This is a genomic window from Achromobacter sp. E1, from assembly GCF_037039475.1.
Classification (GTDB): Bacteria; Pseudomonadota; Gammaproteobacteria; order Burkholderiales; family Burkholderiaceae_B; genus Achromobacter; species Achromobacter mucicolens.
Window position 1 is genome coordinate 4,472,881 of the sequence record NZ_CP146253.1, and the last position, 112,201, is coordinate 4,585,081.

Here is a 112,201-nt window from a genome sequence, read left to right on the forward strand (position 1 = left end):
GGCGTGCGCCCGGGCGGATCGTGGGGCCAGCTCAAGGCGTCTGCAAAAACGGCAAGGCCTCCCGAGGGAGGCCTTGCATGGGTCGGAAGGATGCCTTATCCGGCCGCTACGGCTGCCGGCACATCAACGGATCGGCCACGGATACATCGCGCCGCCCTGGTTCCACAGCGCGTTCGTGCCGCGCTGCAGGCCCAGCTTGCTGTCCTTGCCCACGTTGCGCTCGAAGATTTCGCTGTAGTTGCCCACCGCCTTGATGGCGTTGTAGGCCCACTTTTCATCCAGGCCCATGTTCTTGCCCGCGCCCGGCGTCACGCCCAGGATGCGCAGGACGTTGGGATTCTTGCTCTTGAGCATTTCATCCACGTTCTTTTGCGTGATGCCGTATTCCTCGGCTTCCAGCAGCGCGAACAGCGTCCAGCGCACGATGCCCAGCCAGTTCTCGTCGCCCTGGCGGACCATGGGACCCAGCGGCTCCTTGGAGAAGCGCTCGGGCAGGATTTCGTAGTCGTTGGGGTTGGCGACCTGCGTGGCGCGCACGGCGGCCAGTTGCGAGGCGTCGTCCGTGAAGGCGTCGCAGCGGCCGGATTCAAAGGCGCGCACGACTTCGGTCACCTTGTCGATCACGACCGGCTTGAACTCGATGTTGTTGGCGCGGAACCAGTCGGCCAGGTTCAATTCGGTGGTGGTGCCGGGCTGCACGCAGACGGTGGCGCCGTTCAGTTCCTTGGCGCTCTTGACGCCCAATTTCTTGCTTACCAGGATGCCCTGGCCGTCGTAGAAGCTGGCGGCAACGGCGGACAGGCCGAGCGACGTGTCGCGCGTCTGCGTCAGCGTCACCGTGCGCAGCAGCACGTCGACTTCGCCCGACTGCAGCGCCGTGAAGCGCTGCTGGGTGGACAGCGCGGTGCCCTTGAACTTGGAGGCATCGCCAAACACCGCCGCCGCCACGGCACGGCAGATGTCCACGTCCATGCCTTCCCATTCGCCCTTGCTGTTCGTCGCGGAGAATCCGGAGACGCCGTCCGTCAGGCCGCACTGCACGAATCCCTTCTTTTTCACCGCGTCCAGCGTGGGACCGGCCATCGCCGCCTGGGACGCGCAGGCCAGGGCAATCGCGCCGGCCGCAACCATCAATTTCCGCTTCATGTCGTGCTTCTCCTGAGATAGATGGCCGCTCGGGGCTCGTAACCGGGAGCGGCTGAAACCGGGTCCCGCCTTACTGGACCGGCCGCCAGATTAAGGCATGTCCACAGCGTGAACAACGCACGAATCCCTAGTGAAAACCCGTAAGTCGCGTCGTCCTCGAACGGCGCCGCCGTGTCCGGTGATCGAACTTTATTGCCGCGGCGCCCCGCCGCCCTGCACATCCCCGCGTGCCATACTTTTTTTGCGTCTTTGTCCGATAGTCAGCAAAGCCGCAGCCCTTTAAAAAAAGCCGGTCGCGTCACACAAAAACCCGGACGCGCACCGCTGATCGGCCAATTCATGGAGGAGACAAGTCCATGGCACAAGCATGCAAGTCGCAGCCCCCTCGCCCGGCGGCCACTGACCGCCGCCAGGCCCTCAGGAACCTGCTGTTCGCCGCGCTGGCGGCAACCGGTGTGGCCGCCGGCCCCGCCCACGCGGCCGACAACTGGCCCAGCAAGCCCATCAAGATCATCGTGCCGTACACGCCGGGCGGATCGACCGACATCGTGACGCGCATCGTGATGGAAAAGCTGGGGCCGAGGCTGAACCAGACCATCGTCGTCGAGAACCGCCCCGGCGCCAACAGCAGCCTGGGATCGGCGATTGCCGCCAAGGCCGAGCCCGACGGCTACACGTTCCTGTCGATGCTGCCGGCCTACATCATCAACTTTCATCTCTACAAGCTGGGCTACACGCCCGCGGACCTGACGCCGGTCGTGCAGATGGCGGACCTGCCGCTGTTTCTGTTCGTGGCGAACGAGCTGCCGGTCAAGAACGTGGCCGAACTGGTCGCCTATGCCCGCAAGAATCCGGACAAGCTCACCTATGCGTCCAGCGGCAATGGATCCAGCGCGCATCTGACCGGCGCCGACTTCGCGCTGCAGAACAAGATCACGATGACCCACGTAGCCTACAAGGGCAGCGCGCCGATCCTCACGGACCTGCTGGGTAACCGCGTGTCCATGGTGTTCGATCCCGTGCTGGTTCCGATGCAGTACGTCAAGCAGAACCGCCTGAAGGCGCTGGCGTTCACGGGCAAGGAACGCTGGCCCACGGAACCGGACATTCCCACGATGGAAGAAGCCGGCATGCCGGGTTTTGTCACCGGCTCGTGGGCCGGACTGATGGCGCCCGCCAACACGCCCAAGCCGATCATCGAACGCATGGCGCGTGAGATCAGCGAAATCGTCAAGGAACCCGACGTGCGGCAGAAGTTCGTGGATGCGGGCTTCTTGCCGGTGGGCGGCACGCCGGCGCAGTTTGCCGAATTGATGAAGAAGGACTCGGCGCGCTACGCCGAGATCATCAAGCAGGCCAACATCACCGTGAACTGAGCGGGCCGGGCGCCGCCGCGCCCGCCCCATCGGAGCCCTCCATGATCGACAAGTTCATCGACACCCCCGCGGCCGCCGTGGCGGACATCCACGATGGCGCCACCGTGCTGATCAGCGGGTTCGGCGGCGCCGGCATGCCCACCGAACTGATCCATGCGCTCATCGACCAGGGCGCGCGCGACCTGACCGTGGTCAGCAACAATGCGGGCAACCACGAAACGGGCCTGGCCGCGCTGGTCAAGGCCCAACGCGTGCGCAAGGTCATCTGCTCGTTTCCGAAGGCGTCTCACTCCTGGGTCTTCGACGCGCTCTACCGCGAAGGCCGCATCGAACTGGAATGCGTGCCGCAAGGCACCATCGCCGAACGCCTGCGCGCGGCCGGCGCCGGGCTGGGCGGCTTTTTCACGCCCACCGCCTACGGCACCGAGCTTGCGCGCGGCAAGGAGACCCGCATCATCAACGGCCGCGGCCACGTGTTCGAAGAACCCTTGCATGGCGACTTCGCGCTGGTCAAGGCCGACCGTGGCGACCGCTGGGGCAACCTCACTTACAACATGAGCGCGCGCAACTTCGGTCCCATCATGTGCATGGCCGCACGGACGACCATCGTGCAGGTGCGCGCCAAGGCCGAACTGGGTGAGCTGCCGCCCGAGGCGGTCGTGACGCCGGGCATCTTCGTCAAGCGCGTCACCGAAGTGCCCAACGCCGCCTTTTCCAGCTGACGCAACCCTTCATGCAGGAGTCCGCATGTTTCGTCCCCTGACCCGCGAAGCCATGGCGCGCCGCCTGGCCCTGGACATCCCCGACGGCAGCTACGTGAACCTGGGCATCGGCATGCCGGTGCTGGTGGCCGCGCATTTGCCCGAAGGCCGCGAGATCGTGCTGCACAGCGAGAACGGCATTCTTGGCATGGGCCCGCCCCCGGCCGAGGCCGACATCAACCTGGACCTCATCAACGCGGGCAAGCAGCCCGTGACGCTCTTGACGGGCGGGTCGTTCTTCCATCATGCGGACTCGTTCGCGATGATGCGCGGCGGCCACCTCGACATCTGCGTCATGGGCGGCATGCAGGTCGCGGCCAACGGCGACCTGGCCAACTGGTCGCTCAACAAGCCGGGCGAGGCGCCGGCCGTGGGCGGCGCGATGGACCTGGCCGTCGGCGCGCGCAGCGTGTTCATCATGATGGAGCACAACAGCAAGAACGGCGATCCCAAGATCGTCGAGCGCTGCACCTATCCGCTTACCGGCGCCGGCGTGGTGGACCGCATCTACACCGACCTCGCGGTCATCGACGTGACGCCGGACGGGCTTGTCGTCCGGGATATGATCGACGGCATGACCCTGACCGAATTGCAGGCGCGCACCGGCGCGCCGCTGCGTGCCGGCTGATGCTGCCGAACCTGCCTCCTCCGGGCTACGCGGCGCCGCCCGCGGCCGAAGACCATCCCGACCAGCTGCGCGGCGATCCGGACTACATGCTGACGCTGGCGCGCGGCCTGCACGTCATTCGCGCGTTCGGCACCCGCCGCCATCCCCAGACCGCCGCCGAGCTGAGCCGGCGCGCCAACCTGCCGCGCGCGGTGGTGCAGCGCTGCCTGCACACGCTGATCCTGCTGGGCATGGCCGAACAGCATGGCCGGCTGTACGTGCTGACGCCGCGCATCCTGGGGCTGGGCTACGCGTATTTTTCGTCCACCCCGTTCGTCTCGCTGGCGCAGCCCGTGCTGGAGGAGCTGAGCGCCACCGTAAACGAGACCTGCGCGCTCGCCATCATGGAAGGCCACGAGATGCTGTACCTGGCGCGTTCGGAGGTGAACCGCCTGCTGGCCACGTCAATGGGCCTGGGAAGCCGCTTGCCCGCGTATTGCACGTCCATCGGGCGCGTGCTGCTGGCGGAGTTGCCCGAGCCCGCGCTGGCACGGTATTTTGCGGCAACCGACCTGCAGCCCTACACCGAGTTCACGTTGACCACCGAGGCAAGACTGCGCGCGGAACTGGCGCGCATCCGCGAGCAGGGATACGCGGTGGTCGACCAGGAACTGGAATTGAATGTGCGCGCGATCTCGGTGGTCGTGCGCTCGGCCAGCGGCAAGGCGTGCGGCGCCGTGAACGTCAGCGTGAAGGCCGCGCGCGTGCCGCTCGAGCGCTTGCAGGACGAATTCCTGCCACCCTTGCGGCAGGCCGTTGAACGGATCGGGGAATTCCTGGCCGCCTGAGCGGCCAGGCTACAGGCCGGTGGTGTCCAGCGTGAAGGCGGCGGCGGCACGGCCAATGCGGTCGTTGACCGCGTGCCAGTCGTCGGTGGCGGGCGGCGCCTGCACGATGATGCGCGCATAGCCCTGCCCGTCCAGATCGCGCAGCAGGCCGTACAGCGCCTGCGCGTAACGGGCCGGGTCCGCCGGCACCGCTTGCCACTGCACGCGCGCATCGACTGCGGCGGGCTGCGGGCCGTACGCCACCAGCACGACGCGCCCTTCTGGCAGGTTGCGTCCCAGCACCACTTCCTGCATGCGTGCGTCGCTTGCCAGCTCCAGCGGCGTGCGCGGCGCGTAATGCGCCTTCAGCGTGCCCGAGGCGCGCGGCGCCGCGGCGTCGGGCGCAAAGACCTGCACGCCCAGCACGGCTTCGAGCTGCGCGGCGCTGATGTGGCCGGGCCGCAGCAGCACGGGCCCCGCGCCCGCGTCCAGGCGCGACAGATCCAGGATCGTGGACTCGATGCCCACCTCCGACGCGCCGCCTTCCAGCACGGGCATGCCGGCCGCGACTTCGTCCGGGAACTCGCTGCGCACATGCTCGGCGCGGGTGGGGGACACTTGCCCGAACTTGTTGGCGGACGGGGCAGCCACGCCGCCCTGCCCGTTCGGCTTGCCGGCGGCAAAAGCCGTCAGCAGCGCCTGCGCCACCGGGTGCGAGGGACAGCGAATGCCGATGCTGTCCTGGCCGCCGCTCACCGTGTCCACGATATGCGGCGCGCGCTTGAGGATCAGGGTCAGCGGACCCGGCCAGAACGCGTTGATCAGCAGCCGCGCCTCGGGCGGCACGTGCGCCGCCCAATACGACACATCGCCATCAGGCGCGATATGCACGATGACAGGATGGTTTGACGGCCGGCCCTTGGCCGCGTAGATCTTGGCAACCGCCTGCGGATTTTCGGCGTCCGCGCCCAGCCCGTAGACGGTCTCGGTCGGAAAGGCGGCCAGTTCGCCGTCCAGCATGCGCTGGGCGGCGTGGGCGATTTGCGCGGCGCTGGCGGTGGCGGGCGTGGAGGAGGACATCGGTTCGCCGCTTTATTCGGGCGCCTGCATGCCCAGCGCGGCCGCCACGCGGGCGGCATCGTCACGGGCCTGCTGCAGCGTGGCCGCCACGATGGTGACGTGCCCCATCTTGCGGCCGCGACGCGCCTCGTGCTTGCCGTACAGATGCAGCTTGGCGGACGGCACCGCCAGCGCAGCCGCCCAGTCGGGCTCGCGTTGCGCGGTGTCGGTGTCGTTGGCGTACCAGATGTCGCCCAGGATGTTCAGCATGACGGCCGGGGCCAGGAGGTCGGTGCCGCCCAGCGGCAGGCCGGCCATGGCGCGCGCCTGCTGCTCGAACTGGCTGGTGACGCAGGCATCGATCGTGTAGTGGCCGCTGTTGTGCGGGCGCGGCGCGATCTCGTTGACGATGAGGCTGCCGTCCTTGAGCACGAAGAATTCCACGCACAGCACGCCGTGGTAGCCCAGGCCCTGCGCGATGGCCTGCGCGGCCTCGGTCGCGCGCGCCTGGCGTTCGGCGTGGGCGGCGTCCTGCTGCACGGGCGCGGCGGTGGACACCGCCAGAATGCCGTCGCGGTGCACGTTGCGCGCCACGGGAAACACCACGCTGGCGCCGTCAAAGCCGCGCGCCAGCACCACCGAGATTTCGTAATCCAGCGGCATCAGCGCTTCCAGCACGCAGGCCACGCCCCCGAACTCGGCGAAGGCCGCGATGGCTTCTTCGCGGGTGTCGATGCGGGCCTGGCCCTTGCCGTCGTAACCCAGGCGGGCGACCTTGAGAATGCCGGGGAACAGGGCTTCGGACGCGGCATGCAGGTCCGCCTCGCTGCGGATGGCGGCGTGCGGCGCAACCGGGATGCCTTGCGCGGCGATGAAGGTCTTTTCCGCGATGCGGTCCTGCACGATCGCCACGGCGTCGCCCGCCGGGCTGACGCGGCAACGGGTCGCCAGCGCGCGCAGGCTGTCGGCGGGCACGTTTTCGAATTCGGTGGTGACGGCCTGGCAGGTCTGCGCCAGGCGGGCCAGGCCGGCCTCGTCGTCATAGGCGGCCTGGATGTGCAGGTCGGCGACCATGCCGGCCGGGCACTCGGCGGCCGGATCCAGCACCGCCACCTTGTAGCCGAGGCTTTGCGCGGCGTGACAGAACATGCGGCCCAACTGCCCGCCGCCCAGCATGCCCAGCCAGCCGCCGGGCGCAATCATGAAAGAAGTCGATTGAGTCATACGCGTCAGGCCTCGGGCGGAACCTTCATGTCGCGCGCGGCCTGCGTCTGGCGGGCGCGGAATGCCACCAGCTTTGCGTGCAGGCCGGCGTCGGTGCCCGCCAGCGTGGCGATCACATGCAGCGCGGCGTTGGCGGCGCCGGCTTCGCCGATGGCGAAGGTGGCGACCGGCACGCCCTTGGGCATCTGCACGATGGACAGCAGCGAGTCTTCGCCGCGCAGGTACTTGGACGGGACCGGCACGCCGAACACCGGCACCTCGGTCAGGGCGGCCATCATGCCCGGCAGGTGCGCCGCGCCGCCAGCGCCGGCGATGATGCCGCGCAGACCGCGCTGGTGCGCGGCGGCGCCGTATTCGGCCATGTCCTGCGGCATGCGGTGCGCGGAGATCACGCGCGCCTCATAAGCGACGCCAAAATCCTCCAGCATCGTCACCGCGTGCTTCATGACCTCCCAATCGCTGGAAGATCCCATAATCACGCCCACCACGGGGGAGGCTTGCGCCGCTGCGGAAGTCTGGTCTGTCATAACCGGTGTCTAGTAGTTGAGACCACGGCGCACGCGCCGCGAAATGTCAGGAAACCGCGGGACCGGCCCGCGAAAACCCGCTATTTTACCCGGCGCGGCGGACCCTACGGCGTGGCCGCAGTTTGCAGCCAAAGGTAGCTGACCGGATCGTCGGGGCACGGCCCGAAGCCGCACTGCAGCGTGGTGCTGCCGGCGTTGGCCAGCGCGACAATGAAAAACAGGGCCATGACCACCATGCCCAGCGCCGACACGGGCTTCTTGAGCATGCTGTCGCCCCATTTGCGGTCCACGCACAGCATCACGACGCAGAACACGATGATCGCCGTGAAGGCGACGAACGCCCACGTATAGAAATGCACGCCAAGAAAGGGCGTGCCGTAGCCCAAATCGCCCGGCGCAATATGCAGCAGCACCTGACGCCCCGACGCAAGCATCCCGGCCAGCGCGCCCGCGATGCTCATGGCGTAGTGCATCGGCGACGGGCCGAGCCGCATGTTCAAGAGGAATCCCACGCCGGCAAGCATCAGCGCGACACGCTGCAGCAGGCATAGCGGACACGGCAGTTCGTCGTAGGCGAATTGCCAGACAAAGGCCATGCAGAGAATGGCGGTGACCCCGAGCAGGGCCAGACCGTTAAGGATGCGCGAGCCGCGCGCCGGGTTGCTTGAAAAGATCATTGCCGGCGCTTCACAGGGACAACGCCAGCGGACTGGTCATGTGGTAATTGCACCAGGCGGCAAAGATGACCAGGGTCAGCAGCCAGAACGTCACGCAGGGGCGGCGCCGGCCCACGAGACCAAACCATACTGCCAGCGCCCCCGTCACAAAGGGCAGCATCATCACCATGCGGCGCTCCTTTTCTCGGAATTCCCGAACCAAGCAGCGCACGAGTATAGCGTAACAATCCGAAATAATTTCGTGCTGCAAATGCGGGTTTGCCCGCATCGGAAGCGTCGGTGGCAACTTGGGCGGTGTCTGACACCCTTGGGGCGCCGGCTCAAGATGAAGATCCTCTCACCAGGGTGTCAGACACCTCGTGGAGGCTGCGGCGGCGGTGCGGCCGGTGTCTGACACCCTTGGGCCTCCAGCTCAAGATGAAGATCCTCTCACCAGGGTGTCAGACACCTCGTGGAGGCTGCGGCGGCGGTGCGGCCGGTGTCTGACACCCTTGGGCCGCCAGCTCAAGATGAAGATCCTCTCACCAGGGTGTCAGACACCGGTTGGTGATGCCGGTTAAGCACACACGACAAAAAAAACCCGCTCGGTGAACTGACCCCCGAAAGTTGGACTTTGATCCATCCTTCGGGGGTTTTTTGCATGGCAAAGTACGACGAGCAGTTCAAGCTGGACGCTGTACGGCGGTATCTGTCTGAACAGCATAGTTATGCGGAAGTGGCGCGGGAGGTCGGCGTGGACTATGCGTTGCTGCGGCGATGGGTGGCTGTCTACCAACTGCATGGACGGGCTGGTTTAGTCAGGCCGCGCAAGCGGTATTCGGCGCAATTCAAATTTGAGGTGTTGAAGCGCATCGAGCAGGACGGCTTATCGGACAGGCAGGCTGTGGCGGTTTACAACTTGGGCGATTCCGGGACCATCGGCAAATGGCGTCGTGGGTATGATGAGGGCGGAATGGGCGCATTGGAGCCCAGACGTCGAGATAGCCCCGCCATGCCACACAAGTATCCACCCGAGCCAACACCCAAGGACATGACAGAGAAGCAGTTGCGCGAAGAGAACGCGTACCTGCGAGCGGAGCTCGATTACCTAAAAAAACTCGATGCCTTGATCCAAGCGGAACGGACCGAAGCGCTGGTGAAAAAGCGCAAATGGTCCAAGGGTTGAGGCATCGTCATCCGCTGGCGCTATTGCTGAGAGCAGCCAAGCTGTCGCGCAGCACGTTCTATTACCACCTGAAGGCGCTTGGCGCCGTGGACCCGTACGCCGAGCTCAAGCAGCACATCAACGCGGTTTATGCGCAGCACAAGGGCCGCTATGGTTACCGCCGGATCACGGCGGTGCTGCGCCAGGCAGGTGAGCTGGTGAATCACAAGACGGTGCAGAAGCTGATGCAGGCGCTGGGCTTGAAGTCGCTCGTGCGCGCCAAGAAGTACCGGTCCTACCGAGGTCAGTCGCATCATGTGGCGGCCAACGTGTTGGCGCGTCGCTTCGAGGCCGAGCGTCCGAACGAGAAGTGGGTCACCGACGTGACCGAGTTCAACGTGCGTGGCGAGAAGCTGTACCTGTCGCCGGTGATGGACCTGTACAACGGCGAGATCGTGGCCTACGAGACCGCTCGGCGGCCAGTGTTCAAGCTCGTGGGCAGCATGCTGAAGAAGGCGCTGGCGCGGCTGCGGCCGACGGAGCGCCCCGTGCTGCACTCCGACCAGGGCTGGCAATACCAGCAGCCCATCTACCGGCGCATGCTGGCCGCCCGGTCCGTCACGCAGAGCATGTCACGCAAGGGCAACTGCCTGGACAATGCCGCCATGGAAAGCTTCTTCGGCACGCTCAAAGCAGAGTTCTTCCACCTCAACCGCTTCGAGAGCATCGAGCAGTTGCTGGCCGGCATCCGGCAGTACATCCATTACTACAATCACAACCGCATCAAGCTCAAGCTAAAAGGCCTGAGCCCGGTGCAATACCGAGCTCAGGCCTACGGGCTTTAGTTGACCGTCCAACTTCTGGGGGTCAGTTCACGGCTGGAGCGGGTTTTCAATGCGGGCCCGATCAGGCGATCAGGCGGTCCAGGGCTTCGCGGTATTTCGCTGCCGTCTTTTCCAGCACGTCCTGCGGCAGGCGCGGCGCGGGCGGGGTCTTGTCCCACGTTTGCGTTTCAAGCCAGTCGCGCACGAACTGCTTGTCGAAGGACGGCGGGCTGATGCCCACGCGGTAGCCGTCGGCAGGCCAGAAACGCGACGAATCGGGCGTCAGCACTTCGTCCATCAAGTGCAGCGTGCCATCGTCGTCCAGGCCGAATTCGAACTTGGTGTCGGCGATGATGATGCCCTTGGTCGCGGCAAAGGCGGCGGCTTCGGCGTACAGCTTGAGCGTGACGTCGCGGATGCGCTCGGCCATTTCCTGGCCGACTTCCTTGACCACGTGCGCGAAGTCCACGTTCTCGTCGTGCATGCCGAATTCGGCCTTGGCCGCGGGCGTGAAGATGGGCTCGGGCAGCTTGCTCGCTTGTTGCAAGCCCGCCGGCAGCTTGATGCCGCACACGGCGCCGGTCGCCTGGTAGTCCTTCCAGCCGGAACCGATCAGGTAACCGCGGGCCACCGCTTCGACCAGGATCGGCTTCAGACGCTTGACCACCACGGCACGGCCACGCACCTGGTCGACCTCATCGGGCGCCACCACGTCCTCGGGCTTCACGCCGGTGGAGTGGTTGGGCAGGATGTGCGCCAGCTTCTGCAACCAGAATTCGGTCAGTTCGGTCAGCACCTGTCCCTTGCCGGGAATGGGGTCGTCAAGGATCACATCGAAGGCGGAAATGCGATCCGACGCGACGATCAGCAACTTGTCGTCGCCGACGGCGTACATATCGCGCACCTTGCCGCGTCCCAGCAGCGGCAGGGACTTGATGCTGGATTCATGCAAAGCAGAAGTCACGGGAATGGCCTATGGCAAAAATGAACATTCCCGCCGCGGGCGGGCGCCAGGGCGGGAAGTGGAACGAAATCGGATACCAGGCAGAAGCGGCGCCGCGCGGCGGCTCCTGCAAAGCGCATAGATTACTGCAAATAAGTTCACCTTGCCGCAGGCCAGACCCCGGGTTAGGCTTTGATCCCCATCCATAATTCGCGCCGGCCGCCCCCGGGCGTCACGGCGCAACCCGTCCGGAGACAGAGTCGTATGCAGGATGCTTCCCCCAAGCGCATGCCCCACGCCGACGCGCAGGTGCACATGACAGGCGGCTGCCAGTGCGGCGCCATCCGCTACGCCCTCACGGACGAGCCCATCACCGCGGCGACCTGCCATTGCCGGGACTGCCAGTATTCCAGCGGCGGCGCCCCAGCCCATGCCCTGATCTTTCCCGCAGGCGCCGTCACGCTGCTGCGCGGCCAGCCTAAGGAACACCGCTACCAGGGCGACTCCGGCCACACCGTCATGCGCAGCTTCTGCCCGTCCTGTGGGACGCCGCTGTTCGGCGGCTCGGAAGGCATGGGGTACGAGGTGGTCCGCGCGGGGTCGCTGGACGATCCCGAGGCGTTTCATTCCAAGGTGAGCCTATGGACGGACTCGGCGCCCTCGTGGCACCACGTGGACCGGACGGTGCCGAGCTTCGGGCGCAATTCGCCGGCGTAGGCCGCGCGCATCACGTCCACAAAACAAAAGGGCTGGCCCTCGCGGACCAGCCCTTTTTTGCCTGAGCCGCCTTCACAGGGAAGGCGGCTCAGGCGGGGACCTTACTGCACCACTTGCGACAGCTTGCCCGACGCGTATTGCGCGGCAATTTCGGTCAGCGGCAGCGGCTTGATCTTGCTGGCGTTGCCGGCGGTGCCGAATTCCGTGTAGCGAGCGACACAGATTGCCTTGGCGGCGGCGCGGGCGGGCTTGAGGTATTCGCGCGGGTCGAACTTTTCGGGGTTCTCGGCGAAGAAGCGGCGGATCGCGCCGGTCATGGCCAGACGGATATCGGTGTCGATATTGATCTTGCGCACGCCGTACTTGATGGCTTCCTGGATTTCCTCGACGGGCACGCCGTAGGTTTCCTTCATGTTGCCGCCGAATTCACGGATTTCGGCCAGCAGTTCCTGCGGCACGCTGGAGCTGCCGTGCATCACCAGGTGGGTGTTGGGCAGGCGGGCGTGGATTTCCTTGATGCGGGAGATCGACAGGATGTCGCCGGTGGGCTTGCGCGTGAACTTGTAGGCGCCGTGGCTGGTGCCGATGGCAATCGCCAGGGCGTCCAGTTGCGTGCGGCGCACGAAGTCGGCGGCTTGTTCCGGGTCGGTCAGCAGCTGATCCATGGTCAGCTTGCCATCGGCGCCGTGGCCGTCTTCCTTGTCGCCTTCCATGGTTTCGAGCGAGCCCAGGCAGCCCAGTTCGCCTTCGACGGTCACGCCCAGCTTGTGCGCGATGTCGACAACCTTCTTGGTGACTTCGACGTTGTAGTCGTAGTCGGCGATGGTCTTGCCGTCTTCCTTCAGCGAGCCGTCCATCATGACGCTGGAGAAGCCCAGGTCGATCGCGCCCTGGCAGATCTTGGGCGACTGGCCGTGATCCTGGTGCATGACCACGGGAATGTGCGGGTAGGACTCAACGGCGGCCTGGATCAGGTACTTGAGGAAGCCTTCGCCCGCGTATTTGCGCGCGCCGGCCGAGGCCTGCATGATCACCGGGCTGTCGGTCTCCGCCGCGGCTTCCATGATGGCCTGGACCTGTTCCAGGTTGTTGACGTTGAAAGCCGGAATGCCGTAGCCGTGCTCGGCGGCGTGGTCGAGCAACTGGCGCATGGAGACTAGGGCCATGAGTGGTCCTCCTTAGGTACTGTCTATTGAGAGATGATTGAAGCCTTGCTGAATGGCGTGATTTTACGGGGGAATCGAAGAAAGGTCTTGCAACGGCCGGTATCCTATCCATTCAGGTGATACCGCAAGGGGCGGGACGGCTGATATCCCGCCTTGCGATCTCGTCCATGCGGACCAGAAGTCCGGCACGCCAGGCCTTTGCCGCCCGGCTTGTGACCTAGGGCTGTGGCCTACGGCCTGCCCGCGCGCGGCACGTCAACCTGCGTCGTCAGGATGCGGGCCTGGGGTTTGGCCCGGCGATTGGCTTCGACAAAATCCGGCGCCGCCGCCATGAAGAGCGTCCTGCCGTCGGCGCCGCCCAGCGCGGCCGCGAAGATGCCGAACTCGCCCGTGTCGATCTGCTCCAGGATCCTGCCGCCCCGTTCGACGCGCACGATGCGCTTGCCGATGGCATCGCCCACCCAGAGCGCGCCTTCTTCATCCAGCGCGCCGCCGTCCGGGGCGATCTTTGAGGCGGCGATCAGCGTGGCCAGGTCGTCGCTGTCCGGCAGCTCGCCGAAGTTGGCCCAGTCGCGGCGCGGGCCCAGCACGCCATTGGGCTCGATGTCGAATTCGGAAATGCGGTTCGCGAAGGTCTCGTTGACGATCAGCGTCTTGCCGTCGGGCGTAATGAACGACCCGTTTGGAAAGCACAGCCCGTCCGCCACCACCTGCGCCACGCCGTCCGGGTCCACGCGCACCAGCGTGGTCCTGCGGACCGGTTCGCCCGCCATGATGTCGAACCCGAAGTTGCCCACGTACGCCCTGCCCTGCGCGTCCACCACCATGTCGTTGATGGGGCCGCCGGTCAGCGCCGAGAGGTCCGCGTGAACAGATAGCGTGCCGTCCGCCTCGCGGCGCAGCAGCTTGCGGTCCTTCATGGAGGCGATCAGCAGGCGGCCGTCGGGCAGCCACCCTAGGCCGGAGGGCTGGTGGGGCACCAGGCAGACACGGTCCACGGCGCCCTGCAGCGTCACCGTGATGACCTGCCCGGTATAGAAGTCCGAGGCCCACAGGCGGTTTTCGTGCCAGCGCAGCCCCTCCAGATAGGTGTAGCCGGAAGCCAGCACGGACAATTCGCGATTCGGCATTGCTTTGTCTCCCATGTCGCCCCGCTCGGGGCCGGTTCCCAGGTGGCGCCCGGCCTGTCTTGATGAGACCGGAAGGGGCATTCTGGCACGGCTGATCCGTCCCTAAACTGACAACTGGCTGTCAGGTTGGCGGCGTTAACATCGCGCCCCAAGGGTTAACCCGAGCAGTACCTGGACCCCTGGCATGTCCGTCACTGGACCGCCCGCCCCCGCCTTCATGCCGGCGGACCTGGCCCCTCGTGCCAAGCGGCGGCTCCCGTTTTCCCGTATTCAACATGAACACTAAGAAGCTGACGCGTTATATCGGCATCGCCATGGTGCTGGGCATCGTGGTGGGCTACTTCTGCAACAAGTTCGCGCAGAACCAGCAGGAGGCGGCGCACATCGCCTCGTACTTCAGCCTTGTCACCGACATCTTCCTGCGCATGATCAAGATGATCATCGCGCCGCTCGTGTTCGCCACCCTGGTGACCGGCCTGGCCAGCATGAGCGACGCCAGCGCGGTGGGCCGCATCGGCATGCGCGCCATGATCTGGTTCATCGCCGCCTCGGCGATCTCGCTGCTGCTGGGCCTGGCGCTGGTCAACATCTTCCAGCCCGGCGCGCACATGAACCTGGCGATTCCCGACGCGGGGCTGACATCGGGCCTGAAGACGGGCGACTTCACGCTCAAGGCGTTCATTGCGCACGTCTTTCCCAAGAGCATCGCCGAAGCGATGGCCAACAACGAGATCCTGCAGATCCTGGTGTTCTCGCTGTTCTTCGGCGCCGCGCTGTCGTTCATCCGCGGCAAGGGCCACAACACGATCTACAACATGATCGACGAGCTGGCCAAGATCATGTTCCGCGTCACAGACTACGTGATGCGTTTTGCGCCGCTGGGCGTGTTCGCCGCGATGGCGGCCGCCATCACGACAGAGGGCCTGGGCGTGCTGATCAGCTACGGCAAGCTGATCGGTGAGTTCTATCTGGGCCTGGCCCTTTTGTGGGCGATTCTGTTCGGCGTCGGTTACCTGTTCCTGGGCAAGTCCACGCGCCGTCTGGGCGGCCTCATCAAGGAACCGACCCTGCTGGCGTTCTCGACCGCGAGCAGCGAATCGGCCTACCCCAAGACGATCGAGGCGCTGGCGCGGTTCGGCGTGTCCAAGCGCATTTCCGGATTCGTGCTGCCGCTGGGTTACTCGTTCAACCTTGACGGCTCGATGATGTACCAGTCGTTCGCGGTGCTGTTCATCGCCCAGGCCTACAACATCGAGATGAGTTTCACGCAGCAGCTCACCCTGCTGCTGGTGCTGATGGTGACGAGCAAGGGCATGGCCGGCGTGGCGCGCGCCTCGCTGGTGGTGGTGGCCGCGACGCTGCCGATGTTCCACCTGCCCGAAGCCGGCCTGCTGCTCATCATGGGCATCGACCAGTTCTTCGACATGGGCCGCACCGCCACCAACGTGGTCGGCAACAGCCTGGCCACGGCCGTGATCGCCAAGCTGGAAGGTAACGAGGAGGATCTGCCCGCGGATACGGACGCCGAGATTGCCGGCGAGACGGTTTCCGGAACCGTGGACGCGACCCCGCAACCGGCGCGGACCGCCAGCCAGAACGCATGAAAAAACGGGCCGTAACGGCCCGTTTTCAATGGTGCGCGCCCGCTTGACCGGCGCGAGTGCCGGGCGCAACATAAAAGCCCTTTTCGTCACGCACCGGCGAGGCGCGCATGGGCGCCGCGCCCGGCCCCGCACACCATGAATCTTCTGTTTTCGCCCCGCGCGGCGGCGGCGCTTGCCGCCGGCCTGTTCGCCTGCATTCCCCCTGCGCATGCCTGGACCCGCATTTCCTGCGACCTGACGGGCACGGTCTCCACCTTTCCCACCACCTACCGGCAGTTCCGGACCGACGGCACGGCGCTGACGCAGGTGCTGTTCAAACTGAAAGTCAAAGCCGCCGACATTCCCGACGGCGAAAGGGCTGACACGGACTGCGGCGAGTTCGTGGACAAGGAGGTGGAGGTGGCGCTGGAGAACGTGCCGGCGCGCACCATCTTGCGGGGCAAGCCGTTGAAGGTGCGCTACAAGTACGACGAATCGCTGGGGCAAAGCCTGGCGACGCGGTACGAACTGCCGCGCTGACCTTGCCCCGGCTGGCCGGGTGGCGTCAGTCGTTTAGTCAGTCGTTTACCGAGCAGGACACGGGCGCGCCGTCCTCGAATTCGACGTCGTAGGTGTGCACCGGGTCCCAGGGCAGCGTGAACCAGAGCTCGTAGCCGTCGCCGTCTTCGTCGAACAGCCACAGCGCGCGCAGCACGGCTTTTTCCGCCATGGCTTCGGCCGTTTCTTCGGCCAGGAGCTGGTCGTCTTCGATGCCCAGCTTTTTGCAGTGCTCGTACGAATAGTTGTCGAGCAGGAAGTCGGCCGCGGCCAGAATCTGGTCGTCCAGGTTGTCCAGGATGCCCTTGACCACCTTGGACGCACCCGCATCGGGCTCTTCGCCGTCGGTCTGGATCATGACGTGGATGGGGGGCCGGCCCTCGCCGGCGGGGACGTTTTCCGCCGCCCACAGATCGGGTTCTTCGAGGTCCTGGGTGAAATTGAATCGTGCCATCTGGGGCTCCGTGAATTGGAAGGGCAAGCCGGAAAAGGCAGCGGCTTGCCCGGGGCCGTGTGGCCTTTCAGCCATTTAACCAGATGCCGGCTACTTCGTCTGTGGCGGGAAGCGACGTTTTTGCGCCTAGGACATGTGCATGTCTTGCCAGACAGGCTTGCGCCGCCCGTGCAGGTCAGGCCTGCGCAGGCGCGGGTGCTGCCGCGTTTGCGCAGAGGTCCAGCAGGATGTCGGAAAACTGCGACTCGGCCGTCAACGCCTGTTCGCGCTTCCTCCGGATCAGGTTGATCGGCGGCAGCTCCCAGCCAAAATCCCACGGCACCATGCCCAGCCTGCCCCGCTGGCAAAGTTCGCGCGCGATGTCTTCGGGCACCACCGAAATCGACGATTCGTTCTGCGACAGGATGCCCTCGATCACATCCGTCGAATAGGCCTCCAGCACGGGCGACGGCGGCTGCAGCCCGGCACGGATGAAGTGTTCGACGATCAATTGCCGCGTGGGTGTATTGGCCGCCGGCAGGACCCAGTCCAGCGCCGCCACCGCAGCCCAGTCGGGCTTGCGCCGCGCCAGCCGCTGGGCCAGCCGGCCGTGCGCGACCAGGCGGGGCCGTTGGCGGTACAGCACGCGATGAATCAGGTCTTCGTGCATCACCGTGGACGTGGCCCGGCTGATGATGCAGTCCAGCTCGTGCTGGCGCAGCATCGGCACCAGATGATCGGTCGTGGCGCGGTGCAGGCTCAGCGTCACGCCGTGGCGCTGGTGCAATTGGCTGATGGCGGCGGTAAGCAAGGCGCTGGACACGTACGGGACCACGCCCACGTGCAGGTGCGCGGAGCGCCCGGCCTGCAAGGCCTCGACTTCGCGCTCCCACAGGTCCAGATCGCTGAGCATGTGACGCGCCCGCACCAGCGCCAGATTGCCCAGCTGGGTGGGCTGCAGGCCGCTGCCCGTGCGCAGGAACAGGGGCGCGCCGAAAATATCCTCCAGCTCGGCCAGGGACTTGGTCACCGCGGGCTGGCTGATGCCCGTCTGCGCGGCGACCCGCGTCAGCGATTTATGGCGGTCGATATTGACCAGCAGCATCAGATGCCGGTGCTTCAGGCGGTTGGCAAGTCGGACGGCATCGCGGCTCATGGCGTTTTCCAGATAACCATTTGGTTATGCAATTATGCCCATAAAGATAAAACCAGTTATTTCTGGGTCCTATACTGCACGCATCATTTCCTGCCCTCCCGGTATCCCGCGATGAATCCGTCCTTCACCACCCGACCTGAAATACGCGGCACGTACGGCGTGGTCTCGTCCACGCACTGGCTGGCCTCGCAAGTGGCCATGAGCGTGCTGGAGCGCGGGGGCAACGCGTACGACGCGGCCGTGGCGGGCGGATTCGTCCTGCAGATCGTCGAGCCGCACCTGAACGGACCCGGCGGCGAAGTGCCCATCCTGATCTGGAGCGAACGCGAAAAGCGCATGCGCGCGCTGTGCGGCCAAGGCCCGGCGCCCGCGCTGGCGACTCCCGCCTATTTCCGCGAGCTGGGCGTGGACCTCGTGCCCGGAATCGGCCTGCTGCCCGCCACGGTGCCGGGCGCGTTCGGCGCCTGGCTGACGCTGCTGCGCGATTACGGCACGTGGGAGCTGGCGGATGTCCTGCGGCCAGCCATCGACTATGCGCGCGACGGCTTTCCGCTGGTCCCGCGGATTTCGCAGGCGATCCTGGCCGTGCAGGCGCTGTTTCGCGACGAATGGAAAAGCTCGGGCGAGGTCTGGCTGCCCGGCGGCCGCGTGCCCTCCCCCGACGCGCTGTTCCGCACGCCGGCCATCGCGGCCACCTACACCCGCATCCTGGACGAAGCCCATGCCGCCAACACCGACCGGCGCGGCCGCATCGATGCGGCGCTGGACGTGTGGTACCGGGGATTCGTCGCCGATGCGATCGACAGTTTCTACACCAACGAGGCCGCGCTGGACACCACCGGCCAGCGCAACCGCGGGCTGCTGCGCAAGGCCGACCTGGCCGATTGGCGCGCAACCTACGACGAACCGCTGACCACGCAATATGGCCGCTACACGGTCGCCAAATGCGGCGTCTGGTCGCAAGGGCCGGTGCATCTGCAACAGCTGGCGCTGCTGCGCCACCTTGACGTGGACAAGCTGGACCCGCTGTCGCCGCAGTTCGTGCACCGTGTGGCCGAAGCCGCCAAGCTGGCGTTCGCCGACCGCACCGCCTGGTATGGCGATCCCGATCACGCGCAGGTGCCGCTGGCGGCGCTGCTGAGCGACGACTACGCGCGGGCGCGCGCCGCCACCATCGGCGACCGCGCCTGCCTCACCCTGCAACCCGGCAGTCCGGGGGGCCTGCCGCCGCGCCTGCCCGACCTGGACGCCGCCATCCGCACACTGGCCGCCTCGGACACGCGCTACGGCGTGGGCGAACCGACCTTCGCGGCGTTGCCGCCCGTCGACGAATGGGCCTCGCGCGAATTGTTCGTGGGCGACACCTGCCAGATCGACGTCATCGACCGCGACGGCAACATGGTGGCCGCCACGCCGTCGGGCGGCTGGCTGTCGTCAAGTCCCGTGGTGCCCGCGCTGGGCTTTTCGCTCACGACGCGCCTGCAGATGACCTGGCTGGACGATGGCGTGCCGGGCCAGCTGCAGCCGGGCAAGCGCCCCTGCACCACGCTGTCGCCCGGCCTTGCGCTGCGCGACGGTCAGCCTTACATGGCGTTCGGCACGCCGGGCGGCGACCAGCAGGACCAATGGACCGTCGCGTTCTTCCTGCGGCACGCCATGGGCATGAACCTGCAGGCGGCGATCGACGCGCCGTCCTGGCATATCGATCACTTTCCAGGTTCGTTCTGGCCGCGCGCGCTGACGCTGAACCGGCTGACGGTGGAGTCGCGCATGCCCGCGGCCACGCTGGATGCGCTGCGCGCGGCCGGTCACGACGTCAAGGTAGGACCGGACTGGTCCGAAGGCCGCATCAGCGCATGCACACGCGAACCCGCCGCGGGCGGACGCCTGCTGCTGCGCGCCGCCGCCAATCCCCGTGGCATGCAGGGATACGCCGTCGGCCGCTAAATCACTTTTTCTTTCGACCGGATCTCAGAAGCCGGACACTACGCAAGGGGTAAACACCATGACACTGCAACTCAAACGACTGCTGCGCACGTTCGCGCTGGGACTGGCGATGGCCGCGCCCGCGCTTTCGCAGGCCGCGTGGCCCGAAAAGCCCATCACGCTGGTCGTGCCGTGGGCGGCCGGCGGCTCCACGGACATCCTGGCGCGCGTGTTGTCCGAAGGACTGACGCAATCGCTGGGCCAGCCCGTGATCGTGGAAAACCGTTCGGGCGCGTCCGGCAACATCGGCACGGCGTTCGTGGCGCGCGCCAAGCCGGACGGCTATACGCTGCTGGTGGGCTCGATGAGCACCCACACGATGAACCAGGCGCTCTATTCCAACATGCCGTTCGACGGCGTGAAGGACTTCACGCCGATCGCCGAGCTGGCCCTCGTGACCAACACGATGGTCGTGCATCCGTCGGTGCCGGCTTCGAACCTGAAGGAATTCATCGCCTACGTGAAGGCCAATCCCGACAACGTGGCCTACGCCTCGGCAGGCCAGGGCTCGACCAACCACCTGAGCGCCGTCCTGTTCGAGAAAGCCGCCGGCGTGAAGATGATGCACATCCCCTACCGCGGCGGCGCGCCTGCGGTGCTGGACACCGTGGCCGGGCGCACGCAGGTGCTGTTCAGCGCCGGCACGCAGACGCTGCCGCACGTGCAGTCGAACAAGCTCAAGCTGCTGGCCGTCACGGAAGCGCAGCGTTCGCCGCTGCTGCCCAATGTGCCCACCGTGGCCGAAACGCTGCCCGGCTATGAACTGGCGGTCTGGTACGGCGCGTTTGGCCCGGCGGGCATGCCGCCCGAACTGACGGCACGGCTGAACCGTGAGATCAACGTGATTCTGAAGCGGCCCGATGTCATCAAGAAGATGGGCGACATGGGCGTGCTGCTGACCGACACCACGCCCGAGCAGTTCGGCCAGATCCTGGCGCGCGACGCCGACAAGTACGGCAAGTTGATCAAAGAACTGGGCATCACCGCGGAATGACGGACCACGCCCTCAGCCCGGCCGCCACGGGCGTGCAAGCCATCGGCCAGGCGTACGCGCAGGGCAATGCGCAGGCGGCCTTTCAGGCCATCGATGCCTACGCCGGCCTCGCCCTCGCGCACACGCTGTGCACCGTGAATCGTTACGACGCCAGCGCCATGCGCGTGGTGCGGCTGTACAGCTCGAACCCGCAGGCCTACCCGCCGGGCGGGAGCAAGGACAAGACCGGCACGGCCTGGGGCCGGCACGTCCTGCTGGAGCAGCAGGTGTTCGTCGGCCAGGGAGAGGACGCCATCCGCGAGTTCTTCAATGACCACGACGCCATCCGCGAACTGGGCTTGAAATCCGTCATCAACGTGCCGGTCGTCTATGACGGCGCGTGCCTGGGCACCGTCAACTTCCTGATGCCGCGCGCCGCGGTGACGCAGGCGGACATTGACGCGGCACGGCTGGCGGCCCTCTTGGCCCTGCCCGCGTTCCAGGCGCTGCAGGCGGCACAGCCCGCCGCCTGACCGCTGCCCGGCCCGGATGCCGCGCGTTGCCCGGCATCCGGCGGAAACCCCGACGCAGCAACGATCTGAAAGACATCCGGCTCAAAAGCGGGAGCCGACGCCCGGCGCCGCGGGTATATTGGGGTTATTCCCCCAACCTGCCTGGCGCTCATCATGATCAAAGGTTCCTGCCTCTGCGGCCGTGTCGCCTACGAGATCAACGGTCCGCTCACCGATGCCCTGAACTGCCATTGCGTGATGTGCCGCAAGACGCATGGCGCGGCCTTCCGCAGCCGCGCAACGGTCCAGTCCAAGGATTTTGCCTGGACCCAGGGGGAAGACCACGTGACCTGGTACGCCTCGTCGCCCGGCAACTACCGGGGCTTCTGCGAGGCCTGCGGCACGCCCCTGCTCAGCCGCTTTGACCAGACGCCCGACGTCTACGGCCTGCCGCTGGGCCCGCTGGACGACGATCCGGGCGTCAAGCCTGAGGCGCATTACCATGTCGCGAGCAAGGCGCCGTGGTACGACATCACGGATGCGCTGCCCCAGCATCCCGGCGCCATGGACGAAGCGCCCGAGCACGATCCGCAGGCGCCGCCACTGACCTTTTCACACGGAAGATGAACCCACGTCCGGCTCCGGACTTCACAGGAGACTGATATGAGCGACTTTGGCGTCGTACTGGACCCCACCACCCTGCGTTTCACGCGCACGCTGCCGGCCAGCGTGGACGAGGTGTGGGCCTGGCTGACCGAATCCGACAAGCGCGGCCAGTGGCTGGCTTCAGGCGACATGGACCTGATGGAAGGGGGCGGCGTCACGCTGCGGTTCCTGCATGCCGACCTGTCCTCCGTGCGCGAACCGACGCCCGAGGCCTATAAGCCCTACGAAGAAGGCCTCACCACGCAAGGCCTCATCACCCGGTGCGAGCCGCCGCACCTCTTGAGTTACACCTGGGGCGGATCGGCGGGCGCGCCATCCGAGGTGATGTTCGAACTGTCCCCAAAAGCGGATTCCGCCCTGCTGGTCCTCACCCACCGCAAGCTTGCTACCCGGGACGACATGGTCGACGTGGCGGGCGGCTGGCACACGCATCTGAACGTACTCGCGGCCCGGCTGGCCGGCCGCGATCCGGGCCCGTTCTGGTCGGCCAATGCCGCCTGGGAGGCCGAGTACCAGCGCCGCATCCCCCGGCGCTAGAGTCGTTCAAGCGCAACTATCACGGGCCGATCTGGCATAAAAGCTGGCTAAACTGCCTGCTTTGCGGTAACATAAGAGCGTGATTTTTCCGCAAAAACCGGACTTCGGTCATCCTGCGTGCCAACCTGTAGCGCCCACGAAAGGGCGCTACTGAATGAACGTCAGCGACGCGAACGAGATCCGGTTTTTTATTGGGCGCCCCCCGTCACTGCCCAGCACGCTGCTGCAGTCCTCGTGGCGCCAGGCGTTGCCGCAACCGCTGCAACCCCGCTTCTTCCGGCCAGGTGCCCGCAGCACCCACGCCGCGACCCCGGCGCGCACCGCGCGCACTTACCTCAGGGCGCGAGTATCCGCCATTTCAGACATCCCTTCGGATGCCGTGGCCCATACCCACGCTTGCCCGAACGTTTTTTTGCGTTCAAACCGCTGGACCGGTTTATCCGAGTCCGACGCGCTTGCCGCCTTGCGCGGCGCCTCATGCCGCCGGCATGGCTGCGCGTTTTGATCAAGGAGTAGAGCATGGCTAAAGAAGAACTCATCGAATTGGATGGCATCGTTGACGAAGTGCTGCCCGATAGCCGCTACCGCGTCAAACTGGACAACGGCATCGAAGTCGGCGCCTACGCCTCCGGCCGTATCCGCAAGCACCGCATCCGCATCCTCGCGGGCGATCGCGTCACCCTGGAAATGTCGCCGTACGACCTGACCAAGGGCCGCATCAACTTCCGCCACAAGGACGAACGCGCCCCCGCCGCGCATCGTCCGCAGCAATACCGCCGCTAAGCCGGCCGCCCGGGCCGGCTTCATGCCGGCGCCCGGCACCTACTTTTCGCGAATCCTAAAGCCGGATTCGCGTCCTGCCGTAATGCGTGGAACGCCTGTTCATGAAAGAATGGCGCTCCCTCGCCTGGCGCAACGCCAGGCCGGATACGCACGAAGCACGATGGACCTGAAAGAAGAATTGCAAGCCGCCGCAGACCAGCTTGCCCTGGCGCGAAGAAGATTCGCGAAGGGCGAGGAAGGCCTGCGCCTGCTGCGCCAGTCGCGCGAGGCCTTCATCAACAGCCTGCGCAACACCGGCCTGACCTACGCCGAAGCCAAGACCAAATACGACAACTGCCTGGACGACCAGGAAGCCGGCCAACGCAGCGTGCAGCAGCAGATGGAATACGCCGAGCGCATGCACCAATACGCGCTCAAGCGCATCGCGCTGGCGGCAGAGCAGGCCTGAACCCGGCCCGCTCCCCGATCCCCACCGTTGGTCAGGGCTTGAACGCCCCAATGAAGATCGCCGGATCGATGCGCGCATCGTTCAGGCTGACGTTCCAGTGCAGGTGCGGGCCCGTCGCCCGCCCGGTCGCGCCCACCTTGCCCACCACGCCGCCGCGCGGCACCTCGTCGCCGACTTTCACGTCGACGGCCGACATATGGCAGAACATGCTGATCAATCCCTGGCCATGATCCAGGAACACCGTTTTGCCATTGAAGAAGTAATCCCCCACCAGCACCACCACCCCGGCAGCCGGCGCCTTGATGGGCGTTCCGGCCGGCACGGCGAAATCCAGGCCTGAATGGGGATTGCGTTCCTGGCCGTTGAAGAAGCGGCGCAGGCCGAACGGGCTGGACAGGCGTCCGCCGTTGACGGGCCGGTCCAGGATCAGGTTGCTGGGCGTGACGCCGGCACGAAAGCCGCGGTAGGCCTCGATCTGCTCGGCCAGCTCGCGTTCGATGCGCTTGAGATCGTCCGGGTTCGGATCCACCTGGCGCCGGTTCTTGAGCGTGATGTGCTGGGCGACGTAATCCTTGGCGCCCACCGTGAAGGCCACCTGGCGCGTGCCGGCGGCGTCCTTGACCTGGACGTGCTCCTGGCCCGGCTTCACGCTGAGCGGGATGCCGACCACGGCGATCCACTGCTTGCCCTGTTCCCGCACCACCAGCACGCGCCGGTCCTGGTATGTGACCTCGGGCGCGCTGGCCGCGTCGCCAAGCGTCAGGACGGCCACCCCGCCCGGCACGCGGGCGTCGAGCTTGCGGCTGATGTAGCTGCCCTGCTGCGCCCGCGCGGGCCAGGCCAGGCACAGGCTGGCCGCCGCCAGCCCAGCGCGCAGGACGTCGCGGCGTTCGAACATGGGGCTTACAGGCACAGGTTGGCCGGTTCGATGATGGTCTGGTCGCGGCGGGCGATGCGCGTGGACAGGCGGGTCTCGGTCTTGCCCTGCCAGTGGGTCGTCGTCATGACGGCCTCGACGCCCAGGCTGCCGTGCAGGATGAGCTCGTAACCATTGCGCACCGGCTTCTGTTCGAAATTGACGCCCAGCCCCTTCCAGGCGTCCGCCACGCACTGCGTGTAGTCCTGGGCGGTGCGCGCGGTCGAGCCGTAGAAGACGGGCTCGCGGTCGCGGACGTCTTTGACGTTGGCGCAGGCGGTCAGGGCAGCCAGGACGGTAAGGGACAGGATGATACGAGCCTTCATGACGATGGAAACTCTCGGTCGGTAGGGATTGATCGGGGCGGCCAACTATACCGCACGGTCTTTTGGCGCCTTGGCCCGGCAACGTCCGGCCAAGGCGTCACGTCTGCGGCGGGCGGCGGGCGGACTTGGGGCGGAACGCCGCGATGACCTCGGGACGCGTCTCGGCGTAGGGACCGCCAATGAGGTCGATGCAGTACGGGATGGCGGCGAAGATGCCGGGCACCAGCACGGCGCCGTCATCGCCCTTCAAGCCTTCCAGCGTCTCGCGGATGGACTTGGGCTGGCCGGGAAGGTTCACGATCAGGGCGGCATGGCCGTCCGTTTCGCGGATGACGGCCACCTGCCGCGACAGGATGGCCGTGGGCACGAAGCGCAGGCTGATCTGGCGCATCTGTTCGCCAAAACCGGGCATTTCCTTGGTGCCGACGGCCAGCGTGGCCTCGGGCGTGACATCGCGCCGCGCCGGGCCGGTGCCGCCGGTCGTCAGGACGAGATCGCAGCCGCAGCCGTCGACCAGTTCGATCAGGGTCTCGGAGATGCGGGCCGGCTCGTCGGGAATCAGCCGGTCGACCGCCTGCCACGGCGAAGCCAGCGCCCCGCCCAGCCATTCGCGCAGCGCGGGCAGTCCTTGGTCCTGGTAGGCGCCGGTGGAGGCGCGGTCGGAAACGGACACCAGGCCCACGATGAGTTCGTCGGGGTGGCTGCGGGCGATGCGGGCAATGTGGGTCATGGCGTAGCGGGAAATCCGGCAATGAAGCGCCGCGGCGGCGGCAGGCAGCGCGGCCGCCGTGGCTTGCCGGACGGCCGCGCGACATCGATGCTATCGCATTCTGTAAGGCGGCATGCGGCGGGGTCGGCGGCGCCAAGTGTGGCAAAAAGGGGAAACCGCCAGCCGCCCAGGGTTTCCCGCGCTTGTTCGCGTCATGGACGCTGGATAACATCCGCTAACAATCCCGGCCCATTGTCGCGGCGCGGCGCATTTTCAGGTTTTCCATGTTCACACGCACTCTCCGGCAGCACGCGCTTGCCGCGGCGCTGGCCCTGTCCGCCGCGGCCGTGGCCGGCTGGGCGGCCCTGCACACGCTGGCCTTGAAGACCGAACCGGTGCCCGCCGCCGCGCCGGGCCTCTACATTCCCAACCTGGGCAATACGCTGGACGAGCAGACGCGCAACCTGTCGCGGCTCAGCCAGGCACTGCGCACGGGCGACCGGCTGGTAATCCTGGGCTCGTCGGAGCTCACCAGCAACGACCTGCGCTTCGTGCCCTACCGCTTCCTGGCCGATGAACTGCAGATGCCCGTCCTGGCATACGGTCATTCGGGTTTTCAGTCGCTGGGCATGCAGTTCGTGCTGGCGGCGCTGGCCGACGACCTGTCGCCGGCCTCGCGCGTGGTGGTGATGTTGTCGCCCGGCTGGTTTGATGGCGACGGCGGACTGGGACCGGACGAATTCAAGGAGCACGCCAACCCGCTGTTGCCGCGCCTGCTGCGCCAGCCAGATGGCCGGACCGAGGTCATGCGCTGGCTGAACGCCAAGGCGGACGCGGGCGTGTACTGGTCGATGGCGGCCGAGCAGGCGTATGTGTTCCGCCAACGCCTGGCGGGCCTGTGGGCGCCGGCGTACGCCGCGCCCGCCCCCGAACCGGAGCGCGAGGGCCCGGCGATGGCGGCCCGCGTCGTGGATTGGGACGCGCTGGCCGCCGAAGCCCAGGCCGCCGAACAGGCGCTGATGACGGACAACCGCTATGCCGTCCGCGACGAATTTTTCAACAAGTATTTGCGCACCATCCCCGCCGGCGGCAAGACCGCCTACCAGCCGCAAGCCCTGACCGGGCGCGACGAACTGCGCGAACTGGCCGCCCTGATGGCGCTGCTGCGCCAGCACGAGGTCAATGCGCTGTTCGTCATGCAGCCCCTGCACCCCATGGTCTTCAAGGACCTGGACCGGTTCGACCCGATCCAGCGCCAGGTCGCGGGCCTGTGCCAGACTTACGCGATGACCTGCATGGATATGTATGACGCGCCCTTCGAGGTGGGCACGCTGCGCGACGTGCAGCATCTGGGCGAGCTGGGATGGCTGCGCGTCAATCAGAAGATCGCCGAGGTATTCCGGCCATGAAACGAACACTCTGGCTCTGCCTGCTGTATCTCGGGATCCTGGCCGTGATGGTCATCCAGGCGGATACCTCCGCCAATCTGGGCAAACCCATGGAGATCGAATTCCAATATTCGAAGTTCTAAGATTTGGGGGCCGCTTCATTCAGGGACAGGTCATAAATCTGCAATAATCGGGGCATTCTCGCCGGAACCTCGCCCCCTCCCCCATGTTCGACCTCTTTCACGGCCTAGACCTTTGGGTTGGCCTCAGTCTTGTGCTGGCCCTGACATTCGTCCTGGCCTTCGAATTCATCAACGGCTTTCATGACACGGCGAACGCCGTGGCAACCGTCATCTACACCAAGGCCATGCCGCCCCACCTGGCGGTGGTCCTGTCCGGCATCTTCAACTTTCTGGGCGTGTTGCTGGGCGGCGTGGGCGTCGCCTACGCCATCGTCCATCTGCTGCCCGTCGAACTGCTGATCAATGTCGATACCGGCCGCGGGCTTGCGATGGTGTTCGCCATGCTGGCGGCGGCCATCGCCTGGAACCTGGGCACCTGGTACTTCGGCATTCCCGCCTCCAGTTCGCACACGCTGATCGGCTCGATCCTGGGCGTGGGCCTGGCCAATGCGCTCATCACCGACCTGCCGCTGGGCGAAGGGGTGAACTGGGGCAAGGCCATCGACATCGGCATGTCGCTGGTGGCCTCGCCCATCGCCGGCTTTGCCGTGGCCGGGTTGATGCTGCTGGCGCTCAAGCGCTGGCTGCCGCTGTCCAAGATGCACAAGACGCCCGAACAGCGCCGCGCCATCGACAACAAGAAGCACCCGCCATTCTGGAACCGCCTGGTGCTGGTCCTGTCGGCCATGGGCGTGAGTTTCGTGCACGGCTCGAACGACGGGCAGAAGGGCATCGGCCTCATCATGCTGGTGCTGATCGGCATCGTGCCCGCCAATTTCGTGCTGGACACCCACAGCACCACCTACCAGATCGAACGCACGCGCGACGCGGCCAACCACCTGCTGGTGTTCTACCAGCGCAACGAGGCGCTGCTGGGCGACTACCTGTCGCTGCGCCGCGTCGACATGCAGGAAGAACTGCCGGCCAATTTCCGCTGCGATCCCACGCTGACCGTGCCGACCATCATGGCGCTGCAAAAAGACCTGCACGGCGTGTCAAACTACGCCGACCTGTCCGCGCAGAAGCGCATCGACGTGCGCCGTTACCTGCTGTGCCTGGACGACACCGCCAAGAAGGTGGCCCGCCTGGAAGGGCTGCCCGCCCGCGAGGCGGCCGACCTGCAACGGCTGCGCGCGGACCTGACCGCCACCACCGAATACGCGCCCTTGTGGGTAATTGTGGCCGTGGCGCTGGCGCTCGGCGCGGGCACCATGGTCGGCTGGCGCCGCGTGGTGCTGACCGTGGGAGAAAAGATCGGCAAGCAAGGCATGACGTACGCGCAAGGCATGTCGGCGCAACTGACCGCCGTGGGCGCCATCGGGCTGGCCAACGTCTTCAGCCTGCCGGTGTCGACGACCCACGTGCTGTCCTCCGGCGTGGCGGGCACCATGATCGCCAACAAGTCCGGACTGCAGGGCAACACCGTGCGCAACATTCTGCTTGCGTGGGTGCTGACGCTGCCCGCCTCGATGCTGCTGGCCGCCGGCCTTTTCTGGATCGGCGTGCAGTTCACCGGCTGATGAAACCCGGCCGTGCAGGCAATCTGCACGGCCGCTGCAACACTCTGGGTACTGCGCAGGCCTATGCGCCCGCATCCCGCGCCGTCTACGATGGCGTCATGACTACCGCTTCCCCCACCCTGCATTACATCTTCGATCCGCTTTGCGGCTGGTGCTATGGCGCCGCGCCGCTGGTGGAGGCCGCCCGCGGCATTGAGGGCCTTCACATCGAGCTCCATGGCGGCGGCATGATGACGGGCAGCAACCGCCAGCCGGTCACCGACGCCCTGCGCCGCTATGTCATGCCGCACGACGAACGCATCGCCGGACTGACGGGCCAGCCATTCGGCAAGGACTATTTCGACGGTCTGCTACGAGACACCGGCGCCGTGTTCGATTCGGAACCGCCCACCACCGCCATCCTGGCCGCGCAAACCTTGGCCGGCCGCGGCCTGGACCTGCTGCGCCGCATCCAACGCGCGCATTACGTCCAAGGTCTGCGCATCGCCGACCCCGCCGTGCTGCGCGCGCTGGCCGCCGATATCGGCCTGGACACCGGCGCCTTCAACACCGCCTACGCCAAGGCGCAAGGCGACGAGACGGCCGCGCATATTGCCGCCAGCCGCCGATTGCTGGCGCAGGTGGGCGGCACGGGTTTTCCGACGCTGGCGCTGGAGCGTGATGGCGTTTTCACGCTGCTCGAACCCAGCCGCTATCTGGGCCGTCCCGACGCATGGCGCGATCATCTGCAAACGCGCATCCAGGGCGGCGACTGACGCTCCGCGCGCTTGCTAGGCCGCCAAAGCCAGCAATATCCCGTACCCGCCCATGCCAAGCAGCACCGCGACGCCCGTATTGCTGACCAGGCGCGCGGCAACGCCGGTGACAGCCAGCCCGCCCACGTACGGCGCGATGCGGGCGGCATCGTCCGCCGCGCCCAGCAGATCGGGCACGATGACGGCGGCCGCGATGCCCGCGAGCAGCGACGGACCCAGCGCGGACAGGGCCGAGCCCTCGCGGGACAACCGCCGCAGCAGCCGGCTGCGCTCGGACAGCATGAAGGGCAGCGCGCGCGTGAGGTACGTGATGACCGCCATCGCGATGACGGCGCCCCAGAATTCCAGGCCGTTGGTGTTCATGCGGGCCTGCCCATGCGATAGGCGGCGCAGCCGATGACCGCACCGGCCAGGATGGCAAGGCTGGTGTATCCCAGCGCCGCAATCAGCCCGGCCCCGCCCACGGCGGCCAGGATGGGCCATCCCATGCCGCGCCGCGCGCTCTGGCACACCAGCGCCATGAACAGCGCCGGCAGGGCGAAACGCATGACCTGCGACAGCATCGGATAGTGTTTTTCCAAACCATCGCCGGCGTACACGCCCACGGCCGTGCCGGCGATCCAGGTCAGCCATGCGCCCAGGCCCAGCGCGATCATCCAGCCCTGGCGGCGGCCGGGTTCGACGGCCGGCAGGCGGTTGAAGGCGGTGGCAAAGACTTCGTCGGTCAGCAGGAAGGCGACCTTCAGGCGATCGCGCAGCGCCGCGGGCAGGAAGCGCGACAGCAGCGGGCCGTAGAGCAGGTGGCGCGCATTCAGCAGCGAGCACAGCGCCACCACCCAGAGCCAGGGCGTTCCCGCCTTGATGGAGGCCAGCAACAGGAACTGGCTGGCGCCCGCGTAGACCAGCACGGAAATCAAGACGACCTGCAGCGGCGTCAGGCCGGCCGCGACGCCGGCGATGCCGAAGGTCACAGCCACCGGAAAGTAGCCGATCATGACCGGCAGACACGATTTCAGGCCATCGATGCGCGCGCTGCCGGACGGGGCGCGCGCGGCGTCGGGGGGAGTCTCCAAGGCGCTCATTGCTTCTACGTAGTGCGGCGGGCGCCCATTTTACCTATCGCCGCACACGCGCTATCGCGTGGACCGCGAGCCCCGCGCACTCAGGGCATCGCCCCCAATGCCCGCAGTTGCGACTTCAGCCGGCGCACCTCCTGGCTCAGGTCCAGGATGAGGGCCACGGCGTCCAGGCCCGCGCCAAAGTCGTGCTCCAGCCGGCGCGCGTGCAAGGCGCGCTGCAGATCCACGCTGTAGAAGCGCCATTCCGAGGGGCCGCTGCCGCTGGCGTTGACGATGCCGACCTCGACCAGCTGAGCCACCCATTCCACTTCCGCGCCGCAGGCGCGGGCCAGGTCGTCGGCGCTGAGCGGCTGCGACTCGCCCACGACGGTGGCGCTGGTGATCACTATCTTTTTCATGCTCAGACCCCCAGGTTGCGGCGCGGGTTGAAGGGCAGGTCCTGCTGCAGCTTGCGGTAGGCGGCCTTGGCGGCGTCGCTGTCGGCGGGCGGCAGCACCAGGTCAAGGACCAGGTACAGGTCGCCCGGCGGATCGCCCGGGATGCCGCGTCCGCGCAGCCGCAGCTTGCGGCCGTTGCCGGAACCGGGCGGGACGGACACTTCGACCGTGCCGCCCGGCGTGGGCGCCTTGACGCTGGCGCCCAGGGCGGCTTCCCAGGGCGCAACCGGCAGCGTCATGTAGAGATCGCGCCCTTCGGCACGGTAGCGCGGATGCGGCTTGAAGCGCACCTCCAGATACAGGTCGCCGCTGTCGCCGCCGCCGTAGCCCGGCATGCCCTGCCCCGCCAGCCGGATGTACTGGCCTTCACGCACGCCTGCTGGAATCTTGACGCTGAGCGTGCGGCTTTGCATGTGCGGGCGGCCCTGGTCGTCCATCTGCATGGAACGCAGGCTGATGTCGCGCGTGGCGCCCTTGATCGCGTCTTCCAGGTCGACCTCGATCGCGGCGTGGTGGTCCTCGCCGCGCGCGCGGAATTCCTGTTGCCGCGCGCCATGCCGGCCGCCCCGCCCGCCAAACAGCGACGAAAAGAACTCGCTGAATTGCGCCTCGTCGCCGGGCGCCGCGCCGCGGTGGAACTCGAAGCCTTCGTCCCAGCCGGGCGGAGGCTGGAAGCCGCCGCCGGGCGACACGCCTGCCGCGAGGTTGTCATAGGCCTGGCGCTTTTCGGCGTCGCGCAGCACGTCGTACGCTTCGTTCACGTCGCGCATGCGGGTTTCGGCGTCGCTTTCCTTGCTGACGTCGGGGTGATATTTGCGGGCGAGCTTGCGGTACGCCTTGCGGATGTCGTCGTCGGACGCGCCCTGTTCCACCCCGAGAATGCTGTAGTAGTCCTTGAACTCCATGTTCCAGCCCACGTAGAGGGTTGAGGCCGCGTCCGGCACAGCCGGATCCGGCCTTGAATAGCCAGAAGATAGGGGTTATGGACCGATTTTTCAATGCGATTGCGCAGTTGGCGGCCAGGCGCATAATGGTCGGTTTGCGCGGCTTACTCCCAAAGGACCGATCGTGCTGGAAATCATCGACGCCGACTTCAACGACCCTGACCACGGCCGCCAGGTGCTGGCCATGCTGAACGAATACGCCAGCGGTCCCATGGGCGGCAATACGCCCTTGCCGGCCCATGCGCAGGCCAACCTGATCCCCGAGCTCGCCCGCCGCCCGACCGTGCGCGCGCTGCTGGCGCGCGTCGACGGCCAGGCCGCCGGCGTCGCAATCTACGTGGAAGGCTTCTCCACCTTTGCCTGCCGCCCGCTGCTGAACCTGCACGACCTGGCGGTGTCGCCCCGGTTTCAGGGCCAGGGCGTGGGCAAGGCGCTGCTTGCGGCCCTTGAGGACCGCGCCCGCCAAATGGATTGCTGCAAGATCACGCTGGAAGTGCTGGAGGGCAACACCGTCGCCCAGGGCCTTTACCGCAAACTGGGCTTCGAGGGCTACGCGCTGGACGATGCGACCGGCCGCGCCATGTTCTGGCAGAAAAAGCTGGCCGCGTGAATGGCGTAGTATGTGTTTTTCGCCCCGGATTCGGGGGCGGACCGACCCTGCAGGAATCACGATGAAGATGAGCAACATCCCCTTCGGCACCACCGACTGGTCCGAAGTGGAACGCACCGAACACGCCGGCGACACCGGCATGGCTTACTGGCGGACCCGCCATTTCGGCGACCTGCGCGTGCGCATGGTGGAATACACCCCCGGTTACCTGGCCGACCACTGGTGCACCAAGGGCCACATTCTGTTCTGCCTGGAAGGCGAACTGCACACCGAACTGGAAGACGGCCGCCAGTTCGTCCTGACGCCCGGCATGAGCTATCAGGTCGCCGATCAGGCCGAACCGCACCGCTCGTCCACCGCAACCGGCGCCAAGCTCTTCATCGTCGACTGACGCGCCCGCGCGACACGCCTGTATTGCACTTGCGTTACGCTTTGCAAACCAGACGCCGCGCGCAGCCTGACCATTCGTTACCCCGCCTGACCGGAGACAAGCTTTGGGCGCCCCGATTACGCTATACGTCGATTCCCTGTTTCTCAGCCCGTACGCCATGTCGGTCTACGTGGCGCTGACCGAAAAGCAGTTGCCTTTCGAAGTGCGCCCCATCGACCTGAGCGCCGGCGAACAGCGCATGCAGCCCTTCCAGTGCCGCGCGCTCACGGCCCGGGTGCCGGCCTTGACGCATGCGGACTTCAACCTGACCGAATCCAGCGTCATCGCCGAATACCTGGACGAAGCCTTCCCCGCGCCCGGCCACGCAGCCCTGTTTCCGTCCGGCATCCACGAACGCGCACGCGCACGCCAATTGCAGGCCTGGCTGCGCAGCGACCTGGCCGCCCTGCGCCAGGAACGCCCCACCGAAACCGTGTTCTACGGCGAAACAGGCCAGCCGCTTTCCGACGCCGCCCATGCCGCCGCCGCCAAGCTGATCCAGGTGGCCAACCACCTGATCGGCGTTGACCAGACGACGCTGTTCGATGCGTGGTGCATCGCCGATACCGATCTGGCGGTCATGCTCAAGCGCCTTGCGCACGACGACCTGCCCGACACGCTGCGCGCCTACGCCGATGCGCAGTGGCAGCGGCCCGCCGTCCAGAAATGGCTGGAACACAACGCCGCCGCGCGTTGAACTGATCCCTGCCCCAGGGCGGCGCTTCGTCCTGCTGCCCGGGTTGACCTGCCGCAAACGCTCCGATGTTGCACCGCACCATCCATTGCGGTGTAATGAGGAGGTCAACGCCGCCGGTTCCACTGGGGACCGGCTTGGCGGCCATTTGCCGCCGGCAGCTATTTACAGGAGATCGCCATGGCCGGATCCGGCACCGATCACACGCTTGCCCCGTCCTTGAACCCCTGGACGGCCGCCTATGAATACGCCGTCGATGCCTGGCAGCGCGGCGTGCTTTACGCCGATGTGATGCGACAGCGCGGCAACCAGTACCACGATCACATGGCCAAGCGCGCGCCCAACGTGCTCAGCATGGAATTCGAGCTGGTGCTCGATGGCCGCGAGCTGCCCCGGCCGGTCAATTACGGCCTCTTGCGGATCAAGCCGCCCGCCGGCGTCGAAACGGACCCGATCAAACGCCCCTTCCTGGTGGTGGATCCGCGCGCCGGCCACGGGCCGGGCATTGGCGGTTTCAAGCCGGAAAGCGAGATCGGCGTGGCCGTGCGTGCCGGGCACCCCTGCTACTTCGCGACCTTCCTGCCGCAACCCATGCCCACGCAGACCGTCGAAGACGTGATGATGGCCGAGGCCCGCTTCCTGGAAGAGATCATCGCGCTGCACCCGGATGCCGAAGGCAAGCCCGTCGTCGTGGCCAATTGCCAGGCGGGCTGGCAGATCATGATGACCGCCGCGGTGCGCCCTGAGCTCTTCGGCCCCATCATCGTCGCGGGCGCGCCCTTGTCGTACTGGGCGGGCTGGCGCGGCATGAATCCCATGCGCTATGCCGGCGGCCTGTTGGGCGGCAGTTGGCTCACGGCCATGACCAGCGATCTGGGCAACGGCAAGTTCGACGGCGCCTGGCTGGTGCAGAACTTCGAGAACCTGAATCCGGCCAACACGCTGTGGTCCAAGCAGTACAACCTGTACGCCAATGTCGACACCGAGGCCAGCCGCTATCTGAGCTTCGAAAAATGGTGGGGCGGCCACGTGTTCCTGAATGGCCCCGAGATCCAGTACATCGTCGACAACCTCTTCGTGGGCAACCGCCTGGCGACCGCGGGTCTGGTGACTTCCGACGGCATCCGCATCGACCTGCGCAACATCCGCTCGCCCATCGTGGTGTTCTGCTCCAAGGGCGACAACATCACCCCGCCCCCGCAGGCGCTGGGCTGGATTCCCGACCTGTACCAGAACGAGGCCGAAGTCCTGGCCCACGGCCAGACCATCGTCTACGCCATCCACGAAAGCATCGGCCATTTGGGCATCTTCGTGTCCGGCAGCGTGGCCCGCAAGGAGCACCAGGAGTTCACCTCCAACATCGACATGATCGATGTGCTGCCGCCCGGCATCTACCAGGCCGAAATCGCCGACAAGACGCCGGACACGCCCAACGCCGACCTGGCTTACGGCAACTACGTGCTGTCGTTCGAACAGCGCAAGCTGGACGACGTGCGCGCCATCGTCGACCGCAAGGAAGAGGACGACCAGCGCTTTGCCGCGGTGGCCCGCATCTCCGACATCAACCTGGGCATGTACCGCAGCTTCGTGCAGCCCTGGCTGCGCGCCCTGGTCACGCCGCAGTCTGCCGAATGGATGCAGCGCATGCACCCGCTGCGCCTGCCCTACGAACTGATCTCCGACCGCAACCCGGTCATCGCGCCCATCGCCAAGGTAGCCGAACAGGTGCGCGAGAACCGCAAGCAGGCCTCGCCCACGAATCCGTTCCTGGTTGCGCAGGAGATGTTCTCGAACATGATCGAGACCAGCCTGAACATCTGGCAGGAACTGCGCGATTCGGCCGACGAACGGACCTTCATGAGCGTCTACGGTTCGCCTGTGGTGCAAGACCTGGCCGGCCTGGGCGCCAAGTCCGGTCCGCCGCGCAGGCATCCGGGCGTCTCGCCGGAGCATCGCCGCTTCATGGAAGAACGCGCCGCGGAATTGCGCTCGATGCTGCAGGAAGGCGGACTGCGCGTGGCGGCGATCCGGATGCTGCTGTACGTGTCGGGCGCCGAGGGCGGCCTGGACGAGCGCAGCTTCGCGCTGATCCGCAAGATGCGCGCCGAAGCCGACAACGCCCTGTCGCTGGAGGAATTCAAGGACGTCATCCGCGAGCAGGCGCTGATGATGACGCTGGATTCGACCGCTGCCATCCAGGCCATGCCGCACTTGCTTGACGGCTCGTCGGCTGCCGAGATCCGCGCCGGTCTGGACGCCATGAAGGGCGTCCTGGAAGCGGCTGAACCGCTGAGCGACGCGGCGCGCGAAAGCCTGAACGAAATGGAGCGCATCTTCGAAGCGGCCGAGCGCCGCGCACAGCGGCGCGAACAGGGCCAGAAGGCCGAGCCCTCGCGCGGCGCCGAAGACGCGAAGATGGATGATCCGGTCACCGAGCTGGTCGACAAGGCCGCGCAGGTGCCCGGCAAGACCGCCCGGCCGCATCCCGACGCCGCGCGCAAGGCCGTGAATGCGGCGTCCGCGCCCAAGGCTGCGGGCAAGACCGTCGCAAAGACAGCCGCAAAAGCCGCCTCTAAGGCCGCCCCTAAAGCCGCCAAGACGCCCGCCAAGCAGGCAACCAAGCAGGCCGCTCCCGCCACGAAAGCCGCGTCCAACGCCTCCAAGTCGCCCGGCAAGCGCGCGGCTGCCGCCCGTCAACCCGCCAAGGCCTGAGAACCATGAGCCTCCCGACGTCCACGCACTACGACAAACTCATCGCACGCGCGCAGACGCTTGAACCGGCCGCGTGCGCCATCGCCCACCCGTGCGACGAGCCCTCGTTGTCCGCGGCGCTGGAAGCGCGCGACCTGGGCCTCTTGCGGCCCATCCTGGTCGGGCCGGAAGGCAAGATCCGCGACACGGCCGCGCAGTTCAACCTGAATCTGGGCGATGCCCGCATCGTGGACGCGCCGCACAGCCATGCCGCCGCGGAAAGGGCGGTCGCGCTGGTGCGCAGCGGCGAGGCGTCGCTGCTCATGAAGGGCAGCCTGCACACCGACGAACTGATGCATGAGGTCGTGGCGCGCACGACGGGCCTGCGCAGCGGCCGGCGCATCAGCCATGTGTTCATCATGGAGGTGCCAACCTATCCCGAGCCGCTCTTCATCACCGACGCGGCCATCAACATCTTTCCGGACCTGGAAACCAAGGCCGACATCATCCGCAACGTGATCGACCTGCATCTGGGACTGGGGCTGGGCGAACCGCGCGTGGCGATCCTGTCGGCGGTGGAACAGGTCACGCCCAGCATCCCCAGCACGATCGAGGCGGCTGCGCTGTGCAAGATGGCCGACCGCGGGCAGATCACGGGCGGCGTGCTGGACGGCCCGCTGGCGCTGGACAACGCCATCAGCCCCGACGCCGCACGCATCAAGGGCATCCGTTCACCGGTGGCCGGCGTGGCCCAGGTGCTGGTGGTGCCCGACCTGGAAGCCGGCAACATGCTGGCCAAGAACCTGACGTTTCTCGCCAATGCCGAAGCCGCCGGCATCGTGCTTGGGGCGCGCGTGCCGATCATCCTGACCAGCCGCGCCGACAGCCCGCGCTCGCGTCTTGCCTCGTGCGCGGTGGCGGCAATCTACGCCCACCATCTTGCCCAGCAGCAGGCCAAACCGCTGGCCTGACGCCAGCGCCCTGCCCCCGGCCCGCCACTGCGGGCTTTCGCGCGATTTGTCCCAACATGGAAGCACACCGCCATGAGCGACACCATCCTCGTCATCAACGCCGGCAGTTCCAGCATCAAGTTCTACCTGTATGACATCGATGCCGGCCACCAGCTCGCGCCCCGTCTGGGCGGCCAGCTCGAAGGCATCGGCACCACGCATCCCCGCCTGCGGGTGCGCGACGCGGCGGGCGAGACGCTGGTCGAGCGCGACATTGCGCCCAGCCACGCGCCCGACGTGCCCAACGCGCAGGAGGTCGTGGGCACGTGGTTGAGCGGCCACCTGGGCGGCGCGCCACTGGCCGTGGGCCACCGCGTGGTGCACGGCGGGCCCGACCTGTCCGAGCCGGTGCTGATCGATGACGACATCCTGGCCAAGCTGGACACGTTCACGCCGCTTGCGCCGCTGCATCAGCCCAACAACCTGGCGCCGATCCGCGTCATCCGTGAACGCCGGCCCTGGATTCCGCAGGTGGCGTGCTTCGATACGGCATTTCACCGCAGCCATAGCGACGTGGCCGACCGCTATGCGCTGCCCGAGCGCCTGTACCTGGAAGGCGTGCGCCGCTACGGTTTTCATGGTCTGTCCTACGAGTACATCGCGCAGCGCCTGAAGCAGGCGCTGCCGGACATCGCCATGGGCAAGATCGTCGCCGCCCACTTGGGGTCCGGCGTGTCGGCCTGCGCGATCCACCAGGGCAAGAGCGTGGACAGCACCATGGGTTTCACGGCACTGGAAGGCCTGCCGATGGGCACGCGTCCGGGCCGCCTGGACCCCGGCGTGGTGCTGTGGATGATGGAACAGGGCATGAGCCACGACGAGATCGAGCACATGCTGTATCACGACTGCGGCATGAAGGGCCTGTCGGGCATCAGCAACGACATGCGCGAACTCCTGGCCAGCAATGCGCCGTCGGCCAAGCTGGCGCTGAAGTACTTCGCCTGGCGCGTGGCCGAAGGCATGATCGGCCTGGGCTGCGCGATGAACGGCATCGATGGCATCGTCTTCACTGCCGGCGTCGGCGAGAACTCCGCCGAGATCCGCCAGGCCATCAGCGAGCACTGGGGCTGGCTGGGCATCAAGCTAGACCCCGAACGCAACGCCCGCCACGGGCCGCGCATCTCCACCGACGACAGCCGCATCGGCGTCTACGTGGTGCGCACGAACGAAGAGCTCATCATTGCCCAACACACGCTTGCCCTCGTGAGGCAGCAATGAGCGCGCACCTGCCGCTGGCCGGCAAGCGCGGGCTGGTGACCGGCATCGCGAATGCCGACTCCATCGCGTGGGGCTGCGCCAAGGCGTTTCGCGCGATGGGCGCCGACCTGGCGGTGACCTACCTGAACGACAAGGCCCTGCCGCACGTGGCGCCGCTAGCGCAACAGGTGGACGCGCCCTTGCTGATGCCGCTGAACCTCTTGAACGACGGCGAGCTGGAAGCCGTCTTTGCCCGCATCACGCACGAATGGGGCGCGCTGGATTTCGTGCTGCACTCGGTGGCCTACGCGCCGCGCGAGGACCTGCACGGGCGTGTCACGGACTGCTCGCGGGCGGGCTTTCTGCAGGCGATGGACGTGTCATGCTGGTCCTTCATCCGCATGGCCAAGCTCGCCGAGCCGCTGATGCGCAATGGCGGCGCCCTCTTCTGCATGAGCTATTACGGCTCGCAGATGGTGGTCGAGCACTACAACATGATGGGACCGGTCAAGGCCGCGCTGGAATCGGCCACGCGCTACCTGGCCGCCGAACTGGGCCCGCAAGGCATCCGCGTCCACGCGATTTCGCCGGGACCACTGAAAACGCGCGCCGCGTCGGGCATTGCGGAATTCGACACCATGCTGGACCGCGCCCAGGCCAAGGCGCCCGCGCGCAGCCTGGTGTCGATTGACGACGTTGGCGAAGCGACCGCCTGGCTGGCCACCGATGCGGCGCGGCTGATGACGGGGCAGACGCTGTACATCGACGGCGGGTATCACATCATCGATTGAGGCGGGTTATGGCTTGCGAGGTGTCAGACACCCTGCGTGCGACGTCCAGGCGCGCAGGTCATTTCTCCAGGGTGTCAGACACCTGGTCAGACACCTGGTCATTCGGGGGTGTCAGACACCGAGTCATTACACCTGGCAATTCGAAGGTCAGCCCAGCGTCGCCGGCCCGCCCTGGCGCCAGCGCTCGATGGCTTCCACCGCCTGTTCAGGACTGACGAAGATCCTGTCCGGCCCGATCTTCTTGACCAGCCCCGAGCGCTGCAGCGCCTCGCGGAACTTGCCGTGGCCGCCCGCGACCAGCAGCAAGATGCCGCGTTCTTCCAGGATGCGTTTGAGTTCATACAGCGCCTCGACGGCGTCGGCATCGGCCTGGGTCATGGCTTCGGCGTCCAGCACGAACCAGCGCACGTCGCCCGCCTGTTCGATGACTTCGCGCGCGCGGCGGCGGAACGCGTCCGCATTGAAGAACCAGACCGAGGACTCGAACAGCCAGATCACGGCGCCCGGCACGGGCTGGGCCTGCGGATTCAGGTGCATCTTGCCCAGCACCGTTTCGCCCGGCAAGCGGCCCAGCAGCGCATCGCGGGGATTGCCGGACACGTACATGGCATAGAGCAGCGTCGCGCCCACGGAAACCGCAACGCCCTGCAGCACGCCGAATCCCACCACGCCCACGGCCGCCAGGACCCCGAACGCGAGTTCGATCCGGGAGATCCGCGCCAGCCGCTTGAAGGCATGCCAGTCGAACAGGCTGGCCGCGGCGAGCAGCAGGATGGCCGACAGCGCGAACTGCGGCAGCCAATAGAGCGGCTCGCTCAACAGGCCCACCACGACGGCCAGCGCGGCCGCCGCGCTGATGCTGACGAGCGGCGACGACCCGCCTGCCACCAGCCCGACCGCCGTGCGCGAATCGGCGCCCGTCACGACGTAGCCCTGGAACAGGCCCGCGGCCACATTGGCCGCGCCAAACCCCACCAGTTCGCGGTTCGGGTCGACGTGGTCGCCCGTGCGCGCAGCAAAGCTGCGCGCGGTCACGATGCCACTGGAAAAACTGACGACCAGCACCCCCGCCGCGCCCAGCAGGATGCCGTCCACGCCTTCCAGGCTGACGGGCAGATTGAAGGCCGGCAGCCCGGCCGGCACGTCGCCCACCACCGCAATGCCCATCGCCGGGAAATTAAACAGCCAGGAAAGCAGGCAGGTCGCGACCACCAGCAAAATGGGGCCGGGCCACGAAGGCCGCCAGCGTTTGATCGCCACCAGGAAGATGCACGAGGCCAGCCCCAGAAACAGCGTCGGCAGCCGGATTTCGGACAGCCGGTGAGACAGTTCCATGAACGGGTGGATCAGGCCGCTGTTGCGCAGGCCCACGCCCGTCAGGCCGCTCAGTTGCGACGTCGCCAGCGTGATCGCCACGCCGGCCATGTACCCGATCAGCACCGGCCGCGACAGCAGGTTCGCAAGCACGCCCAGCCGCAGGACCCGGGCGATGAGGCAACCCACGCCAACGGTGAGCGCGATGCTGGTGGCGGCCTGCAGCCGCGCCTCGGGTGTGGTCAGCGCCATGCCGGTCAAGGTGGCGGCAATGAGGGTGCAGGTAGCGGTGTCGGGACCGACGATGAGCGTGCGCGACGAGCCGAAGAACGCGTAGGCAAGCATGCCCGCAATGGCGGCCCACAGCCCGGCAACGGGCGGCACCCCCATCATGGCGGAATAGGCCAGCCCCACCGGCAGCGCCACCGCAGCCACGCTAAAGCCCGCCGTGATGTCGCGCCGGGCCGAGTCGCGGGTGATGCCCTGGAAGTTGGCCAGGCCAGGAATGACGCGAAGGTTCATGGTGCAGCAGGACGACCTGAAAAAAAGGACTCCCACACGACGCGGGACGACCACCAAGCCTAAACCAACTCGCTCAAGGGCGGTGCAAGGTAAATCAATCCGGGTGTCTGACACCTGCCGGCCGTCAGACACCCGTCACACCGCGGGATCAGCCCGCGGCGCGGTCTTGCAGCACTGCCACGGCGGGCAGGGTCTTGCCTTCCAGGAATTCCAGGAAGGCGCCGCCGCCGGTGGAGATGTAGCCGACCTGCTCGCCGATCTTGTACTTGGCGATGGCGGCCAGGGTGTCGCCGCCGCCGGCGATCGAGAAGCCTTCCGAGTCGGCGATGGCGCGGGCGACCACTTCCGTGCCATTGGCGAACTGGTCGAATTCGAACACGCCCACCGGGCCGTTCCAGACGATGGTGCCGGCCTTCTTGAGGATCTCGGCCAGTTGCGCCGCGGTCTGCGGACCGATGTCCAGGATCATGTCGTCGTCGGCCACGTCGGTGGCCGCCTTCACGGTGGCCTCGGCGTCTGCGCCGAACGACTTGGCGCACACCACGTCAACGGGAATCGGCACGGCCGCGCCGCGCTTTTTCATGATGTCGATGACGGCGCGGGCCTGCTCGACCTGGTCGGGCTCGGCCAGCGACTTGCCGATGGACAGGCCGGCAGCCAGCATGAACGTGTTGGCGATGCCGCCGCCCACGACCAGCTGGTCGACCTTGTCGGCCAGCGATTGCAGGATCGACAGCTTGGTCGACACCTTGGAGCCGCCCACGATCGCGACCAGCGGACGCTTCGGTTCGTGCAGCGCGCGGCCCAGGGCATCCAGTTCGGCTTCCAGCAGGGGGCCGGCGCAGGCCATGGGGGCAAAGCGCGCGATGCCGTGCGTGGTGGCTTCAGCGCGATGCGCCGTGCCGAAGGCGTCGTTGACATACACGTCGCACAGCGCCGCCATCTTCTTGGCAAGCGCCTCGTCGTCCTTCTTTTCGCCGACGTTCACGCGGCAGTTTTCCAGCAGCACGACCTGGCCGTGATCGACCTTCACGCCATCGACCCAGTCGCGCACCAGCGGCACGGGCATGCCCAGCAGTTCGGACAGGCGCTGGCCGACCTTGGCAAGCGAATCGGCGTCGGTCAAGACGCCTTCTTTGGGGCGGCCCAGGTGGGACGTGACCATCACGGCGGCGCCGGCGTCCAGCGCCAGGCGGATGCCGGGCACCGAGGCGCGGATGCGGGTGTCTTCGCTGATGCGGCCGGCGTCATCGAACGGGACGTTCAGGTCGGCGCGGATGAACACACGCTTGCCGGACAGGGCGCCGGCCTTGGCCAGCGCGGACAGGGTTTGGACCTTGGACATAGTTGGATTCCTTCGGTAGGCGAACAAAGGGGACGAACCCATTTTCCGCAATGGCGGAAAACAAATCCGTCCCCTTATGGACTGGCGGCGTGCTTACTTGGCCGACATCAGCGCGACGGTGGTGTCGAGCATGCGGTTCGAGAAGCCCCACTCGTTGTCGTACCAGGACGAGACCTTGACCAGACGGCCCGAGACCTTGGTCAGCGACGCGTCAACGGTGCTGGAGGCCGGGTTGTGGTTGTAGTCGACCGAGACCAGGGGTTCGGTGTTGTAGTCCAGGATGCCCTTGAGCTCGCCTTCCGAGGCGGCCTTCAGGATGCCGTTCACTTCTTCGGCGGTCGTGTCGCGGCTGGCCACGAACGACAGGTCGACCAGCGACACGTTGATGGTCGGGACGCGGATGGCGTAGCCGTCCAGCTTGCCGTTCAGTTCCGGCAGGACCAGGCCCACGGCGGCGGCGGCGCCGGTCTTGGTGGGGATCATGCTCATCGTGGCCGAACGGGCGCGGCGCAGGTCTTCGTGGTAGACGTCGGTCAGGACCTGGTCGTTCGTGTAGGCGTGAACGGTGGTCATCAGGCCGTTTTCCAGACCCAGCTTGTCGTTCAGCGGCTTGACCAGGGGGGCCAGGCAGTTGGTGGTGCACGACGCGTTGGAGATGACGGTGTCGGTCGACTTCAGCACGCCGTGGTTGACGCCGTAGACGATGGTGGCATCAACATCCTTGCCGCCGGGGGCCGAGATGATGACTTTCTTGGCGCCGCCCTTGATGTGCGCGCCGGCCTTTTCCTTGGTGGTGAAAAAGCCCGTGCATTCCAGCACGACGTCGACCTTCAGGTCGCCCCACGGCAGTTCGGCCGGGTTGCGGTTGGCCAGCACGCGGATCTTGTCGCCGTTGACGACCATGAATTCGCCGTCGACTTCGACGGTGCCCGGGAACTTGCCGTGGGCGGTGTCGTAGCGCGTCAGGTGCGCGTTCGTCTTGGGATCGCCCAGGTCGTTGATGGCGACGATTTCGATATCGTGCTTCTTGCCACCTTCGTAGTGGGCACGCAGGATGTTGCGGCCGATGCGACCGTAACCGTTGATGGCGACGCGAATGGTCATGACTAAGCTCCTTTTTTACAAAACTTGCTTGACGGTCTCGGCCACCTTGTCGGCGGTCAGCCCGAAGAACTTGAACAGGGCGCCGGCCGGCGCGGACTCGCCGTAGCGGTCGATGCCGACCACGGCGCCTTCCAGGCCCACGTACTTGTGCCAGAAGGCGGTGACGCCGGCCTCGACGGCCACGCGCGGCAGGCCCTTGGGCAGCACGGATTGCTTCCAGGCGGCGTCCTGCTTGTCGAAGACGTCGGTGCTGGGCATGGAGACCACGCGCACGGCAATGCCTTCCTTGGCCAGCTGCGCCTGCGCGTCCAGCGCGATGGCGACTTCAGAGCCGGTGGCGATGATGACGGCGCGGGCGCCTTCGGCGTCGCGCAGCACGTAGCCGCCGCGGGCGATGGCGTCGACGGTGGCCGCGTCGCGCTGCACGAAGGGCAGGTTCTGGCGCGACAGCAAGAGGGCCGTCGGGCCGCCGTCATGCACGTCCATGCCGATGCTGGCCGGACGCGTCACGGCGGCGTTCCAGGCCACGGCGGTCTCGGCCGTATCGCAAGGACGCCACAGCGACAGGTTGGGGATGAGGCGCAGGCTGGCCGCGTGCTCGATCGACTGGTGGGTCGGGCCGTCTTCGCCCAGGCCGATGGAGTCGTGCGTGAACACGTGGACGACGCGCTGCTTCATCAGCGCGGCCATGCGGATGGCGTTGCGCGAGTAGTCCGAGAACGTGAGGAACGTGCCGCCGAACGGCAGGTAGCCGCCGTGCAGCGCGATGCCGTTCATGATGGCGGCCATGCCGAATTCGCGCACGCCGTAGTTGATGTGGCGGCCGAACTGGATGCCCTTGTCGCCGGCGCGGACGGCGCCAACGCCCTTCCAGTCGGTGAAGTTCGAGCCGGTCAGGTCGGCCGAGCCGCCCAGCATTTCCGGCAGCATCGGCGCCAGCGCGGCGATGGCGAATTGCGAGGCCTTGCGGGTGGCGACGGTCTCGCCCTTTTCCAGCGTGGCCGACAGGAAAGCCTTGAACTGGTCCGCGTAGCCCTGGGGCATCTCGCCCTTCATGCGGCGCGTGAATTCGGCGGCTTCGGCGGGGAATTCGGCGGCGTAGGCGTCAAAGCGCTTCTGCCATTCGCCCTGGGCTTCGGCGCCCTGCTTGCGGCCGTCCCAGCCGTCGTAGATGTCTTGCGGAATCTGGAAGGGTTCGGAAGACCAGCCCAGCGCGGCGCGCGTGGCGGCGATTTCGTCCTTGCCCAGCGGCGCCCCGTGCACGTTGTGCGTGCCGGCCATGTTGGGCGAACCCTTGCCGATCACGGTGCGGCAGACGATCAGCGTGGGCTTGTCCGACTGCGCACGTGCGGCCTTGATGGCGGCGTCCACGGCAGCGACGTCATGGCCGTCCACGCCGCGGATGACGTTCCAGCCGTAGCCTTCGAAGCGCTTGGCGGTGTCGTCGGCGAACCAGTGTTCGACGTGGCCGTCGATGGAGATGCCGTTGTCGTCGTACAGCACGACCAGCTTGCCCAGCTTGAGCGTGCCGGCCAGCGAGCACACTTCATGCGAGATGCCTTCCATCAGGCAGCCGTCGCCGGTGAACGCGTAGGTGTGGTGATCGACGAGCGTGTGGCCCGGCTTGTTGAATTCGGCGGCGAGCAGCGCTTCGGCGAGCGCCATGCCTACGGCGTTGCCCAGACCCTGGCCCAGCGGACCGGTGGTTGTTTCCACGCCCGGGGTGATGCCCACTTCGGGGTGACCCGGCGTCTTGGAATGCAACTGGCGGAAATTCTTGAGTTCTTCGATCGGCAGGTCGTAGCCCGTCAGGTGCAGCAGGGCGTAGATCAGCATCGAACCGTGGCCGTTGGACAGCACGAAGCGGTCGCGGTTGGCCCAGGCGGGATCCTTGGGATTGTGGCGCAGGTTGCCGGCCCACAAGGCTTGGGCGATTTCCGCCATGCCCATGGGAGCACCCGGATGCCCGGAGTTCGCTTGTTGCACGGCATCCATCGCGAGGGCGCGGATGGCATCCGCCAAGGCAAGTTTAGGGGCGGTCGGATTGCTCATTCGGAAGGCTCTTTGAAACTGGCGCGTCTACGACAAGAAATAGGGCCAGTTGAGTAGGTTGCGAAGCAGGTGATTTTAGCATCAGGGGATTTCCCGGAGGCCATCGGCCGGATGCCCTATGTAATCGCGGGTTTCAGGGGGATCGGCAAGCGATGGTAGGCTACGCGTACTCCGTCAGTCCCCTATCATTTCGAATCCCCTTCCCCATGCCCGCCCCCCGTTTCTACTGCGACGCCCCGCTGGCCGCCGGCGCCCGCATCGCCCTGCCGGAAGCGCTTGCCCATCACGCGCTGCGCGTGCTGCGCCTGCGCGCCGGCGAAACCGTCACGCTGTTCAATGGCCAGGGTGGCGAATACCCCGCGGTGCTGGAAGTCGAGGGCAAGGCCGGCTTTGCCCAGCTGGGCGACTTCAACCCGCGCGAAGCCGAACTGGGCGGACGCATCACGCTGGCCCAGGGTCTGCCCTCGGGCGACAAGATGGATTGGGTGGTGGAAAAGGCCGTGGAACTGGGCGCTGCCCGGGTCAGCCCGATCGCGGCGCAGCGCAGCGTGCTGCAGTTGTCGGGCGCGAGGCTGGAAAAGCGTGTCGGGCACTGGCAGCGCATCGCGCAATCGGCCGCCGAACAATGCGGCCGCAACCGTCTGATGGCCGTTGATGCGCCGCAGTCGCTGCAAGACTGGCTGGCCCAACCCGCAGAGGGATTACGCGTGCTGTGCCACCCGGAAGCCGCCGACGACCTGGCCACCGCGCTGCAAGGCGCATCGGATCAGACGTCCATCACCCTGCTGGTCGGCCCGGAAGGCGGCTGGTCGGACAAGGAACTGGACGCGGCCCGCAAGGCCGGCGTGCGCGCCGTGCGCTTCGGCCCCCGGGTGCTGCGCACCGAGACGGCCGGTCTGGCGCTTCTGTCGGCGGTCAGCGCCCTGCGCGGTTGGTAGGTCAGTCGTTTTCGCCGTAGGGCGCCGCGGCCACGCCGGGTTCGGGGTCGGGATGCTTGCCGGCGTGCTCGATCACATACGCAAACACGCGGCCGTTTTCGTGCGCGAAATCCGCCGCGTCGGAGCAGACGGTTTCGATGCGGCCGGCGTCTTCCGCCAAGGCCGGGTCGCCGGAATGCAGGCGATACAGCCACAGCACCACGCCGGATTTGTGGTCCAGCACCGTGTCGCACAGGCAATCGTAGAGCGCGTCCAGGTTGCCGCCGAAATATTCGGGGAAATCCACCGCCTTGACGATGGCGCGCAAGACCGCCGAGCGGCTGCGGCAGGGGTCGCAATTGGCAACAAACAAGGACAGGCCAAGCTCATGCGCGGCGTCCACCACGGCCTTCTTGTCCAGCCCGTCGTGAGCCAGCGCTCCGCCGCGCATCAGCTGCCGCTGCAAACTCGATTGGCCATTGCGCGTCATGCCTGAGCCTCCCTGAAAAAGGCGATCACTTCGTCGTTACGTCGCATCGTATCGGCATAACCCAGTTCGATCAATCGCTTGGTGTAGCCGGCTTCAAACAGCAGGTAGGACATCAGCGCCCCTCCCCCCGGACGCTGTGGATCGGACGATACACCGAGTACGCGGAAAAGCGCACGCGCCTGTGCCGGCATGTCGTGCAAATGCTCAAGCGCCATCAGATCCAGCGACTGGCTGGGGGTGATGGTCAGCACCTCGATGCGGCGCACGGCGGGCGGCACGCCCTTCGGGTCCGCGTGGTCCATCAGGTAGTTGATGCGTTCCAGGCGCTCGACATCCGCCGACAGGCCGTCGAGGAAGATGCTGGACAACGCATGTCCGCCCACCTGCGCCAGCGACGGATACGGGGGCGAATCCTCGCGATTTTCGGGATGAGTGTCGTCGCGGTAGCCGGTGCCAATCACCAGCACACGGTGCGCACCCAGGTGGATCGCCGGACTGATCGGCGCCAGCTGGCGCATCGAGCCGTCGCCGCACCATTCGCCCTTGCCATGCACCTGCACCTGACGCGCCGGAAAGACGAAGGGAATGGCCGACGACGCCATCAGGTGCTCGATGCCGATGGGCGTGGGGATCGCCAGCCGCAGGTAGCGGTGCCAGGGTTCGATGGGAGTGTGCGCCTGATAGAACGTCAGGTGCTCGCCGCTGGTGTAGCCCGACGCGGTGATGGCCAGCGCGGACAGCGATCCGCCTTCCAGGTTGGCGCGCAGGTTCTGAAAGTCGAGCACCCGCTCCAGCAGCCCTTGCATGGGGGCATTGTCCAGCAGCGAATGCGGACGCTTGCGCGTCAGGCCCGAATACATCCAGCCCAGCGACAAGAGGCCCAGCCATCGCACGCCGGTGCGGATGAGGCCCGGCGCGTCGGCCCGGTAGATCATGTCGGTGTTCAGCGACGACCACAGGCGGCGGATGCGCCGCACGCCCAGATGCGGCCGATCGGCGCGGCAGGCCAGCGCCGCGGCGTTGATCGCGCCGGCCGAGGTGCCGCAGATGATGTCGAAGGGGTTCTGAAAACGGGAGTGCCAGTCGGGGTCCAGCAGCTCCATGATGGCGCTGAGCACCCCCACCTGGTACGCGGCGCGTGCGCCGCCGCCCGTCAGGACCAGGCCGATGGGCGTGCGCGGGCACGACCCGCCGGCCGGCTTGACTTCAACGCGGTGTATTGACATCGACCACCGTCATCGCGGTCATGTTGACGATGCGGCGCACGGTGGAGCTGGAGGTCAGGATGTGCACGGGCGCGTTGGCGCCCAGCAGGAACGGTCCCACCGCCACGTTGCCGCCCGCGGCCGTCTTGAGCAGGTTGTAGGCGATGTTGCCCGAGTCCACGTTCGGGCACACCAGCAGGTTGGCTTCGCCCTTGAGCGTGGAGGACGGCAAGATGCGCATGCGCAGCGCCTCGTCCAGCGCGCAGTCGCCGTGCATCTCGCCGTCGATTTCCAGGTCGGGATCCATCTGGCGCACCAGCTCCAGCGCGCGGCGCATCTTGGCGCCCGATGCCGAACTGCCCGATCCGAAATTGCTGCGCGACAGCAGCGCGGCCTTGGGCGCCAGGTACATGCGGCGCATCTCGCGCGCAGCCGCCACGGTGAATTCGGCGATTTGCTCGGCCGTCGGTTCGTCGTTCACGTGCGTATCCACCAGCACCACCGTGCGCTCGTTGAGCAGCAGGATGTTCATGGCGGCGTACACGTTGTGGCCGGGACGGCGGCCGATCACTTCGTCCACGAAACGCAGGTGGTCGTGATATGCGCCGACGGACCCGCAGACCATGCCGTCGGCATCGCCCAGGTGCACCATCATTGCGCCGATGAGCGTCATGCGGCGGCGCATTTCCACACGCGCCATTTCCTTGGTGATGCCGCGGCGGCACATGCGTTCCCAATACGTCGTCCAGTATTGGTGGAAGCGCTCGTCGTATTCGGGGTTGGTGACCTCGACGTCCTCGCCCAGGCGCAAGCGCAGGCCCAGCTTTTCGATGCGGGTCAAGAGCACCGACGGCCGGCCCACCAGGATCGGACGGGCCAGGCCTTCATCCACCACCACCTGCACGGCGCGCAGCACGCGTTCGTCCTCGCCTTCGGCGAACACGATGCGGGCGGGGCCGCCTTCGCGCACGATGCGCTTGGCCGCCGAGAACAGCGGCTTCATGAACGCGCCGGAGTGGTACACGAACTGCTGCAGCTGTTCCTCGTAGGCTTCCAGGTCGGCCAGCGGACGCGTGGCCACGCCGCCTTCCATCGCAGCCTTGGCCACCGCCGGCGCGATGCGCACGATGAGGCGCGGATCGAACGGCTTGGGGATCAGGTATTCAGGGCCGAACGAAATGTCGAACGTGCCGTAGGCCGCGGCCACGACTTCGTTCTGCTCTTCTTCGGCCAGGTCGGCAATGGCATGCACCGCCGCCATTTCCATCTCGCGCGTGATGGTCGTGGCGCCCACGTCCAGCGCGCCGCGGAAGATGTACGGAAAGCACAGGACGTTGTTGACCTGGTTGGGATAGTCCGACCGGCCCGTGGCCATCACCACGTCGTCGCGCACGCCGTGCGCCACTTCCGGCAGGATTTCCGGCGTGGGGTTGGCCAGCGCCAGGATCAGCGGGCGCGGGCCCATGGCCGCCACCATTTCCGGTTTCAGCACGCCGCCGGCCGACAAGCCCAGGAACACGTCGCTGTCCTGGATCACTTCGGCCAGCTTGCGGGCGTCGGTCTTTTGCGCAAAGCGCGCCTTGTCCGGGTCCATCAGCGTGGTGCGGCCTTCATAGACCACGCCTTCGATATCGGTGACCCAGATGTTTTCCAGCGGCAGGCCCAGGTCCACCATCAGGTCCAGGCACGCCAGTGCCGCGGCGCCCGCGCCGGACGTGACCACCTTGACCTGCTTGATGTCCTTGCCCACGACCTTCAGCCCGTTGATGAAGGCTGCCGACACGCAGATCGCCGTGCCGTGCTGGTCGTCGTGAAAGACCGGAATGTTCATGCGCTCGCGCAGCTTGCGTTCGACAGTGAAGCATTCCGGCGCCTTGATGTCTTCGAGGTTGATGCCGCCGAAGGTGGCTTCCAGGCCGGCGATGATCTCGACCAGCTTGTCCGGGTCGGTTTCGTTGATTTCGATGTCAAAGACATCCAGGCCGGCGAACTTCTTGAACAGCACGGCCTTGCCTTCCATGACGGGCTTGGAGGCCAGCGCGCCGATGTTGCCCAGGCCCAGCACTGCGGTGCCGTTGGTGATGACGCCCACCAGATTGCCGCGGGCGGTGTAGCGGTACACGTTGGCCGGGTCGGCCACGATTTCCTCGCAGGCCGCCGCCACGCCGGGCGAATACGCCAGCGCCAGATCGCGCTGGTTCGTCAGTTGCTTGGTCGGCGTGACCGAGATTTTGCCGGGGCGCCCGTGCTCGTGATATTCAAGGGCGGCTTTGCGAAGGTTGGCATCCATAGGGCGGCTACTGGCTAGAGTGTGTGACACGAAAGAGGGAGGAATTCTATTCCCATGCCGGGCGGCGCGATACGCGGGCCTCGCGCTTTCTTGAGGTCGAGCGCCGAAATCTTACAGTAAGCTGAACGTTTTTCAGACTTCCGGCCACAGGAATTCCGGGAAGCAGCCGTCCGGATCGAACAACGTCTTGACCCGTCCGTCCAGCCGGACGGTGGCCAGCCCGGGGGCCGCCGGCCCGGGGCGGGAAGCGGGCGAGTCCGCGGCCTGAGCGTCGTTGCCAGGCGGCACGTCGGTCAACACCGCACCTTGCAACCAGGCGAGCGTGCCGCCGTGGCCCAACAGCAATTGCGCCAGATTGACGGTGGCCGGCGCCTCGGGCTTGAGCGCATCCAGCCGGTAGCGGCCCAGCCAGTGATAGCCGTCGTTGGTGGCGAACGCGTCGCCGCCGGAGGCCAGCTGGAACAGCGCGGGCACCAGGCGCTGGACGGTGGCCGAGCGCAGGGGCTGGCCATCGGCCTCGCCAAACGCCCCCAGCGTTTCCTCGACGCCATCGGCCAGCAGCACGTCCGCCGCCGCAAGGCCCGAGGCCGCGCAATGGCCCGCCGGCCAGGCAGCCGGCGCCGCCACCCATTGAGCCAGCGTCATGTCGCCCGGCAACCCGGCAAATTGCCGCAGGCCGGCGCTGGCCAGCTCGGCCAAGGTCACGCCCGGCTGCGCGTGCCAGCGGGGCGTGTCGCCCGCCAGCCGCGTCAACCCGGTCAGCAGCACGGGATCGACCCGCAGGCGAGGCCGGTCCGAGGGCGCGAACGGTCCCGCCGCGCCCTCCAGTTCCAGGACCACCCGGTATTCGGCGCACAATTTGCGGGCCTGCACGACGTCGGCGCCGCGGACGGGCGTCAAGACGGCGCACGTGCCGTCTGCGCCGCCCTCGCCCAGATCGCGGACCTTGCCCTGGCACACCAGCGCCAGGCGTTGCACGAAGGCCGCCCACGGCGTCTGGACGGGCCGACGTCCCAGGAGGAAGGCGCGCCGGGATGGCTGCATGACTACAATTCCTTTTTTGCTAGATGACGCTTTCGAGATTCCGATGCCCCGCCTTGCCACCCGCACTCACGATTTCCTGACGTTCCAGGTGATGGAACTGTTCAAGCAGGCGCAGGCGCTGCAGGCGGCCGGAAGAGACATTATCAGCCTGGGCATCGGCGAACCGGACTTTACCGCGCCCCCTCAGGTCGTGGAAGCGCTGGACCGCGCCGCGCGCGCGGGCCTGAGCGGCTACAGTCCGGGCGCGGGGATCGCCCCGCTGCGCGAAGCCATCGCGCAGTTCTACCGCGACCAGTTCGGCGCCGCCATCGATCCGCGCCGCGTCATCGTCACCGCGGGCGCCTCGGGCGCCCTGACGCTGGCTTGCGCGGCGCTGGTCAACACGGGCGGCGAGGTCCTGATGCCCGATCCGTCCTATCCTGCCAACAGCAATTTCGTGCTGGCCGCGGGCGGCGTGCCCCGCCTGATTCCCAGCACGGCCGACAAACGCTTCCAGTTGTCCGCCGACGACGTCGCGCGCCACTGGACGCCGGCCACGCAGGGCGTGATGGTGGCCTCGCCCAGCAATCCCACCGGCACCTCGATCGCCCACGGCGAACTGGCCGAGCTGCTGGCGCAGGTGCGCGCCCGCGACGGTTTTGCCATCGTCGACGAAATCTATCTGGGTCTGTCCTACGACGGCCAGCCGCGCTCGGCCCTGACGCTGGACGACGACGTCATCGTCATCAACAGCTTTTCCAAGTACTTCCACATGACGGGCTGGCGCCTGGGCTGGATGATCGTGCCGGACGACATGGTCGCGCCGGTGGAAAAGATTGCCTCCAGCCTGGCGATCTGCGCGCCCACGCTGGCCCAGCACGCGGCGCTCGCCTGCTTTACTCCCGCCGCGCTGAAGATCTTCGAACACCGCCGCGAGGCCTTCAAGCAGCGCCGCGACTACCTGCTGCCGCAATTCGAACGCCTGGGCATCGACGTGCCGGTCAGGCCGGACGGCGCCTTCTATATCTATGCGGATATCAGCAGCCTGGGCATGGACAGCGCCGCGTTCTCGCAGCGCCTGTTGCTGGAAGCCGGCGTGGCCGCGGTGCCGGGCCTGGACTTCGGACCGGCGCACGCCGCCCACACCATGCGTTTTTCCTACGCCACCGGCCTGGATCGCCTGGAAGAGGCGGTGGCCCGGATGGGCGTGCTGCTGCAACGCTGACCGGACGAAAAAAAGCGCGCCCCAATGGGGCGCGCCTGTTGCCGGAGCAGGACGCAGGATCAGTCGCGCGCCAGCGCGATGCCCGACGCGAGCGCCAGGCGGCGGCGTTCCGCCTGAACCTTCGCCCCGTAGCCGTTGTCGTCCGGACCGGTGGATCCCACGTAACACGCCAGGCCGCCGTCCACGGAACCGCGGCGGTTGATGCAGTCGCGCAGGATCGTGGCGCCCACGCCGATGTTGGCGGCCGGGTCCAGCGGGTTCTTGCCGACCGCGTCGAACTTGTCCTGGTGCACGCTGGTCATGACCTGCATCAGGCCCTGCGCGCCCACGTGGCTTTCGGCCAGGGGGTTGTAGCGCGATTCGATGGCGATCACGGCCAGGACCAGCAAGGGATCAAGCTGCTTTTCGCGGCTGACCTTGTACACGGTGTTCAACAGCGGGCCGGTCGCGTCATACGCGACCTTGTATTTGCGCGAGATATAGTTGCGCAGTGCTTCCGCCTGTGGCCCCGTGGCCGCCGAAGCGGTCTTCTTGGGCGCGGGCGGCGCGAGTCGGGCCGGCCCCAGCATGCCGGTGGCGTTGCTGATGGGGGCGGCGGGTACGGCCATGGCAATTGCCGACGACGTGTCGGCACCCAGTTCGGAGCCGGCTTCGGATTCGGAGCTGGCCTGCATGGATGAAGGCGCGAGGGCGGTCAACAAGGCTTTGTGCACTTGCAATGCCTGGTCGCGCAAACCAGGCAGGGCGAATCCCATGCTCACCGTCACAATGACCGCAATGCCCAGATAGACAGAGCAAATGCGCAGGGATTCGGCAAGATATTGGTGCACTCCTTGGGCCATGTTCCTGAACAGGCTGGCCACTGACGCATCGGGCATAAAACCTCCTGCGTAAAAAAGAGGGAGTCAATGTTAACCTCTCTTTGAACCTGAAATGTAACCAAATCGCTGGGATCTGTAGTGAAATACCGCGACCTTAGAGACTTCATCGCCCAACTTGAACGGATGGGCGAGCTCAAACGCATTGCCGCGCCGGTGTCGACGCAGCTTGAAATGACGGAGATTTCCGACCGCGTGCTGCGGGCCGAAGGCCCCGCCCTGCTGTTCGAAAACGCCCGCCACAACGGCCAGCCCGCGCAGATGCCGGTGCTGGCCAATCTGTTCGGCACCCCCGCGCGCGTGGCGCGCGGCATGGGCGCCGACGACGTCAGCGCGCTGCGCGACATCGGCGAGCTGCTGGCCTCGCTGCGCGAGCCCGAGGCGCCCAAGGGCTTGCGCGATGCGCTGGCCAAGGTGTCGATGCTGAAGTCCGCGCTGTGGGACATGAGCCCCAAGAACGTCAAGAGCCCCGCCTGCCAGGAAATCGTCTGGGAAGGCAAGGACGTGGACCTGACGCGCCTGCCCATCCAGACCTGCTGGCCGGGCGACGTGGCGCCGCTCTTGACCTGGGGCCTGGTGATCACGCGCGGCCCCAACGCCAAGCGCCAGAACCTGGGCATCTACCGCCAGCAGTTGCTGGGACCGAACAAGCTCATCATGCGCTGGCTGTCGCATCGCGGTGGCGCGCTGGATTTCCGCGACCACGCGATCGCCAACCCCGGCACGCCCTTTCCCATCGCCGTGGCGTTGGGCGCCGATCCGGCCACCACGCTGGGCGCTGTCACGCCGGTGCCGGACAGCCTGTCCGAATACCAGTTCGCGGGCCTGCTGCGCGGCTCGCGCACCGAAGTCGCGCAGGCGCTGGGCAGCAACCTGTCCGTGCCGGCCTGGGCCGAGATCGTGCTGGAAGGCCATCTGCTGCCCTCCTCGGACCCGCGCGCCAACAAGCCCGTCGTCCCCGAAGGCGTCAATCCGCCGCCCGACACCGGCTACGAAATGGCGCTGGAAGGCCCGTACGGCGACCACACCGGTTACTACAACGAGCAGGATTGGTTCCCGGTCTTCACGGTCGAGCGCATCACGATGCGCCGCAATCCCATCTATCACTCCACCTACACCGGCAAGCCGCCCGACGAGCCCGCCGTGCTGGGCGTGGCGTTGAACGAGGTCTTCGTGCCGCTGCTGCGCCGCCAGCTGCCGGAAATCGTGGACTTCTACCTGCCGCCCGAAGGCTGCAGCTACCGCCTGGCCGTGGTGTCGATCCGCAAACAGTACGCGGGCCACGCCAAGCGCGTCATGTTCGGCCTGTGGAGCATCCTGCGCCAGTTCATGTACACCAAGTTCATCGTGGTCGTGGACGAAGACATCAACCCGCGCGACTGGAAGGAAGTGGTCTGGGCGATGACCACCCGTATGGACCCGGTGCGCGACACGCTGCTGGTGGAGAACACGCCGATCGACTACCTGGATTTCGCCTCGCCGGTGTCCGGCCTGGGCGGCAAGATGGGTCTGGATGCCACCAACAAGTGGCCGGGCGAAACCAACCGGGAATGGGGCACGCCCATCACGATGGACGCCGACGTCAAGAAGCGCGTGGACGACATGTGGGGGCAGTTGGGGCTGTAGCCGGCTGCACCGCGCGCAAATAACAAAGCCCCGTCAACGGGGCTTTGTCTTTTCAGCTGGCGTCAGTTCAATCGCGTTCCGGATCATCGTCCTGGCGCATGCCGCGCACGGCCTTCAGGATCTGCCAGCCCACGAACGCGCCGCCGGCAAGTTTGAGCAGTTTGCCCCGCTTGCCGCCACGCATGAACATGGCGGACAGCGACGAACTGATGATGGGATAGCGCCGCGCCAGCGTGATGGCCTGCAAGGCCCAGCGGGACGCGCCGCCCGATGCCAGGCCCGGCAGCATGCCGCGGATGAGCGCGCTGGGTTCCAGCCTGCGCCCGGCCGACACGATGTTCTGCGCCAGCGACTCGCGCTCGATTGCCGCGCGGGCGCGCAAGAGTTCGATGCGCACGGCGCGGTCGACGGTGGGAGATCGTTTGTGCATGACTCAGAACCCCTCGCGCCGGCGCACCGCCGTCTCGTCGTCGGCTTGGGCTTCGCGCACCCTGTCCAGCAGCTCCGCATCGCGGCCCAGCTCTTCGAGCGTGGCCGAAAACGGCGCCGGTCCGTAGACGAGTCCGTGGCGCACCACCAGCAGCAGCACCACGCCAGCAACACCATAGAACCCCGCCAGCAGGCCAAGGGCCAGATAGCGGTCTTCCGTGGGCCAGAACGCCACGGCGATGGTGATGGTGGCCACCAGCACCGCCAGCGTCAGAAATAGCAGGGCCGCAAACGCCAGACCCAGCAGCTTGAGCAGGCGCGCCTTTTCGTCCGCGGCTTCAAGAGCCAGCAGCTCCAACCGCGTGCGCATCAGCCCGACCAGGCTGGAGGCAACACCGAATACAGTTTTTCTTAGACCCATGGCTGAAAGAACGCCGGGCGGCAGGCAGCGGCGTGTCGCCGTGCCTGCCGCCCGGACATCCTGCCCTGTCAGCGGCGGCTGATCAGCAAGCCGAGCAGCAGGCCGGTCACGCCTGCCACCCCGATGGCTTGCCAGGGATTGTCGTGCACGTAGTCGTCCGTCGCGCGGGCAGCCTTGCGGCCGCGTTCGAGAACGGCGTCTTGCGCTTCGTACAGCGCCTCACGCGTGCGCCGCAGCGACGTCAGGGCGCGGTCGCGCAGTTCGTTGGCCTTGTCGCCGGTGCTGCTGGCGGCTTCGCGCAGCAGGCTTTCGGCGTCGTTCAGGCTGGTCTTGACACTGTCGATCAGTTTTTCTTTTGCGACGTCTTCGGATTTTCTCGTTGCCATTTTCTGAGCTCCTGTTGTGTGTCCATGACGAGACGATGATACCAGCGGCCAAGCGGGCGCAAACGCCCGCTTGCTACCGGGTGCTACTTGATCTGCGTAATCTCAACGGAAGACTTCACGCCGCCCTGATCGATGTCCTGCTTCATCACCAGATTCACGGCCGGGCAATACCAATCCGTGACCGTCGTGTTCATGCCGGGAATGGGAATGGTCAGGCCCTGAAACGTGGCCATGGTGGGATCCGAATTGCGGGTATAGGTGATCGGGTGGCAAGACTGCTTGCCCAGCGCCGTGGTCAGCGCGGTCTTCTGGCCGACGGTTTTTTCGCCGATGCGCACCGTGGTGCTGGGCTGGCCGCCAACGGGCGCTTCCTTGCCGATCTTCAGGCGAAACGACGAGCCGGGCAGCTTCTGGCCCGAAGCCAGTTTGCCGTCGTAGGCAAAGAGGCCCAGCATGCGCAGGTCGAACTGGCCTTCGGAAGGTTTGGGCGCTTCGCCGGCGGTGGCGTAGCGCAGGAAGGTGGCCTGGCCGCCCTTGACCGTCATCAGGTAATCGAGCTTGGATTTGCCGGGCGGCAGGCCTGCGTAGCTGAACGTGGCCAGGCCCTGCACGCGCGCGCGGCAGTTGTCGCCATTGCTTTTTGTAACCTCGGCAAAAGTCAGGTCGGCGCCCAGCGCCAGATTGCCCGTGCCGGTCAGTTGGACCGAGCCGCCGTCGTGCATGAATTGCGCGTCGCACACGCCAGCCTGCACCGAGGCGGCCGCGCCCAACGCGCCGGCCGCTAGAACCAGGGATGCCATTTTTCGCATCGTCGTCACAAGCCACTCCAGAAAACGGAAAATGCCGTCCCCGCCTTGAGGGACGGCTGGCTTGATACTACACCGGTTGCCGCGCGCGGCGTATGTCCGAACGTGTCGTCACGCAAGCGCCGCCGCCGGGGCGCGCGTCATCAGCGACCTGATCTCCGGCACACACGAGCCGCAACCGGTGCCGCAGCCCAGCGTGTCCTTCAGCGCCGCCAGATCGCAACCCTGCTCGATGCCCTTCAGGATGGCCGCTTCGCTTACGCCGTTGCAGACGCAAACCGTCCGGGAGCGCGCCGCGCCTGCGACCCGTCCCATCAGCAGCGCCGCGGTGCTTGCGGGCGCCTCACCGCCTGCCGCCCAGGCCAGCAACGCCTCCTGCGCGCGCAGGTCGCCCGTCAGCAAAAAGGCGCGCAACACGCCCTGCCCGGCCGCGACACGGCGCAGGCAGCCGCGCGCGGGATCGTCGTACGCGACTTCCGGGCGCCGCAGGTCCAGCGCGTCGGCCAGCTCATGCAGCAGGGCGGCATCCGGCGCGACGCGGCTCGCCAGCCGCAGCCGCACGCCCCCGGCGCCCGCCGGCAGCACGACGGCGTAGTCGAAACGGCGCAGCCACGGCGCAAGCCGGGCCCGCAACGCCACGGCGTCGCCCTGCCGCCAGGCCGCGGCCTGCCACGCAAGCCCGGCCGGTTCCGCGCGCAATGCGGTGAACTTGAGCTCCGGCTGGCGCGAGACGGGATCGGACGCCGGATTGGTCAGGGCGTTCACGCCCAACCCGGACATGAAGGCGCTGCCCCAGTGCATCGGCACAAAAGCGTGCCCCGGCCGCAGCGTGTCGTCCGCCTGCACCGGCAGCACCAGACCGCCGCGCCGCGAGTCCAGCCGGGCCAGGTCGCCGGCCGCAAGGCCAAGGCGGCGCATGTCGTCCGGATGCAGCGACACCCACGGCTCCTCGACGTGCTGGATCAGCGCCCGGGCAAGCGAGGTGCGCGCCATGGTGTGCCAGTGATCCCGCAACCGGCCGGTGGTGAGCTGCAGCGGATAGTCTTCCGAGACCGCTTCGGCCGTCGGCCGCCACGACACGTCGCAGAATCGGGCCCGGCCGCTCGCCGTGGGAAAGACGCCGTCGGCATAGAGGCGCGGCGTGCCCTGCCCGGCGCGATACGGCCACTGCTGCGGTCCGCCCGCTTCCAGCGCGCCGTAGTCCAGCGCGCTGTAGTCCAGGTCCCGCCCGGCCGTCATGCGCGCGTGTTCGGCAAAGACCTCGCTTTCATCGCGATAGGCGAAAAGACCCGCCTTGTGCGGCGCAATACGCGCGGCCAGCCGTAGGGCGACCGACTGCGCCAGCCGCCAGTCCGGCTGCGCGTCGCCCGGCGGCGCGATCGCCGCGCGGACCCGGCTGATGCGCCGCTCGGAATTGGTCACGGTGCCGGACTTCTCGGGCCAGGTCGCCGCCGGCAACACCAGGTCGGCATGGGCCAGCGTCTCGGTGCCGGCATACGCCTCCTGCACGATCACGAACTCGGCGCGCGCCAACGCGGCCTGCACGCGCGCCTGATCGGGCAACGACTGAGCCGGGTTGGTCGCGGCGATCCACAGGACCTTGATGCGCCCGTCCCCCACGGCGTCGAACATATCGAGCGCCGTGGCGCCCGGCGCGTCGGGCAGACTGTCCACGCCCCACAGCCGCGCGACCTCGGCGCGGTGCGCAGCGGACGCCGGATCACGGTGGCCCGGCAGCAGCGTCGCCATGCCGCCGGCCTCTCGGCCGCCCATGGCATTGGGCTGTCCGGTGAGCGAAAACGGCCCCGCGCCGGGACGCCCGATCTGCCCAGCGGCCAGATGCAGGTGAATCAGCGCCGCGTTCTTGTCGGTGCCCGCGACCGACTGGTTCAAGCCCATCGTGTACAGCGACAACGCCGCGCCCGCCTTGCCGAACCAGCGCGCGGCCTGGACGATGTCGTCTGCCGGCACGCCGCAGATGCGCTGCGCCGCCTCGGGCGTGACCGTCTGCACGCGCGCCCGCAGCGCCTCGAAGCCCTCGGTATGGCGCGCGATGTAGTCCTCGTCGGCCAAGCCTTCGCGCAGCATCACGTGCAGCATGGCATTGAAGAGCGCCACGTCCGACCCCGGCGCAATCGGCAGATGCAGGTCGGCGAACGCGGCCGTGTCCGTGCGGCGCGGATCGGCCACGATCACCTTCATGTCCGGACGCTGCGCGCGTGCGGCTTCCAGCCGCCGGAACAGCACCGGATGCGCGTAGGCCATGTTGGACCCGGCGATCAGCACCGTGTCGGCCAGCTCCAGGTCTTCATAGCAGGCGGGCGGCGCGTCCGCGCCCAGCGTGCGCTTGTAGCCCGACACCGCGCTCGACATGCAGAGCCGGGAATTGGTGTCGATGTTGTTGGTGCCCGCCAGCGCGCGCGCCAGCTTGTTGAAGACCGCGTAGTCTTCCGTCAGCAACTGGCCCGACAGGTAAAAGCCCACCGAATCCGGCCCATGCGTGGCGATCGCTTCGGCCAGCCGGTCTGCGGCCATGTCCAGCGCGTGCGTCAGCCCGATATCCCGCAGCGGCTCGCCACGGGCCTCGCGCCACTGTGCCGACAGCACGCGCGCGCCATCGCGCCGCACGGTGTCGGCAAGCGCCAGGCCCTTGCTGCAGAGGCGCCCGCGATTCGCCGGATGCGAGTCGTCGCCGCGCACGCCCGCCACCGCGCCGCCGCGCACCTGCACGCGCACCCCGCAGCCCGTGCCGCAATAGCAGCAGACGGACGCGACCTCATGCGCCGCCTCACTGACGATTTCAATCCGTCGCGCCATCGGCATGTCCATGGCCTACTCCCTTGCCGCGCCTTCGCCAAGCATGAGCTGCTCGCGCAGCACGCCGATGCCGGCTCCTTCACGGATGAGCCGCATGTACCAGGTGCTGTCCGCCGTATCGCCGTACAGGCAGGCGCCCACCAGCCGGTCGTTCTGGATCACCAGCTTCTTGTAGACGCCGCCCGGCATGTCGGCCAGCGTGATGGTCTCGGTCTGCGCGCCGCCCGCAAAGTCGCCTGCGGAAAACAGGTCGATGCCGGTGACCTTGAGCTTGGTCGACGTGACACTGCCTTCGTATCGGCCGATGCCATGCTGCGCAAGGTGATTGGCCGCGACCTTGGCCTGCTCGAAAAGCGGGGCCACCAGGCCGTATGCCGTGCCGCGATGGCTGACGCATTCGCCCACCGCGTAGATGCGGGGGTCGAACGTCTGCAAGGTGTCGCTGACCACAACGCCGCGATCCACATGCAGGCCGCAGCGTTGCGCCAGCTCGGTGTTGGGCCGCACGCCCGCCGCCATCACCACCAGGTCGGCGGGGACTTCGGAGCCATCCGCGAAGCGCACCGCGCGCACGCGCCCGTCCGGCCCGCCAAGGATCGCCTCGGTCTGGTGCTGAAGCAGGAACGTCAGGCCGCGGGCCTCCAGGTTTTCGAGCAGCAGCGCGGCGGCCTCGCGGTCCAGTTGGCGGTCCAGCAACGCCGCGCCCAGATGCACCACCGACACGGCCATGCCACGCGCCGCCAGGCCGTTGGCGGCCTCTAGCCCCAGCAATCCGCCCCCGATCACCACGGCGTGGCGGTAACGCGAGGCGGCGTCGATCATCAGGTTGACGTCGCAAATGTCGCGAAACGCCACCACGCCCGCCAGGTCGTGACCCGGCACCGGCAGGATGAAAGGCTTGGATCCGGTCGCCAGCAACAGCCGGTCGTACGGCGTGCGCGTGCCGTCGTCGGCCACGACCATCCGCCGCCCGCGATCGATGCCGGTCACCGTGCACTGGCGCCGCAGGCGGATGCCGTGGCTGGCATACCAAGCCTCGTCGTTCAGCACGATGTCCTGCAGCGTGCGCTCGCCGGTCAGTACCGGCGACAGCAGGATGCGGTTGTAGTTGGTGTGGGGCTCGGCGCCAAACACCGTGATGTCGTAAAGATCGGGCGCGAGCTTGAGCAGCTCCTCCACGGTCCGGATGCCGGCCATGCCGTTGCCGACCACGACCAGCTTCTGCCTGGCTTGCATGACCGCCCCCCTTACGCGGCGGCGCGCGCCGCTGCTGCGCCGGCTTCCTGCAACGGCGCGGGCACGACGGCAAGCGCCGCGTTGGCCTGGACCGCGGCCTGGGAACGCTCGGGATTGCCGTGCCGGCGATGCAGGAAGTCCACCACGCCCGCGCGGCACGCCAGGTACGTCGGATCGTTGGCCAGCCGCACGCGGTCGCGCGGCCGGGGCAGCGGCACCGGCAGGATCTCGCCGATGGTCGCGGCCGGTCCATTGGTCAGCATGACGATGCGGTCCGACAGCAGCACGGCCTCGTCCACATCGTGCGTGACCATGATGGTGGTCGTGCGGGTCTTGGCCACGATCTTGAGCAGCTCGTCCTGCAGATGCGCGCGCGTCAGCGCATCCAGCGCGCCGAACGGCTCGTCCATCAGCAGCACGCCGGGCTCGATCGCCAGCGCGCGCGCGATGCCCACGCGCTGCTTCATCCCGCCCGAGATCTCGCGCGGCAGCTTGTTCTGCGCCGGCAGCAGGCCCACCAGGTCCAGGGCCGCGCGCGTGCGCTCGGCCAGCTGGGCGCGCTTTTCCGTGGCGCCGAACACCCGCTCGACCGCCAGGTGCACGTTCTGGAAACACGTCAGCCAAGGCAGCAGCGAATGGTTCTGGAACACCACCGCGCGGTCCGGACCCGGGCCGGTGATCTCGCGTTCGGCGCACAGCAGCACGCCGCTCGTGGGCCGGGTCAGGCCGGCGATCAGGTTCAGCAAGGTGGACTTGCCGCAGCCGGAGTGGCCGATCAGCGTGATGAACTCGCCCTGCTCGACCGTCAGGTCGATGTCGCGCAGCGCCACGAAGGCGCCCTTGCGGGTGTCAAAGGTCTGTCCCACGCGCTCGATGCGTACGAATTTCTTCATGGCGCTATTCCTCGGTGTAGGTGAAACGGCGGGCCAGCGCGACTAGCAGGGTCTCCAGCAGCAGCCCCACGATGCCGATCACGAAAATGGCGATGACGATGTGCTCGACCTTCAGGTTGTTCCACTCGTCCCACAACCAGAAGCCGATGCCCGTGCCGCCCGTCAGCATTTCGGCGGCCACGATCACCAGCCATGCGGTGCCGATGGACAGCCGCACGCCGGTCAGCATGTAGGGCAGCACCGCGGGCAAAAACACCTTGGTCGTGACCTTCCATTCGGACAGGTTCAGCACGCGCGCCACGTTCAGGTAATCCTGCGGCACGCGCGACACGCCCACCGCGGTGTTGATGATCATCGGCCAGATCGAACAGATGAAGATGGCCCAGATCGCGGCCGGATTGGCCGCCTTGAACAGCAGAAGCCCAAGCGGCAGCCACGCCAGCGGCGACACCGGCCGCAACAGGCTGACGATGGGCGAGAACATCGCGCGCACCGCGGCGTAGCGGCCGATCGCAAAGCCCACGGGGATGCCGACCAGCGCCGCCAGCCCGAATCCCGCCGCCACGCGTTCCAGCGAAGCCAGCAGGTTCCAGCCGATGCCCTTGTCGTTCGGACCGTTGTCATAGAACGGATCGGCGAACAGTTCCACGGCCGCATGCCACGTGACCCCGGGCGTCGGAATCTCCGGGATGCGCATCGCCACCACCTGCCAGACCAGCACAAAGAGCGCAAAGCCGGCAACCGGCCCCACCACGGCCTTCAACGCCGATTCCAGGCGTTCCCGCCACAGCGCGGCAAATTCGGTGCCGCGGCTTGTCATCGTTACGGTAGACATCGCCAGTCCCCTTCTCGTAGCGGCCGTCAGGCCTTGACCTTGAAACCGTCGGCATAGGCCGCGGGATTGCTGCCGTCCCACACCACACCGTCGATCAGCGTGGACGTGCGCGTCTCACTGGCAGGCAGCGCAACGCCCGCGGCCTGCGCGGCCTGCTTGTAGAGGTCGATGCGGTTGATCTGCGTGGCAATCGCCTGGTAGTCCGGGTGTTCCTTGAGCAAGCCCCAGCGCTTGTGCTGCGTCAGGAACCACATGCCGTCGCTCAGGTATGGAAAGTTGGCGGCGCCGTCGGCGTAAAAGCGCATGGCGTGCGCGTCCGACCATTTCTTGCCCAGGCCGTCGTCGTACTGGCCCAGCATGCGGTCCACGATGCCGCTGGCGTCCGTGTTGACGTAGGATTTGGCGGCGATGGTTTCGGCCGTCTTGCGGCGGTTTTCGGGCGACGCGTCGATCCACTTGCCGGCTTCCAGGATCGCGGCGGTGACGGCACGCGCGGTATTCGGATTGCGGGTCACGAAGTTGGCGGTGGCGCCCAGGACCTTTTCGGGGTGGTCCGTCCAGATGCCCTGCGACGTCACCGTGGTGAAGCCGATCTTGTCCATGATGGCGCGCGCCCCCCAGGGCTCGCCCACGCAGTAGCCATCCATGGTGCCCACCCGCATGTTGGCCACCATCTGCGGCGGCGGCACGGTGATCACCTTGGCGTCCTTCATGGGATTGATGCCATGCGCCGCCAGCCAGTAATACAGCCACATCGCGTGCGTGCCGGTCGGAAAGGTCTGCGCGAACGTGTATTCGCGCTTGTCCGCGGCCATCAGCTTGGCGAGCGATTCGCCGTCGCGCGCGCCGGCTTCCAGCAGCTTGTTCGATAGGGTGATGGCCTGTCCGTTCTGGTTCAGGCTCATCAGCACGGCCATGTCCTTCTTCGGTCCGCCGATGCCCAGGTGCACGCCGTAGACCAGGCCATACAGCACGTGCGCCATGTCCAGCTCGCCGTTCATGAGCTTGTCGCGCACGGCGGCCCACGAGGCTTCCTTGGATGGCGTGATCTTGACGCCGTATTTCTTGTCGATGCCCAGCACCGACGCCATCACCACCGATGCGCAGTCGGTCAGCGGGATGAAGCCGATCTTCACCTCGGTCTTTTCCGGGGCGTCGGTGCCCGCCGCCCACGCGCCGGCGCGCACCAGCGGGTCGACCAATGAAAGCAGACCGGCGCCAGCCACCGCGCGCGCCGTGCCGCTGAGCCATTTGCGGCGGCCGGCATTGGCGGTCATGTCGGCGCGGGCGGCGTCGGTCGAGGGACTGCGGGTCATAGGCGTCATGCGAGGCTCCTTGCGGGTGGCGGCAAAAAAAAACGTTCCGCGCGCCACGGATCTCTATCCAGTGGCGCAGCGGAACGTCGTTGTCCCTGGCCGCGTGATGCGGCGCGTTGCGTCGGGCGACCGCCGTTGGCCGCCCCGACTTCACTCAAGCAATCGCCGTGCCAGATTTCTGGCGGTCTGCGCAAACCGCGCCGCAACCCGCGCCAGCGCTGGCGATGCGCCCAACCCGCGCCGGTCTGGCCTCGCCGGGCTGATTCAGGGGCGGAGCCAAGTTGGTGCGCAGTTCGATGCCGCACCGCACCATCGCTGTGCGGCGCACGCCCCGCCATCGTGCGCGCGCGCCCCGCGCCGCGCGCGGCAACGATGGCATGGAACTTGCATCAGTCATCGCACAGGGGGTGTTTCATGTTGAAGGTCATGCTGCTCAACGATGGCGAGGGACGCGCGGCGTCGCTGCGGCAAACGCTTGCCGCGGCGGGCGTGCACGTCGTGGCCGAGGTCGCGCCCGGCACGGACCTGGCCGCCAGCATCGCGCAGTCCGCCGCCGACGTGGTGCTGATCGACAGCGACGCCCCCGGCCGCGACACGCTGGAGAACATCTGTGTGGCCAGTTCGCACAGCGACCGCCCGGTCGTGATGTTCACCGACGACGGCAATCGCGAAACCATCCGCACGGCCTTGCGCGCAGGCGTTGCCGCCTACGTGGTCGGGGACGTGCCGGCCGCCCGCATCGAACCCCTGCTGACCGTGGCGATCGAGCGCTTCGCCATGGAAAAAACCCGGCGCGAGGAATTGCGCGAGGCGCAACTGAGGCTGGCGGACCGGCAGTGGGTGGAAAAAGCCAAGGGTATCCTGATGAAGACGCGCGCCGTGACCGAGGACGAGGCCCACCGGCTGCTGCGCGAGCGCGCCATGCAGAGCCAGAAGCGGCTGGGCGAGGTCGCCCGCGAGGTCGTCGAGATGAGCCAATGGCTGGGCAGCGCCTGACGGGCCGCCAAATAAGTTATGGCTATATGAATTAAAGAAATCAAAAGTTGTGGGGATGAGAGCCCGTCCCTATCATCGACCCACATTGAGCCGGGTGCGCCCGAGGCTGGCATACATGAAGCTTTTCCCGATTTTTGCCGATCTGACAGACCGGCTGGTACTCGTTGTTGGCGGCGGCGCGGTCGCCGAGCGCAAGACCCTGGCCCTGCTGGAAGCCAGCGCAAACGTGGTCGTGGGCGCGCCGGCACTGACGCCCGCGCTGGCGGCGCTTGTGTCCGAGGGCCGCGTGCGCCACCTGCCCGGGACGTTCAACCCCGATTGGCTGCAAGACGTCTGGCTGGTGGTCGCCGCCACCGACGATCGGACGGTCAACGCCGCGGTGTCCCAGGCCGCCGAGGCGCGCCGTATTTTCAGCAACGTGGTGGACGACCCCGAACTGTCGTCCTTCCAGGTGCCGTCCATCGTCGACCGCTCCCCCGTCATCGTCGCCATTTCGTCGTCGGGCGTGGCGCCCGTGCTGGCGCGCCGCATCCGCGAACGCATCGAGTCGCTGTTCGACCACACGCTGGGCCAGCTGGCCGGTCTGGCCGCCGTCTACCGCAAGCGCATTCGCGCCAGCCACCCCGACCTCGGCGCGCGCCGGCGTTTCTACGACTGGCTGCTGGACGGCCCGGTCGCGGGCTTTCTGCGCCAGCAGCAGCCGGCGCAGGCCGAAGCTGCGCTGGCCGACGCGTTAGCCGCGCCGATTGCGCCCGCCGAGGGCAGCGTCGTGCTGGTGGGCGCGGGGCCGGGCGATCCGGGACTCTTGACGCTCAAGGCCTTGCGCGCGCTGAACGAAGCAGATGTCATTCTTTACGACCGTCTGGTCAGCGACGAGGTCATGTCGCTGGCCCGGCGCGACGCCGAACGCGTGCCCGTGGGAAAGCTGCCGGGCGAAAACCACCACGCCACTCAGGCGCGCATCCATGGTCTGCTGGTGGAATACGCGCAGGCGGGCCGCCGCGTGGTGCGGCTCAAGGGCGGCGACGCCTTCATTTTTGGCCGCGGCGGCGAGGAACTGGAGTTTTTGCGCGCGCATGGCGTGCGCTATGAGGTGGTGCCCGGCATCACCGCGGCGCTGGCCTGTGCGGCCTATGCCGGCATTCCGCTGACGCACCGCGAACACGCCCAATCGGTGCGCCTCATCACCGCGCATTGCCGCGAAGACGAAGACAACCTGGATTGGCCCGCGCTGGCGCGCGAAAAGCAGACCTTGGCGTTCTACATGGGGGTGGGCCAGCTTGATCTGCTGACGCAGCGCCTGCTGCGCCACGGCCGCTCGCCAGACACGCCGTTCGCACTGATCGAGAACGGCAGCCGGCCCGAACAGCGCGTGGTGTCGGGACGGCTCGCGCAACTGCCGGAACTGGCCCGCGACCATGCCGTCCGCTCTCCCGCCCTGCTGATCGTGGGCGAGGTCGCCGGCCTGGCGCCCCAATTGCACTGGTTCGGCCAGCATCTGGGGCAGCCGGCGCTGACGGCCTAGAACCGCTGTCCGACTCGGCATCGGCGCGGCGCCGGTGCTTCACGGCCGACATCCCTGCCGGGCACGGCCGGATGGGTCTTCAGCCCTTTTGCTGCGTGCCGAAGATGCGGTCGCCGGCGTCGCCCAGGCCCGGCATGATGTAGCCGTGCTCATTCAGACCCTCGTCAATGGACGCCGTGTAGATATGCACGTCCGGGTGCTTGTTGAGCACCGCGTCGATGCCCACGGGCGCCGCCACCAGCACCAGCGCGCGGATCTCCTTGCAGCCGGCGCGCTTGAGCAGGTCGATGGCGGCAACCATCGAACCGCCCGTGGCCAGCATGGGATCGACGATCAGAGCCAGGCGCTGGTCGAGTTCGCCCACCAGGCGTTCCAGATAGGTGTGCGCTTCCAGCGTCTCTTCATTGCGAGCCACGCCCACGACGCTGACCTTGGCGCCCGGGATCAGGCTCAGCACGCCGTCCAGCATGCCGATGCCGGCGCGCAGGATGGGCACCACGGTGACTTTCTTGCCGGCGATCTTCTCGACTTCGACCTGCCCGCACCAGCCCTCGACCATGGCGGGCGCCAGCGGCAGGTCCTTGGACGCTTCGTACGTCAGCAGCGCGCCCACTTCCTGCGACAGTTCACGGAAGCTCTTGGTACTGAGGTCGGCGCGCCGCATGATCCCGAGCTTGTGGCGGATCAGCGGATGGCGGATTTCGTGCACGGGCATGTGCGTAACTCTCCAGAGTATTTGTTGGTCAGAATGCTTTCGGCCTCAGGCGGACCCGGCGCGGCGCAGCGCACCTGCGCCGCCCGCTCGCGAGCCACACGAGAGGATCGTAATCGTTTTGGCTATTGTTCGGCGAGCCAGGAGATCAAGGCGTCGTCAAAGGCGCGGACGGCGCCTGCCTGCTCGTGGTTCACGATGCTGACGACCACGTAACGCTTGCCGCTGGCGCCCAGCACGTAACCGGCGATCGAGCGCACGTCGCGCAGCGAGCCGGTCTTCAGGTGGGCCATGCCCAGCGTGCCGTTGCCCTTCAGGCGGCGGCGCACGGTGCCGTCCACGCCGGCGATGGCGAAGGACGAAATGTATTCCGGCATCACCGGCGAATTCCAGGCCACGGTCAGCATCGACGCCAGGCTGTCCGCCGACACGCGGGCGTCGCGCGACAGGCCGGCGCCGTTGTCGATGACCAGTTCCGGCATGTCCAGCCCCTGCTTGGCCAGAAGCTGCTTGGCCACTTCCTCGCTGCTGCCGACGGTGGCCGGACGGCGGCCGCGCTCGGCGCCCAGCGTCAGCAGCAGGGTGCGCGCCATGACGTTGTTGCTGCGCTTGTTGATCTGGCGGATCGCCTCGGCCAGCGTGGGCGAGTCGTGCGAGGCCAGCACCACGGCGTCGGCCGGCACCATGCCGGACCGGACCTGTCCCTTGAACGTGCCGCCCAGCTCCTTCCAGAGCATGCGGAAGACTTCGGTGGCGTATTCGGGCTGGGACAGCGCCAGGCGATACAGGCTGAACTCGCCGCAGGAACCGGCCACCTTGCCGTTGACGCGGATGGTGACGCCCTGCTGGGTAATGAGGGGGTCGGTCGTGACCACCGGCGGGCCGGGACAGCGCACGTCGCTCCATTCGACCTGGCCTTCGATCTTCAGGCCGGGCAGCGGCGGATCGATCAGCGGCACCCACTTGTTGGCGACCGGGTCCGGCGTGAACAGCAGCCGCAGCGCGCCAAAGCCCACCATCAGCGCGTCCGGGCTGGCGTTGTAAGCCCGGTCGGGCGCGCCGTCGAACGCGCCCGGGTCGGTGGTGACCTGGCCGAAGATGCTGCGGTCGATCACGAGATCGTTGATCTGCTTGACCCCGCGCAGCCGCAGTTCGCGCAGCAGCGTCCACAGGTCCTGCATCAGGAATTGGGGATCGCCGCCGGCCCGCAGGTACAGCGGCCCGGCCAGCACGCCCTTGGCGTCGGGACGCGCGCCGGGCGCCGTCATGAATTCGGTGCGCCAGACGTAATTGGGCCCCAGCTCGGACAGCGCCGCCCAGGTCGTGACCAGTTTCATCACCGATGCGGGATTGCGGGCTTCCTTCGCATTGAGCGCCACGAGCCGCGGGCCGCCGACCTCCTGGACCACCAGCGACAGCGAACTTTCCGGCAGCTTGCTCGCCTTCCAGGCCTTGACCACGTCGGGCGGCAGTCCCGGAACCTGCGCAAAGGCGGCGTGCGCGGCCAGGGCCAGGACACCGCCGGCCAGCCATTGCTTCAGTCCGCCCACCCGCCTGATCACTTGTCCCATCATTGCACGCCCACCCGGTTGCTCGTCCAGCAAAACCGAGAGCATACAAAACCTGGACGGATTGCGGGCGGCGCGAGGCCGCCCCGAAGGCCGGAGCAGACGCATTTAACTGCGCAAGCCGCCGTTCCGCCCCTATTAACGGTCCCCTTTACAATAGCGGGTTGCCCCAAGCCCGCCAGACGGGCGCCACTCATCCCGATATCCGCGTGACCCAGTCCTTCACCGTTTCCGATTTCGACTACGAACTGCCGCCCGAGCTCATTGCGCAGACGCCCGCCGCCCAGCGCACGGGCAGCCGCCTGCTGCACCTGGATGCCGCCAGCCAGCTCCATGACCGCCAGTTCGCCGACCTGACCTCCCTGCTGCGTCCGAACGACCTGCTGGTGTTCAACGACACCCGCGTCATCAAGGCGCGCCTGCCCGGCCACAAGATCACCGGCGGCAAGATCGAGGTGCTGGTCGAACGCATCACCGAGCCCGACCGCGTCCTGGCGCACGTGCGCGCCAGCAAGTCGCCGGGCCCCGGCATGGTGCTGCGCCTGGCCGACGCCTTCGAGGCCACCGTGCTGGGCCGCGAGGGCGAACTCTTCGACATCCGCTTTCCGGGCCCCGTGCTCGACCTGCTGGACGCGCACGGCGCCACGCCGCTGCCGCCCTACATCACGCATGCGGCGGACGCGGGCGACGACGACCGCTACCAGACGGTCTACGCGCGCGAACCCGGCGCGGTCGCCGCGCCCACGGCTGGCCTGCACTTTGACCAGCCCACGCTGGATCGCCTGGCCGGGCTGGGCGTGGCCCGCGCCTTCGTCACGCTGCACGTGGGCGCCGGCACCTTCCAGCCAGTGCGCGTGGACAACCTGGCCGACCACGTCATGCACGCGGAATGGTTCACGGTGCCCCAGGCCACCGTGGACGCCATTGCCGCGGCCCGCGCCCAGGGCGGACGCGTGATCGCCGTCGGCACCACCAGCGTGCGCGCCCTGGAATCGGCCGCCGCGCAGACCGAGGGCCACACCGCCCCCGGCGTCCCGCTGGCCACCGCCCAGGGCGACACACGCCTGTTCATCACCCCGGGCTACGCGTACCGTGTGGTAGACGCGCTGGTCACCAATTTCCATCTGCCCCAGTCGACCCTGCTGATGCTGGTGTCGGCGCTGGCCGGCGTCGAGCCCATCCGCCGCGCCTACGCCCACGCCGTCGCCGCGCGCTACCGCTTTTTCAGCTATGGCGACGCCATGTTCATCGAAACCCCTGCCCAATGACCGGACTCAACTTCGAACTGCTCGCCACCGACGGCGGCGCCCGCCGCGGCCGCATCACGCTGAACCACGGCGTGGTCGAGACTCCCATCTTCATGCCGGTGGGCACCTACGGCAGCGTCAAGGCGATGATGCCGCACGAGCTCAAGGAAATCGGCTCGCAGATCGTGCTGGGCAACACTTTCCACCTGTGGCTGCGCCCGGGCACCGAAATCATGGAAAAGCATGGCGGCCTGCATGGCTTCATGCAGTGGGACAAGCCCATCCTGACCGACTCGGGCGGCTTCCAGGTGTTCAGCCTGCAGGGCATGCGCAAGATCACCGAGGAAGGCGTCAAGTTCGCCTCTCCCATCGACGGCGCGCGCCTGTTCCTCACGCCCGAAGAGTCGATGCGCATCCAGCGCTCGCTCAACTCCGACATCGTCATGGTGTTCGACGAGTGCACACCCTATGAAATCGACGGCCGCCCCGCCACCGTCGAAGAGGCCGCCCGCTCGATGCGCATGTCGCTGCGCTGGGCGCGCCGCTCGCGCGACGAATTCGACCGTCTGGGCAACCCGAATGCGCTGTTTGGCATAGTGCAGGGCGGCATGTACGAGTCGCTGCGCGACGAATCCCTGGCCGGACTGCAGGACATCGGCTTTCACGGCTACGCGATCGGCGGGCTGTCGGTGGGCGAGCCCAAGGAAGACATGATGCGCATCCTGGCGCATGTCACGCCCAAGCTGCCCGCGCAGGCGCCGCGTTACCTGATGGGCGTCGGCACCCCCGAAGACCTCGTCGAGGGCGTGAGCCGCGGCGTCGACATGTTCGACTGCGTGATGCCGACCCGCAATGCGCGCAACGGCTGGCTGTTCACGCGCTTCGGCGACGTCAAGATCCGCAACGCCAAGTACCGCGACGATACCCGTCCGCTGGACCCGAGCTGCAGTTGCCACACCTGCGGCAATTTCTCGCGCGCATACCTGCACCATCTGCAGCGCGCCAACGAAATTACCGGCGCGCGCCTGAACACGCTGCACAACCTGCACTTCTATCTGACTATCATGAAGGAAATGCGCGAGGCCATTGCAGAAGGCCGTTTTGACGCCTGGCGCGCCCAGTTCGCCGCGGACCGTGCCCGCGGCGTGGAGTAGTCCGGTAAAAAAGCCGCCGCCGGGGGCTTTTTCCGGCGGGTTTCGCCCCCATTTGACCAGGCACGCCGCCGTAGCAGGCGACCGCCGCCCGGCGCCTGGGATGACGCCCTAGTTAAAGGCTGGCGATAACCTATATACAATAGTCGGCTTGCCCTATCCATGGCTCGCGCGGGGATGGGCGCATCAAAAACATAGCGATAAACCCAAACAGACTCAAACGCAGGAGAATTCAATGTCCGTTATCGATACCGCCAGCCTCGTCGTGGCCCAGGCCGCCGCTCCCGAAGGCAATGCGCTGATGGGCATGCTGCCCATCATCCTGATGTTCGTGATCCTCTACTTCCTGATGATCCGTCCGCAGATGAAGCGCCAGAAGGAACACCGCAATCTGATCGCGGCCCTGGCCAAGGGCGACGAAGTCGTCACCGCCGGCGGCCTGCTCGGCAAGGTCACCAAGGTCAACGACAGCTACGTCACCGTCGAAGTCTCCGAACTGGCCGACAAGCCCGTCGAAGTCATCATGCAGAAGTCGTCGGTGTCGACCGTCCTGCCCAAGGGAACCATCAAGGCCCTGTAAGCGTCCCAGAAGAGCCCCAGCGGGGCTCTTGTCCTAGAAGGCGCCTACCGCCGCCCGCCGCGTTTCGCCCGGGCGGCCCTTTCATCTCTTTCAATGAAGTAGCCGGCAATGAACCGCTATCCCCTCTGGAAGTACATTACGGTCCTGGTCGCGGTCCTCATTGGCCTGCTGTACACGCTGCCCAATTTCTACGGCGAGTCCCCCGCCGTCCAGGTGTCCAGCGCCAAGGCCACCGTCAAGGTCGACCCGACCGTGCTGGCGCGCGTGGAACAGATCCTGGCCGATGCCAAGATTCCCAACGACGGCGCCTATTTCGAACTGAACGGCACGCTCGGCACCGTTCGCGCCCGCTTCCCGTCGACCGACGTGCAGTTGCAGGCCCGCGACCTGATCGAAAAATCGCTCAATACCGTTCCCGGCGACCCGCACTACACCGTGGCGCTGAACCTCTTGCCCGCCTCGCCGCCCTGGATGCGCGCGCTGGGCTGGTTCGCCCCCAAGCCCATGTACCTGGGCCTGGACTTGCGCGGTGGCGTGCACTTCCTGCTGCAGGTCGACATGCAGGGCGCCCTGACCGCCCGCTATGATTCCCTGGCTGCCGACGTGCGCTCGGTGCTGCGCGACCAGAAGATCCCCGTGGCCGGCGTCGAACGCTCCGGCATGGGCATTGCCGCCACCTTCGCCAATTCCGACGACCGCGACCGCGCCATCTCGACGCTGCGCTCGCGCCTGCCCGACCTGGAATTCACCGAACGCGAAGAAAACGGCAAGCAGCTGCTGATGGCCGCCCTGAACCCGGCCGCCGTCACCCGCGTGCAGGATTCCGCGCTCAAGCAGAACATCAACACGCTGCACAACCGCATCAACGAACTGGGCGTGGCCGAGCCGGTCATCCAGCAACAGGGGTCGGACCGCATCATCGTGCAATTGCCTGGCGTGCAGGACGTGGCCAAGGCCAAGGAACTGCTGGGCCGCACCGCCACTCTGGAAATCCGCATGGTCGACGACTCCCCCGCCGCGCAGGCCGCGCTGCTGGGCGGCAGCGTCCCCTTTGGTCTGGAGCGCTACAACGACCGTGACGGCCGTCCCATCCTGGTCCGCCGCCAGGTCATCCTGACCGGTGAAAACCTGCAGGACGCCCAACCGGGCCGCGATTCGCAGACCCAGCAGGCCGCCGTCCACCTGACGCTGGACTCCAAGGGCGCCCGCATCTTCCGCGACGTCACCCGCGACAACATCAACAAGCGCATGGCCATCCTGCTGTTCGAAAACGGCAAGGGCGAAGTGGTCACCGCGCCCGTCATCCGCGGCGAAATCGCGGGCGGCCAGGTGCAGATCTCGGGCAGCATGACGTCCGAGGAAGCCGCCGACACCGCCCTGTTGCTGCGCGCCGGCGCGCTGGCCGCGCCGATGTCCATCATCGAGGAACGCACCATCGGCCCGAGCCTTGGCGCCGACAACATTTCCAAGGGCTTTAACTCGACGCTGTACGGCTTTTTGGCCATCGCCGCGTTCATCATCATCTACTACCACCTGTTCGGCGTGTTCTCCGCGATCGGCCTGACGTTCAACGTGCTGCTGCTGCTGGCGCTCCTGTCCATGCTGCAGGCCACGCTGACCCTGCCCGGCATCGCGGCCATTGCGCTGACACTGGGCATGGCCATCGACTCGAACGTGCTGATCAACGAGCGCATACGCGAAGAACTGCGCTCGGGGGCCACACCCCAGCAGGCCATCCATCAAGGCTTCGAACGCGCGTGGGGCACCATCCTCGACTCGAACCTGACCACGCTGATCGTGGGCCTGGCGCTGCTGGCGTTCGGTTCGGGCCCGATCCGGGGCTTCGCGGTGGTTCACTGCCTGGGCATCCTGACCTCGATGTTCTCGTCGGTCGTGGGCGTGCGCGCGCTGGCCAATCTGTACTACGGCCGCAAGAAGAAGCTCACCTCGATCTCCATCGGCGAAGTCTGGAAGCCGAAGGCAAACTGAAAATAAGGCGGATGGCCCCGGCCGTCCGCCACAGAAAAGAACCGAAGGCGAAAAATGGAATTTTTCCGGATTCACCGCACCATCCCGTTCATGCGCCATGCGCTGGTGCTGAACATCATCAGTCTCGTCACCTTCCTGCTGGCGGTCTTTTTCATCGTCACCCGCGGCTTTCACCTGTCGATCGAATTCACCGGCGGCACGGTCATGGAAGTCAACTACGCCCAGACGGCGCAGCTTGAAAACGTGCGCGGCGTGGTGTCCAAGCTGGGCTACACCGACTTCCAGGTCCAGAACTTCGGCACGTCGCACGACGTCATGATCCGCCTGCCCCTGCAGGAAGGCCAGACGTCCGCCACGCAAAGCGAAACCGTCATGGCCGCGCTGAAGACCGCCGATTCAGGCGTCGAACTGCGCCGCGTCGAATTCGTGGGCCCGCAGGTCGGTCAGGAACTGCTGCACAACGGCCTCATGGCGCTGCTGGTCGTGGTGATCGGCATCATGGTCTACCTGGGCTTCCGCTTCGAATGGAAGTTCGCGGTGGCCGGCGTGATCGCCAACCTGCACGACGTGGTCATCATCCTGGGCTTCTTCGCGTTCTTCCAGTGGGAGTTCTCGCTGGCGGTGCTGGCCGGCGTGCTGGCCGTGCTGGGCTACTCCGTGAACGAATCCGTGGTCATCATGGACCGGATCCGCGAAAACTTCCGCAAGTACCGCAAGGCGGACGTGCACGAAGTCATCAACAGCGCCATCACCCAGACCATCTCGCGGACCATCATCACCCACGGTTCGACCCAGATGATGGTGCTGGCCATGCTGTTTTTCGGCGGCCCCACCCTGCACTACTTCGCCATGGCCCTGACCATCGGCATCTGGTTCGGCATCTACTCGTCGGTGTTCGTCGCCGCCGCGCTGGCCATGTGGATGGGCGTCAAGCGCGAAGACCTGATCAAGCCGGTCAAGAAGGAAGGCGAGGAAGGCGAAGTCGCCTGATCGCCCCGGCCCTGACACCAAGAACCCGTCGCTTGCGACGGGTTTTTCTTTTGGGGCACGGGCAGGTGCGGCGAGCACGAATAGTCCACCCTACCGTTTTTGGTTAGTTTGTCCGATCCCCCGCCACGGCGGTTGATTTATATATCCGAACAGGTATATCGTGTGGGCAGAAAAACCCAAGCTTCTCTACTGGGAAGGATCTTCCAGAAAGGACTTCAAGGCGTTCCCGCTCCCCGTGCAAAAGCGAATGGGAATGTCGCTGTACACCCTGCAATGCGGCCGTTGGCCCGATGCTGCAAAAGCCATGAAAGGGCTGGGGCCGGGCGTTTATCAGCTTGCCGAAACTGAGCGAGGCAATGCGTATCGGACTGCCTACGCAATGAAGATCGGCACCGCCATCCATGTACTGCATGCATTTCAGAAAAAATCCAAGTCGGGCATCAGCACGCCCCAGACCGACCTTGATCTCATATCAAGCCGGCTGAAGCGTGCAATGGTTCGGCAACATCCCCACCGGAGCGCTCCATGACCCGCACGCCCCATCCCGGCACGCAAAATGTGCTCTATAACCTTGGCTTTGACGACGCGGCCGAGTTGACCGCAAAGGTCCAGCTGGCCATCAGGTTCAACGATTTGATCGATCAGCGTGCCCTGAGCCAGCGGGAGGTCGCTGCGCTGACCGGAATGACGCAACCCAAAATCTCTCAAATGCGGCGGTACAAGCTCCAGAACATTTCCTTGGAACGGGTGATGCAGGCGCTGGTATCGCTGGATCAGCATGTTGAAATCCGTGTGCGCAAAGCCCGCCGGTCTGACGCGGCCGGCATCTCCGTCGCGGCTTGACACAAACACCGAACCGGACGAACGAGCGCCCATTCGTTACCATGCCCCTCATGAAACTCACCATCGACCACCTCGTCATCGCCGCCGCGGACCTCGCCAGCGGTACCGAATATGTCGCCGGACTGCTGGGCATCGCGCCGCAGGGCGGCGGCGCGCATCCGCGCATGGGCACCCATAACCGGGTGCTGGGCATGGCGGACGGCGTGTATCTGGAAGTCATCGCGATCGATCCCGACGCGCCGGCGCTCGAGCGCCCCCGCTGGTTCGGGCTGGACCAGGGCGACGTGCGCGCGCGTCTCGAACAGGGACCGTTCCTGGCGCACTGGGCCGCGCGTGTCGAGGCGCCGCTGGACCTGACGCGCATGCAGGCCGAGCACCCTGACCGGCTGCCGCCCGCCATCGCCATGACGCGCGGCGACCTGCGCTGGCGCCTGACCGTGCCGGAAGACGGCAGCCTGCCGGCGTGGCGCGAGGCCGGCTACGAAGCCGGCGAAGGCCTGCTGCCCACGCTGATCCAATGGGACGTCGAGAATCCGCCGGGTGCGACCCTGCCGCGCCAGCCGCTGCGCTTGCTCCGCCTGACCGGCTGCCATCCCCGCGCCTCGCTGCTGCGCCAGGGGTTGGCGTGGATGGGCGCGGAGAGCCTGATCGACGTCGAGCAGGCCGACGGCCCGCCCCGCCTGCGTGCGCAGATCGAAACGCCGTCCGGGGTCAAAGTGCTGGCCTGACACGCACGCGCCGGCCCCGTTTTAAACCGGCATTCCGTCACCGGACGGAAAAAAGGCCGCGGATTCCGCGGCCTTGTCTGCTTCCCAAGCCCTGCCTCAGGCTTTCTTCCACCAGCGCCACGGGGCGCGCAGCGGCCATTGGTACTTGCTGCCGAGCACCCGGGGGGCCAGATAGTGGCCGACCAGCACGGCGATGCCGCCGGCCGTCATCACGTCCGACAGATAGTGATCCAGGTTCACCAGCCGGCTGATCGCCACCAGCGCCGCCAGCAGCAGAAAAATCCAGCGCCCGCGGGGTGCCAGGATGCCCAGCACCACCGCCACGGCAAAGGCGGCGTAGGTGTGGCTGGAAGGAAAGGAATTGAACTGCTGGGCGCGGGAAAACGATTCGCCCAGGCCGTAGATGCCCTGTTCGAAATACAGCTCGGGGCGCGCGCGGGCCACGGTGCGCTTGAGTACCAGCACCACCAGCCCGCCCACCGCCATCGTCGACAGCATCAGCAGGCTGCCACGTGCCATGGCGGCATAACTGACGCGCAGCGGATTGCGCCATCCTCGCGCCAGACCCACCAGACCGATCACGTAGAACGCCAGCGCCATGACGATGTAATGGCCGCTTTCACCCAGCTCGCCCACCCATTCAAACGACTGGTCCACGCCAGCCGACACCGATTGCTGGATCCAGATCGCGAGCGGCAGGTCGACCCACAACGCGCAGGCAGCCGCGGCCAGCGCCAGTGCGCCTGCCAGCAGCGCCCACACCGACGTGGGATAGGGATTTCGGTATTCGTCCTGGACGGCGGAACCGGCGTCGCCATCGAGGGACGGAGTGGCTGCCGCAGGCGTGAGGCGATTGGAATTCATCGGTTCCGCACGAGCATAAAAAGGAGATCTTGCCGGCGCCACCCGGCGCTCGGACCGCTATCGTAACGGCCAACGCGCGCCCGACCAAGAAACAATTTTTGGGCAAGGGTTAAAATTCCGCCTTTCCCCTCTTTCCAGCCCCCGGGATCTACACCCGTCACGGCGACCATCATGCAAGAAACTTCTCTCAAGCGCGCGGGCAATGTCCCCGGCGAAACCCGCGACGGCGGCTCCCCCGTCCTGCCTTCGGCCGTTCACGGCGCCGGCTCCCCCCGCAAGCTGTACATCCGCACCTTCGGCTGCCAGATGAACGAGTACGACTCGGACAAGATGGCAGACGTGCTGCGCGAGGGCCAGGGCGGGCTCGAACTGACCGACAACCCCGAAGAGGCGGACGTCATCCTGTTCAACACCTGTTCGGTGCGCGAAAAGGCGCAGGAAAAGGTGTTTTCGGACCTGGGCCGCGTGCAGCACCTGAAGAAGACCAATCCGAACCTGGTCATCGGCGTGGGCGGCTGCGTGGCCAGCCAGGAGGGCGAAGCCATCGTCAAGCGCGCGCCGTACGTCGACGTGGTGTTCGGCCCGCAGACGCTGCACCGCCTGCCCGACCTGATCAAGCGCCGCCGCGACGAAGGCCGCTCGCAGGTCGACATCAGCTTTCCCGAGATCGAGAAATTCGACAACATGCCGCCGCCGCGCGTCGACGGCGCCACGGCGTTCGTGTCCATCATGGAAGGCTGTAGCAAGTACTGCAGCTTCTGCGTCGTGCCTTACACGCGCGGCGAAGAGGTCTCGCGTCCGTTCGACGACGTACTGATCGAAGTGGCCGACCTGGCCGACCAGGGCGTCAAGGAAGTGACGCTGCTGGGCCAGAACGTGAACGCCTACCGCGGCCGCATGACCGATTCCGACGAGATCGCGGACTTTGCGATGCTGCTGGAATACGTGCACGAGATCCCCGGCATCGAGCGCATCCGCTACACGACGTCTCACCCCAAGGAAATGACCCAGCGCATGGTGGACGCCTACGCCCGCCTGCCCAAGCTGGTCTCGTTCCTGCATCTGCCTGTGCAAGCCGGCAGCGACCGCGTGCTGGCCAGCATGAAGCGCGGCTACACCACCCTGGAATTCAAGTCGGTGGTGCGCCGCCTGCGCGCCGCCCGCCCGAATCTCACGCTGTCCTCCGACTTCATCGTGGGCTTTCCCGGCGAGACCGAGGAAGACTTCGAAAAGACGCTCAAGCTGATCGAGGACGTCGGCTTCGATACGTCGTTCTCGTTCGTGTATTCGCGCCGCCCGGGCACGCCCGCCGCCGACCTGACGGACGACACCCCGCAGGACGTGAAGCTGCGCCGCCTGCAGCGCCTGCAAGCGCTCATCAACGAACAGGCGGCAACGATTGCCCGCAACATGGTGGGCACGCGCCAGCGCCTGCTGGTGGAAGGTCCCTCGCGCCGCGACCCGAACGAACTCATGGGCCGCACCGAAAACAACCGCATCGTCAATTTCCCCGCGCCCGCGCGGCTCATCGGACAAATGGTCGACGTCATCATCACCGAGGCGCACACGAACTCCCTGCGCGCCCGGGTTGCCGACGTGGACCGCACATCGCAAGAGGCTGAATGACCACTCCCCGCTCCCGCGCGCGTCGCAGCATGCCCGTCATCGTCACCCTGGACGGCGACAACACCCACCTGGCCAACCTCTGCGGCCCCCTGGACGAAAACCTGCGGCAGCTTGCCGACGGCATGACGGTCAAACTGTCGCGCCGCGGCAGCCGCGTCACCATCGAAGGCGAGCGGGCCGAACTGGCTAGCCGCATCCTGCGCCGGTTCCACGAACAGGCCGTGCACCGCGCCCTGTCCATCGACGACATCCAGCTGGGATTGGTCGAGATCGGCGTGGGCCGCCAGGAAGACAAACTCAAGGAAGAGCAGGCCCAGGAACTCGATGCCCTGCCCTCCCTGGACGACGAAAGCGACGGCATCGCACTGCGCACCAAGCGCAGCGACCTGCGTCCGCGCACACCGCGCCAGCGCGACTACCTGAACAACATCCTCAAACACGACATCACGTTCGGCGTCGGCCCTGCCGGCACGGGCAAGACCTGGCTGGCCGTGGCCTGCGCCATCGACGCCATGGAGCGCGACACGGTGCAGCGCCTGGTGCTGACCCGCCCCGCCGTCGAAGCCGGCGAACGCCTGGGCTTTCTGCCCGGCGACCTGGCGCAGAAGGTCGATCCGTACCTGCGCCCGCTGTATGACGCGCTGTACGACCTGATGGGCTTCGAAAAGGTGCAGCGCCTGTTCGAGAAGCAGACCATCGAGATCGCGCCGCTGGCCTACATGCGCGGGCGCACGCTGAACCACGCCTTCGTCATCCTGGACGAGGCGCAGAACACGACGCCCGAGCAGATGAAGATGTTCCTTACGCGCATCGGCTTTGGCAGTAAGGCGGTCATCACCGGCGACCCCTCGCAGGTCGACCTGCCGCGCGGTCAGGTCAGCGGGCTGGCGCATGCGGTGAAAGTGCTGCATGACGTCCAGGGCATCGCCACCACCAAGTTCACCAGCCGCGATGTCGTGCGCCACCCCCTGGTCGCCCGCATCGTCGACGCCTACGACCGCGCCGCCGAAGATGAAGCCTGAGCTGTCCCTGTCCGTGCAGTACGGGGTCGAGGAAGCCCGCCTGCCCCGTTGGCGCCTGCGCCGCTGGGCCGAACGCGCGCTGGGCGCCGCCCATGAAGACGGCCTGGTCGCGTTCTCGGCCGCCGAACTCAGCCTGCGGCTGGTCGGCGCGGCCGAAGGCCGCCGCCTGAACCGCGACTTCCGCGGCCGCGACTACGCCACCAACGTGCTGACCTTCGAGTACGGCGTCGACCCGCTGGGCGTGGCCCGCGGCGACATCGTCATGTGCGTGCCCGTGCTGGTGCGCGAAGCCCGCGAACAGCGCAAGCCCTTGCTGGACCACGCCGCCCACCTCACCATCCACGGGGTGCTGCATTCGCTGGGCTACGACCACATCAAGGCGCGCGAGGCCAAGCGCATGGAAGCCCTGGAAACCGCCACCCTTGCGCAAATGGGCATTGCCGACCCCTACGTCGCCGCCTGAGCGCAGCGGCTCCGGGTCAACCCTGAGAAATTGCCGGAAAATGGCGTGCAGCAAGGCGCAGATCGCGTCCAATGCACCCATTTTCCCGGTTGGCGTTACAAACGATGGGCCAGTATCGGTTATGCTGGCTCCTCCATAACTTGTCCTTCCGGACGATGTCTGACCCTTACCCTGCTCCCGAAGCGACTTCCGCTCGCTCTGCCAAACCCGCCACCAAATCCCTCCTAGACCGCCTGCTTTCCCTTGTGCGCCGAGAGCCCGAGGACCGCGAAGGCATCAAGGCCGTCCTCGAAGCCGCGCACGAGCGCGATCTGCTCGACGCGGAGTCGTACAAGATGATCAAGGGCGCGCTAGCCGTGTCCGAGGGCACTGTCGGCGACATCATGGTCCCGCGCTCGCGCATGGATCTGCTCGATGTCACGCAGCCCATTCCCTACCTGGTGGCCTCGGTAATCGAAACCGCGCATTCGCGGTTCCCCGTCTACGAGGGCGATCGCGACAACATCATCGGCATCCTGCTCGCCAAGGATCTGCTGCGCTGCATGCTGGAACCCAACATCGAAGTGCGCTCGCTGGTTCGCCCGGCCGTGTTCATTCCCGAATCCAAGCGCCTGAACGTGCTGCTGCATGAGTTCCGCGCCAGCCGCAACCACCAGGCCATCGTCATCGACGAGCACGGCGGCATTTCCGGGCTGGTCACGATGGAAGACGTGCTGGAACAGATCGTCGGCGACATCGAAGACGAGTTCGACGAAACCGAGGAAGACTCCATCTTCCCTGAAGGCGAAAACCAGTGGCGCGTGCTCGCGGCCACCGACATCTCGCACTTCAATGAAGTATTCGGCTGCCACTTGCCCGACGACGAGTACGACAGCGTCGGCGGCTGGATGGGCGGTCAGCTCGGCCGCATCCCGCGCCGCGGCGACCACGCCGACATCGAAGGCCTGCGCCTGGAAGTGGCGCGCGGCGATGCCCGCCGGGCCATCTGGCTGCGCGTCAAGCGCCTTGCCGCTCCGCAGTCCGCAGCACCCGCCAACGACGCATGACCAGCACTGCGCGCAGCCGAATCCTGCGCGGCGCCGCCGGCCTCGTGCTGGCGGGCGCCGTCCACGCCCTGACCTTTGCCCCCGGCCCGCTGCCCGGATGGGCGCTGGCGTTCACCCAGCTCGCCGCGCTGGCGGTGCTGGCCCGCGTCACGCTGTACGCCCCGTCTGCCCGTCAGGCTTGGCTGCGCGGCTGGCTATTCAGCTTCGCCAGCTATGCGCTGGGGCTGTACTGGATCTTCATCAGCCTGCACCGCTACGGCGATCTGGCCGCGCCGCTGGCCGTTGCCGCCGTGCTGGCGCTGTCGGCCTTCCTGGCCCTGTTTCCCGCCACCGCCAACGCGCTGGCGCGCCGCTACGCGCCGCTTGCCCCGGACGCCACGCCCTCCCGCATCCTGACCGCCACGCTGGCCTGGGCCGCGATGTGGGCCGCGTTCGAATGGCTGCGCGCGGTGTTCCTGACCGGCTTTCCGTGGCTGAATATCGGCTACGCGCAGGTCGACAGCCCCATCGCGGGCTGGGCGCCGCTCGTCGGCGTGCACGGCATGGCGTTCCTGGCCGCGTTTATCGCGGCCGCCGCCGCGAGCCTCTGGCAGCCCTCCCGCAAGGCCGGCGTGGCCCCACGCCACGCGCTGGCCGCCGGCATCGCACTGGCGCTGGCCGGGGCGGGCTGGCCGCTGTCGCGCATCGACTGGTCGGCGCCCGTGGGCGACCCGCTGAACGTGCGCCTCGTGCAGGGCAACATCGGACAATCCCAGAAATTCGATCCGGCGCTTCTCGAGCAGAGCGTGCGGCGCCACCTTGATCTGACGGCCATGCCGCCCGCGCCCGGCGTGCCCGCGCCGCAACTGATCATCCTGCCCGAAACCGTGCTGCCCATCTTCCAGGATCAGCTCGATCCGCGGGTCTGGGAGGTCTGGCGCGACCTGGCCCGCCAGCGCAACACCGTCATCGCGATGGGCGTGCCGCTGCACGATCGCGTGGACGGCCGCGAACGCTACACCAACAGCGTCATCGGCTTTGACGGCGCCACGCCGGTCGAACAGCTGCTGGGCGGCAATACCGCCATGCGCTACGACAAACGTCATCTCGTGCCGTGGGGCGAGTACGTGCCGCCCGGCTTTCACTGGTTCGTCGAGATGCTCAACATTCCGCTGGGCGACTTCGACCGGGGCGGCGAACGCCAGACACCCTTTGCCGTCGGCGGCCAGCACATCGCCTTCAACATCTGCTACGAAGACCTCTTCGGCCCCGACCTGCTGCCCGCCTTGCAGCCCGGCCCCAACGGCGAGCCGGGTGCGACCATCCTGGTCAACGTCAGCAACCTGGGCTGGTTCGGCGACAGCTGGGCGCTGCGCCAACACTTGCAGATCGGCCGGCTGCGCACCATCGAAACCGCGCGTCCGATGCTGACCGCCACCAATACGGGCATCACCGCTGCCATCGATGCGAAGGGCCACGTTGCCGCCCAGCTCGCGCCGCTGCAGGCGGGCGTGCTGCCCGTCTCCGTCCAAGGCATGACGGGGCTGACGCCCTACGCGCGTTTTGGGGACAAGACCGCGCTCGCGCTGATCGGCCTGGCCCTCATCGCCGCGGTGGGCAGCGCCCGCCGCCCGCGCCGCGGCTGATCCCGGCTCACGCAAACAGGTTCGCGGGCAGCGAGCCTGTTTCGTCGGGCGGCGCCAACGGTCCGCTTCCTGCTCCCGTGTTTTCGATCGCCTCGGCAATGGCCTGCATGTCCTCGGCGTCCAGTTCCAGCTCGGCCGCGCCGATCACGCCATCCACCTGCGATGCGCTGCGCGCCCCCACAATGGCGCCCGTCACACCCGGCCACGCCAACGTCCAGGCCGCTGCCGCGGCAGCGACGGTGGCGCCATGCCGTTCCGCGATCGGCTTGAAGGCATCGGCCAGCGCCAGGTTGCGTTCCAGGTCCGGCGAGCGGAAATCCGCGTGCCGCGACCGCCAATCGTCCGGCGGCAAGGCCCGTGCACGCTCGGCGCTGAACTTGCCGGTCAGCAGGCCCGAATGCATGGGGCTGTACACGATCACACCCGTGCCGTGTGACGCGCACCAGGGAATCAGGTCGCTGGCCGCAGTACGCTGGATCGCCGAAAACGGGGGTTGCAGCGTGTCCACGTGTCCCAGGTATTCGGCGGCGCGCAACTGCGCCAGATTGTGATTCGACAGACCGACAGCGCGGACCTTGCCCGCCTGCTTGAGGTCCAGCAACTCCTGCCAGTACGCCTCCAGCGGTGTGCCGTCGCCCGCAGGCCAGTGCATCTGGTAGAGGTCGATGCGCTCGACGCCCAGCCGCCGCAGCGACCCCTCCAGCTCGCGCCGGATACTGGACGGGGCGCCCGTGCGCCGCGGCATGGCCTGCGGCTGCGCCGCCGACCACGTCAGGCCGCACTTCGTAAAGACATAAGGGCGCTCGGCGGCCGGCATCTGGGCCAGCGCCTGGCGCACGATGTCCTCGGAATGGCCCAACCCATACACCGCGGCGGTATCGATCCAGTTGATGCCGCGGTCGACGGCATGCCGGATCGCCTTGATGGATTCGGCGTCTTCCTGCGGCCCCCAGCCCACCGCCCATCCGTTGCCGCCCATCGCCCAGGCGCCCAGGCCGATGCGCGTGATCTCCATGTCCGTGCGGCCGAGCGCGACGGTGGGAAAGGCGGTGCTGCTCATGGAGAAGTGCTCATGGGTCAATGTCCTTGCCGGTCTGCGGCAGCTTTACGTGCGGCTCGCCATAGGGCGATCACGTGTAAAAAACGCGCGCCTCGCAAAAAATCAGCCGTTTACGATAGCACCAGCACAAGCCGTTGATTTTATTGATTTCTGCATCAATCGACCACGGCTTGCCGCGTGGTTTTCGCGCCAAACAATGCCCTTCCAACGGCTATCCATCCCTCTTTTTTCGCAACTTTTTTGTTTTTTGCCGTGAAGTGACTTGCACACCAAATTTAGTTCGTGCATAATCTCGTTTCTTCGCCAACAGCACTAAACAAAACCGGCAACGAAACAGCAAAAAACGCGCTGTAAACAGCAAGTATCTAGCAAAAACGTTGAACCGATTGATTAGCGGAACGGGGGTATAGCTCAGCTGGGAGAGCGCTTGCATGGCATGCAAGAGGTCAGCGGTTCGATCCCGCTTACCTCCACCAGTCCAAAGCGAAGAGTAGTACAGAAAGTCCAAGTCCCCTTCGTCTAGAGGCCTAGGACATCACCCTTTCACGGTGAGTACAGGGGTTCGAATCCCCTAGGGGACGCCAGTCTTCTGGCATGCAGTAGAAGTGATGCAGTTGAAGTGACAATGTAGTTGAGTTAAGCCGCTGCGGAGCGGTAGTTCAGTTGGTTAGAATACCGGCCTGTCACGCCGGGGGTCGCGGGTTCGAGCCCCGTCCGCTCCGCCAAAAGCTCTCTCGCTCAGAGTCTTTCAAGAGCTCCGTTTTCGGGGCTTTTTTGTTTTATAAGTGTGAGACCTTGTTGTTTGAAGTTTGGGACAGCAGGACGCCCTGGGGGTATAGCTCAGCTGGGAGAGCGCTTGCATGGCATGCAAGAGGTCAGCGGTTCGATCCCGCTTACCTCCACCAGTCGCAGTACGGTAGTAACGCAGTACGGTAGTAAAGTTGTTAGTTCCGGGTCCCCTTCGTCTAGAGGCCTAGGACATCACCCTTTCACGGTGAGTACAGGGGTTCGAATCCCCTAGGGGACGCCAGCTTCCGCTGGCAAGCAGTACAAGCTGTCTTGACACCACAGCCGCAGTAAAGAAGTTTGAAAACATCAGTAAGCCGCTGCGGAGCGGTAGTTCAGTTGGTTAGAATACCGGCCTGTCACGCCGGGGGTCGCGGGTTCGAGCCCCGTCCGCTCCGCCAAGCACATTGCGCTTACCGAACGCTGCTCGCAGCACGCATCGAAAGCTCCGGATTCCGGAGCTTTTTGCTTTTGCGGATCTGCTGCAAGGCGATGCGTTCGCGGTGCAATCCCCTCCCGCTGCACCCCTTCCGCGAGACTCGTCCGTTTTGACCTCTGGACAGTACCGGCGCGCGGCTTCATGCTTGCGCGTACACGCCATGCGAAGAAAAAAGAGGCCTACGTGACCCCCAACGACGCCGCACCCCAAGCACATCGCCAACACCTGCAAAGCATCATTGCGGGCCTGAACGAGGGCATCATCCTGCTTGAGGCCGACGGCTCGATCGCCTGGGCCAACGCCAGCGCACTCGCGCTGCACGGCGCCAACGCCATCGAAGAGCTGGGCGGCACGCCCGCCGGCTACCGCAAGCGGTATACGCTTACCTACCGCAACCATCACCGCGTGCCGGCCCGCCAGTATCCAATGGACCGGCTTTCGGCGGGTGAAGAGTTCGAAGACCTGCTGCTGGATCTGGGCCGCAAGGACGACGACGAATTCACGCGCAACCTGATGGCGCGCGGGCTGGACCTGGACGATGGCGGCCCCATTCCGTACCGCGTGCTTATCCTTCACGACCAGACGGCCCAGGTCAATGCCGAGGAACGCTTCGAGCGCGCCTTCTCCGCCAATCCGGCGCCTGCGCTGATCTGCCGGCTTTCCGATCTGCGCTACGTCAAGGTGAACCAGGGCTTCCTGGAGATGACGGGCTATTCGCGCGACACGGTGCTGGGCAAATCGGCCTACGAACTGGACGTGCTGGACGGCAGCGACGACAAGGAAACCGCCGTGGCGCGGCTCAACGAAGGACAGACCATTCCGCAGCGCGAAGGCGTGCTGAAACTGCCGGATGGCACCAGCAAGTTCGTCGTGGTGGCGGGCCAGCCCATCGACATGCACGACGAACCGTGCATGCTGTTCACCTTCATCGACCTGGAAGGCCGCAAGCGTACCGAAGAAGCCTTGCGGGAAAGCGAAGAGCGCTTTTCCAAGGCGTTCCAGCTGGCGCCCGTGCCGATGGCGGTCTGTGACGGCGACACCCTGAACGTGCTGAACCTGAATGACGCCTTTGCGGCGGCCACCGGCCTGTCGCTGGACGACAAGGCGGAACAGGACCTTGTCGAACTGGGACTGCGTCCGTACGAAGGCATGCTGGCCGGCCTGAAGCGCGGGGAAAGCGTCCGCAACCGCGAAGCCGTGATGATTGCGCGCGACGGCGGCGAGCTGGACTGCCTGGTGTCGGCCGAACCGGTCATGATCGGCGGGCTGCGCCGCGTGCTGATCGTCATGCAGGACATCACCGAGCGCAAGCGATCCGAGACCGAACTTCTTACCGCGATCGAGGCAGTGATGCAGGACACTTCCTGGTTCAGCCGCGGCATCATCGAGAAACTGGCGCAACTGCGCCAGCCCGCCCCCGCCACGCGCGACGTGGCCGAACTGGCGCAGCTCACCTCGCGCGAGCGCGAAGTCCTTGGGCTGTTATGCCAGGGGCATGACGACGACGGCATCGCCAAGGCACTCAAGCTGTCGCGCAACACCGTGCGCAATCACGTCGCCACGATCTACAGCAAGATCGGCGTGCATCGGCGCAGCGCCGCCATTGTCTGGGCACGCGACCGCGGCATCACCGGCCACGAAAGCGCCCGCAACCGCGATAAGCAGACGAAGTCCTGAGACCGGCCGGGGGTTGATTTACAATTTGAATCAAAATATTCACCCCCTCGGCGTCTCCGAAGATGCCGTCGCTTTAGAACTCGTGGCCGCCCAAAAGCGGCCATTTTCATTGATCGCCCCGGCAAACCAACCTTAAATCCGCGCTTATCACCCGCATTGCGCAAATCGGCCGCCCCTTCTTACGATCCGCCGATCCAGCCCCCGGCCCCACTGGCCACCGGGGCGAGATCCGGCCACGAACGAAGGAGCCCCCGATCATGCAGACTGCGACCATTCCCGTTCCAACGGTGCCCAAGCGCCCGCCCGCCTCGGCATGGAGCACCGACGCCATCATGGCGCTCTACGAGCTGCCGTTCATGGATTTGATGCACCGGGCGCAGCAGACGCACCGCGCCCATTTCGATCCGAACGTGATCCAGCTGTCCAGCCTGCTGTCGATCAAGACCGGCGGCTGTCCCGAGGATTGCGCGTATTGCCCGCAGTCCTCGCACTACGACACCGGCGTGGACGCCGACAAGCTGATGCCCCTTGAGGACGTGGTCGCCGCGGCGCGCGCGGCGCAGGCGGGCGGCGCCCAACGATTCTGCATGGGCGCCGCGTGGCGCAGTCCCAAGCCGCATCACCTGGATGCCGTGGCCGAGATGGTCAGCGCCGTCAAGGCGCTGGGCCTGGAGACCTGCGTGACGCTGGGCATGCTGAAAGACGGCCAGGCCGAGCAGTTGAAGGACGCCGGCCTGGACTACTACAACCACAACCTGGATACCTCGCCGGAGTTCTACGGCAAGATCATCTCCACGCGCACCTACCAGGACCGCCTGGATACGCTGGACCGCGTTCGCGACGCCGGCATCAGCGTATGCTGCGGCGGCATCGTCGGCATGGGCGAATCGCGCCGCGAGCGCGCCGGCCTGATCGCCCAGCTCGCCAGCATGGAGCCCTACCCCGAGTCCGTGCCGATCAATAACCTGGTTCAGGTCGAAGGCACGCCGCTGTCCGCCGTGGAGGCGCTGGATCCGTTCGAGTTCGTCCGCACCATCGCGGTGGCGCGCATTGCAATGCCGCGCGCCGCGGTCCGCCTGTCGGCCGGACGCGAGGCCATGGACGACGCGCTGCAGGCGCTGTGTTTTCTGGCGGGCGCCAATTCCATGTTCTACGGCGACGCGCTGCTGACCACCGCCAATCCGCAGATGGCCGCCGATCAGCGCCTGCTCGGTCGCCTGGGCATGCGGGTCGACGCGGACACGCATGCCCACCAAGAGGTGCCGGCATGCCCCTGACCCCAGGCCTTCTCTATCTTGCGGCCAGCGTCGCCTGCAGCGTCACAGTGGCCGTCATGCTGAAACTTGCACGCCGTTGGCAGGTGGACGTGCGCCAGGCGATCGCCATGAACTACGCCGTGGCCGCCCTGCTCTGCTGGCTGGTCCTGCGCCCAGACCCGGCGCGCCTGCTGGCGCCGCAAACGCCCTGGATGGTGCTGGCGGCGCTGGGCGTGCTGTTGCCCAGTGTCTTTCTGGCGATGGCCGCGGCGTTGCGGCATGCGGGCATCGTGCGCAGCGATGCTGCGCAGCGCCTGTCGCTCTTCATTCCGCTGCTGGCCGCGTTCGTGCTGTTTGGCGAGCCGGTCACGGGCCGCAAGCTGGCCGCGATCCTGCTGGCGTTCACCGCCCTTTTCTGCCTGTTGCGCCAGCCCCCGCGCATCCGCCTGTCCGAGGACACGGCTGCGGGCGACAACCGCGCCATGTGGCTATGGCCGCTGGTGGTGTGGGCGGGCTATGGCGTGATCGACATCCTGTTCAAGCAGGTTGCGCGCACCGGCACCGCGTTTGCGGGCGGCCTGCTGCTCGCCTTCCTGATGGCGGGCGCGCTGATGCTGGCGTATCTGCTGTGGCGCCGCGTGCGCTGGCAGGCGCGGCATCTGGCCGCGGGCGTGGCGCTGGGGATGGCCAACTTCGGCAACATCCTGACCTACGTGCGCGCACACCAGTCGCTGCCCGAGCATCCCGCACTGGTGTTCGCGTCCATGAACATGGGGGTGATCACGCTGGGCACCCTGGTGGGCGCCCTGGCGTTTCGTGAACCGCTCACGCGTCTGAACCTGCTGGGCATCGCGCTGGCGTTGTCCGCCATCGTGCTGATGACGCCCTGGTAGCCGGGATTCAGGTGCCCGTGCGCCGCTGGCGTTCGGGCTCGTCCTGCGAGTTGCCATCCGGGTTTGCATCCGGGGTTGAATCGCCTGCCGCACCTTGCGTGGCATTCTCCCCGACGGCCGGCCCCGCGACAGGGTCTGCAAAGGCGCCCATCGGCGTATCGGCAGCGGGCGGATCCGCCGGCGCGGATTCTGCTGCGGCCTCGGGCGGCGCCGGCGCCGCGGACGGATCGGGCTGCACCATTTCCATGGCGATGTCGTTCTCGGGGTCCACCCGCGGATCCAGCACCGCCGCCGCCGGCGAGCTTTGCAGGGTGTCGGGCATCGGCACGAAATGCGTCGGCGCCTCGTCGACCTGATGCGCGCCCGTGACGCGCGTCGGCCGCACCTGCCAGACCAGAATCACGGCGCAAGCCGAGATGAACACGTAATACATGGCGGGGCCGCCCAGCGACATCATCCAGCCGGCGATCATGGGTCCGACGCAGGCGCCCAGGCCGTACGTCATGAGCAGCACCGCCGACAGGCTGACGCGGCGCTCGGACTCCACGTGGTCGTTGGCAAACGCCGCGCCCAGCGGATACAGCGTGAACTGCAGGATGCCGAAGATGCAGGACATGGCGACCAGCGCCCAGAACGGCAACGCGATCCAGCCCCACATGACGGCAGGCAGCAGGACCAGCAGCAAGGCGTTGAACCGGATGAGACCGGCGCGATTGATGCGGTCGGACAACCAGCCCATCGGCCATTGCGACAAGAGGCCCGCCGTGACGGCGGCGGCAACGAAGATGGCGGCCTGCGAGGTGGACAGGCCGTTCTTGGCGCCGTAGACCGCCGCCAGGCCATAGAACGCGCCGGACAAGTTGCCCGCCACGAAAAGGACAGTCATGGACAGCGGCACGCGCCGCATGAAGAACCGCACGTCCAGCGGCGCAGGCAGCGGCGTGGGCGGGTGCGAGCGCGCCGTGACCGCGAGCGGCACCAGGCACAGCACCAGGCACATCGCAACCAGGGTGAGCGGACGCAGGTCGAGCGTGGCGTAGGCGGTGAGCGCCAATTGGCCGAGCACGGTGCCCAGGCCGGAAACGACCATATACACGGAGAACACGCGGCCGCGCTGGTGGTTTTCGGTCTGCTCATTGAGCCAGCTCTCGATCACCATGAACTCGGTCACCATCACGATGCCGGAGATGACGCGGAACACCAGCCAGAGCGGCATGGAATCGACCAGCGTCTGCGCCAGGATCATGCTGGTGGCAATGGCCGCACAGGCAACGAACGCGCGGATGTGCCCGACGCGGATGATGAGCTTGTGTCCCAGCCGCGCGCCGCACACAAGACCCAGGTAGTAGCCGGCGATCAAGGTGCCGATCCACACCTCGCTGACGGACTGCGCAGTCAGGCGCAGGCCCATGTAGGTATTGAACAGACCCGTGCCGATGAGCATCAGCAAGGTCGCAAAATAAAGCGACGAGAACGAAGAGATCGTGGAGAGCATGGCGTGGACAACCGCTGCTGGCTTTCAGCGCCGCGGGCCGCCGGGGCGGCCCGCAACACTGGCGGTAAAACAGGAACCTGCGGGGATCAGGCTTGCGAGAGCATGGTGGCCGCGTCGCTGACTTCGAACTTGCCAGGCGCTTCCACGTTCAGTTGCTTCACGACGCCGTCGACGATCAGGGCGGAGTAGCGCTGCGAGCGCACGCCCATGCCGCGCTGGACCAGGTCCAGTTCGAGGCCGAGTTCCTTGGTCCACAGCGCGGAGCCGTCGGCCAGCATGCGGACCTTGCCGTCGGTCTTCTGTTCGCGGCCCCAGGCGCCCATGACGAAGGCGTCGTTGACGGACACGCACCAGATCTCATCGATGCCCTTGGCCTTGAGGGCGGCGGCCTGTTCGACGAAGCCCGGCAGATGCTTGGCCGAGCAGGTGGGCGTGAAGGCGCCCGGCACGGCAAACAGCGCGATGGTCTTGCCGCGGGTCAGGTCGGCGACCTGGAACGCGTTGGGGCCGAGCGAGCAGCCGGCGGTTTCGGTTTCGATGAATTCGGTCAACGTGCCATCGGGCACGCGGTCGCCGACTTTGATCGTCATGTAGATCTCCAGGATGAAAGGGGGCAATGCATTGAGGCAGGATCGCCTCACAGCCCCCATCATAGTTCGTGCGCGGCCGGCTTGCTGCGCTTGGCGTAAGCACGAAAAGAAGATGAACAGTTCGAAACGACTCCACACGGCAGCCTCACGGAGAGGAAACGCGCGCTTGCCATAATGCCGTGGTAAAGACATCGCCCGCCGCGGCCACGAGAGGCACCGCGCCGCGAATCGGGCCTTACAGGGAGATTTCGATGCGCAGATTCCTGACCGCCCTGACCTTGGCCCTGGCGGCCGCCGCCCCCGTGATGGCGGCTCCCGACGCCGCCGAGCAGGCCCAATACGATTCGTTCGTCGTGGCCGCCGGCGCATCAAACGGCGCCGCGCGCGCGTGCGGCGCGTCCGAACCCGACCTGGCGCAGCACCAGGACACGGCGCGCAAGAATCTCACGCGCTATGCCGAAGAGTATGGGTTTGCCGCCAGCGGGTATGACGCCGAGTTTGCCAAGGGGCAGGCCGAAGGCAAGACAATGATGGAAGACATGAAGCGGTCCGGCGTCGATGGCTGCCGGGGCGTGCTGGGCGGGTTTCAGAGCGAACGGGTGATGAAGTACGAGGATATGAAGCGCGCGCTGGCAGAGGTCAGCGACGGGCTACCCGGGGAGAAGGCGCGGTAGCCCGTGGGCTCAGCCCGCGCCGCCCTTCCCTTACAACCCGTTCTGCTTGAACCAATCCAGCATCCGCGTCCACGCCTGCTCCGCTTCTGCCTTGCGGTACGACGGGCGGTAGTCGGCGTGGAAGGCGTGGCCGGCTTCGGGGTAGATGTCGATGCGCGAGGCCTTGGCGGCGGCGGAGCCCTTGGCCAGTTCGACGCGCATGCGGTCGACGTCGGTTTGCGAGATGCCGGCGTCCTTGCCGCCGTAGGCGCCCAGGACGGGGGCCTTCAGGTCGTTGACGATGGCCAGGGCAGACTTGGGCTTGAGTTCGGAGGGGTCGCCCGCCAGTTGGCCGTACCAGGCGGCGCCGGCCTTGAGTTTGGCGTTGTGGGCGGCGTAGAGCCAGACCTGGCGGCCGCCCCAGCAAAAGCCGACGATGCCCAGGCGGTCCGGGTTGCCGCCATGCGCCGCCGCCCAGGCGGCGGTGGCGTCCAGGTCGGCGGTGACCTGTTTATCCGGGACCTTGCTGACGACTTCGGCCTGCAGTTTGGGGATTTCGGTGTACTTGGACGGGTCGCCCTGGCGCACGTAGAGTTCCGGCGCGATGGCGAGGTAGCCCAGGTGCGCCAGGCGCCGGCAGACGTCCTGGATGTATTCGTGCACGCCGAAGATTTCCTGGACGACCAGGATCGTGGGCAGGTTCTTCTTGCCTTCCGGCGCGGCGCGGTAAGCGGGGATCTTGCCATCCGAAGTGGGGATCTCGACCTTGCCGGCCACGAGGCCCTTGGCGTCCGTGGCGATTGCAGTCTGTGCCGCCACCGGACCTGCCGCCAGCGAGAATCCCGCCGCCGCGGTGGTGGCGAGAAAGCCTCGGCGGTCCAGCCGCAAGGGCGGGAGCAGGCTGTCGAAGTGCGCGTCCTGGTCTTTCATCGAACAATCTCCGGGTAAAAGACGGGCACGGCGGGACGCGCCTCGCGTCCCTGCCGGGGCCTGCCGAGTTCACTTCAGGGAGAAGTCCACGCGCGAGGGTTGCCCCTCGTCCTTGATGCCATCGGCGTCCAGTTGCGGCGCGACGATGAACACGCGATCCGCGAGTCCTTCCTGGGCTTGCAACTTCTCATAAACCGCCTGCGCGCGGGCATCGGCCAATTGGCGCAGCTGATCCTCGCCGACGGGGGCCGCCGCGCGCAGCATCGCTTCCATCTGCGCGGCCGGAATGGATTTGGCCATGCCGATGAAATTGCGCGGCTTGTCCTTGAGGTCGGTGTCATCGTAGACGGCTTCGAGGTATTTGGCACGTTCCGCGCCGGAGACCTCGACGCCCTTGGGGTCGGGCTTCTTGCCGCGCGGCGCGACGTCCGCGGCCTTGGCGGCGCGGATCTTGGCGTCGACCCAGGCCTGGCGCAGGCCTTCCGTGTCGGTCTTGGGATCGGCGCGGCCGCTGATGTCCATCTTCAGGGCCGGACGGTCGGCAAGCGCCTTGGTAAGGGTCTCGATGCGCTGGAGCGAATCTTCGGTCAGCACGGCGCTGCCCGGCGCAAATTCGACATAGGACAGCTCTTCGCCGCCGCCGAACGCGGACGCGAGCAGGCTGAAGGGCGAGGTCACCGCCTTGACCACCAGGTTCATCAGCACGCGCACGACAATGCCGCCGACCGAGAACTCGGGGTCGTCCAGCGAGCCGGAGATCGGCAGATTGATATCGATGTTGCCGCGCGAGTCCTTCAGCAGCGCAACGGCCAGCAGCACGGGCAGTTTGGTGGCGTCCGGGCTGTTGGTCTTGTCGCCGAAGGTGAGCTGGTTGAGCACGACGTGATTGGTCGCCTGCAAGGCCCGGTTCTTGATCTTGTATTCCAGGTCGACCGACAGCTTGCCGCGCTTGATCGGATAGCCCACGTACTTGGCCGAATAGGTGTTGAAGCGCGGCAGGTCGACGCCCTTGGCCGAAGCCTTCAGGTCCAGCGTCAGGAACTTGGCGAACGGCTGCACGATGCCGCTGATCGAAAGCGGCGCGGTCGTGTACACGCGCCCCGTGACCTTGACCTTGGCGGGCTGGGGATTGGTGGACGAAACGGCGGTGATGTCGCCCTCGATGCTGGACAGTTCAGCGACGTAGTTCGGCTTGACGAAACGGTCGGTGAAGGTCATGCGGCCGCGGGTCAGCGTGACGCTGTTGACCGAAATGTCCGGCATGGCGGCCGCGCCGCTGCCCTTGGCCGACGCAGTGGCCGCGGGCGGCGCGGCCGGGGGCTCGGCGCTGCGGCCGGGTGTCTGGGTGTCTTGCGTGATCGAGCCGCCGGCCTGTCCGGGCGCGGCCACCAGATCCATGACGTTGAGCCGGCCCTGCGCGTTGAGCAGGATGCGGCCGTAGAAATCTTCCAGGGCGATATCGCCCAACCGCGCGCCGATCTTGTCGCCCGCCACGGAAATGTCCATGCCGGTAAAACCAAGGCGCTTCCAGTTCAGGAAGTCGTCCTTGTTGACGCGGTCCTGCAGGTCCAGGTCGGTGATGTCGACGCCGCCCTTCCAGCCGGCCTTCATTGGCGCACTGCCGGCGGCGGCGGTGAATTCGGCGTTGCCCTTGGCGCTTAGCGTGACGGCGCGGACGGTGGCGTTCAGGCTGGAGGCGAAGTACGGCGCGAAGCTGGCGACGTTCAGGTTGGACAGGTCGACCGCAGTCCTGAGGGTGAGCGGCTGCGGCGTGAAGACCCCTTTGAGGTCCAGCTTGCCGTCGCCCTGGACGCCGGCTGCGGCCACCGTGAAGTTGCTGGGGCCCGGTCCCAGGGCTAGTCGGTCGGCCGTGATGCGAAGGGACTGCATGGCGATGTCCAGCACCGGCTTGAGCGATTCGTCGCGGGCCTTGAACTGCGTCAGGTCGGCCTGCACGGCGGTGGCGGACGCATCGATCGCGCCGCCCTTCTCGCGCACGTGCAGTTGCGCGGTGGCGCCCAGCCGGCCGTCGAGCAGGGTGATGGGCGCCGCGCTGCGCACGGCCGGCGCCAGGGGCGCCAGCGCGATGTTGCCCAGACGCACGTTCATGTCGAGCGACAGCGGCTTGATGACCAGCGGCCCCTTGGCGCGCAGCCAGCCGCCGTCGGTGCTGTTGTCCATGGTCAGCCACAGGTTGATGGGCTGGTCCGGCGGCTGCGGCAGCGCCACGCCTTCGACGGTGGCGGCCAGGCCGGTCATCACATAGTCCAGCTTGCTGACCGCATCGGTGACGTAGACCTCGCCTTCATGCAGGTTGAAGGCGTCGAGCACGACCTTCCATTCGGCGGGCGCGGGGGGTGGCGTGGCGGACGCTTGATCGGCGGGCGCCGTGGCTGCTTGGTCTGGGCGCGGTGCCGGGGCTTGAGCGGCCGGCGCGGCGGGCGTTGTGGGCGCTTGAGCGGCCGGCGCGGCGGGCGCTGGACCGGCCGGTGCAGGAACCGGCGCAGGCGCGCCGGCCGCGCCCGGCGCAACCTGCGGCCCGCTTGGGGAAAGCGGCTTCAGGCCGCTGGCCTTGCGCATCTCGTCCCGCACGGGCGTGGCCGTCGGTTCCACGCCACCCAGCGCCTTCAAACCCGCGACGACGTCCTGCCAGTTCAGGTGTTCATTGGCGTGACGACGCACATGGACTTGCGGCGCCCAGAGGCCGACCTCGCCGATATACACCTGGCGGGCAATCGGCTCCAGTTCCAGCCGGCTGACGGTCAATGCGCTCCAGGCGGCCAGATTGCCGCCGGACGGGTCGCGCACGTCCAGGCGGCGCAACCCCAGGTCGCCGACGATGCGGATTTTGGGCGGCGCGTCCTTGGGCTGTTCGAAGACGACCTGCAGATTTGAGTCGAGCAGCGCGCGCTCGACCTTGAAGGGAAGCGGCATGGGCCAGACATCGGCCCACTTCTCGAGCTGCAGGCCGTCGAAGGCCACGCGCAGCGTGGACGAGGGGACCACATCGAACGGCCGCGCCACGCCGGTCAGGTCGAAGGGGCTGCCGTTGATGCGCAGGTGCAGGCGCGGCTGCACGTCGATGTCGGTGGCGTAGCCGAAGGTCGAGATGAACGGCACCCCGATGGTGAACTCGTCCACGACCTGCTTGCGGCCGGTGACCTTGTCGTCCAGCGTGATGGCGCCGTCCTCGATCACCATGTTGTTGAGCGAAAAGCGCGGCAATCCTTCGTCCGGCTTGGGCGGCTCTTGGGGCTTGGCGGCGGCCAATTCGGCCACGCGTTGTTCTATGTCAGAGAAATTGAAGCGCAGGACGTCTTCGCGGACGATGGCGATGTTAGGCTGCCGAAGCGTCAGACGGTCGACCACCGGCGCGAACCAGAACAGCGATGTCCACGACGCGCTGGCGTCCAGTTCAGCCAGGGTCAACAGCGGCGTCTGCGAGCCAGGCTGCGCCACGGTCAGGTCTTGCGCGCGGACGGTCAGCGTGAACGGATTGAAGGTGATCTTGCCCACGGAAACGTCGCGCCCGATCATCTTTGCGACGTCATCGGTCAGCACGCCGTGCAGCACTTTCGGCACCTGCCACGCTGCCACGCCAAACAGAATCAGCACGAACGCCACAATACCCAGGAGAATCTTGCCGGCGCGTCGGGTGAACCGTAGCTTGGGCATCCGCACGGGCATTGAAAGTCTCCTGATACACATTGAAGGCGATCCAACCTTCCTCTGACTGCTGGCGCGATTATCGCGCCCCCTTAACTGCTCGTCTATCATAGGCGGAACAGCGGACCCCGCCGGCCAGCCCGGCCCCGCTCTTTTCATTCATTAACAATTCTTGATCCCGATTTCCATGTCCGAGACCACCCCCACCTTGAGTCACCTGGACGAAGCCGGCCAGGTCCGCATGGTCGACGTCATCGCCAAGACGGACACCGAGCGCGTGGCGGTTGCCGCCGGCAGCATCCGCATGAACGCCGTCGCATATGGCCTCTTGACCCAACCCGGCCAAGGCAAGGGAGAGGTGCTCAACACGGCGCGCGTGGCCGCGATCCTGGCCGCCAAGCGCTGCGCCGACATGATTCCCCTGTGCCACAGCCTGCCGCTTGCATTCGTCGGCGTGGAATTCGCCTTGAACGACGCCGAGCATCGCATCGACATCCTGGCCACCTGCCGCACCAGCTACAAGACGGGCGTCGAAATGGAAGCCATGATGGCGTGCAGCGTGGCCGCGCTGACCATCTACGACATGTGCAAGGCTGCCGACAAAGGCATCGTGATCGAACAAGTTCGCCTCAAGTACAAGGCGGGAGGTAAAAGCGGTGAATGGCGCAACGATTAATCTTCTGTACTTCGCGCGCGTTGCCGAACTGGTCGGCAAGCGCACCGAAACCTGGCCCCTCGCGGGCGAATCCACCGGCGCGCAGTTGCTGGCCGCACTGGGCGAACGCTATCCCCAGCTGGAACCGGCCACGCGCCTGAAGCTGGCCATCAACCAGACGCACGCCAAGCCCACCGCCCCGATCCGCGCGGGCGACGAGGTCGCAGTATTCGAACCGGTCACCGGAGGCTGACGCCATGATCCGCGTCCAGGAAGCCGACTTCGACGGCGCGGCGCTGACCGCCGCGCTGCGGGAATCCGCCGGCCCCGGCGTGGGCGGCATCGTGACGTTCGTGGGCTACGTGCGCGACTACGCGCCCGATACCCCCACCGACACGCTTTTTCTCGAACACTATCCGGGCATGTGCGAGCGCGAGCTCGAAGAAATCGCCGCCACGGCCCGCGCGCGCTGGAATCTGGCAGGCACGGTCATCGTGCACCGCGTGGGCGCGCTGCACCGCAACGCGCAGATCGTCTTCGTGGCGGCGGCCAGCGCCCATCGCGGCGACGCCTTCCGCGGCTGCGAATACATCATCGACGCGCTCAAGACGCGCGCGCCCTTCTGGAAGCGCGAGACCCTCGCCGGCGGCGACAGCTTCTGGGTGGAACAGCGCCAATCCGACCAGGACCGCACGGACGCCTGGGATGAAGACACTGCCGGCAACAAGGAGAATCCATGAGCGAAGCCACCCCGGTCCCGCTGGGCTGCGGCGTACTGACCATCAGCGACACCCGCAGCGCAGGTGACGACACGTCCGGCAATCTGCTGGCGCACAGCCTGGCGCATGCCGGCCATCAGTGCGTGCGCCGCGACATCGTGCGCGACGACATCTACCAGATCCGCCGCGTCATCAGCGACTGGATCGCCGACCCCGAGGTGCAGGTCATCCTGACCACCGGCGGCACGGGCTTCTCGCATCGCGACCACACGCCGCAGGCCATCCTGCCGCTGCTGGATCGCGAGATTCCGGGTTTCGGCGAACTCTTCCGCCAGATTTCCTACACAGAGATCGGCAGCTCCACGATCCAGTCGCGCGCGTTCGCGGGGTCGGCCAACCAGACCCTGATCTTCTGCCTGCCGGGCTCGAACAACGCGTGCGAGACCGCCTGGACCAAGATTCTGCGCGAGCAGCTCGACAGCGGCCACGGCCCCTGCAATTTCGCCTCGCAATTTCCGAAACGCGAACAAGAAGCCTGACCCATGCTGGATTTCGATCAAGCCCAGACCCTGCTGGCCAACGCCGCCGCCCCCCTTCAACGCACCGAGCACGTCGATCTGACGCAGGCCAGCGGCCGCGTCCTCGCCACGCACCTTGACGCCACGGTGGACATTCCGCCGGCCGACAACAGCGCCATGGACGGTTATGCCCTGCGCCTGGCCGACTGGAACCCGCAAGCGCGCCTGCCGATCCAGCAGCGCTGCTACGCGGGCGACGTGCCCGAACCGCTCAAGCCCGGCCACGCCATTCGCCTATTCACGGGCAGCGTGATACCGACGGGCGCCGATGTGGTCGTCATGCAGGAAGACACCACCGAAGCCGACAACCACGTCCAGATTTCGCGCGAACCCCGGCTGGGCCAGCACATTCGCCGCCGCGGCGAAGACACGATGGCGGGCGCCGCGCTGCTGCCGGCGGGCACGCTGCTGCAGGCCGCGCACGTCGCGCTGCTGGCCTCGCAAGGCATGGCCACGATTCCCGTCTACGGCCAGCTTCGCGTCGGCATCCTGACCACGGGCGACGAACTCGTCCTGCCGGGCCAGCCCCGCGCCACGGAACAGATCTACAACTCCAACGGGCCGATGCTGGCCGCGATGGTGCGCGGCATGGGCGCCCTGCCCGTTCACGTGCTGCACGCCCGCGATACCGAAGCCGATCTGCTGGACGCCTTCAAGACCCTGCTGGCCGATTGCGACCTCGTGCTGAGCGTGGGCGGTGTGTCGGTGGGCGAGCGTGACCTCGTCAAACCGGCGCTGGCCGCGCTGGGCGGCGAACTGTCGCTGTGGAAGGTGCGCATGAAGCCGGGCAAGCCGGTGGCCCTGGCGCAGATCGACGGCAAGCCGGTGGTCAGCCTGCCTGGCAATCCGGTGTCGGCCTATGCCGTGTTCGCCACGCTGGTGACGCCGCTGATGCGCCGCATGCAGGGCCGCGAAGAGATCTTCCCGCCGGTCAGCCAGTTGCCGCTGCGCACCGCGCAGCCGCGCCAGGACAGCCGCGAGGAATTCCTGCGGGTGCAATGCCGCGTGGCCGACGAAGGCGGCAGCGAACTCGTGCCGTACGGCCACCAGGGATCGGGCGTGATCAGCTCATTGCCGTGGTCCACCGGCTTGGCGCGCCTGCCGGCCGACGTGCTGGTGCAGGACAGGGACACGGTTTCGTATTACGACCTGCGTCACTGGCTGGCGTAGCGCTCGGCCAGCGCCAGGTCTCCTGGCGTATTGACGTTCATGAAGGCATGCGGCGGGCAATCGTCGAACACCGCTTCGACCGCGCCCGCCCTCGCCTGCCAAAGCCCCACCTTGCGGTCGCCCGACCGCAGATATTCCCGCAGGTTCGGCAGCAACGACGTGCGCAGCGCCATGCAGGCCGAATGGCGCTGGCCGTGGGCCGCGGCATAGGCCAGCGGCGCATCGGCCGCGGCAGCCGCGCCGATCAGGCGCGCGGCCAGATCTTCCGGCAGGAAGGGTGTATCGCAGGGCACCACCACCAGCCACTGCGCGGCGGATTCGGGCGGCGCAGCAGCCGACGCATGCAGCGCCTGCAGCGCCGTGGCGATACCCACCAGCGGACCCTGCCAGGCGCCCAGTTCGCGTTCGCCATCGGCAACGACGTCGCCATACTGCGCGTAACGTTCCGGGTGCCGGTTGGCGCTAATGATAAGGCGGCCGACCTGCGGCGCAAGCCGGCGCGCGATGTGCGCGACCATGGGTTCGCCGTGCAGCGCGACCAGTCCCTTGTCCTGATGATTCATGCGGGAACCCTGCCCGCCGGCGAGGATCAGGCCGGCAAGCCCGCTGCGTTGAAATTCAGCCACCGATGTAGCTCATCTCGATCTTGCGCGATGGGTCCGCCATGTTCTGGCCGCGCAGTTCGGAATAGTTGTCGCCGCGCGCCGACCAGATGCCCGCCAGGATGCGCGCCAGTTCCTCGTCCGTCGCGCCATCGCGTAGCGGCGCGCGCAGGTCGTGGCCTTCGTGGGCGAAGAGGCACAGGTAGAGCTTGCCTTCGGGCGACAGGCGCGCCCGCGTACAGCCGCCGCAGAAGGCGTGCGTGACGCTGGAGATGACGCCGATCTCGCCGCCGCCGTCCACGTAGCGCCAGCGCTCGGCGACGCGGCCCATTTCGACCGATTCCACGGGTTCCAGCGGATACACGGCGCCGATGCGATCCAGCACTTCGCGCGATGGCACCACTTCGGCGAGATTCCAGCCGTTGCTGTTGCCCACGTCCATGTATTCGATGAAGCGCAGGACGTGGCCGCTGTGGCGGAAGCGTTCGGCCATGGGAAGGATCTGCCCGTCGTTCAGTCCCTTGCGCACCACCATATTGACCTTGACGGGCGCCAGGCCCGCGTCCGCCGCGGCGTCGATGCCGCGCAGCACGTCGTCCGGCGTGAAGCCGCTGTCGCTCATGCCCTGGAACATGGCGGCGTCCAGCGCGTCCAGGCTGACCGTCACGCGCGTGAGCCCGGCGCTTTTCAGCGCGGCGGCCTTGCGCGCGAGGACGCTGCCGTTGGTGGTGAGCGTGAGGTCAAGCGGCCGACCCTGCGGCGTGCGCAGTTCGGCCAGCATGCCGACCAGGTTTTCGATGTGCTTGCGCAGCAGCGGCTCGCCGCCGGTCAGGCGGATCTTTTCGACGCCCAACTGCGTGAAGATGCCGGCCAGCCGGCTGATTTCTTCGAACGACAGCAGCGCCGAATGCGGCATGAAGCTGTAGCTGCTGTCAAAGACCTCGCGCGGCATGCAATAGGTGCAGCGGAAGTTGCAGCGGTCAGTGACGGAAATGCGCAGGTCGCGCAGCGGACGCGCGCGCTGGTCCAGCGCGGGCTGCCCGTGCGGCGGAAGTTCGCCGGGCGCGAGGGAAGCCCGTGGCGAACTCCGGTGATCGGCAAGGATTATCACTTTGCTCATTGGCACATCATATCCCGGCGGATCGCGGTGCGCGTTCTCGCGGAAAGGCCTCTTCCAGGGTCTGTAGCCGGCCGGTGTCGCGGGCGTCGTAGCCGACAAGCTGGCCCACGTAACCGACATAGTCCGGGCCGCGCATGATGGACAGCAGGTCCTGCATGGCCGGCGTGTCCAACGACGCCTTGCGGATGGCAAAGAAATAGCGCTCGCGCACCAGCGGAATGAAGTCCAGGCCGAAACGGCAGGCCGCCGTCTCCACGCCGACCCCTGTGTCCGCCATGCCGCTGGCAATGTGCGCCGCGATCGCCATGTGGGTGAATTCGTTGGTTTCGTAGCCCTGCACTTCGCCGATGGATACGCCGGCGCGCTGCAACATCAGGCCGACCAGATAACGCGTGCTGGAGCCGATCTGCCGGTTCACGAAGCGCACGTCGCTGCGGGCCAGGTCCGCCATGCCGCGGATCTGCTTGGGGTTGCCGGCCGTGACGAACAACCCCGTATTGCGCACGGCCAGATGGATGAGCATGTATTCGTCGGCGTTGAGCCACTGCGCATAGCGTTCCATGATGGGAGATTCAAAATCGCCCAGCGGCACCTGAAAGCCCGCGAGGTCGCATTCGTGCCGCTCCAGCGACGCCAGGGCCTCGATTGCCGTGCGATAGCGCAATTCCAGGCCGGGCGTTCGGTTGCCCATGTGCTGCATCAGGGATTCCACGGCAAAGCCGTGACTGGCGTGCAGGCGCAGGTGCGGGCCGCTTTCGGGCAGCAGGCGTTCAAGCTCTTCCTGCAATTCGGAGGCCATGCTGTCCAGCGTGGGCATCAGCCGCGCCTCGATGCGGCGGTTGGCCCATAGCAGCCGCTGCGCAAAGGGCGACAGCTGCGTGCCCTGGCGGCGGTTGGTGATGAGCAGTTGCGTGCCGAAGATGGACTCGAAGCGCCGCAACACGCCCCACGCGTGCCGGTAGGACAGGCCGCAGGCGCGGCAGGCGCCCGCGATGTTGCCGGTGGCATCGATGGCCGCCAGGAGCGCAAGCATGTCTTGCAGCGGCACGGGCGTCGCCTCGTCGTCTCCGCCCAATGTCCATTGCGGCCGCAGGCCGATTCGGAACTTATATGTCATTTATTTCTTATTGAAGGCGTTCAAGTACCTCGTTAGAGTACACAAATAACGCGGCGGACGGGCAATTAATATGTTTTTTAAAGCATATTATCTGCTGACAGGTCCAGGCCGGCACAAGCCCCCGTTGATGGGGTCACGCAACACAGGAGGAGACCGACGTGCACCTGCGCGAGGCAAAATCCGATCTGGCATCCAGCGGTGGCGCCCGGGGCGGCAAGCTGGCCCTGGACGCCGCCCAGGCATCCACCACCCCGGCCATCGCGGCCACGGCCCGCATCCTTGCCCGGCTGAAAGACCAGCCCGGCCCGCTGCTGCCGGTGCTGCATGCGGTGCAGCACGAACTGGGCTGTATTCCGGCCGAGGCGGTGCAGACCATCGCCGAGGCCCTGAACCTCTCCCGCGCCGAAGTCCACGGCGTCATCACGTTCTACCCCCACTTTCGCACCGAGCCGGCCGCGCGCCACACGCTCGAGGTCTGCCGCGCCGAAGCCTGCCAATCCATGGGCGGCGAACGCCTGGCCGCCCATGCGCGCGCCGCGCTGGGCTGTGATTTCCACGCCAGCACCCCGGACGGCAACTTCACGCTGGAGCCCGTGTATTGCCTGGGCCTGTGCGCGCAGTCGCCCGCCATCATGATCGACGGCCAGCCCCACGCCCGCGTTACCGAAGCCAAGCTGGACCGCCTGCTGGCCCGCACGCTGGAGGACACGCCATGAGCGCCCCCGTCGTCATCTACGTGCCGCGCGACGCCGCGGCGCTGGCCATGGACGCCGATACCGTTGTCCGCGACATCGAGCGCATGGCCGATCAGCGCGGCCTGTCCGTGCAGGTGGTGCGCAATGGTTCGCGCGGCCTGCTGTGGCTGGAACCCCTGGTTGAGATCGCCACGCCGCAAGGCCGCATCGCCTATGGGCCCGTGCAGCCGGAAGACGTGGCCGCGCTGTTCGACGCCGGCTGGCTGACGGGCGGCGAACACGCGTTGCGCCTGGGCCTGACCGAGGAAATCCCCTACCTCAAGCACCAGGAGCGCCTGACCTTCGCCCGCGTCGGCGTGATCGATCCGCTGTCCCTGCAGGACTACGCCGCGCATGGCGGATTGCAAGGTTTGAAGCGCGCGCTGGCCATGGCGCCGGCGCAGATCGTCGACGAAATGGTGGAATCCGGCCTGCGCGGCCGCGGCGGCGCGGCGTTTCCCACCGGCATCAAATGGAAGACCGTGGCGGGCACGCCCGGCGACACCAAGTACATCGTCTGCAACGCCGACGAAGGCGACTCGGGCACCTTTGCCGACCGCCTGCTGATGGAAGGCGACCCGTACGTCCTGATCGAAGGCATGACGATTGCGGGCCTGGCGGTCGGCGCGACCTACGGCTACATCTACGTCCGCTCCGAATACCCCCACGCCATCGCCACGCTTGAAGCCGCCATCGGGCGTGCCCGCAGCGTCGGCTGGCTGGGCGACGACGTGCACGGCAGTGGCCGCCGCTTCGACCTGGAAGTGCGCAAGGGCGCCGGCGCCTACATCTGCGGCGAAGAAACCTCGCTGCTGGAAAGCCTGGAGGGCAAGCGCGGCGTGGTGCGCGCCAAGCCGCCGCTGCCAGCCATCTCGGGCCTGTTCGGCAAGCCCACCGTCATCAACAACGTCATCTCGCTGGCCACCGTGCCGATCATCCTGGCCAAGGGCGCGGCGTATTACCGCGACTACGGCGTGGGCCGTTCGCACGGCACGCTGCCCTTCCAGCTGGCCGGCAACCTCAAGCAAGGCGGGCTGGTGGAAAAGGCCTTTGGGCTCAGCCTGCGCGACCTGCTCTACGAATTCGGCGGCGGCAGCGCGTCCGGCCGCCCGCTGCGCGCGGTGCAGGTGGGAGGTCCGCTGGGCGCCTACCTGCCCGAGTCGCAATGGGACGTGCCGCTGGACTACGAAGCCTACATCCAGATCTCGGCCATGATCGGCCACGGCGGCCTCGTCGCCTTCGACGACACCGTGGACATGGCGCGAATGGCGCGTTACGCCATGGAGTTTTGCGCCATCGAGTCCTGTGGCAAGTGCACGCCGTGCCGCATCGGCTCCACGCGCGGCATGGAAACCATCGACAAGATCGCGGCCGGCAACCAGAGCCGCGAACAGCGCGAACAGCAGGTGCATCTGCTGCGCGACCTGTGCGACACGATGCTTGGCGGTTCGCTGTGCGCGCTGGGGGGCATGGCGCCCTACCCGGTGCTGTCCGCGCTGAACCATTTTCCGCAGGACTTCGGCATCGAGTCCTCCCAGTCTGCCGCCCACGCGGCCTGAACCCGAGACCGCCATGCTAGAAACCGTCATCAAGCGCGATCGCGACATGGGCACGCCGGCGCGCGTGTCCGAAAAGACCGTCACCCTGACCATCGACGGCCAGGAAATCACCGTTCCCGAAGGCACGTCGCTGATGCGCGCGGCCGCGGACGCCGGCATCAACATCCCCAAGCTCTGCGCCACCGACAGCCTCGAACCGTTCGGATCGTGCCGCCTGTGCCTCGTGCAGATCGAAGGCCGCCGCGGCTATCCCGCGTCCTGTACGACGCCCGCCGAAAACGGCATGGTCGTCTTCACCGAAACGCCAAAGCTGCACGACCTGCGCCGCGGCGTGATGGAGCTGTACATCTCGGACCATCCGCTCGATTGCCTGACCTGCCCGGCCAACGGCGATTGCGAACTGCAGGACATGGCCGGCGTCGTGGGCCTGCGCAACGTGCGCTACGGCCAGGACGGCGCCAACCATCTGAAGGCCGAGAAGGACGAGTCCAACCCCTACTTCACGTTCGACGCATCCAAGTGCATCGTCTGCAACCGCTGCGTGCGCGCCTGCGAGGAAACCCAGGGCACGTTCGCGCTGACGATCTCGGGCAAGGGATTTGACTCGCACGTATCGGCCGGCCAGGACCAGCCGTTCCTGGATAGCGAATGCGTATCCTGCGGCGCCTGCGTGCAGGCCTGCCCCACCTCCACCCTGCAGGAAAAGACCGTCATCATGATGGGCCAGGCCGAGCACTCGGTCGTGACGACCTGCGCCTACTGCGGCGTGGGTTGCGGCTTCAAGGCCGAAATGAAGGGCCAGGAAGTCGTGCGCATGGTGCCGTGGAAAGACGGCCAGGCCAACCGCGGCCATTCCTGCGTGAAGGGGCGTTTTGCCTGGGGCTACGCCACGCACAAGGAACGCGTGCTCAAGCCCATGATCCGCAAGCACATCACCGATTCCTGGAAGGAAGTCTCCTGGGACGAGGCGATCAACTACGCGGCTTCCGAATTCCGCCGCATCCAGAGCCAGTACGGACGCGATGCGGTCGGCGGCATCACGTCGTCGCGCTGCACCAACGAGGAAACCTGGCTGGTGCAGAAGCTGGTGCGCGCCGCCTTCGGCACCAACAACGTCGACACCTGCGCGCGCGTGTGCCATTCGCCCACCGGCTATGGCCTGAAGCAGACGCTGGGCGAATCGGCCGGCACGCAGACGTTTGACTCCGTCATGCACACCGACGTGGTCATCGTGATGGGGGCCAACCCCAGCAGCGGCCATCCCGTCTTCGCTTCGCGCTTGAAGCGCCGGCTGCGCGAAGGCGCACGGCTCATCGTCATCGATCCGCGCCGCATCGAACTGGTCAGCTCGCCGCACATCAAGGCCGACTTCCACCTGCAGGTGCGGCCGGGCACCAACACGGCGCTGCTGTCCTCGCTGGCGCATGTCATCGCCACCGAGGGTCTGATCGCCGAGGACTTCGTGGCCGAGCGCTGCGAAGAAAAGGCCTTCAAGGAATGGCGCGACTTCGTGTCGCTGCCCGAGAACTCGCCGGAAGCCATGGAAGAAATCACCGGCGTGCCCGCGCAGGCGGTGCGCGGCGCGGCGCGTCTGTTTGCCACCGGCGGCAACGGCTCCATCTACTACGGCCTGGGCGTCACCGAGCACAGCCAGGGCTCGACCACCGTCATGGCCATTGCCAACCTGGCGATGGCCACCGGCAATATCGGCCGCGAAGGCGTGGGCGTGAATCCGCTGCGCGGCCAGAACAACGTGCAGGGATCGTGCGACATGGGCTCGTTCCCGCACGAACTGCCCGGCTACCGCCACATCTCGGACAACGCCGTGCGCGCGCAGTTTGAAAAGGACTGGGGCGTCACGCTGCAGCCCGAGCCGGGCCTGCGCATCCCCAACATGTTCGAGGCCGCGCTGGGCGGGTCCTTCAAGGGCCTGTACTGCCAGGGCGAAGACATCGTGCAGTCCGATCCCAACACGCAGCATGTGGCGGCATCGCTGGCGGCCATGGAGTGCATCGTCGTGCAGGACCTGTTCCTGAACGAGACCGCCAAGTACGCCCATGTGTTCCTGCCGGGTTCCTCGTTCCTGGAAAAGGACGGCACCTTCACCAACGCCGAGCGCCGCATCTCGCGCGTGCGCAAGGTGATGGAACCCAAGAACGGCAAGTCCGACTGGGAAGTGACGGTGGCGCTGTCCAACGCGCTGGGCTACCCGATGAACTACAAGCACCCGCGCGAAATCATGGAAGAGATCGCGCGGCTGACGCCCACGTTTGCCGGCGTCACGTACGACAAGCTGGACAAGCTGGGCAGCCTGCAATGGCCGTGCAACGACGACGCGCCGGAAGGCACGCCGATCATGCACATCGACCAGTTCGTGCGCGGCAAGGGCCGCTTCATGATCACCAAGTACGTGCCCACCGACGAGCGCAGCACGCGCCGCTTCCCGCTGCTCTTGACCACGGGCCGCATCCTGTCGCAATACAACGTGGGCGCGCAGACCCGCCGCACGCCCAATGTGATGTGGCATGGCGAGGACGTGCTGGAAATCCATCCGCAGGACGCCGAGGACCGCGGCGTGGCCGAAGGCGACTGGGTCGGCATCCAGAGCCGCGCCGGGGAAACCGTGCTGCGCGCCACGCTGACCGACCGCGTGCAGCCGGGCGTGGTATACACCACGTTCCACTTTCCCGAGTCCGGCGCCAACGTCGTCACCACCGACAGCTCCGACTGGGCGACCAACTGCCCCGAATACAAGGTCACGGCCGTGCAGGTGACGCGCGTGTCGCAACCGTCGGAATGGCAGCGGCAATGGTCGCGATTTGCGGACATCCAGCAAAAGCTCCTGCGCGAACGCTCGCGCGAGAGCGAGGCGGCGCTGACCGGGAAGTAACCGACAGCCAGCCAGGGATCCCATGCCTACGCCGACCACCGCCCGCCCCGACTGCACGCCGACCCAGGTCATCCGCGTGCGCTCGGGGGTCATCGCCACCGACGCCAAGACCGATTACGTGGCCGAGGAAACACCGGTGGCACTGGAATTCAACGGCATCAGTCACGCCACCATGCTGGCCACGCCCGCGGACCTGGAGGACTTTGCCGTCGGGTTCTCGCTGTCCGAAGGCATCATCGGCAGCGTGAGCGACGTGCGCGGCATCGATCTGCTGCCGCAGTGCGGCGGCATCGTCGTGCAGCTGGAGATCTCGTCCGCCTGTGAAATGCGCCTGAAGACGCGGCGCCGCGCCATGGCTGGGCGCACCGGCTGCGGCCTGTGCGGCGTGGAAACCCTGCCCGAGGTGCTGCGGCCCGTGGCGCCGGTCGCCAATGGGGCGCCGGTGCGCATCAAGTCGGTGCTGGCCGCCATGCGCGACATGCGCGCGCGCCAAACGCTGCACGACATCACGGGCGCCACGCACGCCGCGGGCTGGGCGGGCGCCGACGGCGCCGTGGCGCTGGTCCGCGAAGACGTGGGCCGCCACAACGCGCTGGACAAGCTGGCCGGCGCGCTGGCGCGCCAGGCGATCAACGGCGCCGACGGCATCGTCGTGGTGTCCAGCCGCGCCAGCTTCGAGATGGTGCAGAAGACGGCCGCGGCCGGCGTTTCGGTGTTGGCTTCGGTATCCGCGCCCACCGCGCTGGCCATCCGTCTGGCCACCGACGCCAACGTCACCCTGCTGGGCTTCACGCGCGATGGCGACGCCGCCATCTACACCCACCCCGAACGCATCCTTACCTGAACCGGACGCAAGACAGCAATGGAAATCGTCAACCTGATCCGCATGGCCAACCGCATCGGCCAGTTCTTCGACGCCATGCCGGACCGGCCCGAGGCGCTGGAAGGCGTCACCAACCACATCCAGAAATTCTGGGAACCGCGCATGCGCACCGAACTGCTGGATTTCCTGGCGCGCAACCCGGACGGCGACGCCGGCGAGGAACAGCTGCATCCGCTGGTGCTGCAGGCCGTCACCCGGCATCGCGAGCGCCTGACGCCGCGCGCGCGCGTCGCATAGCGCACCCGGACCGCCCGCGCGGCGGTCCACCCGCAGTGGCAGGACAGCAACAAATCCATAAAAGAGGCGGCGGGACCGGGCACTTCCGGCCCACGCACGCTATAAAGCCGCACCCCTGAGGAGACATCATGGAAAGTAGCGCCACCCTGGACCTGCCGGGCTCCCGGCCGGGATTTTTCGACAAAGAACGCACCATCGCGGGACCGGGCTTCTCGCGCTGGCTGGTGCCCCCCGCCGCGCTGGCCATCCACCTTTGCATCGGCATGGCCTACGGCTTTTCGGTGTTCTGGCTGCCGCTGTCCAAGGTGGTGGGCGGGGCCAAGCCGCTGGCCTGCCCGCCCGACATGAGCCTCGTGGCCGAACTGTTCACCACGAGCTGCGACTGGAAGATCTCGACCATGGGGTGGATGTACACCCTGTTCTTCGTGCTGCTGGGGTGTTCGGCCGCCCTGTGGGGCGGCTGGCTGGAACGGGCCGGCCCGCGCAAGGCCGGCGTGGTGTCGGCGCTGTGCTGGTGCGGCGGCCTGGTCATCTCGGCCATCGGCATCTACCTGCACCAGATGTGGATGCTGTGGCTGGGGTCGGGCGTCATCGGCGGGATCGGGCTGGGACTGGGGTATATCTCGCCGGTGAGCACGCTGATCAAGTGGTTCCCGGACCGCCGCGGCATGGCGACGGGCATGGCCATCATGGGCTTTGGCGGCGGCGCCATGATCGGCGCGCCGCTGGCCGACATGCTGATGCGCCACTTTGCCACCCCGACCTCGCCGGGCGTCTGGCAGACCTTCCTGACCATGGCGCTGGTGTACTTCATCTTCATGATGTCCGGCGCGCTGGGCTACCGCGTGCCGCCCACAGGCTGGAAGCCCGACGGCTGGACGCCGCCCGCCAAGCAGGTCAACAACGTCATGATCACGCAGCGCCACGTGCACGTGAAGCGCGTCTGGGGCGTGCCGCAGTTCTGGCTGGTGTGGTGGGCGCTGTGCCTGAACGTCACGGCGGGCATTGGCATCCTGGGGATGGCCTCGCCGCTGCTGCAGGAAGTGTTCGGCGGCGGCCTGATCGACAAACCGGAACTGGGCTTCGGGCAACTCGACAAGGACCAGCTCGCGGCCATCGCCGCGATTGCCGCCGGCTTTACCGGCCTGCTCAGCCTGTTCAACATCGGCGGCCGCTTCTTCTGGGCCAGCCTGTCCGACAAACTGGGCCGCAAGATGACGTACTTCGTCTTCTTCGTCCTGGGCTTCGTGCTGTACGCCGCCATTCCGTGGACCGCGCACATGGGCGCGCTGGCGCTTTTTGTGGCGGCGTTCTGCGTGATCCTGTCGATGTACGGCGGCGGCTTTGCCACGGTGCCCGCCTACCTGGCCGACCTCTTCGGCACCCAGATGGTCGGCGCCATCCACGGCCGGTTGCTGACCGCGTGGTCCGCGGCGGGCATCTTCGGGCCGGTTCTCGTCAACTACATCCGCGAATACCAGCTGTCCATCGGCGTGCCGCGCGCCCAGGTGTATGACATCACCATGTACATCCTGGCCGGCATGCTGGTCGTGGGCTTCCTGTGCAACCTTGCCATCCGCCCGGTCAACGCCAAGTACTTCATGACCGACGAGGAACTGGCCAAGGAAAAGGCGTTGGCGCACGAGCGCGCCGTGGCCGCCGAAACCCACGGCGTGGGCAGGTCGAACTTCCGCACCCCGCCCGCGCTGATCGCCTTTGCATGGGCCTGCGTCGGCATTCCGCTGGCCTGGGGCATCTGGATCACGCTGCAGAAGGCCGTCGTGCTGTTCCACTGACCCCGCCATGCCGCGGCGCCCGGTGCGCCGCGCGACGGCCCCAGGGCGCGAAGCTGCTACATTGGCAGCCCGCGCCCTTCTCTTTTATGTGCCTTTCCCCATGATCCTGCCCTTCCCCCCATTCCCCGCCGGAGCGACCTCTTGAACGCGCCCGAACTGCACTGGGAAGAAAACGGCGTCGCCCGCTCGGCGCGCTGGCACTCGGAAACCGGCGCCACGCCGCCCAAGCGTGTCATCGTCGCCGACGACACCCTGACCGCGGACATGGCTTACCGCCACGCGTGCGAAGGCGTGGGCCTGCTGTGGCGCGGCGACTTCCAGAACGCGCGCCAGCTGTTGCACGCCATCACCCGCCGCGTCGACAAGCGTCCGCGCAAACCGGTGGAAACCCAACTTGAGGCCTTCAACCAGCATCGTCAGGTCCAATCGCAGCGTGCCCGCATCCTGGGCATGCTGCTGATTCCCTTCGACGCCGGTCATACCATCCCCCTGCGCCGCGCGCCCGACGCGCATCTGGCCTGCGAAGCCGCGAACGTGCCGGGCGATACGCCCTACGTCGCGTCGCTGCGCGAACTGCTGGGCCTGATCGGCGCCTACGAGTGGCGCAGGAAGGGCGTGGAGATTTCCGCCCTGAACAACCGCATCCACCCGCACTACGGCGTGTTCTCGCCGGTGCGCGGCGAATACGTGGACCTGGTCGCCAACACGCCGATGCCGCGCGGCAGCGTGGCCTTCGATATCGGCACGGGCACGGGCGTGCTCGCCGCCGTCATCGCCCGCCGCGGCGGCAAGCGCGTCATCGCCACCGACATGGATCCCCGCGCGATTGCCTGCGCGCGCGAGAACCTGGAACGCCTGGGGTTGTCCGGGCAGGTCGAGGTCGAACAGACCGACCTCTTCCCCGAAGGCCGCGTGTCGCTCATCGTCTGCAACCCGCCCTGGCTGCCCGCGCGGCCCAGCTCGCCGCTGGAACATGCTGTGTATGACCCGGACAGCCGCATGCTGCGTGGCTTCCTGAATGGATTGAAGGACCATCTGACGCCGAATGGCGAAGGATGGCTGATCCTGTCGGATCTGGCCGAACATCTGGGGCTGCGCACGCGCGAGCAACTGCTCGCGATGATCGAGGCCGCCGGCCTGCGCGTGATC

At 66.8% G+C, this 112,201-nt stretch carries 106 protein-coding genes, 6 tRNA genes and 1 pseudogene (1 of these 113 cut by a window edge); 66 read left to right on the plus strand and 47 right to left on the minus strand.

The window, feature by feature from the left end; translation table 11 throughout:
• Positions 1-123: 123 nt before the first annotated feature.
• Entirely contained in the window at positions 124-1,146 is a 1,023-nt protein-coding gene (locus tag V6V88_RS20765) for an amino acid ABC transporter substrate-binding protein (RefSeq protein ID WP_056326734.1), read from the minus strand.
• A gap of 356 nt (positions 1,147-1,502) precedes the next feature.
• Here V6V88_RS20765 and V6V88_RS20770 point away from each other — a divergent pair, with 356 nt between their 5' ends.
• The 4 genes from V6V88_RS20770 to V6V88_RS20785 are packed head-to-tail and all read left to right on the plus strand — an operon-like array spanning position 1,503 to position 4,738.
• Positions 1,503-2,522: a tripartite tricarboxylate transporter substrate binding protein gene (locus V6V88_RS20770; protein WP_056326732.1), complete on the plus strand. Its 1,020-nt coding sequence runs from the start codon at positions 1,503-1,505 to the stop codon at positions 2,520-2,522.
• Between the two features lie 41 nt (positions 2,523-2,563).
• A complete protein-coding gene (locus V6V88_RS20775) occupies positions 2,564-3,244 on the plus strand; it encodes a 3-oxoacid CoA-transferase subunit A (protein WP_179689884.1) in 681 nt (226 codons plus the stop codon).
• A gap of 25 nt (positions 3,245-3,269) precedes the next feature.
• Positions 3,270-3,911 carry a 3-oxoacid CoA-transferase subunit B gene (locus V6V88_RS20780; protein WP_175211320.1) on the plus strand — a complete coding sequence of 214 codons (642 nt, stop codon included), beginning with the start codon at positions 3,270-3,272 and terminating at the stop codon, positions 3,909-3,911.
• Entirely contained in the window at positions 3,911-4,738 is an 828-nt protein-coding gene (locus tag V6V88_RS20785; protein ID WP_175211322.1) for an IclR family transcriptional regulator C-terminal domain-containing protein, read from the plus strand. The genes V6V88_RS20780 and V6V88_RS20785 overlap by 1 nt, the downstream gene beginning before the upstream one ends.
• A 9-nt stretch (positions 4,739-4,747) precedes the next feature.
• Here the strand turns inward: V6V88_RS20785 and V6V88_RS20790 are convergent, their stop codons facing one another.
• The 5 genes from V6V88_RS20790 to V6V88_RS20810 form a co-directional block, all read right to left on the minus strand.
• Positions 4,748-5,797: an L-threonylcarbamoyladenylate synthase gene (locus V6V88_RS20790; RefSeq protein WP_338616158.1), complete on the minus strand. Its 1,050-nt coding sequence runs from the start codon at positions 5,795-5,797 to the stop codon at positions 4,748-4,750.
• A 12-nt stretch (positions 5,798-5,809) separates the two neighbouring features.
• Positions 5,810-7,000, minus strand: coding sequence for a 5-(carboxyamino)imidazole ribonucleotide synthase (locus V6V88_RS20795; protein ID WP_179689886.1), 1,191 nt, complete (start codon positions 6,998-7,000; stop codon positions 5,810-5,812).
• 5 nt (positions 7,001-7,005) lie between these two features.
• Positions 7,006-7,527 (minus strand): 5-(carboxyamino)imidazole ribonucleotide mutase, encoded by a 522-nt coding sequence (purE, locus tag V6V88_RS20800; protein ID WP_056570908.1) that lies wholly within the window; start codon positions 7,525-7,527, stop codon positions 7,006-7,008.
• 104 nt (positions 7,528-7,631) lie between these two features.
• Positions 7,632-8,204 carry a disulfide bond formation protein B gene (locus tag V6V88_RS20805; protein WP_338616162.1) on the minus strand — a complete coding sequence of 191 codons (573 nt, stop codon included), beginning with the start codon at positions 8,202-8,204 and terminating at the stop codon, positions 7,632-7,634.
• A gap of 10 nt (positions 8,205-8,214) precedes the next feature.
• Positions 8,215-8,373: a DUF5993 family protein gene (locus tag V6V88_RS20810; protein ID WP_196589540.1), complete on the minus strand. Its 159-nt coding sequence runs from the start codon at positions 8,371-8,373 to the stop codon at positions 8,215-8,217.
• 471 nt (positions 8,374-8,844) lie between these two features.
• Between V6V88_RS20810 and V6V88_RS20815 the strand changes: the two genes are divergently transcribed.
• Positions 8,845-10,193, plus strand: a protein-coding gene (locus V6V88_RS20815; protein ID WP_280004194.1) for an IS3 family transposase whose coding sequence is annotated in 2 segments (ribosomal slippage) — positions 8,845-9,312 and positions 9,315-10,193 — 1,347 coding nt in all. Because the reading frame shifts where the segments join, the coding sequence is not laid out codon by codon here.
• Between the two features lie 61 nt (positions 10,194-10,254).
• Here the strand turns inward: V6V88_RS20815 and V6V88_RS20820 are convergent.
• Positions 10,255-11,136, minus strand: coding sequence for a phosphoribosylaminoimidazolesuccinocarboxamide synthase (locus V6V88_RS20820; protein ID WP_056326717.1), 882 nt, complete (start codon positions 11,134-11,136; stop codon positions 10,255-10,257).
• A gap of 243 nt (positions 11,137-11,379) precedes the next feature.
• Here V6V88_RS20820 and V6V88_RS20825 point away from each other — a divergent pair, with 243 nt between their 5' ends.
• The gene (locus V6V88_RS20825) at positions 11,380-11,832 is read left to right on the plus strand and encodes a GFA family protein (RefSeq protein WP_062841696.1); all 453 of its coding nucleotides are present in this window, start codon (positions 11,380-11,382) and stop codon (positions 11,830-11,832) included.
• Positions 11,833-11,933: 101 nt separating this feature from the next.
• Here the strand turns inward: V6V88_RS20825 and fba are convergent, their stop codons facing one another.
• Together fba and V6V88_RS20835 are read right to left on the minus strand one after the other, a co-directional pair.
• Positions 11,934-12,998, minus strand: a complete 1,065-nt coding sequence (fba, locus tag V6V88_RS20830; RefSeq protein WP_056326713.1) for a class II fructose-bisphosphate aldolase — start codon at positions 12,996-12,998, stop codon at positions 11,934-11,936.
• Positions 12,999-13,228: 230 nt separating this feature from the next.
• Positions 13,229-14,128, minus strand: a complete 900-nt coding sequence (locus V6V88_RS20835; protein ID WP_280001929.1) for an SMP-30/gluconolactonase/LRE family protein — start codon at positions 14,126-14,128, stop codon at positions 13,229-13,231.
• A 275-nt stretch (positions 14,129-14,403) separates the two neighbouring features.
• Between V6V88_RS20835 and V6V88_RS20840 the strand changes: the two genes are divergently transcribed.
• Together V6V88_RS20840 and V6V88_RS20845 are read left to right on the plus strand one after the other, a co-directional pair.
• Entirely contained in the window at positions 14,404-15,732 is a 1,329-nt protein-coding gene (locus tag V6V88_RS20840; RefSeq protein WP_056326709.1) for a dicarboxylate/amino acid:cation symporter, read from the plus strand.
• Between the two features lie 135 nt (positions 15,733-15,867).
• The gene (locus V6V88_RS20845) at positions 15,868-16,251 is read left to right on the plus strand and encodes a hypothetical protein (protein WP_056326706.1); all 384 of its coding nucleotides are present in this window, start codon (positions 15,868-15,870) and stop codon (positions 16,249-16,251) included.
• Positions 16,252-16,288: 37 nt separating this feature from the next.
• On the opposite strand, the gene V6V88_RS20850 is transcribed toward V6V88_RS20845, so the two are convergent.
• A complete protein-coding gene (locus tag V6V88_RS20850; RefSeq protein ID WP_056326704.1) occupies positions 16,289-16,723 on the minus strand; it encodes a hypothetical protein in 435 nt (144 codons plus the stop codon).
• A gap of 175 nt (positions 16,724-16,898) precedes the next feature.
• Positions 16,899-17,858: a LysR substrate-binding domain-containing protein gene (locus V6V88_RS20855; protein ID WP_142053829.1), complete on the minus strand. Its 960-nt coding sequence runs from the start codon at positions 17,856-17,858 to the stop codon at positions 16,899-16,901.
• A gap of 111 nt (positions 17,859-17,969) precedes the next feature.
• Here V6V88_RS20855 and V6V88_RS20860 point away from each other — a divergent pair, with 111 nt between their 5' ends.
• The 7 genes from V6V88_RS20860 (at position 17,970) to V6V88_RS20890 (ending at position 23,763) form a co-directional block, all read left to right on the plus strand.
• Positions 17,970-19,805, plus strand: coding sequence for a gamma-glutamyltransferase family protein (locus V6V88_RS20860; protein WP_338616165.1), 1,836 nt, complete (start codon positions 17,970-17,972; stop codon positions 19,803-19,805).
• A gap of 58 nt (positions 19,806-19,863) precedes the next feature.
• Positions 19,864-20,838 carry a tripartite tricarboxylate transporter substrate binding protein gene (locus tag V6V88_RS20865; RefSeq protein WP_223572394.1) on the plus strand — a complete coding sequence of 325 codons (975 nt, stop codon included), beginning with the start codon at positions 19,864-19,866 and terminating at the stop codon, positions 20,836-20,838.
• Positions 20,835-21,350: a GAF domain-containing protein gene (locus V6V88_RS20870; protein ID WP_223572395.1), complete on the plus strand. Its 516-nt coding sequence runs from the start codon at positions 20,835-20,837 to the stop codon at positions 21,348-21,350. Before V6V88_RS20865 ends, V6V88_RS20870 begins: the two co-directional genes overlap by 4 nt.
• A 153-nt stretch (positions 21,351-21,503) precedes the next feature.
• Positions 21,504-21,956, plus strand: a complete 453-nt coding sequence (locus V6V88_RS20875; protein WP_280001922.1) for a GFA family protein — start codon at positions 21,504-21,506, stop codon at positions 21,954-21,956.
• Between the two features lie 36 nt (positions 21,957-21,992).
• Positions 21,993-22,532 carry an SRPBCC family protein gene (locus tag V6V88_RS20880; protein WP_056326692.1) on the plus strand — a complete coding sequence of 180 codons (540 nt, stop codon included), beginning with the start codon at positions 21,993-21,995 and terminating at the stop codon, positions 22,530-22,532.
• A gap of 519 nt (positions 22,533-23,051) precedes the next feature.
• On the plus strand, positions 23,052-23,315 hold the full coding sequence (gene infA, locus V6V88_RS20885) for a translation initiation factor IF-1 (RefSeq protein WP_062683195.1): 264 nt from the start codon (positions 23,052-23,054) through the stop codon (positions 23,313-23,315).
• A gap of 160 nt (positions 23,316-23,475) precedes the next feature.
• Entirely contained in the window at positions 23,476-23,763 is a 288-nt protein-coding gene (locus V6V88_RS20890) for a hypothetical protein (protein ID WP_223572399.1), read from the plus strand.
• 31 nt (positions 23,764-23,794) lie between these two features.
• On the opposite strand, the gene V6V88_RS20895 is transcribed toward V6V88_RS20890, so the two are convergent.
• From V6V88_RS20895 to mog, 3 genes are all read right to left on the minus strand, one after another.
• On the minus strand, positions 23,795-24,661 hold the full coding sequence (locus V6V88_RS20895) for a peptidoglycan DD-metalloendopeptidase family protein (RefSeq protein ID WP_062838780.1): 867 nt from the start codon (positions 24,659-24,661) through the stop codon (positions 23,795-23,797).
• A gap of 5 nt (positions 24,662-24,666) precedes the next feature.
• Positions 24,667-25,005, minus strand: a complete 339-nt coding sequence (locus tag V6V88_RS20900; RefSeq protein WP_056326686.1) for a hypothetical protein — start codon at positions 25,003-25,005, stop codon at positions 24,667-24,669.
• Positions 25,006-25,102: 97 nt separating this feature from the next.
• Complete coding sequence (gene mog / locus V6V88_RS20905) at positions 25,103-25,735, minus strand: molybdopterin adenylyltransferase (protein WP_062838778.1); 633 nt, start codon at positions 25,733-25,735, stop codon at positions 25,103-25,105.
• Between the two features lie 263 nt (positions 25,736-25,998).
• On the opposite strand from mog, the gene V6V88_RS20910 reads away from it, so the two are divergent.
• The 4 genes from V6V88_RS20910 (at position 25,999) to V6V88_RS20925 (ending at position 29,559) form a co-directional block, all read left to right on the plus strand.
• Complete coding sequence (locus V6V88_RS20910; protein ID WP_338616167.1) at positions 25,999-27,123, plus strand: D-alanyl-lipoteichoic acid biosynthesis protein DltD; 1,125 nt, start codon at positions 25,999-26,001, stop codon at positions 27,121-27,123.
• Positions 27,120-27,245, plus strand: a complete 126-nt coding sequence (locus V6V88_RS20915) for a hypothetical protein (protein WP_255357224.1) — start codon at positions 27,120-27,122, stop codon at positions 27,243-27,245. The genes V6V88_RS20910 and V6V88_RS20915 overlap by 4 nt, the downstream gene beginning before the upstream one ends.
• A gap of 83 nt (positions 27,246-27,328) precedes the next feature.
• Positions 27,329-28,804 carry an inorganic phosphate transporter gene (locus tag V6V88_RS20920; protein WP_062838776.1) on the plus strand — a complete coding sequence of 492 codons (1,476 nt, stop codon included), beginning with the start codon at positions 27,329-27,331 and terminating at the stop codon, positions 28,802-28,804.
• A 98-nt stretch (positions 28,805-28,902) separates the two neighbouring features.
• The gene (locus V6V88_RS20925) at positions 28,903-29,559 is read left to right on the plus strand and encodes a DsbA family protein (protein WP_338616168.1); all 657 of its coding nucleotides are present in this window, start codon (positions 28,903-28,905) and stop codon (positions 29,557-29,559) included.
• Positions 29,560-29,574: 15 nt separating this feature from the next.
• On the opposite strand, the gene V6V88_RS20930 is transcribed toward V6V88_RS20925, so the two are convergent.
• From V6V88_RS20930 to V6V88_RS20945, 4 genes are all read right to left on the minus strand, one after another.
• Complete coding sequence (locus tag V6V88_RS20930; protein ID WP_128828126.1) at positions 29,575-29,922, minus strand: AzlD domain-containing protein; 348 nt, start codon at positions 29,920-29,922, stop codon at positions 29,575-29,577.
• On the minus strand, positions 29,919-30,641 hold the full coding sequence (locus tag V6V88_RS20935; protein WP_338616169.1) for an AzlC family ABC transporter permease: 723 nt from the start codon (positions 30,639-30,641) through the stop codon (positions 29,919-29,921). Before V6V88_RS20935 ends, V6V88_RS20930 begins: the two co-directional genes overlap by 4 nt.
• 80 nt (positions 30,642-30,721) lie before the next feature.
• Positions 30,722-31,036 (minus strand): chaperone modulator CbpM, encoded by a 315-nt coding sequence (locus V6V88_RS20940; RefSeq protein WP_128828125.1) that lies wholly within the window; start codon positions 31,034-31,036, stop codon positions 30,722-30,724.
• Positions 31,037-31,038: 2 nt separating this feature from the next.
• Positions 31,039-31,980 (minus strand): DnaJ C-terminal domain-containing protein, encoded by a 942-nt coding sequence (locus tag V6V88_RS20945; protein ID WP_338619665.1) that lies wholly within the window; start codon positions 31,978-31,980, stop codon positions 31,039-31,041.
• A gap of 163 nt (positions 31,981-32,143) precedes the next feature.
• Here V6V88_RS20945 and V6V88_RS20950 point away from each other — a divergent pair, with 163 nt between their 5' ends.
• The 7 genes from V6V88_RS20950 (at position 32,144) to fabI (ending at position 39,442) form a co-directional block, all read left to right on the plus strand.
• Positions 32,144-32,629, plus strand: a complete 486-nt coding sequence (locus V6V88_RS20950) for a GNAT family N-acetyltransferase (RefSeq protein ID WP_056326671.1) — start codon at positions 32,144-32,146, stop codon at positions 32,627-32,629.
• 61 nt (positions 32,630-32,690) lie between these two features.
• Complete coding sequence (locus tag V6V88_RS20955) at positions 32,691-33,020, plus strand: DHCW motif cupin fold protein (RefSeq protein ID WP_056326667.1); 330 nt, start codon at positions 32,691-32,693, stop codon at positions 33,018-33,020.
• A gap of 103 nt (positions 33,021-33,123) precedes the next feature.
• Complete coding sequence (gene yfcF / locus V6V88_RS20960; RefSeq protein ID WP_062838772.1) at positions 33,124-33,756, plus strand: glutathione transferase; 633 nt, start codon at positions 33,124-33,126, stop codon at positions 33,754-33,756.
• 177 nt (positions 33,757-33,933) lie between these two features.
• A complete protein-coding gene (locus tag V6V88_RS20965) occupies positions 33,934-36,465 on the plus strand; it encodes a DUF3141 domain-containing protein (RefSeq protein WP_338616172.1) in 2,532 nt (843 codons plus the stop codon).
• A 5-nt stretch (positions 36,466-36,470) separates the two neighbouring features.
• Entirely contained in the window at positions 36,471-37,415 is a 945-nt protein-coding gene (locus V6V88_RS20970; RefSeq protein WP_338616174.1) for a phosphate acetyltransferase, read from the plus strand.
• Between the two features lie 72 nt (positions 37,416-37,487).
• On the plus strand, positions 37,488-38,672 hold the full coding sequence (locus V6V88_RS20975) for an acetate kinase (protein ID WP_338616176.1): 1,185 nt from the start codon (positions 37,488-37,490) through the stop codon (positions 38,670-38,672).
• Positions 38,669-39,442: an enoyl-ACP reductase FabI gene (gene fabI, locus V6V88_RS20980; RefSeq protein ID WP_338616178.1), complete on the plus strand. Its 774-nt coding sequence runs from the start codon at positions 38,669-38,671 to the stop codon at positions 39,440-39,442. Before V6V88_RS20975 ends, fabI begins: the two co-directional genes overlap by 4 nt.
• 147 nt (positions 39,443-39,589) lie before the next feature.
• On the opposite strand, the gene V6V88_RS20985 is transcribed toward fabI, so the two are convergent.
• From V6V88_RS20985 to tkt, 4 genes are all read right to left on the minus strand, one after another.
• The gene (locus V6V88_RS20985; RefSeq protein WP_338616180.1) at positions 39,590-41,278 is read right to left on the minus strand and encodes a SulP family inorganic anion transporter; all 1,689 of its coding nucleotides are present in this window, start codon (positions 41,276-41,278) and stop codon (positions 39,590-39,592) included.
• Between the two features lie 148 nt (positions 41,279-41,426).
• Entirely contained in the window at positions 41,427-42,623 is a 1,197-nt protein-coding gene (locus tag V6V88_RS20990; RefSeq protein ID WP_280001901.1) for a phosphoglycerate kinase, read from the minus strand.
• Positions 42,624-42,716: 93 nt separating this feature from the next.
• Complete coding sequence (gene gap / locus V6V88_RS20995) at positions 42,717-43,727, minus strand: type I glyceraldehyde-3-phosphate dehydrogenase (protein ID WP_056326654.1); 1,011 nt, start codon at positions 43,725-43,727, stop codon at positions 42,717-42,719.
• Between the two features lie 15 nt (positions 43,728-43,742).
• Positions 43,743-45,779, minus strand: a complete 2,037-nt coding sequence (tkt, locus tag V6V88_RS21000; RefSeq protein WP_223572419.1) for a transketolase — start codon at positions 45,777-45,779, stop codon at positions 43,743-43,745.
• 206 nt (positions 45,780-45,985) lie between these two features.
• Between tkt and V6V88_RS21005 the strand changes: the two genes are divergently transcribed.
• Positions 45,986-46,717 (plus strand): 16S rRNA (uracil(1498)-N(3))-methyltransferase, encoded by a 732-nt coding sequence (locus tag V6V88_RS21005; RefSeq protein WP_338616184.1) that lies wholly within the window; start codon positions 45,986-45,988, stop codon positions 46,715-46,717.
• 1 nt (position 46,718) lies between these two features.
• On the opposite strand, the gene V6V88_RS21010 is transcribed toward V6V88_RS21005, so the two are convergent.
• The 4 genes from V6V88_RS21010 to V6V88_RS21025 all read right to left on the minus strand — a co-directional run bounded on the left by V6V88_RS21010 (position 46,719) and on the right by V6V88_RS21025 (position 51,725).
• Positions 46,719-47,186, minus strand: coding sequence for a barstar family protein (locus V6V88_RS21010; protein WP_056326651.1), 468 nt, complete (start codon positions 47,184-47,186; stop codon positions 46,719-46,721).
• On the minus strand, positions 47,183-48,412 hold the full coding sequence (locus V6V88_RS21015; protein WP_338616186.1) for a patatin-like phospholipase family protein: 1,230 nt from the start codon (positions 48,410-48,412) through the stop codon (positions 47,183-47,185). The genes V6V88_RS21010 and V6V88_RS21015 overlap by 4 nt, the downstream gene beginning before the upstream one ends.
• Complete coding sequence (locus tag V6V88_RS21020) at positions 48,393-50,681, minus strand: NADP-dependent malic enzyme (protein WP_338616188.1); 2,289 nt, start codon at positions 50,679-50,681, stop codon at positions 48,393-48,395. The genes V6V88_RS21015 and V6V88_RS21020 overlap by 20 nt, the downstream gene beginning before the upstream one ends.
• Positions 50,682-50,813: 132 nt before the next feature.
• Positions 50,814-51,725 carry an FAD-binding protein gene (locus V6V88_RS21025; RefSeq protein ID WP_338616190.1) on the minus strand — a complete coding sequence of 304 codons (912 nt, stop codon included), beginning with the start codon at positions 51,723-51,725 and terminating at the stop codon, positions 50,814-50,816.
• Positions 51,726-51,768: 43 nt separating this feature from the next.
• Here V6V88_RS21025 and V6V88_RS21030 point away from each other — a divergent pair, with 43 nt between their 5' ends.
• A complete protein-coding gene (locus V6V88_RS21030) occupies positions 51,769-52,929 on the plus strand; it encodes a pyridoxal phosphate-dependent aminotransferase (protein ID WP_338616192.1) in 1,161 nt (386 codons plus the stop codon).
• 59 nt (positions 52,930-52,988) lie between these two features.
• Here V6V88_RS21030 and V6V88_RS21035 read toward each other — a convergent pair whose 3' ends face one another.
• Entirely contained in the window at positions 52,989-53,807 is an 819-nt protein-coding gene (locus tag V6V88_RS21035) for a lytic transglycosylase domain-containing protein (RefSeq protein WP_056326644.1), read from the minus strand.
• 81 nt (positions 53,808-53,888) lie between these two features.
• Here V6V88_RS21035 and ubiD point away from each other — a divergent pair, with 81 nt between their 5' ends.
• A complete protein-coding gene (gene ubiD, locus V6V88_RS21040; RefSeq protein ID WP_056326642.1) occupies positions 53,889-55,433 on the plus strand; it encodes a 4-hydroxy-3-polyprenylbenzoate decarboxylase in 1,545 nt (514 codons plus the stop codon).
• 67 nt (positions 55,434-55,500) lie between these two features.
• Here ubiD and V6V88_RS21045 read toward each other — a convergent pair whose 3' ends face one another.
• From V6V88_RS21045 to V6V88_RS21085, 9 genes and pseudogenes are all read right to left on the minus strand, one after another.
• Positions 55,501-55,863: a hypothetical protein gene (locus V6V88_RS21045; protein ID WP_056326640.1), complete on the minus strand. Its 363-nt coding sequence runs from the start codon at positions 55,861-55,863 to the stop codon at positions 55,501-55,503.
• A 3-nt stretch (positions 55,864-55,866) separates the two neighbouring features.
• Positions 55,867-56,283 (minus strand): phage holin family protein, encoded by a 417-nt coding sequence (locus tag V6V88_RS21050; protein WP_056326639.1) that lies wholly within the window; start codon positions 56,281-56,283, stop codon positions 55,867-55,869.
• Positions 56,284-56,351: 68 nt separating this feature from the next.
• Positions 56,352-56,669, minus strand: coding sequence for a DUF883 family protein (locus V6V88_RS21055; protein ID WP_056326638.1), 318 nt, complete (start codon positions 56,667-56,669; stop codon positions 56,352-56,354).
• A gap of 83 nt (positions 56,670-56,752) precedes the next feature.
• Positions 56,753-57,478 carry a hypothetical protein gene (locus V6V88_RS21060; RefSeq protein ID WP_338619666.1) on the minus strand — a complete coding sequence of 242 codons (726 nt, stop codon included), beginning with the start codon at positions 57,476-57,478 and terminating at the stop codon, positions 56,753-56,755.
• Between the two features lie 108 nt (positions 57,479-57,586).
• Positions 57,587-60,304 carry a molybdopterin-dependent oxidoreductase gene (locus V6V88_RS21065; protein WP_338616198.1) on the minus strand — a complete coding sequence of 906 codons (2,718 nt, stop codon included), beginning with the start codon at positions 60,302-60,304 and terminating at the stop codon, positions 57,587-57,589.
• A gap of 21 nt (positions 60,305-60,325) precedes the next feature.
• Positions 60,326-61,528 (minus strand): annotated as a pseudogene (locus tag V6V88_RS21070) (FAD-dependent oxidoreductase); the annotation flags it as partial.
• Between the two features lie 11 nt (positions 61,529-61,539).
• Entirely contained in the window at positions 61,540-62,421 is an 882-nt protein-coding gene (locus tag V6V88_RS21075) for an ABC transporter ATP-binding protein (protein WP_056326630.1), read from the minus strand.
• A gap of 4 nt (positions 62,422-62,425) precedes the next feature.
• A complete protein-coding gene (ntrB, locus tag V6V88_RS21080) occupies positions 62,426-63,256 on the minus strand; it encodes a nitrate ABC transporter permease (protein ID WP_338616201.1) in 831 nt (276 codons plus the stop codon).
• A 26-nt stretch (positions 63,257-63,282) separates the two neighbouring features.
• The gene (locus tag V6V88_RS21085) at positions 63,283-64,581 is read right to left on the minus strand and encodes a CmpA/NrtA family ABC transporter substrate-binding protein (RefSeq protein WP_338616203.1); all 1,299 of its coding nucleotides are present in this window, start codon (positions 64,579-64,581) and stop codon (positions 63,283-63,285) included.
• 405 nt (positions 64,582-64,986) lie between these two features.
• Between V6V88_RS21085 and V6V88_RS21090 the strand changes: the two genes are divergently transcribed.
• Together V6V88_RS21090 and cysG are read left to right on the plus strand one after the other, a co-directional pair.
• Positions 64,987-65,568, plus strand: a complete 582-nt coding sequence (locus V6V88_RS21090; RefSeq protein WP_056326624.1) for an ANTAR domain-containing protein — start codon at positions 64,987-64,989, stop codon at positions 65,566-65,568.
• 115 nt (positions 65,569-65,683) lie between these two features.
• Positions 65,684-67,093 (plus strand): siroheme synthase CysG, encoded by a 1,410-nt coding sequence (gene cysG / locus V6V88_RS21095; protein ID WP_142053778.1) that lies wholly within the window; start codon positions 65,684-65,686, stop codon positions 67,091-67,093.
• Between the two features lie 79 nt (positions 67,094-67,172).
• On the opposite strand, the gene upp is transcribed toward cysG, so the two are convergent.
• Both upp and dacB read right to left on the minus strand, forming a co-directional pair.
• Positions 67,173-67,808, minus strand: a complete 636-nt coding sequence (upp, locus tag V6V88_RS21100; RefSeq protein ID WP_223572436.1) for a uracil phosphoribosyltransferase — start codon at positions 67,806-67,808, stop codon at positions 67,173-67,175.
• Positions 67,809-67,930: 122 nt separating this feature from the next.
• Positions 67,931-69,379, minus strand: coding sequence for a D-alanyl-D-alanine carboxypeptidase/D-alanyl-D-alanine-endopeptidase (gene dacB / locus V6V88_RS21105; RefSeq protein WP_338616207.1), 1,449 nt, complete (start codon positions 69,377-69,379; stop codon positions 67,931-67,933).
• A 203-nt stretch (positions 69,380-69,582) separates the two neighbouring features.
• Between dacB and queA the strand changes: the two genes are divergently transcribed.
• From queA to V6V88_RS21145, 8 genes are all read left to right on the plus strand, one after another.
• Entirely contained in the window at positions 69,583-70,641 is a 1,059-nt protein-coding gene (queA, locus tag V6V88_RS21110) for a tRNA preQ1(34) S-adenosylmethionine ribosyltransferase-isomerase QueA (RefSeq protein WP_062838793.1), read from the plus strand.
• The gene (tgt, locus tag V6V88_RS21115) at positions 70,638-71,774 is read left to right on the plus strand and encodes a tRNA guanosine(34) transglycosylase Tgt (protein ID WP_062838759.1); all 1,137 of its coding nucleotides are present in this window, start codon (positions 70,638-70,640) and stop codon (positions 71,772-71,774) included. The genes queA and tgt overlap by 4 nt, the downstream gene beginning before the upstream one ends.
• Before the next feature lie 232 nt (positions 71,775-72,006).
• Positions 72,007-72,351 carry a preprotein translocase subunit YajC gene (gene yajC, locus V6V88_RS21120; protein WP_042794815.1) on the plus strand — a complete coding sequence of 115 codons (345 nt, stop codon included), beginning with the start codon at positions 72,007-72,009 and terminating at the stop codon, positions 72,349-72,351.
• A gap of 108 nt (positions 72,352-72,459) precedes the next feature.
• Entirely contained in the window at positions 72,460-74,340 is a 1,881-nt protein-coding gene (secD, locus tag V6V88_RS21125; RefSeq protein ID WP_062838758.1) for a protein translocase subunit SecD, read from the plus strand.
• Positions 74,341-74,394: 54 nt separating this feature from the next.
• Positions 74,395-75,330 (plus strand): protein translocase subunit SecF, encoded by a 936-nt coding sequence (gene secF, locus V6V88_RS21130; protein ID WP_105240232.1) that lies wholly within the window; start codon positions 74,395-74,397, stop codon positions 75,328-75,330.
• A 253-nt stretch (positions 75,331-75,583) separates the two neighbouring features.
• Positions 75,584-75,859: a type II toxin-antitoxin system RelE/ParE family toxin gene (locus V6V88_RS21135; RefSeq protein WP_338616213.1), complete on the plus strand. Its 276-nt coding sequence runs from the start codon at positions 75,584-75,586 to the stop codon at positions 75,857-75,859.
• Complete coding sequence (locus tag V6V88_RS21140) at positions 75,856-76,173, plus strand: helix-turn-helix transcriptional regulator (RefSeq protein ID WP_338616215.1); 318 nt, start codon at positions 75,856-75,858, stop codon at positions 76,171-76,173. The genes V6V88_RS21135 and V6V88_RS21140 overlap by 4 nt, the downstream gene beginning before the upstream one ends.
• Positions 76,174-76,223: 50 nt before the next feature.
• A complete protein-coding gene (locus tag V6V88_RS21145) occupies positions 76,224-76,901 on the plus strand; it encodes a VOC family protein (protein WP_338619668.1) in 678 nt (225 codons plus the stop codon).
• A 96-nt stretch (positions 76,902-76,997) separates the two neighbouring features.
• On the opposite strand, the gene V6V88_RS21150 is transcribed toward V6V88_RS21145, so the two are convergent.
• The gene (locus tag V6V88_RS21150) at positions 76,998-77,765 is read right to left on the minus strand and encodes a phosphatase PAP2 family protein (RefSeq protein ID WP_338616217.1); all 768 of its coding nucleotides are present in this window, start codon (positions 77,763-77,765) and stop codon (positions 76,998-77,000) included.
• A 171-nt stretch (positions 77,766-77,936) separates the two neighbouring features.
• On the opposite strand from V6V88_RS21150, the gene miaB reads away from it, so the two are divergent.
• The 5 genes from miaB to lnt all read left to right on the plus strand — a co-directional run bounded on the left by miaB (position 77,937) and on the right by lnt (position 83,547).
• Entirely contained in the window at positions 77,937-79,391 is a 1,455-nt protein-coding gene (gene miaB, locus V6V88_RS21155; protein ID WP_338616219.1) for a tRNA (N6-isopentenyl adenosine(37)-C2)-methylthiotransferase MiaB, read from the plus strand.
• Positions 79,388-80,413, plus strand: a complete 1,026-nt coding sequence (locus V6V88_RS21160; protein ID WP_062838754.1) for a PhoH family protein — start codon at positions 79,388-79,390, stop codon at positions 80,411-80,413. The genes miaB and V6V88_RS21160 overlap by 4 nt, the downstream gene beginning before the upstream one ends.
• Positions 80,403-80,876, plus strand: coding sequence for an rRNA maturation RNase YbeY (gene ybeY, locus V6V88_RS21165; protein ID WP_056326604.1), 474 nt, complete (start codon positions 80,403-80,405; stop codon positions 80,874-80,876). Before V6V88_RS21160 ends, ybeY begins: the two co-directional genes overlap by 11 nt.
• Before the next feature lie 155 nt (positions 80,877-81,031).
• A complete protein-coding gene (locus V6V88_RS21170; protein ID WP_338616221.1) occupies positions 81,032-81,922 on the plus strand; it encodes a transporter associated domain-containing protein in 891 nt (296 codons plus the stop codon).
• Entirely contained in the window at positions 81,919-83,547 is a 1,629-nt protein-coding gene (lnt, locus tag V6V88_RS21175; RefSeq protein ID WP_338616223.1) for an apolipoprotein N-acyltransferase, read from the plus strand. Before V6V88_RS21170 ends, lnt begins: the two co-directional genes overlap by 4 nt.
• A 7-nt stretch (positions 83,548-83,554) precedes the next feature.
• Here lnt and V6V88_RS21180 read toward each other — a convergent pair whose 3' ends face one another.
• Positions 83,555-84,562, minus strand: a complete 1,008-nt coding sequence (locus V6V88_RS21180) for an aldo/keto reductase (protein ID WP_279991226.1) — start codon at positions 84,560-84,562, stop codon at positions 83,555-83,557.
• A gap of 445 nt (positions 84,563-85,007) precedes the next feature.
• Here V6V88_RS21180 and V6V88_RS21185 point away from each other — a divergent pair.
• From V6V88_RS21185 to V6V88_RS21225, 9 genes are all read left to right on the plus strand, one after another.
• Positions 85,008-85,083, plus strand: a tRNA-Ala gene (locus V6V88_RS21185).
• Between the two features lie 32 nt (positions 85,084-85,115).
• Positions 85,116-85,191, plus strand: a tRNA-Glu gene (locus tag V6V88_RS21190).
• Between the two features lie 64 nt (positions 85,192-85,255).
• Positions 85,256-85,332, plus strand: a tRNA-Asp gene (locus V6V88_RS21195).
• A 104-nt stretch (positions 85,333-85,436) separates the two neighbouring features.
• A tRNA-Ala gene (locus tag V6V88_RS21200) sits at positions 85,437-85,512 on the plus strand.
• Positions 85,513-85,561: 49 nt separating this feature from the next.
• Positions 85,562-85,637 (plus strand) — tRNA-Glu (locus tag V6V88_RS21205).
• An 80-nt stretch (positions 85,638-85,717) separates the two neighbouring features.
• Positions 85,718-85,794 (plus strand) — tRNA-Asp (locus tag V6V88_RS21210).
• A gap of 179 nt (positions 85,795-85,973) precedes the next feature.
• Complete coding sequence (locus V6V88_RS21215) at positions 85,974-87,509, plus strand: helix-turn-helix transcriptional regulator (RefSeq protein ID WP_196589451.1); 1,536 nt, start codon at positions 85,974-85,976, stop codon at positions 87,507-87,509.
• Positions 87,510-87,766: 257 nt separating this feature from the next.
• Entirely contained in the window at positions 87,767-88,786 is a 1,020-nt protein-coding gene (bioB, locus tag V6V88_RS21220; RefSeq protein ID WP_338616226.1) for a biotin synthase BioB, read from the plus strand.
• Positions 88,783-89,658 (plus strand): DMT family transporter, encoded by an 876-nt coding sequence (locus V6V88_RS21225; protein ID WP_338619671.1) that lies wholly within the window; start codon positions 88,783-88,785, stop codon positions 89,656-89,658. The genes bioB and V6V88_RS21225 overlap by 4 nt, the downstream gene beginning before the upstream one ends.
• A gap of 7 nt (positions 89,659-89,665) precedes the next feature.
• Here V6V88_RS21225 and V6V88_RS21230 read toward each other — a convergent pair whose 3' ends face one another.
• Both V6V88_RS21230 and V6V88_RS21235 read right to left on the minus strand, forming a co-directional pair.
• Complete coding sequence (locus V6V88_RS21230) at positions 89,666-91,153, minus strand: MFS transporter (RefSeq protein ID WP_062838748.1); 1,488 nt, start codon at positions 91,151-91,153, stop codon at positions 89,666-89,668.
• A gap of 86 nt (positions 91,154-91,239) precedes the next feature.
• Complete coding sequence (locus V6V88_RS21235; RefSeq protein WP_338616227.1) at positions 91,240-91,743, minus strand: peroxiredoxin; 504 nt, start codon at positions 91,741-91,743, stop codon at positions 91,240-91,242.
• A 251-nt stretch (positions 91,744-91,994) separates the two neighbouring features.
• Between V6V88_RS21235 and V6V88_RS21240 the strand changes: the two genes are divergently transcribed.
• Complete coding sequence (locus V6V88_RS21240; RefSeq protein WP_338616228.1) at positions 91,995-92,417, plus strand: hypothetical protein; 423 nt, start codon at positions 91,995-91,997, stop codon at positions 92,415-92,417.
• A gap of 30 nt (positions 92,418-92,447) precedes the next feature.
• Here V6V88_RS21240 and V6V88_RS21245 read toward each other — a convergent pair whose 3' ends face one another.
• A complete protein-coding gene (locus V6V88_RS21245; RefSeq protein WP_056326589.1) occupies positions 92,448-93,326 on the minus strand; it encodes a dienelactone hydrolase family protein in 879 nt (292 codons plus the stop codon).
• Positions 93,327-93,395: 69 nt separating this feature from the next.
• Positions 93,396-97,013: a DUF748 domain-containing protein gene (locus V6V88_RS21250; RefSeq protein ID WP_338616230.1), complete on the minus strand. Its 3,618-nt coding sequence runs from the start codon at positions 97,011-97,013 to the stop codon at positions 93,396-93,398.
• A 166-nt stretch (positions 97,014-97,179) separates the two neighbouring features.
• Between V6V88_RS21250 and moaC the strand changes: the two genes are divergently transcribed.
• From moaC to glp, 5 genes are read left to right on the plus strand one after another with little or no spacing between them, the layout of a single operon-like run.
• The gene (gene moaC, locus V6V88_RS21255) at positions 97,180-97,668 is read left to right on the plus strand and encodes a cyclic pyranopterin monophosphate synthase MoaC (protein WP_056326583.1); all 489 of its coding nucleotides are present in this window, start codon (positions 97,180-97,182) and stop codon (positions 97,666-97,668) included.
• Positions 97,649-97,900, plus strand: a complete 252-nt coding sequence (locus tag V6V88_RS21260; protein WP_056326580.1) for a MoaD/ThiS family protein — start codon at positions 97,649-97,651, stop codon at positions 97,898-97,900. The genes moaC and V6V88_RS21260 overlap by 20 nt, the downstream gene beginning before the upstream one ends.
• A gap of 4 nt (positions 97,901-97,904) precedes the next feature.
• Positions 97,905-98,387 carry a molybdenum cofactor biosynthesis protein MoaE gene (locus V6V88_RS21265; protein ID WP_062838743.1) on the plus strand — a complete coding sequence of 161 codons (483 nt, stop codon included), beginning with the start codon at positions 97,905-97,907 and terminating at the stop codon, positions 98,385-98,387.
• A complete protein-coding gene (gene moaB, locus V6V88_RS21270; protein ID WP_280021102.1) occupies positions 98,384-98,905 on the plus strand; it encodes a molybdenum cofactor biosynthesis protein B in 522 nt (173 codons plus the stop codon). Before V6V88_RS21265 ends, moaB begins: the two co-directional genes overlap by 4 nt.
• A 3-nt stretch (positions 98,906-98,908) precedes the next feature.
• Positions 98,909-100,114, plus strand: coding sequence for a gephyrin-like molybdotransferase Glp (glp, locus tag V6V88_RS21275; RefSeq protein ID WP_338616231.1), 1,206 nt, complete (start codon positions 98,909-98,911; stop codon positions 100,112-100,114).
• Here glp and mobA read toward each other — a convergent pair.
• The 3 genes from mobA to V6V88_RS21290 are packed head-to-tail and all read right to left on the minus strand — an operon-like array spanning position 100,099 to position 102,953.
• Positions 100,099-100,677 carry a molybdenum cofactor guanylyltransferase MobA gene (mobA, locus tag V6V88_RS21280; RefSeq protein WP_338619673.1) on the minus strand — a complete coding sequence of 193 codons (579 nt, stop codon included), beginning with the start codon at positions 100,675-100,677 and terminating at the stop codon, positions 100,099-100,101. The two genes, glp and mobA, sit on opposite strands and share 16 nt — an antisense overlap.
• 55 nt (positions 100,678-100,732) lie before the next feature.
• Complete coding sequence (gene moaA / locus V6V88_RS21285; RefSeq protein WP_062838740.1) at positions 100,733-101,836, minus strand: GTP 3',8-cyclase MoaA; 1,104 nt, start codon at positions 101,834-101,836, stop codon at positions 100,733-100,735.
• A gap of 7 nt (positions 101,837-101,843) precedes the next feature.
• Positions 101,844-102,953, minus strand: coding sequence for a substrate-binding domain-containing protein (locus tag V6V88_RS21290; protein WP_062838739.1), 1,110 nt, complete (start codon positions 102,951-102,953; stop codon positions 101,844-101,846).
• 158 nt (positions 102,954-103,111) lie between these two features.
• Here V6V88_RS21290 and V6V88_RS21295 point away from each other — a divergent pair, with 158 nt between their 5' ends.
• From V6V88_RS21295 to V6V88_RS21325, 7 genes are all read left to right on the plus strand, one after another.
• Positions 103,112-103,669 carry a formate dehydrogenase subunit gamma gene (locus V6V88_RS21295; RefSeq protein WP_338616232.1) on the plus strand — a complete coding sequence of 186 codons (558 nt, stop codon included), beginning with the start codon at positions 103,112-103,114 and terminating at the stop codon, positions 103,667-103,669.
• Positions 103,666-105,246: an NADH-quinone oxidoreductase subunit NuoF gene (locus V6V88_RS21300; protein ID WP_338616233.1), complete on the plus strand. Its 1,581-nt coding sequence runs from the start codon at positions 103,666-103,668 to the stop codon at positions 105,244-105,246. Before V6V88_RS21295 ends, V6V88_RS21300 begins: the two co-directional genes overlap by 4 nt.
• Before the next feature lie 13 nt (positions 105,247-105,259).
• Positions 105,260-108,136, plus strand: coding sequence for a formate dehydrogenase subunit alpha (gene fdhF / locus V6V88_RS21305; protein WP_063952049.1), 2,877 nt, complete (start codon positions 105,260-105,262; stop codon positions 108,134-108,136).
• A gap of 22 nt (positions 108,137-108,158) precedes the next feature.
• On the plus strand, positions 108,159-108,980 hold the full coding sequence (gene fdhD / locus V6V88_RS21310) for a formate dehydrogenase accessory sulfurtransferase FdhD (protein ID WP_223572473.1): 822 nt from the start codon (positions 108,159-108,161) through the stop codon (positions 108,978-108,980).
• An 18-nt stretch (positions 108,981-108,998) separates the two neighbouring features.
• Positions 108,999-109,256: a formate dehydrogenase subunit delta gene (locus V6V88_RS21315; RefSeq protein WP_338616234.1), complete on the plus strand. Its 258-nt coding sequence runs from the start codon at positions 108,999-109,001 to the stop codon at positions 109,254-109,256.
• A gap of 128 nt (positions 109,257-109,384) precedes the next feature.
• The gene (locus tag V6V88_RS21320; protein ID WP_179689913.1) at positions 109,385-111,052 is read left to right on the plus strand and encodes an OFA family MFS transporter; all 1,668 of its coding nucleotides are present in this window, start codon (positions 109,385-109,387) and stop codon (positions 111,050-111,052) included.
• A 141-nt stretch (positions 111,053-111,193) separates the two neighbouring features.
• Positions 111,194-112,201, plus strand: partial view of a class I SAM-dependent methyltransferase gene (locus V6V88_RS21325; RefSeq protein ID WP_338616235.1) — the 5' portion only. 111 nt of this gene lie beyond the right edge of the window; only the first 1,008 of its 1,119 coding nucleotides appear in the window; its start codon is at positions 111,194-111,196; its stop codon lies off the right edge, out of view.

Excerpts from the sequence above, each read along its gene's own strand:
- V6V88_RS20765 (WP_056326734.1), bottom strand. The coding sequence starts at position 1,146 with ATGAAGCGGAAATTGATGGTTGCGGCCGGCGCGATTGCCCTGGCCTGC.
- V6V88_RS20770 (WP_056326732.1), top strand. The coding sequence starts at position 1,503 with ATGGCACAAGCATGCAAGTCGCAGCCCCCTCGCCCGGCGGCCACTGAC.
- V6V88_RS20775 (WP_179689884.1), top strand. The coding sequence starts at position 2,564 with ATGATCGACAAGTTCATCGACACCCCCGCGGCCGCCGTGGCGGACATC.
- V6V88_RS20780 (WP_175211320.1), top strand. The coding sequence starts at position 3,270 with ATGTTTCGTCCCCTGACCCGCGAAGCCATGGCGCGCCGCCTGGCCCTG.
- V6V88_RS20785 (WP_175211322.1), top strand. The coding sequence starts at position 3,911 with ATGCTGCCGAACCTGCCTCCTCCGGGCTACGCGGCGCCGCCCGCGGCC.
- V6V88_RS20790 (WP_338616158.1), bottom strand. The coding sequence starts at position 5,797 with ATGTCCTCCTCCACGCCCGCCACCGCCAGCGCCGCGCAAATCGCCCAC.
- V6V88_RS20795 (WP_179689886.1), bottom strand. The coding sequence starts at position 7,000 with ATGACTCAATCGACTTCTTTCATGATTGCGCCCGGCGGCTGGCTGGGC.
- purE (WP_056570908.1), bottom strand. The coding sequence starts at position 7,527 with ATGACAGACCAGACTTCCGCAGCGGCGCAAGCCTCCCCCGTGGTGGGC.
- V6V88_RS20805 (WP_338616162.1), bottom strand. The coding sequence starts at position 8,204 with ATGATCTTTTCAAGCAACCCGGCGCGCGGCTCGCGCATCCTTAACGGT.
- V6V88_RS20810 (WP_196589540.1), bottom strand. The coding sequence starts at position 8,373 with ATGGTGATGATGCTGCCCTTTGTGACGGGGGCGCTGGCAGTATGGTTT.
- V6V88_RS20825 (WP_062841696.1), top strand. The coding sequence starts at position 11,380 with ATGCAGGATGCTTCCCCCAAGCGCATGCCCCACGCCGACGCGCAGGTG.
- fba (WP_056326713.1), bottom strand. The coding sequence starts at position 12,998 with ATGGCCCTAGTCTCCATGCGCCAGTTGCTCGACCACGCCGCCGAGCAC.
- V6V88_RS20835 (WP_280001929.1), bottom strand. The coding sequence starts at position 14,128 with ATGCCGAATCGCGAATTGTCCGTGCTGGCTTCCGGCTACACCTATCTG.
- V6V88_RS20840 (WP_056326709.1), top strand. The coding sequence starts at position 14,404 with ATGAACACTAAGAAGCTGACGCGTTATATCGGCATCGCCATGGTGCTG.
- V6V88_RS20845 (WP_056326706.1), top strand. The coding sequence starts at position 15,868 with ATGAATCTTCTGTTTTCGCCCCGCGCGGCGGCGGCGCTTGCCGCCGGC.
- V6V88_RS20850 (WP_056326704.1), bottom strand. The coding sequence starts at position 16,723 with ATGGCACGATTCAATTTCACCCAGGACCTCGAAGAACCCGATCTGTGG.
- V6V88_RS20855 (WP_142053829.1), bottom strand. The coding sequence starts at position 17,858 with ATGAGCCGCGATGCCGTCCGACTTGCCAACCGCCTGAAGCACCGGCAT.
- V6V88_RS20860 (WP_338616165.1), top strand. The coding sequence starts at position 17,970 with ATGAATCCGTCCTTCACCACCCGACCTGAAATACGCGGCACGTACGGC.
- V6V88_RS20865 (WP_223572394.1), top strand. The coding sequence starts at position 19,864 with ATGACACTGCAACTCAAACGACTGCTGCGCACGTTCGCGCTGGGACTG.
- V6V88_RS20870 (WP_223572395.1), top strand. The coding sequence starts at position 20,835 with ATGACGGACCACGCCCTCAGCCCGGCCGCCACGGGCGTGCAAGCCATC.
- V6V88_RS20875 (WP_280001922.1), top strand. The coding sequence starts at position 21,504 with ATGATCAAAGGTTCCTGCCTCTGCGGCCGTGTCGCCTACGAGATCAAC.
- V6V88_RS20880 (WP_056326692.1), top strand. The coding sequence starts at position 21,993 with ATGAGCGACTTTGGCGTCGTACTGGACCCCACCACCCTGCGTTTCACG.
- infA (WP_062683195.1), top strand. The coding sequence starts at position 23,052 with ATGGCTAAAGAAGAACTCATCGAATTGGATGGCATCGTTGACGAAGTG.
- V6V88_RS20890 (WP_223572399.1), top strand. The coding sequence starts at position 23,476 with ATGGACCTGAAAGAAGAATTGCAAGCCGCCGCAGACCAGCTTGCCCTG.
- V6V88_RS20895 (WP_062838780.1), bottom strand. The coding sequence starts at position 24,661 with ATGTTCGAACGCCGCGACGTCCTGCGCGCTGGGCTGGCGGCGGCCAGC.
- V6V88_RS20900 (WP_056326686.1), bottom strand. The coding sequence starts at position 25,005 with ATGAAGGCTCGTATCATCCTGTCCCTTACCGTCCTGGCTGCCCTGACC.
- mog (WP_062838778.1), bottom strand. The coding sequence starts at position 25,735 with ATGACCCACATTGCCCGCATCGCCCGCAGCCACCCCGACGAACTCATC.
- V6V88_RS20910 (WP_338616167.1), top strand. The coding sequence starts at position 25,999 with ATGTTCACACGCACTCTCCGGCAGCACGCGCTTGCCGCGGCGCTGGCC.
- V6V88_RS20915 (WP_255357224.1), top strand. The coding sequence starts at position 27,120 with ATGAAACGAACACTCTGGCTCTGCCTGCTGTATCTCGGGATCCTGGCC.
- V6V88_RS20920 (WP_062838776.1), top strand. The coding sequence starts at position 27,329 with ATGTTCGACCTCTTTCACGGCCTAGACCTTTGGGTTGGCCTCAGTCTT.
- V6V88_RS20925 (WP_338616168.1), top strand. The coding sequence starts at position 28,903 with ATGACTACCGCTTCCCCCACCCTGCATTACATCTTCGATCCGCTTTGC.
- V6V88_RS20930 (WP_128828126.1), bottom strand. The coding sequence starts at position 29,922 with ATGAACACCAACGGCCTGGAATTCTGGGGCGCCGTCATCGCGATGGCG.
- V6V88_RS20935 (WP_338616169.1), bottom strand. The coding sequence starts at position 30,641 with ATGAGCGCCTTGGAGACTCCCCCCGACGCCGCGCGCGCCCCGTCCGGC.
- V6V88_RS20940 (WP_128828125.1), bottom strand. The coding sequence starts at position 31,036 with ATGAAAAAGATAGTGATCACCAGCGCCACCGTCGTGGGCGAGTCGCAG.
- V6V88_RS20945 (WP_338619665.1), bottom strand. The coding sequence starts at position 31,980 with ATGGAGTTCAAGGACTACTACAGCATTCTCGGGGTGGAACAGGGCGCG.
- V6V88_RS20955 (WP_056326667.1), top strand. The coding sequence starts at position 32,691 with ATGAAGATGAGCAACATCCCCTTCGGCACCACCGACTGGTCCGAAGTG.
- V6V88_RS20965 (WP_338616172.1), top strand. The coding sequence starts at position 33,934 with ATGGCCGGATCCGGCACCGATCACACGCTTGCCCCGTCCTTGAACCCC.
- V6V88_RS20970 (WP_338616174.1), top strand. The coding sequence starts at position 36,471 with ATGAGCCTCCCGACGTCCACGCACTACGACAAACTCATCGCACGCGCG.
- V6V88_RS20975 (WP_338616176.1), top strand. The coding sequence starts at position 37,488 with ATGAGCGACACCATCCTCGTCATCAACGCCGGCAGTTCCAGCATCAAG.
- fabI (WP_338616178.1), top strand. The coding sequence starts at position 38,669 with ATGAGCGCGCACCTGCCGCTGGCCGGCAAGCGCGGGCTGGTGACCGGC.
- V6V88_RS20985 (WP_338616180.1), bottom strand. The coding sequence starts at position 41,278 with ATGAACCTTCGCGTCATTCCTGGCCTGGCCAACTTCCAGGGCATCACC.
- V6V88_RS20990 (WP_280001901.1), bottom strand. The coding sequence starts at position 42,623 with ATGTCCAAGGTCCAAACCCTGTCCGCGCTGGCCAAGGCCGGCGCCCTG.
- gap (WP_056326654.1), bottom strand. The coding sequence starts at position 43,727 with ATGACCATTCGCGTCGCCATCAACGGTTACGGTCGCATCGGCCGCAAC.
- tkt (WP_223572419.1), bottom strand. The coding sequence starts at position 45,779 with ATGAGCAATCCGACCGCCCCTAAACTTGCCTTGGCGGATGCCATCCGC.
- V6V88_RS21005 (WP_338616184.1), top strand. The coding sequence starts at position 45,986 with ATGCCCGCCCCCCGTTTCTACTGCGACGCCCCGCTGGCCGCCGGCGCC.
- V6V88_RS21010 (WP_056326651.1), bottom strand. The coding sequence starts at position 47,186 with ATGACGCGCAATGGCCAATCGAGTTTGCAGCGGCAGCTGATGCGCGGC.
- V6V88_RS21015 (WP_338616186.1), bottom strand. The coding sequence starts at position 48,412 with ATGTCAATACACCGCGTTGAAGTCAAGCCGGCCGGCGGGTCGTGCCCG.
- V6V88_RS21020 (WP_338616188.1), bottom strand. The coding sequence starts at position 50,681 with ATGGATGCCAACCTTCGCAAAGCCGCCCTTGAATATCACGAGCACGGG.
- V6V88_RS21025 (WP_338616190.1), bottom strand. The coding sequence starts at position 51,725 with ATGCAGCCATCCCGGCGCGCCTTCCTCCTGGGACGTCGGCCCGTCCAG.
- V6V88_RS21030 (WP_338616192.1), top strand. The coding sequence starts at position 51,769 with ATGCCCCGCCTTGCCACCCGCACTCACGATTTCCTGACGTTCCAGGTG.
- V6V88_RS21035 (WP_056326644.1), bottom strand. The coding sequence starts at position 53,807 with ATGCCCGATGCGTCAGTGGCCAGCCTGTTCAGGAACATGGCCCAAGGA.
- V6V88_RS21045 (WP_056326640.1), bottom strand. The coding sequence starts at position 55,863 with ATGCACAAACGATCTCCCACCGTCGACCGCGCCGTGCGCATCGAACTC.
- V6V88_RS21050 (WP_056326639.1), bottom strand. The coding sequence starts at position 56,283 with ATGGGTCTAAGAAAAACTGTATTCGGTGTTGCCTCCAGCCTGGTCGGG.
- V6V88_RS21055 (WP_056326638.1), bottom strand. The coding sequence starts at position 56,669 with ATGGCAACGAGAAAATCCGAAGACGTCGCAAAAGAAAAACTGATCGAC.
- V6V88_RS21060 (WP_338619666.1), bottom strand. The coding sequence starts at position 57,478 with ATGCGAAAAATGGCATCCCTGGTTCTAGCGGCCGGCGCGTTGGGCGCG.
- V6V88_RS21065 (WP_338616198.1), bottom strand. The coding sequence starts at position 60,304 with ATGGACATGCCGATGGCGCGACGGATTGAAATCGTCAGTGAGGCGGCG.
- V6V88_RS21075 (WP_056326630.1), bottom strand. The coding sequence starts at position 62,421 with ATGAAGAAATTCGTACGCATCGAGCGCGTGGGACAGACCTTTGACACC.
- ntrB (WP_338616201.1), bottom strand. The coding sequence starts at position 63,256 with ATGTCTACCGTAACGATGACAAGCCGCGGCACCGAATTTGCCGCGCTG.
- V6V88_RS21085 (WP_338616203.1), bottom strand. The coding sequence starts at position 64,581 with ATGACGCCTATGACCCGCAGTCCCTCGACCGACGCCGCCCGCGCCGAC.
- V6V88_RS21090 (WP_056326624.1), top strand. The coding sequence starts at position 64,987 with ATGTTGAAGGTCATGCTGCTCAACGATGGCGAGGGACGCGCGGCGTCG.
- cysG (WP_142053778.1), top strand. The coding sequence starts at position 65,684 with ATGAAGCTTTTCCCGATTTTTGCCGATCTGACAGACCGGCTGGTACTC.
- upp (WP_223572436.1), bottom strand. The coding sequence starts at position 67,808 with ATGCCCGTGCACGAAATCCGCCATCCGCTGATCCGCCACAAGCTCGGG.
- dacB (WP_338616207.1), bottom strand. The coding sequence starts at position 69,379 with ATGATGGGACAAGTGATCAGGCGGGTGGGCGGACTGAAGCAATGGCTG.
- tgt (WP_062838759.1), top strand. The coding sequence starts at position 70,638 with ATGACCGGACTCAACTTCGAACTGCTCGCCACCGACGGCGGCGCCCGC.
- yajC (WP_042794815.1), top strand. The coding sequence starts at position 72,007 with ATGTCCGTTATCGATACCGCCAGCCTCGTCGTGGCCCAGGCCGCCGCT.
- secD (WP_062838758.1), top strand. The coding sequence starts at position 72,460 with ATGAACCGCTATCCCCTCTGGAAGTACATTACGGTCCTGGTCGCGGTC.
- secF (WP_105240232.1), top strand. The coding sequence starts at position 74,395 with ATGGAATTTTTCCGGATTCACCGCACCATCCCGTTCATGCGCCATGCG.
- V6V88_RS21135 (WP_338616213.1), top strand. The coding sequence starts at position 75,584 with ATGTCGCTGTACACCCTGCAATGCGGCCGTTGGCCCGATGCTGCAAAA.
- V6V88_RS21140 (WP_338616215.1), top strand. The coding sequence starts at position 75,856 with ATGACCCGCACGCCCCATCCCGGCACGCAAAATGTGCTCTATAACCTT.
- V6V88_RS21145 (WP_338619668.1), top strand. The coding sequence starts at position 76,224 with ATGAAACTCACCATCGACCACCTCGTCATCGCCGCCGCGGACCTCGCC.
- V6V88_RS21150 (WP_338616217.1), bottom strand. The coding sequence starts at position 77,765 with ATGAATTCCAATCGCCTCACGCCTGCGGCAGCCACTCCGTCCCTCGAT.
- miaB (WP_338616219.1), top strand. The coding sequence starts at position 77,937 with ATGCAAGAAACTTCTCTCAAGCGCGCGGGCAATGTCCCCGGCGAAACC.
- V6V88_RS21160 (WP_062838754.1), top strand. The coding sequence starts at position 79,388 with ATGACCACTCCCCGCTCCCGCGCGCGTCGCAGCATGCCCGTCATCGTC.
- ybeY (WP_056326604.1), top strand. The coding sequence starts at position 80,403 with ATGAAGCCTGAGCTGTCCCTGTCCGTGCAGTACGGGGTCGAGGAAGCC.
- V6V88_RS21170 (WP_338616221.1), top strand. The coding sequence starts at position 81,032 with ATGTCTGACCCTTACCCTGCTCCCGAAGCGACTTCCGCTCGCTCTGCC.
- lnt (WP_338616223.1), top strand. The coding sequence starts at position 81,919 with ATGACCAGCACTGCGCGCAGCCGAATCCTGCGCGGCGCCGCCGGCCTC.
- V6V88_RS21180 (WP_279991226.1), bottom strand. The coding sequence starts at position 84,562 with ATGGAGATCACGCGCATCGGCCTGGGCGCCTGGGCGATGGGCGGCAAC.
- V6V88_RS21215 (WP_196589451.1), top strand. The coding sequence starts at position 85,974 with ATGCTTGCGCGTACACGCCATGCGAAGAAAAAAGAGGCCTACGTGACC.
- bioB (WP_338616226.1), top strand. The coding sequence starts at position 87,767 with ATGCAGACTGCGACCATTCCCGTTCCAACGGTGCCCAAGCGCCCGCCC.
- V6V88_RS21230 (WP_062838748.1), bottom strand. The coding sequence starts at position 91,153 with ATGCTCTCCACGATCTCTTCGTTCTCGTCGCTTTATTTTGCGACCTTG.
- V6V88_RS21235 (WP_338616227.1), bottom strand. The coding sequence starts at position 91,743 with ATGACGATCAAAGTCGGCGACCGCGTGCCCGATGGCACGTTGACCGAA.
- V6V88_RS21240 (WP_338616228.1), top strand. The coding sequence starts at position 91,995 with ATGCGCAGATTCCTGACCGCCCTGACCTTGGCCCTGGCGGCCGCCGCC.
- V6V88_RS21245 (WP_056326589.1), bottom strand. The coding sequence starts at position 93,326 with ATGAAAGACCAGGACGCGCACTTCGACAGCCTGCTCCCGCCCTTGCGG.
- V6V88_RS21250 (WP_338616230.1), bottom strand. The coding sequence starts at position 97,013 with ATGCCCGTGCGGATGCCCAAGCTACGGTTCACCCGACGCGCCGGCAAG.
- moaC (WP_056326583.1), top strand. The coding sequence starts at position 97,180 with ATGTCCGAGACCACCCCCACCTTGAGTCACCTGGACGAAGCCGGCCAG.
- V6V88_RS21265 (WP_062838743.1), top strand. The coding sequence starts at position 97,905 with ATGATCCGCGTCCAGGAAGCCGACTTCGACGGCGCGGCGCTGACCGCC.
- moaB (WP_280021102.1), top strand. The coding sequence starts at position 98,384 with ATGAGCGAAGCCACCCCGGTCCCGCTGGGCTGCGGCGTACTGACCATC.
- glp (WP_338616231.1), top strand. The coding sequence starts at position 98,909 with ATGCTGGATTTCGATCAAGCCCAGACCCTGCTGGCCAACGCCGCCGCC.
- mobA (WP_338619673.1), bottom strand. The coding sequence starts at position 100,677 with ATGAATCATCAGGACAAGGGACTGGTCGCGCTGCACGGCGAACCCATG.
- moaA (WP_062838740.1), bottom strand. The coding sequence starts at position 101,836 with ATGAGCAAAGTGATAATCCTTGCCGATCACCGGAGTTCGCCACGGGCT.
- V6V88_RS21290 (WP_062838739.1), bottom strand. The coding sequence starts at position 102,953 with ATGACATATAAGTTCCGAATCGGCCTGCGGCCGCAATGGACATTGGGC.
- V6V88_RS21300 (WP_338616233.1), top strand. The coding sequence starts at position 103,666 with ATGAGCGCCCCCGTCGTCATCTACGTGCCGCGCGACGCCGCGGCGCTG.
- fdhF (WP_063952049.1), top strand. The coding sequence starts at position 105,260 with ATGCTAGAAACCGTCATCAAGCGCGATCGCGACATGGGCACGCCGGCG.
- fdhD (WP_223572473.1), top strand. The coding sequence starts at position 108,159 with ATGCCTACGCCGACCACCGCCCGCCCCGACTGCACGCCGACCCAGGTC.
- V6V88_RS21315 (WP_338616234.1), top strand. The coding sequence starts at position 108,999 with ATGGAAATCGTCAACCTGATCCGCATGGCCAACCGCATCGGCCAGTTC.
- V6V88_RS21320 (WP_179689913.1), top strand. The coding sequence starts at position 109,385 with ATGGAAAGTAGCGCCACCCTGGACCTGCCGGGCTCCCGGCCGGGATTT.